The following is a 115,343-nucleotide window of genomic DNA, read 5'->3' on the forward strand; positions in this document are numbered from 1 at the left end:
TAATTTTAGAGCAGCTTCATCAGTCATATTTGTTGGCGTATCCCACCATAAAACGGCTATATCGCCATAATTCGTCATCAATTCTTTTACCTGTGGAACTGCAACTTCATCAATATATTGTGCAAATGTTCTGGTTTCTTGAGCCGGGTCCCAATGCCCTTTATGTTCCTTCGTATAATCATCAATCTTTGTACTATCAGGATTAGGCCAACCTTCTGCCATTAATTTCCTAGCTGCAGAACCTCCTGGGTTTACCCAATCTTGGGCTTGGGAATAGTAAAAGCCTAATTTTACATTATATTTTTTACAGGCCTCTACCAAAGGTTTTAACAGATCTTTTTTGTAGGGCGTTGCATCCATAATATCCCAATCACTAGCTTTTGAGTCAAATAAAGCAAAGCCATCATGGTGTTTAGCTGTAATGATTAGATATTTCATCCCGGCATCTCTGGCCATTTTTACCCATTCATCAGCATTAAATTTTACCGGATTAAATTGTTTGGCAACTTCTTTATATTCTGAAACCGGTACTTTCATTCTATTCATAATCCACTCGGCCCCACCTCTAGCCTGTTGATGCCCTTTATACTCTCCGGCCATTTGCGCATAAACCCCAAAGTGGATGAACATACCGAAACGAGCCTCACGCCACCATTTCATTTTTTCATCTTGCGATATGGGTTGTGCTAAAACAGAAGTACTTGCATAACAAAAAACTAAAAAGACTAATAATTTTTTCAGGTTCATGGTGATGGTGATATTTATAAAAGTAATTAACCGAATTAAAAATATACGTAATGTAAATAACAATTCATTTGTTATTGTTTCTAAGTAGTATTACATCGTCATTTACTTAGAATAACACAACTAATTATAACTCATTTATTATGGATTTTAATTTTGATATAATAGGTTGTGCGAGTAATTCAGAACCTTTCTCCGTGTAATGAACATTATTAGGATATGAGTTTAGTGGATGAACCCTTAAAGACGTTTCATATAGGTCAAGTATATCTATTTCATTCCTATTCATAACTTCTTTAGCTATATTATTGTATAAAAGTGGTGATTCTACCATTCTTCCGGCCGCATTCTCAGGAACAGTTGTTGTTGTTATGAAAACTATATGAGCCGTTGTTTCCTTTAATTTATTTACAATGATTTGTAAGTTTTTTCTATAATCCTCTAAAGAAACTGCGATTTTACCATTTTTCAAATCATATCTATTCAAAGTATCCTTATAAACCATATCATGCAGTCCGAAGTTAAACATTACTACATCCCATTCCCTTTCTCCAAGCCATTTTTCAATATTTTGTACCCCTTTAAAAGTAGATCCTCCATTACCAGGATTATGCTCTATATTTATACCTATAAATTTCTTTTGAATAAAAGGCGTATAGCCAATCGAAATGGAATCTCCGATTATCAAAATATTTTTACGCGTTTGAAAAGTCGCTGATATAAAGGTGAAGCACATTAATAATATTACTAAACTTGAATATTTTTTTATTTTTTTGTCCATGTTTTTTATTTAAATCAAATTATAAGATTTGATATTATATTTTATTTAAGTTTTTATATCGAATTAGAGCTTCTAAATAATAATAATCAGCATATACAAGAGGTACATCAACCTCCTTGTTATGGGGAAAACTGCCAGTACTATGTTTTAATAAAAACCCACCATTAGTGCCTGGACGAGCTAAATACCGTGATGTACTTAAAGATTTTAGAATTTTTTCAGCTGCTTCTAAATAAATAACTTTCTTCTTAAGAGGAACATAGTTACAAAGTTCTAATAAAGCAGAACTAACAATTGCAGCTGCGGAGGCATCTCTTGGAATTTCTTTATAAACACTAGTATTATATTTAAATTTTGGATCGTAACCTTCTTCACCAACATTAAAGTCCCAATAAGGAATATAATCTTTTGGTAAATTTTTATGTTTTAAAAAAAAATCTGATAAACCTATAGCAGCATCTAAAAACTTTCGATCTTTTGTTTCTCTATAAATCATAGTATAACCGTAAATACCCCATGCTTGACCTCTAGCCCAAGTAGAATTGTCTGCGTATCCTTGGCAAGTTTCACGATGTAAGACTTTACCTGAAATTGTATCATAATTAATAACATGATAAGAGCTAAAATCTGGTCTTATATGATTTTTTAAAGCTGTTTCAGCATGTTTAATAGCTATATCTTTATAGCTATTATCTCCTGTTTCCTTTGATGCAAAAAACAACAATTCTAAATTCATTAGATTATCAATAATTACGGGATAATCCCATAAGGTTTTACCATCCCAAGACATTCTTGAATTCCACGATTCTATACTTCCTACCCGAGTATTAAATCTACTTTTGAGAGATTTAGCTGATTGTATTAAAACATCTTTATAATTTGGACTTAATGTTCTTTTGTAAGCTTTACCATAACTGCAATACATCATAAATCCTAAATCATGGTGACTCGTATTAAATTGGTTCTTATTTAAAGATTCCGTCCATTTAACAGCTTGATCCTTCCAATATGTATCTTTTGTTAATTCATACATGTACCACAAGTTACCAGCCCAAAAACCTCCTGTCCAATCATTAATATTTACATATTTTAAGGATCCATTTTTATCTTGTGTCCTAGGATATTTTGTTAAATCTTGAGAAACCTTTAAAACATTTTTATACTGGATATTTGCTACAGTCAGCATCCTATTTATATCAATATTTTTTAAGCCTTGTGTAAAGCTGAACTTGTTTAATGAAAGAAAGAAAAAAAGAAAGAAAATTTTTTTCATAAATTAATTAAAGTTTAATATTGTGAATATTATTATTTCATTTTACTTATATATTATAAACTATCTCTCTTATACTATTAAAAGAGATAGCTTATTCATATATTATAAATGATGTTTTAGAAATCAAAAAAATGTAGTATAAAGCTCTTCAATTAGGCCTAATAATTAGCATTGAAGGTTTTATGATAAAAAATAATACATATTTGAATAAAAAAATCATCTATTAACTAATCTGGGTTACTAGGGTGCAATGTTAACTTCTAACTCTTTAATAACTCTACTTTCTCCGTAAACATTAATATTAAAAGCTTCAAAAGTAACTTTGTAATTACCCGGCTGGTTATAAATGAAAGTATATTCATCTAAACGTGTACTAATATTTTTAAGTGGTGTACCTATATCTGATTTTACACTAATAAGATTAACAGCATTAGAAACTGCCCAAACTTGGTTACTCAATGCGGTTGAGCCCCCACCCACTATTTGCAACACTCCGGAATTAAATGTAAAATTGGATGGTGAAGTGCCGAATTTAACTGTGTTCCAACTCATACCACTAATACTAATTACAGGTATAATTTGGTTATCTGTATTAGTTGTAAGTTTAATATCGAATCTATTGATCCTCCAAGTCCTTTGCGTACTTCCTGTATTACCTGTAAACTTAAAGGCAAAATAAATAGGCTTAGTTTTATCAATAGTTAATCCCAAAGATCCTAAAGTTAATAAATTAACAACGCCAGAATTAGTATAAACATCTCCGCTAACAGATGTAGATAGTGTAAAAGCTGAAGTAATATCCACCCAATCAGTAGTCTCATTAATACTTGCCTCCAAATACTGTCCATTAAACTTTTGAGAAGCAAAAAGCTTTAATGATTGAGGCTGCTGAGCATCAGTACCTAGCCTTCTGTTAGTTGCAAAATCTAAGGTTATATTATCACTTTCGGCAATAGTTCTATTTCTATAAATAAACCTACTCCCTTCTAAACCAGAATAAAATAATAACTGGTCTGGATTACCGGATAATATAAACTTTACGGTATCTCCAACTTTATAGTTTGTTCTCTCTGTTTGAACAGAGAAATCTAACTTTACTACCTCTTTTTTATTACATGCTAAAAAAAGCAGTAATAATGGTATTATAAATATATTTTTCATCATCATTAATTAATTAAATAGGTTTTACCATCCGGGATTTTGAGTGATTAATCTATTCAAAGATGTCTCTCTAATGGGTATAGGAAATAAATTATCTCTTACAGTGACACTTCTTCCAGCAAGAGAAGCGTACCTGAAATTGGTTGGTGCGGTTGTTTGTATACTATTTCCTAGTTGATTCATAGTAGAAGTAAAAATACCCCATCTAATTAAGTCAAACTTTCTATTTGCTTCAAAAGCAAGCTCTAGGAAACGTTCATTCTGAATTAATTTTCGGAGTTCTTCTTTACTGGTAGCTAAGGCGCTAACATTAGAAGCATTTGCTCTATCTCTAACTTGCTTTAAAGCATTTATAGCAATAGTTGTTGGTCCATTAACTTCATTTTCCGATTCAGCAAGCATTAATAATACATCAGCATAACGTAATAGAGGAGCATTGATTGGCGTATAATTTTTATTTTTAGGTTTTACTTGTTCAAAAAGTCGTCTATACTTACCACAATTTCTTTCGTAGATTTGTGTATTTGTTAAAAAAGTAGAATCTCTAACTCGTTGAAAACCATCAACAGTGATATGGTTATAACGGTAGGTAGCTATATTCCAGTCTCTTCTAACATCATTAGCTTCATAACTATTATATAATTTTGCTGTAGTATTAATATATCCATAGCTAAATCCTACTGATTCATCATTACAAGCTAAACCAATGGTATTACCTACCCTTCCACCTTCCAAATCTCCAAATCTATTTCCATAAGTTTCAGCCTCCCAAATAGACTCTTTGATGTCATATTTATCAGCCGCTAGGTTAATAAAAATTTGCTTATAATCTGGGTTTAAACTATGCTCAGTAGGGCCATTTTCTGGAAAAACAATTTTTTTAGCCCATTTTAAAGCTTCTGCATATTTACTAACATCATTTAATGGTGCTCCAGCCATTTTTAAATATACCTTAGCTAGTACACCTCTTACCGCAGATTTTGATACTCTACCACCAAAACCAATTTGAGTTGCCGTTTTTACCATTCCTTCCGCTTCTTCCATTTCCCTAGTAATAAAATTATACACTTCTCTTTGCGGTGTTCTTGCTATATCAACACTATTAACTGATGGTGTAGCTGTCGTCTTGAGTGGTACATCACCAAAATAGATAACCAAGTTGAAATAGTAAAAAGCTCTTAAAAATTTAGCCTCACCTTTTATAGCTTCTTTTTCCGCTTCTGGCATATCAACTTTGTCAATATTATTTAAAAGAATGTTAGCTCTTTCAATTCCAATATACATTTGTTGCCAAAATTCTGTTACCTCTGTACTTGTTGCATCGTAATTGTAAACACTTACACCAGAAACATTTCCGCTTCTAGCATAAAACCCTTCATCTGAGGTATTAAGACTTTCTAAAACCTCACCAGTAAAAGTTTGCTCTCTTCCTAAAACATCATAAACTGCAACCAGAGCTGCATTAGCATCATTTGCATTATTATAATAATTCTCTTTTACTATAAAAGTGGGGTCCTTTTTTAAATAATCTGTACACCCAGACAGCAACCCAATAATAAAAATAACAAGGGATAAAAATCTATAAAAATTATTCATTTCGCTATTTAAAAAGGGGATTCTGAAGCCATTTCTTAATTTTTCATTTTTATTGATCATAACCATATAATTATAAAGAAACATTAAAACCTAATACAAAAGTTCTTGGACGAGGATAAGCAGAAAAATCATATCCCGGAGTTAATGGTGTATATAACACGGCAACCTCTGGGTCATAACCACTATATTTAGTAAATGTGAGTAAGTTTTGTGCTGAAGTATAAATACGAGCTGATTTAATTTTCAACTTCTTGGTAACAACATCCGGTAAAGTATACCCTAAAGCTACAGTTTTCAACCTTAAAAACGAGCCGTCTTCTACTACTCTACTAGAATAAGCAGCCGGTCCTTGTCCTCTTAATCTTGGAATATCTGTATTGGTATTATCAGGAGTCCACCTGTTGGCAAATGTTGCAAATTGATTAACTCCTGATCTTTCACCAGATTCCATAAATATTCTATTAGCATTTATGATATCATTACCGTAAGACCATTGTAAGAACAAATTTAAATCAAACTTTTTATATCTAAAGTTATTCGCAAGCCCACCAATATGGAGTGGGTATCCCCGTCCTATTACAGTTCTATCTAAATCGTTTACAACACCATCCCTGTTTAAATCCTTATATTTAATATCACCTGGCCTAATATTAGCTCTTGCATTTCCGTTAGTTGAAACTTCATCTTTAAGAGATATAGCTCCATTTGAAGACACATTAAAATCCTCCATTTGATATAAGCCATCCCAAATAAAGCCATACATCTGCCCTAAAGGCTGGTTAATCTTGGTAAGATATAAAGGTAAATTTCTGTAGGCAACATCTACCTGTATATTATTCGTAATACTTTCTTGATTCTCGGTTAGTTGTAATACCTTGTTTCTATTAAATGATATGTTAAAAGAACTTGTCCATCCGAAATTTTTATGATTAATATTAATACTGTTAAAGCTAAATTCTAATCCTTCATTAGAAGTCTTTCCAATATTTTTAAAGCTATTAGTATAACCCGTTGATAATGGTAATGATGCGTTTAACAATAAATCACTAGTAACTTTTTTGTAATAATCTATTATTAAAGTAAGTCTTTGATTAAATACTCCTAAATCTAAACCCAGATTACTTTGTGCCGTAGATTCCCACCTCAAATCAGGATTAGCAATAGTGCTAGGATAAGCACCCTGAGCAAGAACATTATTAAAAGAATAATAAGCTCCTGAAAGATCAAAATTCAACCCACTGTAAGATGCATAATCTGTTACTCTATTGTTTCCAGTTACACCATAGCCTATACGTATTTTAGCATCAGAAAGTAAATTTTGCTCCTTCATAAAAGCTTCGTTAATTATTCTCCATGCAAACGCTCCTGATGGAAAATACCCCCACTGGCTGCCTTCTCTAAATTTTGAAGAACCATCTGCCCTAAAAGATGCTGTCAATAAATATTTACTTTTATAATTATAATTAAATCTGGATAAATAAGATATCATAGACCATTCACTTTTCACAGCTGTAACTGGTAATGGATTACCTTGTCCTAATCCTTCAAGACCTAATATTTCATTTGGTAGTAAATTAGCAGAAAGACCATTGCTTTTGAAAGTATTTTGCTGAAAAGTAACACCACCAACTATATTTATGACATGGTCTTTATTAATTTTCTTATTGTAGGTTAAAAGATTCTCATTTAATAAAGATTGAGTTCTGTTAAAGGATATAGATCCATTAACTTTATTTAAACTAAATGGACTCCCCCCCCTTGTTAAAGAATTATTAAAAGCGCTACGTTCTGAGTTATTTTGATTAATACCTCCTGAAGCTCTAAATTTTAAGTTTTTATTTAAAGCGTATTCTAAAAAGCCATTAATAACCAACCTATTATCTAGTAATTCTCTCAGCTCATTTTTGGTAGATAATACAGGGTTAATTCTATAATCTGTAATAGGGTCAATATTAGGGTCTACCAGCTCATCCTCTAAAGATACACCACTTGGTGAAATAGGGAAATAACCCCATACACTGTAAAATAACCCACTCATTGCCGAATTACTAGCACCACCACTACCAAGGTTTACAGGGTTATTACCAGAAGTTCTAGAAGAAGAATAAAGAGCATTACCTCCAATATTTAGTTTATTGTTTATGGTTTGATCTATATTAAATCTACCTTGCTTTCTATCAAATGAAGAGTTAACAATAATTCCGTCTTGTTTGAAAAGATTTCCCGAAAGCGTATACTTAGTTGTTTTGGTACCACTAGACACAAGTATAGAATGATCCTGCATGGGTGCTGTACGTAAAAGTAGATCTTCCCAGTTTGTACCTGGTATATTCCTATAATCCTCTAATGTTTTACCATCATTAAAATAACTTGTCAATATTCTAACAGGATCTCTTTCTGCTTCCATCCTCACAAATTCATAAGGACTTAAAACATCTATAGATTTAATAACTTCTTGTGCTCCATAATATCCTGTATAACTTATGGTTGGAGCGCCAATTTTAGCTCTTTTAGTAGTAATTAAAATTACGCCATTTGCACCACGAGCTCCATAAATTGCTGTTGCAGAAGCATCTTTTAACACCTCCATAGATTCTATTTCCGCAGGGTTTAAAATTCCTGCGTTAGCATCTTCTGTAGGGAAACCATCAATAACATATAAAGGCGAGTTATCTTGAGTAAGAGAACTAGCTCCTCTAATAATAATATTAAAACCTGCTCCTGGTTGGCCGCTTTCAGAAGACACTTGTACACCAGCTACCCTACCAGCTAAAGCTTCTATAGCAGAACCTACCGGAGCTTTCTGCAGATCAGTTATATTAACAGAAGACACAGAACCCGTTAAGTCTCTACGCTGCACTTGCCCATAACCTATAACAACCACCTCTTCTAAGGTTCCAGTACTTTGCTTTAGCTTTACATTCAGTACTGTTTGGCTGCCCAAAGCTATTTCCTCAGTAGTGAACCCTAAATATTTAAATTGTAGGACAATATCACTTTTTTGTGGCACTTTAATGCTGTAATTACCTGAAACATCCGTAACCGCACCATTACTTGTACCCTTAATGGTTATGTTAACACCGGGAAGTGGTGAGTTACTACCCTCTTCAATTACTTTTCCTGTTACTTGCTTACTTTGTTGAGCTTGCAAACTTTTAAATGTAATTAGGGGTATTAACAAGTAAAAAATTCTTTTCTTAATCATAGTTTTATTATTGGTTTTATTGGTTTGTCAAATTAAATGACTAAAACCTGTAATTAGGGGGATTTTATGATACAATTATGGATGAATTTTAGAGCAAAACTTGTAAAAACGGATTATTTTATAAAAGCTCATATCTTGAAACAATAAAAAGAAAACGCTCTAATCGTTAACCATAATAAACATTAATTATGAGTACTCTCAACAACTAGGTCTATACAATAAGGAGTAGAGGAAAAACTATTATCTCAACTGAGCGTATTTGTGTAATAATTAAAATTAGCCCTAATAATAGTTTTTCCTCTTATTTAATTTTACTCGTTTTTATAATTATTTAGTCAGTTTACTTAATAAATTTAATTTGTTCTACAATACCTGAATTTTGTAAAACAGCTATATAAACACCTTTTGTTATGAAGGCATCTCTAACTTGTATTTCATTAAGCCCTTGGTTTATTTTAAGTGCTGAACTATAAACTTTTTTACCGGCAGCATCATAAATAAAGAAATTAGCAACTCCAGTTTTTCTAGATATATATTTACCACATATATTACCATCTGAATCAATAAATACACTAAAAGATGTTTTTGGCAAATCAGCTTTCGTTAATGATGTGATTTTTGATAATGCTACTGATGAAGAACCGGTATTTAAATAGCTAACAGCAGGGTAGTAAAGTGTTATTTTACCTGTTGAATTACTTGATCCATTATTAGATAAAAATAAGAATGAGTTAAGAGTCTCACTATTTGCCAAAGCAATAGAAGTACCCGAACTTAAGCCAGTACTGCCATTTACTTCAATAGAACGAGGATAATCTCCTCCAATTTTCAATCCGTTTACCCATACATGATAGGAATTATTAGGCAATGTATAAGTAGTTTGTGACTCTTTGTAAGTTTGTAACGAACCAGAATTATTGCAATAAAGCTCTATATAATATTTACCACCCTTTGAAAAGGTTGTATTATTAATTAATGAGTAGGTAGTGGTTGAAGTTGCATCGCTACCTAATCTGTAAGAAAAATCAATTGTACTTGACGTGGCTGAAGTATTAGGAGTGAAACGTAATGCTGTAAAAACCTCATCACTGGCTCTATAAACAGATCCGGCGTATGACGGAACGAATAATTTCCCTTTATTATTACCTACAGCAAAAATATAATTCCCCACGTCAGCTTGGCCTGCTGAACTAAAATCTATATTAAATGAAAACTTTGCAACTGAAGATGCAACACTAATATTATTAACAGAGTAACGAGATAAAGTACCTGCTGTAGAAGTATTTAAAGATAAATTGTGATTTCCATCTAAAGTAAATACAGCATTTCCTGAGCTTCTTATATAAACACCTGTATTAGCTCCATTAGGAACAGGTAAAAATCCATTATTAGTACTATTAGACAAAGAAGATACTCCTGTAGTTCCAACAGTATTTACAAAAGTACCTGTTTGGTTGCCGAAAGTGTAGCTCCAATTTGAACTATTAAGCCAAGGAGCTAGTGATTTTCGCTCATTTAATTGGACTTCATATAATGATTTAGGATAAACAAAAGCTCCTATACTTTCAGATCCAACCCTTATATGACTAGAATTAAAAGTACTACCACCTATAAAGCCTGCTATTATTGGATTTGGTATACGCCAATCCCAATTAGTATTTTTCCAAAATTCTAAATTTGTATATGGTGTATTAGTTTGCTTATAATTCCAGAAGATAAGATTGCTAAGATGGTGAGGAAAGTCTTTTGATGCACCTCCTGCTCTATCAAAATGTATACCCCCCTCAACATTGTCTAGCAAGGTATTTCTTGGTTGAGAAGAATGAGATTCAAAACACGTTGATGGGGGATATGTAACGTTGTGCAATACTGTATTCATAGAAGTTCTAGCAACACCTACAGAATGCTCTTGTGAAGCTCTATCATGTACATTACTAAACAGAACATTTGTTGCACCATTATTAAAAATAGCTTCATGCCCTGGATTACCAGTTACTTCACAATTTAATACACTTATATTAGAACCAGAACTTATCTGCGCAGCAATATTAACGTCTGTAAACCTGCAATTGCGTATCCAGCTATTGAATGTATTATTCATTAGAAGTATGCTCCAGCCAGAATCATCAACCCAAGATCTGTGATGATAAAAAGTGTCTTTCCAATTTCCCACAAAAGCGATATTCTCAAACCCTATTTCTTGTATTACGGCTGTTTTGAAAACAGTCCAATTATGCGTAGGATTAATAGGATAACTTATAGGTTCATTGAGGGTTAAAGTATTACCGTTTATACTTTTTATACTATGATATATTTTTAATTGCACACCCTGAGTAGTAATCAGCCAATCAGAAGATAATGGATGTGTACCTACTTCATATTGCAACAATGATGGGTCTGTACTATTCATAGTCAACAATATCCAATCTCCAACTTGCAAAGTACCTTTATTTGCTAAAGTAATATTAAAATCTCCGATGTTTGCAGCGGTATTAATTGTGCTAATATTTGTATTCCATGTTAGAGAATTAGTGGAAGGTCTCACTTCAAATAATCTTTTGGTAGACCACATCTTACTCGGGTCCGTTGGTTGCATTGTTCTTCTCATAAAAAGTTCTGTTCCTCCAGGTCCAGATCCACTTCCTCTAAATACAATATTACTCCCATTAATTGTTATACTTTGCGTATCAGAATCTCCAGTTTCATTTACTAAAAACCTCCCTGGAGGGAAAAAAATGATTCCCGAACCATTTGCTTTTGCAGCTGCAATAGCTGCTTCTATTGCAGCTCTATCTGATAAAGCATCATTTGCCACGGCACCAAATGTTGTTACATTGTAAATATTATGTGTAACTGTAGGAATAGAATCATCACCATGATGATAGCCTACATAAGAAAAATCAGGAAGTATTGAACTCGACTTATTATACCGATAAGCACTATATAAACGAGAGTTTTTTATTGTTTGAGCATGAACTATAATATTGAATAACATACTCATGATAAGAATTAGATTTTTTTTCATGATTGGTTTGTAAAGGTTAAAACAATGGCTACAGATTAAAGGATTGCTGTATTTTTATAATACTTTTAAAAGTTACCGGGACAGTAAATTCAAATCCTGTTTTTCTACCCAGCATATAGCGTATTCTTTGAATAGCTAAAACTGTCATACACAAAAGTGATTTAATTTTCATATTATTTAGTTTTATTGGTTTATGATAATATATCATACATTGAGGAATGTTGATATATCATGTATTTTAAGTTTAATAAACTAATTTATATACTTAGCTCCTATTGATGGGGTAAATTAGAACACTAATAAGGGGTAAAATCTGTACAATTATTAGTAATAAAAAGTTATATTAAATCAATATTCTTTGGATACTTACTACTATTAATAGCAAACATTAAATTTCCAAACACGATTTTTTGTTATGGATAATTATCTTAAATGTTATTAAACTTAGCTGATATATCTAGAAAAGTTGCGGATTGTTTTAGTAATCCTTTAAGATGCCAGTACTTATACTTGAAGATATAATCTTAACTTAACATTTAATTGAAATAGGCATTTCTTTAGATGATATAAATTGTTCTATCCTTAATCGAATTGTATATCTGTAATATTATTAAATTTAAAATCGTTTTACTGTTATTCTTCAAAAGAAAATACTTCTTAAATCAGCTCAAGTATTAATGTATCTTCTCTATTTAATCTTATGTTTTTTCATTAAATTAAAACAACAAATAAATAAGAAATATTGTAGAATTGCTTTTTTAGAATCGCTATTAAGTAAAAATAAGTTGATGCATTACCTAAAATTAAACACTAATAACCATCAACTTTTTAAGCTATTTTGATATTCTCTTGGCGATTTACCAAACTGTTTTTTAAAAGATTTAGTAAAGTATTTAGGATCATTAAAACCTACTGCAAAAGCAACTTCAGAAACATTAAATCCTCCATTCTCTAATAATAAAACTGCTTTTTTTAATCTTATAGATTTAATAAAGTCTGCCGCTGTCATATTAGTTAAAGCAGATAGCTTTTTATATAATACCCGTCTACTCATCCCTACTTTATCAATAAGCTGCTCTACATCAAACTCAGAGTCATCTATATGGTCCTCTACAATTAGCATTAAGCGCTTTAAAAACTTTTCATCTGCATGATTTATAATGACTTTAGTTGGTTCAAAAGTCATTTCTTTACTAAAACGTTCTCGCATTGCCTTTCGAGTTGCTAAAAGATTTTTAATATTTAATCTTAATATTTGTAAACTAAAAGGCTTTGTTAAATAAACATCAGCTCCATTTTCTAAACCAGAGAGTTGCTGAATGAAGGTTGTCCTCGCTGTTAGTAGTATAATTGGAATATGACTAGTTGTTTCATTAGATTTTAAAATTTTACAAAGTTCCAATCCATCTTTCTCGGGCATTTTAACGTCGCTAATAATTAAATCAGGTAAACTTTCAAATGCTTTCTCTATACCTATTGCTCCATTTTCTGCTGTCTCGATGTTATAGCTTTTATTTAAAGAACTTCTAATATATTCTCTTATCTCATCATTATCCTCAATAACTAATATCTGAACATTTCCAAATTCAGTATCAAAATCTATCACATCTTCATTGATGAGATCAACATCGTTTATCAGCTTGTAATTTTCAAGAGAAACACTTTGTTTGAAACTATTTTTATCAAAATGCTTAACTCCTTTTAATAATTCGACCTGAAATATCGTATAGCCATTTTTACCATCTTGTGCCAATTTACTTTTGAAGTTAATGGTGCCTTTATGCAACTCCAAAATACTTTTAGAGAGCGCCAAACCAATACCACTACCTGGAGCTTCTAATTGTTTTAATTTAGATTGAAAAAATTTACGAAAAAGATTTTTATGATCATCTTCGGCAATACCACAGCCATTATCAGCTATTTCTATAATACAAACATTTGTAGAATCTTTTATAGAAATAACTATTTCTCCACCATCTGATGTAAACTTAAAAGCATTGGATAAAAGATTAAAAAAAACTTTTTCTAATTGACTTTTATCAAAATAAATGTTTAATGAATTTACATCGTGATAAAAACTGTATGTTATTTTCTTGTTTCTGGCTAAAATACTGAAGGAATTGTAGATATCATTTAAAAAATCGACTAGGTTATGCTCTTGTACCTCTAAATCTACCTTGCCAGCTTCAATTTTTCTAAAATCCATTAATTCGGTAACTAACCTTAACAGTCTATCTGTATTGTTTTTCACTTGCATTAAATACTCCATCTGCCCTATATTCTCATTAGAACTCGAAATAAGTTCTTCTATTGGAGCTTTAATTAATGTTAAAGGCGTTCTTATTTCATGAGAAATATTGGTAAAAAAATCTAGTTTTAACTTATGCATTTCTTCCTCACGCTTAAGCCTAATTCTTATATTTAAATATCGGATTAATAAAATCAATATAATAAGAATTACCACAAAATATAAGAAATAGGCCCAAACAGATTTCCAAGGAGGATTTAAAATCTGAATACTTAGCTCTTTAATATTTGTAGTCCATACTCCATTATTGTTACTTGCTTTAACTAGAAATTTATATTTGCCCGGAGGTAAATTGTTATAAGTTGCATAAGCAGCAGTACTATAATGCCACCGCCTATCATAACCCTCTAATTTATAAGCATATTTATTTTTATCAGCCTGGATATAATTAAGTGTTGCAAATTCGAGAGAAAAACTATTTTGATTATACTTAAAAATCAGATTATCAGTGAAAATGATACTTTTTTTAAGTAAATTATCTAAACCATTTACTTTTACTGATTTATCAAATAATTTTAAATCTGAAAGTAACACAGGGGGAACAAAAGTATTAACTTTTATATCATCAGGATTAAAACTTACAATGCCTTTATAACCTCCAAATAGAAGTGTACCATCTTTTAATTTAAGGCAAGAGCCCTTATTAAACTCATTACTTGGCAATCCATCCTTTTGATCATAATTATGAAATTCTTTTTTATCAACATCAAATCTTACTAATCCGTTATTAGTACTTAACCAAAGCATACCTTTATTATCTTCAAGAATACCAACTACATTATTATTAGAAAGTTTCTGATTTATATTATAGGTTTTAAAAGCCAAGGTAGCAGGATTAAAAAGCGTTATTCCACCGTAATAATTAGCTATCCAGATACGTTTTTTAGAATCTTCATACATGTAATTAATTTGGTTACTATTTAATCCTGCTTTTAAAGCATAAGGTAATAACTTGAAAAATTTAGAGTTTTCTTTTAGAATATGTATTCCAAGTAGATTACATACATATAAATTTTTTTGAGAATCTTCAAAGATGTTCATAACATAGCTACCCGGCACACGATATTCTTTAGCTATAATTTTACTTCTTTTAAATTTACCTGTTTTGGGATTAAATAAGCTTAAGCCATATCCTGTACCAATCCAAAATCTATTTTTACTATCTTGTAAAATAGTATAAATATTATCTGCATCTATGGTGGTGCTATCTTTAGGATTAGTTTTATAACTTACAAAATGACCACTCTTTTGGTTAAATAAGTTTAATCCACCTTTATGAGTTGCTATCCACAATCTACCCTCATTATCTTTAATAATACATTTAATAGAATTTGAAGATATAGAATTAAAATCATATATATTGTTTTGGTACGTTTTTAATTTTTTAAAATCTTTACTAAAATAATTCAATCCAGAACTTTCTGTTCCAACCCATAATTTTTTATGATTGTCCTCATATAGAGCACTTATAACATTTACATTAAGATTTTTATAATGATTCTCAATAGCATAAACTTTAAAAGAGAAAGGAGTTTTATGTACAATATTTATTCCCCCATAATATGTTCCTATCCAAATTGAACCATTTTGATCTTCGAATAAATCGTATACTGAATTTTGACTTAAACTTTTGATATCGGATGGTGTATTTCTATAGGTAATAATTTTATAAGAATGTGGATTAATAACCGATAGTCCATCCTGAGTTCCTATCCATAAATAACCTGTTTTAGAACTAATTATTTTAAAAATATCATTACTAGGAATTGAATTAACATCCTTTACTTGCTGACTGAAACGTCTGATAAAGCGGCCTGTTTTTATATTTAAGATACTTACTCCTTTACCTTTCGTACCAATCCACAGATTTTGATAAATATCCTGTGCTAAAGAAGTAACATCTGTTTCGATACTTGTAAGTTGATTCTGATAGTATGGATAATAAGCGACTTTACTATTTTTTATGCAAAATAGCCCCTTATTAGTACCAATCCATATCCTCCTTTGATTATCTTCAAATAAAACATTTATAATTAGTCTTTGATGGTCAGAAGTTAAAGGAAATAATGTAAATTTTGAATTTGATGAGTCTTCTGAAAATATTAAACCGTTTTGAGTGCCAAGCCAAATTCTCCCTGTTTGGTCTTGCAAAAAACATTTTAATATACTGGAGTTATAAAATCTAGTAAAAGTATCTAACTCCTCATTATAAACATCTAATCCGGAGAATGAAATAGCCCAGATTTTTTTTTGTTTTCCTCGATAAACTTTTATCTTATTATCGGGAGAAATCCTTTTACTATCATCATGATGGTAATAAATTTTAAATTTTTTTCCATCATATTTATTAAGCCCGTACCTACAACCAAACCACATAAAGCCTGTTCCATCTTGGGTTATTGATAGAACGGAACTTTGGGAAAGACCGTCTTCAACACTTAAATGCTGAAATTTAATTTGAGCCTTAATTGAATTAGAAAAATTCAATACAAAAACAAAAAATAATGCAAGAATTATCCCTTTGTTAAATGTCATAAAATATTAGAGCTTCATTAATTGGTTAATAAACTTAATTAATATACGGATAATTGTATATTACTTTCTCAGTTTTTTAACTTATAAGTTTATTCTTTCTAAAAGATCTATTGGTTTAATTTTTCATATTTATAAATACAAAAACTATTTTTTGGTTTAAGTTTCAATTTAATTTCAGATAAACTATTAACTTTTGCATTAAAAGATTGTTGGCCATTCATTACAGGTATTAATTTAATTCTTTCGTTTGGCTTCAAGAAGGTTTTAATAATTATCTTTTTTGAAGATTTAGGTGTATTAAAAAAAATAAAATATCCTCTGCTATCTTTGATAGATTGAAATCCTGTCAAAGAAAAACCGTCAGGCATCTTACCTATTGGAAGAATTACACCCTCATGCATATCATGCTGCAATCCTCTATAAATTTTTATAATATCAGCTATCTTAAATCCTTCATCTGGTAAATTACTTATTTCCATCCACGCTAAAGGTTGTGCCATAAAAGTAGTTGCAACTATATATTCCATCGGTATTTTTGAGGGAGCTAGCATATCTTCATTAGAGTATTTACTTATATTTCGCCAAGGATTAAGCCACTCTATCTGTAATTTTTCTGACGGCAAATATCTTGATAGCATCCATAAATTTCTAAGTGTCGTATGTGGGTAATAATTTGACCAGTCTGTATACCTGTTTTCTAAGAATATATTTCCATATTCATTAAAGAAATGAAACCCGGATCTCCTTCCTGCGGTAACATCTAAATTAAAGATTGCATTTCCATCTGTCTTCTCCATTACTCGTTCAAAAAATTTTCTCAAGTTCTCTTCTGCTTCTTTACTTTTCAATTCTACTCCATCAATCTTAAAAGCTGAAATTTGAAATTGATGATAATAACCTATTAATATATCCGCGTCTCGCTCCCAAGTTTTATAATCATTACCACTACTTGGATTAAACCATAAACCCAACTTGATGTTTAGTGATTTTGCTTTATCAGCAATCGGTTTTAGCCCCCTAGGAAAACGTTGAGAATGTGCTTGCCAATCCTCTTCTGTCCAACTATCCCAGTTTTTGCCTCCCTTCTGTGCTGAATTAGAAGATAAACCCTGTTGCCAGCCATCATCTAATTGAAAATGTGTAATCCCTAATTTTGCAGCAGCTTCAAGTTCTTTTAAAATGAAAGCTTCATTCATACGGCTGTCTTTATTTCTATCTCCCCATGTATTACTCATAATCATCTCATCACGATCAGTTCTTAAAGAACGTATTGCTTTTTGATAAGTTCTTAATGCTATTAACTGCGAAGTTTCATCTGCTGAAGAAACACCAATAACATAACCATATGATCTTTGCCATTCTTGATTATTCATAAAAGATTTTTCAATACCTGTACCTAGAACCTCTACCCTATTAAGACTTAAAGAAAAATCAACACCAGGATAAGCTTGTTGAGAAGAACTTATAGGACTTTCTTTGAGAATAAATATTCCTGCATTATTAATACTATTTCGGAGTAGTAATATATTGGCTTTTATCTCTATAGGCTTTGAATACGGTAAGTAATCATCTTCAAATACTAAAGTATTATTGTGATCTGTTACATCCCTGAACGAAACAGCTTTAGCCTCCCAATGCTTCCCTATTAAAGGTACACAGCCCAATCTCTGATAAAGCATTTTATTATTTAGTGACGACAAGTCTTCGATTATTTCAGTCCCTACTTGTTTTTTAGTAATATTTATCCAACTCTCTTGTGGAGATCCTTTTACATAATAATAAGTCCTTAAAGATGGGCTATTAGGAAAAATCTCTATAATTCGACGTATATTAATGCTATTAAGCTTAAAATTAACAATTACTTCCAGAAATTTCTGCTCGCCATTAAAACGCTTTTTTACTGAGCTTGTTAAAGTAGCACTTTCTGATAAAAAAGGCTTTGAAAATAATTTTAAATCTTCAATTGTTTCATTAGCTTGGATAATAGAAGAACCTTTCTCTTGATATCCCTTAAATTCAATATTTCCATTGTTCCAATTATAAAAGAAACTTACCAGATTGTTACTTATTATTAAGTTATCGCCTACTAGCTCTGCCTTACAATCTATGGATTGGGAAAATAATGGCCTAAATAAAATATTTAAAAATAAGAAAACGACAGTTGTTTTTTTCATAATTGGAATTGGTATTAAAAAAATCTATGTGTTAAAAACCTCTTTTATAATCTATCTATATAATGTCTATTCTAGTATTTCTACAAAAATCTTAAATAGATTTTTGTAGAAATTATAATCTATCATTTGTAATTTACATTTTAAAATATAGCGACCCTTTAATAGGATTATTAAATTTTAAAATTATTACATACCATTATTTTCAATCATTCAATTGATTTTATTTTAGTATTGTGATAAAAAAATCTAGTTTAAACAAAAATCAAAAAAAAACATCTACTATTCTTCTACAGGTTGGTGTTTTACGGATTATTCCACCTTTTAGGATCATTTATTCTACCTATGCTCATTAAGTATATAAGATTTTTGTACTACTATTAGTAACGTTACAATTAAAACTTATAATTAAATAATATATTAACAATGACATTAAAAGCAAGATTACTTACTTTAATCTTATTCTATTCCCTATCTTCTTATAGCCAAACTCGTATTATAAGATCTATTAATAGCAATTGGCTTTTTTATAAAGGTGATTTAAATAGTTTTCCATCAAAGACACAAAATATAAATTGGACAAAAATATCTTTACCACATAGTTGGAATGATAAAGATGTATTCGATGATGAGCCAGGTTATTATCGTGGTATCAGTTGGTATAACAAAACATTATATATTCCCAAAGAATGGAGTTCCAAAGCCATTTACCTTCATTTTGAAGGTGCCGCACAAGTAGCAGAAATTTATATAGACGGTAAATTTGTAGGAAAACATATAGGAAGCTATACCGCTTTTAGTTTTTCAATAAATAAATATCTAGATTTTAATAAGGAAGGGAATAATAATTACGAGCTTACTGTTAAATTAGATAATAGTCATAACGAGGATATTGCTCCATTATCTGCGGATTTTACATTTTTTGGAGGTATTTATCGTGATGTTTATCTTAAAGTTATTGATGAAATTCATTTTGACATGGACAATTATGCTTCCAATGGGCTATTCATTACTACTCCTAGCGTTAATAACACCACGGCAAACATTAATGTAAAAGGTACATTAACCAATCATTCTGAAAAATCTGAAGAATTAATAATAACTCATACCTTAAAAAATCATTTAAATGAAATTGTTTTAAAGAAAAGCCTAAAAATACAGTCTCAGAAAAATAAAAATGTAGATTTTAATATCCTACTTGAAAGCATCAAATATCCTCAATTATGGTCTCCCAAACGACCTTATCTTTATACACTTGTTTCAAGTATTAGCGAGAAAGCTACAGGAAAAATTCTAGATGAATTAAGTCATCCGATTGGTTTTAGATGGTTTAGCTTCGACGCTAATAAAGGCTTTTTCTTAAACGGAGAGCCCTTAAAACTTATTGGAGCGAGCAGACATCAAGATTATATGAATAAAGCAAATGCTTTATCTGATGCATTACACGTAAAAGATGTAGAATTACTTAAAGAAATGGGTGGTAATTTTTTAAGAGTTGCACATTACCCGCAAGACCCCGCTGTATTAGAGGCATGTGACAGGCTAGGAATATTAACTTCTGTAGAAACGCCCATAGTAAATAGAATTACAGAGTCTGAGGCTTTTTCTGAAAACGCTAAGAAAATGCATCTAGAAATGATAAGGCAGAACTATAACCATCCAAGCATTATTATTTGGGCTTACATGAATGAAATTATGTTGAGGCCCAGATATGAAAAAGGCTCTGGACAGCAAAACAATTATTTTAATAAGATAACTAAACTTGCAGAAGAGCTGGAAGATATTACACATAAAGAAGATAATCTCAGATACACACTTATTCCAAATCATGAGAATTTCGATTTATATAATAAATATAAGCTAACAGAAATACCACAACTTGTTGGTTGGAATTTATACCAAGGTTGGTATAGTGGAAATTTTAAAGGTTTTGATAAGTTTCTAGATCAGCATCATGAAAAACTACCGCATAAACCTTTGTTGGTAACAGAGTATGGTGCTGATTCTGACACTAGAATACACAGCAATATGCCAGAAAGATTTGATAAATCTATAGAATATTCCACCATGTATCATGATTCTTATTTACAGGCAATAAATTCAAGACCTTATATAGCAGCCGCTCTAATTTGGAATTTAACAGAATTTAATTCCGAAGAAAGAGCCGACGCTGCACCTCACATGAATACTAAAGGTTTATTAACCTACGATAGGAAACCAAAAGATACTTATCTATTTTATCAGGCAAATCTTCTAAAAACCCCTTTCTTACAAATTGGATCTAAAGAATGGAATTTACGCTCTGGCTTTGTTGATTCCTCAGAAAAGTTCATATCAACACAGGATGTACAAGTTTTTTCTAACGCTCCGTTAGTTACTTTAATTGTAAATAATATTATATCGATAGAACAAAGCCCTGTAAATGGAATTGCAACATTTAAAGTCCCTTTTATTAATGGGAAAAACATTTTAATTGCAAAAGCTACAATTCAGAATCGAAATTTAGAAGATTTGCAGATTATTGATTTTAAATTACTAAATCAAAATTTAAAAAATTCTAACTACCCTTTCAGTGGATTGAATGTTAATATTGGAGATAAAAGATTTTTTTGTGATTATGAAAATAAAGAAATCTGGATTCCAGAACAATCGTATAAACCTGGAAGCTGGGGTTATATTGGAGGTGAAATTTTTAGAATTCCTAATGCTATTAGACAGTCTTATGGATCAGACAGAAATATACTAGGCACTAATTTAGATCCAATTTATCAAACTCAACGTCTAGGTATTAGCGAATTTAAATTTGATGTTCCTAATGGCCAATATGAAATTACTTTACATTTTGCAGAATTGCTATCAAGCGTTAAAAAAGAAGAGTTAGCCTACAACCTTACTAATCAAAGCTCATTTCAAAAATTTGAAGATCGCGTATTCGATGTACTTATCAATGATATAAAGGTGTTATCCAATTTCAACACACAAGAAGATATAATTCCCGAAACCGCTGTTAAGGAGAAGTTTCTTATAAATACTCAACACGAAAAAGGTATCACTATTAGTTTTCATGAAAAAAAGAATAGAAGTATTATAAATGCAATTCAAATTCAAAGAATTTTTTAGAAAACAACACTTATAGACTATCTCTTAACCTTAGTACAGTACCCTTATATTTCAATTTTTATTTGATATAACACCCTTAATAAATCTATTTAACAAATACAAACTATCATTTTGCAGTAAATAGTTACAGAGAATCGTCCTAAACTAGACTTTGCAGTTTGTATGACCTCAGAGAAATAGGATTTAATTTGATTAAAAAGACATATAAATAATAACAATTCATTATTAGAGAATAGAAGCTTATATAAAATAATTTATGCTATCATTTTATACTTAAAGTATCATTAAATAAACAATGGTAAATATAGGCAAGATTAGTTTCTAAAGTAGAATGACCGAATCCTACATAGGCGCAGATTCTAAAATTGAAGCAAGGCTACTGTTAAAAAGTAAACAAATATTAAAAAAAGCGAAACAATTTATTTAAAAAAATTTAGGCATGTTCAAATATTAATTAGCTAATGTATCCATTTATGAAATATTACTTCTGCGTATTCTTATGTTTTAAGCTTACAATGGTAAACTCACAACAGCACCTATTCAAAAATTTGGAAAATAATATTAAGAGTTATTATTTAAAAGCAGATAGCCGCTCTAAGGAAATTAATGATATTATAAAAAATCATAACAAAGACTTAAAAATCATAAACCAAGTTTCTAATAAAGAATATTTGAAAAACAAAAGTGATTCTTCCTTGGTCGTAACATATTTAAGATTACTAAATAATAATGGAAGTTGGAGCGATATTAATTATAAAGATGATAAGAGATCTGGCTGGTCACCTAAACAACATGTTGATAGAATTCTTGCATTAACCATGATCTATTGTAATCCAAAATCCGAAAATTATCAAAATCCAGAAATAAAAATAGCTATACATAAGTCAATGGACTTTTGGTTTAAAGCAAAACTTGTTTGTTCAAATTGGTGGTACAATGAAATAGGAATACCTAAAATCTTAGGATTAGCATTTATTTTCTTGAAGCATGAACTTTCTCCGGATGAGATGCGAGAAGCGATTATCGTCCTTAATAAATCTAGTTTCAGACAAACTGGTCAAAATAAGGTGTGGCAAGCTGGAAATATTTTATTTAAAGCTATTTTATTAGAAGATGAGAAATTAGCAAAAAGAGCTAGAGATACTATTTTTTCCGAGTTAAGAATTACGAGCAAAGAAGGTGTCCAAACCGATTTTAGTTTTCATCAACATGGTCCTCAACAGCAATTCGGTAATTATGGGCTTAGCTTTGTTACCTCAATCAGTTTTTGGGCTCGAATACTATCTGGAACATCCTTAAAACTTGAAAAAGATAATATATTTATTATGAGAAATTTCATCTTAGAGGGCTTAGGCTGGGTGAGTTGGAAAGGAGCCTTTGATGTTAATTCGCTTGGCAGACAATTTTTCAAAGACATTCAAACATCCAAATCACTAGAATTAGCCTATGCAGCTATTGATATGATTTATGTGGATAAAAATTTTAGAAATATCTATAAATCCCTTATTATTAATAATTATTCACCTTTACACATATCCCATTTTTCTGGAACTAAACACTTTTGGCGTTCAGATATGACTGTTCATCATACATCAAAATGGTTTTCCTCAGTCAAATTATCATCTAATAGAATAAAAGCCACAGAAGCTTTAAATGGTGAAAATTTAAAAGGTTATTATTTAGGGGGAGGGACAACATTTATCTATGTTGACGGTACAGAATATGATAATATATATCCTGTTTGGGATTGGAAAAAATTACCCGGAGTAACTAATTTTCAAAAATTAGGACCATTACCGATATTAACAATTGATGGATATCGTAACAAAGGAGATTTCTCAGGTGGGATTACAAACGGCAAAAACGGAATTACTGCCTTTAAATTAAATAGAGACTCACTTAAAGCTAATAAAGCATGGTTTTATTTAAATAATAAAATAATCTGTCTCGGATCAGATATTACAACAAATCTTCCTGATGCAGTATCAACTACTATAAATCAAACCTTTACCAAAGGAGACATTCAAATATTTGATAATCAAATTAAAACTATGTCCAAAGGAGAATTAACCTCATCTACTCTTAACTGGATTTATCATAATAAAGTTGGATATTATCCAATATTATCATCAAAATATAAAATAATTAATCAATCACAAAGTGGCAGTTGGAGAGATATTGCGCTGATTTATGAAAAAGAGAATAATATTAAAAAAGATATTTTTACAATAGAAATCGAACATGGAAAACAAGTTAAAGATGCCAAATATGCATACGTAATATTACCAGGTATTTCAATTTCTGAGATGTTAAATTATACGCCTGATTTTGAGGTTCTGTCCAATACAAAGGAAGCACAGGTTATCATAAATAAAAATAATACGCTCTGTATGGTAGTTGCCTACCAGCCAATTGAGATAAAAATTGTCGGTCTTAATAAAATTAACTTTAAGCAAGCAGGTTTATATATGCTAGAAAAAAAAGGCAATAATTGGATTCTCAATATGGTAGATCCCACCCAAAAATTAGATGTTTTTAACTTTACTATTGAAAATGAAATCTTTTCTGTAAATATGCCTAAGGGCCTGAATGCTGGAAAAACTACTAGTTTTAATATAAAAAGTACTCTATTAGAAAAATAGTACTTTAAAAGTATCATGTGATAAAAAGAGCATAATTTCAAACTCAAGTGACTTAGCCGATTTCGCACTGATTGGACTAAAACAAAACAGTCTCTTGCAAAAATGGCAGGCAACGTTGGGTTATAATTAGTTTGACACCTTAAGTTAAGAACCTGACGAAGTCAATATCAGTGGTGGTGTTGACATCGTAAAGTTAAATACATTATTGCTTGCTTCTACAGAGTCCAGTCCCATGAAGAACAAACGAGTTTCAAAAGCCGCATCGGCACCAGATGAAAGAGAAGTTTCCTTCCATTTTGCAAAAGCTATTTCGTTAACATTAGCCCATAAAAGGCTTTCATCTAAATCTGGGTAAATATTTTTGAGATTTTGAAATACGATGTCTCCATCAAAAACAGATGTGCCCGGAGAAACCATTGAAGCAGAGAGTGTACTCTTACCTGCGCCATTAGGCCCTGCGAAAACATATAATTGAGGCTGTATCATCCAATAACCTTTACGGTTATCGTAGTTCCTGTTAAAGCGTCTATGCGCACCAATACCTTATGATCGGGATATTCATGGATGAATAGATCTTTGCTTACGCAAAGTTCATTTCGATAACTATTATAAAGGCCCATGCGAAGATTGGTTGACTGAACTTCTGCTACATGAGGTGCCAACACCTGAGATTGCTCTCTTAGTGAACGTTCAAATAAAGGTTTGAATTTATCACGTACCATATAATCAAAGATACAAAAAACGAAATAAAAACAAAAGCCCATCACTTTCGGCGATGAGCTTTGTAAAATTCTAACAGCTTCCTTGAGTAAAGTTGAATTGTACCCAACTTTTCAAGCTCCCGAAGCTGGGCTCGAACCAGCGACCCTCTGATTAACAGTCAGATGCTCTAACCAGCTGAGCTATTCGGGAATTTTAAGCATTTATTTATGCTTCTGGTTAAGGGACTGCAATATTCGGGATTTTAAATTTATTATGCAATATTTGTAAAAACTTTTTTGAAGATAATATATGAGCTTAGTTGTTATAGGTACTGTGGCTTTTGATGCTATAGAAACTCCGTTTGGTAAAACCGATAAAATTGTAGGTGGTGCAGCTACTTATGCTAGTTTAGCAGCCTCTTATTTTTATAAAAAAACAAAAATTGTGGCTGTTGTAGGTGAGGATTTTCACCAGGAAGACATCAACAGCATTAAAGAGCATGGTATTGATGTAGAAGGCTTACAAGTAAAAAAAGGAGAGAAATCTTTTTTCTGGGCTGGTAAATATCATAATGATATGAACAGCCGCGATACTTTAGCCACTGAGTTAAATGTTTTAGCTGATTTTGACCCTATCATTCCAGAATCTTACCAAGATTGCGAGTTTTTAATGTTAGGTAATTTAACGCCGCAAATACAACAAACCGTTATCAAAAGGTTAAAAAACAAACCTAAGCTGATTGTGATGGATACCATGAATTTTTGGATGGATATTGCCATGGATGATTTATTGGAAACCATTAAAATGGTAGATGTTTTAACTATTAATGATGCCGAAGCTCGACAATTATCGGGTGAATATTCTTTGGTTAAAGCGGCAAATAAAATATTAACCATGGGCCCTAAATACTTGATTATCAAAAAAGGAGAACATGGCGCATTATTATTTCATGAAGACCAGATATTCTCTGCTCCGGCTTTACCTTTAGCAGAAGTTTTTGATCCAACCGGTGCTGGTGATACTTTTGCAGGTGGTTTTATTGGGTTTTTATCACAAGTAGGTACTGTAAATTTCAATAACATGAAAAATGCCATTATCTATGGCTCTGCCCTAGCATCTTTCTGCGTAGAAAAATTTGGTACCGAGCGTATTAAGAACTTAACTCAGGAAGAAATAGCTGCTAGAGTACAAGAATTTGTAAGGCTAAGTAGCTTTGTTATTTCTAAATAAGATTTTAAAAAAAAGAGGCAGTCTCAAAAATCATATTTGTCACATTGAGCGGACCTTTGTTGTCATCCTGAGCGAAGTATAAGGATAAGAAAAGGCTTCGACTCCGGTACCATTGACGCTATTTATAAATGTTTAAAAATTAGGCATTCACCCACTAGCTTTCCGGCCTCTTGACCGGCCATGTCAAGGTACTTTTTTCCGCAAAAAGTACCCAAAAACTCTCCGCTGCGCCGCTTGCTTCTAAAGGTTCTACTACGGCTAATCCTGTAGAAGCCGCAACCGCCAAGGCGGAATTGGGCGTAAACGGTCGTTAATGCTTAGGCAGGACTATCGAAATACTTAAACACGTCATTTCATATTGATTTATATGAAATGTATTAGACCTCAGCCTGACACAAAGTGATGATTTGAGACAGCCTACTAACACACTAACCAATTTATTTTATTTGAAGAAGATATAAAGTATCTCTTTAATTTCTTGATCTTAAAAAAAGAGGCAGTCTTGATGGGCAAGACCGCCTCTTAACACTTAACTAACTTATCGCATTTATTTGGAGTATGAAGAAGATTTATCTTGCTCTTTAAAACTATTCTTTGGTATCTCTTTAGCAGAACTTAAAAAAGAGGCAGTCTCGCTTATCAAGACCACCCCTATAACACACTTAACTAACTTTTCTTTTTTACTTTATGCTGAGGAAGATTCAATAAAGTCTCCTGTAAAAATTCTACTTTACCTGTATGTATATCATAAACGGCACCTACAATTAAAATCTCTCCTTCTACATACTTTTTATGTAAAATAGGTTCTAAATCTCTTAAATGATTTACTTGTTCAATTACATTTTGACGAACTGCGTTATTCACAGGATCGCCCGGTAAATGCGCACATTTGGCAACTGCCGGTTTTATATCATTAATAAGGGTAACAATATGCCCTGGTACATTTTCTGGTCTTTGTACGGCTGCTGCTACTGCCCCACACTCGGTATGCCCTAAAACTACAATGAGTTTTGTATTAAGCTTTAAGGCAGCAAACTCCATACTTCCATAAGACGCAGCTGCCGAAACCTGCCCTGCCGTACGGATGATAAATAAATCTCCCAAACCCTGATCAAAAATAACCTCATTGGGCACTCTAGAATCAGAACATCCTACTATGGTAGCAAATGGCTTTTGTCCGTTTTCTAATTCTTTAATGGTTTGTGCATCTTGTCTTGGCTTAATACTTTTACCTTCAACAAATCTTTTATTACCGCCCATTAACTTCTTTAAGCCTAGGCGTGGGTCGGCATAGGCAGAATCTCTGTTGATAACATAATGCTCTGCTCGCCATTTTACCGAATCTATTTTAGCAACTACTTTACTACTGCTTTTTCTATTGGATTGTGCTTGTACACTTAAACTTGCTATAAACAAGCATATTAAGGTGATATAATAATTGATTTTCATTGTCTTGCTATTAAAGTGTATTTTAATGAGTTTAAAAATTAATCTTTAGTCCGCCATAATTTCTTTTGATAACATTTGTAGGAATAATAGGATTATGATGCACATCCAAAAATTTCAATTTCTTGAGTTCTTTAAGCTCTACCGGTATGGCTTCTAATTTATTGTCTCCTAAATACAAAGCCTCTATTTTCTGAAGTTTATTGATATTTTTTGGTAGAACGCGAATTCCATTATTCTCTAAATGCAATATTTTGAGGTTTTTCATCCTACCTAAAATCTCTAAATCTTCTTCCAACTGTAGATTTTTCTCTTTATCCAGATACAACTCGGTAAGATTTTTTAAAGCGTCAAAGTTTTTAGGAAGCAAGGCAATCTCATTATCCCCAATATCCAACACTTTTAAGTTTTGAAGTGTGGTAACCTCAGGTGGAACACTAGATAAATGGGTATTCCTGAGATTTAAATATTGCAGATTTTTAAACTTGGCAATCTCCTCTAAATGATCAAGCTGTTGGTTTTGTAAGTTTAACCTAAACACCTTTTCAGGCTCTTTCAAAGCCTCCTCTAGGGTATTATACTCTTTAACTGTTACTTGGGCATCAGCCTTATGAGGCAATACCGCCAGTAAAACACATACGATAATGATTAATAATTGTAAGTAATCATACACTGTAAACCGCTGTAAGAAAGGTTCTTTTTTAGGTCTCATGATTATTTATTTTAGAGATTGCTGTGTTTTACTTTAAAAGCTACTTATCTTCTGTATTTAAAATGATAGGCGAATCTCCGTTGGTGATAATGGTTTTAGCATTTGGAGATGTAGATAGCTTATTAAAAGCCTCTATAGCCTTAAATCTTAATAGCATCGGAGATAAACCTTCTGAAATAATTTTTTGAGCATCTCTTACACCTTCGGCCTCAATGGTTCTACGTGTAGCTTCTTGGCGTTCTTTATCCAAGATAAATTGCATTCTTTGTGCATCCTGTTCTGCTTCCAGCTTTTCTTCAATAGCTTTGGTTAAACCCGGAGGCAATACGATACTCTTTAATAGTACCGATTCTATCACAAACCCTCTGCTTTGTAATTGCGACATCATCAACTCTTTAATAGATTTTTCTATCAAAGTTCTTTGGCCAGTGTGCATATCTTTTGCAAAGTATTGAGAAGAAACATCAGCCACGGCAGATCTAAATACGGGTATGATAACTACCTGCTCATAACTTTTACCCAAGTTTTCTACGATTTTAGGACCATAATCGCCAACCAACCTATATAAAATAGATACTTCTGATTGTACGGTTAAACCTTCTTTTGATGGCAATGGCAAGCGTACTTCCATATTAATGGTACGTGTTGGCAGCTTTATAATGGTAGTTGTAAAGGGATTAAATACCCTTGCACCTTCCATTAAAGGTTTTGGATTTATTTTACCAAAAGAGCGTTTAACACCAATCTCACCTTGTTTGATGATGGTACAACTACTTAATGATGCTACCGCCAGGCATGCTGAAAATAAAATAACTTTAGTTTTCATCTTATTAAAATTTAGATTACACATTCATTTTCTTTTATAGTGTAAACATAAATTTCTCTTATTAGACTAAACTTAAGCTGATATTAGGATGAGCTTAGAATTTATTGAGGATTTCCTTTCGGTAAGAACAAAATAAACTCTACAAATTCTGCTTCTTCTAAATGGACGTTTAAATGACCTTTATGGATATCAATTATCCTCTTGGTAAGCGATAAGCCTACACCATGTCCTTTTACGTTTTTAGAATTTGAGCCTCTAATAAAGGGATCAAAAATGATATCATTACTTAAATTCAAAGGCATGTTTAATTTGTTCTGAAATTTTATCTGAATTTCTTCCTTTAAAGTAAGCAATTTGATATGCGCCATTTGGTCTGAAGCAAATTTTACAGCATTTTCTATAAGATTAATAAAAGCACTGTATATCAAACTTTCATTAGCGTAAACTTCCGGTAAATAATCTTCATGATCATCCAAATGCAGGTAAATTTTACTCTCAGGGTATTTTTTATGAACCTCGGCCTTAGCTTGTATTAATAAGTCTACCACGTTAAGCAGGCTTGTTTTAATTTTGATATCATCAACATCAATACTATTTAGTTCTAATAAATTATTGGTGAGGATATTGAGTTGATTTACATCCTCTAAAACAGATTTTGCCATGCTGCGTAGTTCTTCAACATTATCATTGGCAAGCAAAGAAACTTGAATTTGCCCTGTAATAGCTGTTAAGGGTGTTCTTAACTCGTGTGAAGCATGAGACACAAAAGCCCTCTGTTTATGAAAAGCCTTTTGCAAACGGTCTAACATTTCGTTAAAACGTTGTGCCAACTGCCCCAATTCATCTTTTTTACTTCTTTGGCTAAGTCTTAAACTTAAATAAGACGCATGGATGGCATCTATTTCTTTAATCATTTGTTGCATAGGTTTAAGCAAGCCTCCTGCAAAAAATCTTCCTAAAATAGCGCTTAAAGCAATCAATAAAATACTCCCGAAACTAAGTAAAATAGCTAAATTATGTTGTTTGCTTAAGCCATATTGATCTACTGCTGATACGATAACAATATAATCTTGAGCCCGATTTTTAATGATCATTCCAAATTCTTCTACCTCACCTTCTTCCCAAAAAACTTCTTGGTTGAGTTTTATCTCTCGTAATTTGGACGGAGAATAGCTGTTATTTTTTAATCCACTTTGATAGATTATCTTATCCTGAGCATTAAAAATAACAATGTTTTCTTTACTAAGTGCGGTCATCTGATTACGACTTAGTATTTTAAGTAAATCAGGACTTACTTCTTCTTTATTAAAGACAATGGTAGCGGCAGTTAAAGCTTCTCTTTTTAGCCGAGTTTCAAATTCAGATTGCCGGTAAACATCACTTAAAAAGTAAATGGTTACGCAAAAAACCAATAATAAAACGGTAACGATGCTTAAAAATAAGACCGTCATTTTGGTTCTGATTGTCATTTCTGTTTTAAAATATAACCCATTCCTACTACAGTATGGATAAGTTTGTTTTGATGCCCTTTATCTACTTTATTACGGATATAATTGATATAAACTTCAACAAAATTGGTTCTGGTATCAAAATTAATATCCCAAACCTTTTCGGCCAACTCTATTTTAGAAACCACTTTACCCTTGTGTAGCATTAAATATTCTAGCAAACTAAACTCTCTGGCGGTAAGCTCTATTTCTTTACCTGCTCTACGGGCAATTTTTTCGTTTAAATCTAGTTCTAAATCTGCTACTTGTAAAATTTCTTGTTGCTTAATCTTCTCGGGATAATACTTCAAAAGTGATTTTACCCTTACCAAAAGCTCCATAAAATCAAAAGGCTTAACCAAATAATCATTAGTACCAACCTCAAAACCTGATAATTTATCAGCCAAGCTTCCCATTGCAGTTAACATCAAAATAGGAATCCTGTTATCGCTTTTTCTAATTTGCTCGCAAACTGCCAAACCACTCATATCTGGCAAACCAATATCCAATATCACCAAATCATAATGGTTTTGATTAAAAAGACTAAGTGCCTGAAAACCACAATCTGCAATATCACTAGAGAAATCTTGAGTTTGTAACCCTTTATGAATAAAGGCTGCTACCTTTACCTCATCTTCTACAATGAGTATATTTTTTTTTTCTAACATGTTTGTACAGCATTAAGATGTTTTGATGAAGATTAAAATGCTCTTGTATATCATCCTCAAAAACAACATAAAACTAATTGATTAAATTAGGTAGAAATTATATCAACCTTAGAAATATATTAGAATTTATTTCTATCCGGGTAAAAATCATGAATCTAACGTTCTGCTTAATCGTAATGGCACTTTCTTTACTTAGGTTCATCCTCGTTCAAAAAAGTTATTTATCATCATTTTAAAATTAATTTGGATTAGTTCTAAATAAAACAGAAATTTGAAGTTCTATGAATCAACTAGCGCAAATTACACAAACAGAAGTCTTTAGCACCAATTTTGGCTCTATTAGTCATTGCCCTAGAACAGATTTACTGACTTTAACATTTTCAGGCAAAACGGTTACTTATAAATATCCTTGTTTACAAAGGCTAAATAAAGTTATTAACCAAGTTGATTTAGCTAAAATGACTGATGCTAGCCACTCTGGCTTAGAGATTATTTTCTTGTGCGGTGCCGAGGATTGCTTTGTATTAGATATTCATGAAATTTTAGGGCTTAAAGATTTATTACATGGTACTTTTACCATGTTTAACTTAAACAGCACTATTAAAGACTGCCTTCAAAGAGTCATCTGATAATTAGATTAACTCCAAATTACTTTTCTAATCTGCTTACGGTGTAATATTTGTTATATTTAGGATATAAAAATTTACATCATGAAAGATTTAGTACGTCATAAAAGTTTACTTTCTACCGAAATAGAAAGCAGCTTAAATCAGCAAATAAAAAAAGAAGCTCATTCATCATCTCTATATTTAGCTATGGCTTCTTGGTGTGATAGAAATGGTTTTGATTGTTCTGCTCAATATTTCTATGATCAATCAGAAGAAGAGCGTAAGCACCAAATGAAATTATTTCATTACGTTTTAGATATGGGTGGTACAGCTATTTCGCCAGACATCAATAATATCAAAATTGAGTATATGAGCTTTAGAGAGGTTTTTGAGGATGCGTTAGAACAAGAGATAGCTATTACACAATCTTTTAAAAATATTGCTGCAAAATGCCATAAAGAACAGGATTTTGTAACCTTAGAGTTTTTAAACTGGTTCTTTAAAGAGCAACGCGAAGAAGAATTTAAAGCAAGAAGAGCTTTAGAATTGTTTGATTTAATTGGTGAAGCCGGAACTGGTCGTTGGGAAATTGATAGACATATAGCTAAAATAAAATATAGCGAAGGTGAAGAAGCTTAAAAAGCTCTAAACCAACATTAAAAAAGCGATAAAAAATTATCGCTTTTTTAGTTTTAGCTCATCTAAAGTTTTGAAAACTTGCTTTTCTGTATATTCTTTAAGCCAGATATTTTGAGGTTGTAGGTTTAAAATGGGGGCAAACTTGCATCTATCGGTACATTCTATCCTAATAACTTCTGTATCTGTATGTTTTACATAAGATTTTAAAGATTTATAACAATCCTTACCACCTCTTTTAGCACATTTGCTTCCGGTACAAACGTAAATGATGTTTTCTGGTTCGTAAAACTTACTCATGCTATGGTATGTATTTCTTCGCAACTTACCTCATCCAGAGGATATGTTTTTTGCTCTATCAAATCTTTAATTTCTCCTTTGGCATTAACCACTATTGCAGAAAGTTTGTTGCATTTATATGCGCCAGTATCTATACAGATAGCATTGGCAGCTTCGTCATATTTAGCTTTTTCTGCGGGTGTATGCCCATAAACCTGTAATTGTGGAAGTCTTTTTATACCGTTTCTTTGATACAAAACACTATCTACATGATCTGGATTAAAGGGTTCTGCTGTTTCACAAACGCCGGCATGGCTTACCAATAAATGAGGCGTTTGGTAATACAAAGGCATTTTTTTAAACAACTCGGCATCAGGCTCTATTCTTCTGCCATGATATAAATACTGAGAAAATGTTTTCTCTCCAGATTTTTGAAACCACTCTTCGTTATACTGGTTAAGTACATGTTTGTAAAAATACTCTTCGTGGTTACCTCTAATAAAAACGCTATCAGGTTCTTCATCTTTAAGATTAAAAGCCAGTTCTACTACTTGCGGACAAAAATTACCATGGTCTACCAAATCTCCAACAAAAATAAGCTGTTGTGTATTGGGTTTCCATTTTTTTAATAAAGCTTGTAAAGTATGTAAACACCCATGAACGTCTCCTACAATAAAGTGTTCTTTTTTCTTTTTCGGCATGAACTTGTATGAAAAATATTAATTGAAATCTTTATTCAACAAACGTTCCAAATCAGTAAAACTAATATTCATTTTCACCCTCCCCTGCTGTGCATAAGAAATCTCGCCTGTTTCTTCAGAAACGATTAAGGCAGTAGCCTCGCTAGACTCGGTTACGCCTATTCCGGCCCGGTGTCTTAAACCAAATTGCGGTGGCAACTTATCATTCTCTGTTAAGGGTAAAATACAGCTGGCAGATTTTATTTTGTTTTCTGATATGATAACGGCACCATCATGTAAAGGACTATGTTTTTGAAAAATACTTTCCAATAAACGTTTAGAAATTTTTGCATCCATCATTTCACCACTATTGGCAAAAGCATCTTGATCAAAGTATTTTGCAAAAACAATTAAAGCGCCTGTTCTTGTCTTTTTCATAGATTTGCAGGCATCAATTATGGGTTTAATTTTGGCCATATTGTTTTTCTCGAGCTCTTCCTTACCAAACATCAGCTTTAGCCAAATCTTATTTTTTAAAGATATATTTTTACCAATAGTAAGTAAAAACCTTCTAAACTCTTGTTGAAAAACAATGATTAAAGCAATAAAACCTACACTAACAAAACTGCCCAAAATACCTGCAAGCAATTTCATGTTCAATTGCTCTACTACAAAATAAACCACATAAATCAGGATGAAACCTATAAAAATATTAACGGCAATAGTCCCTCTTATTAAATTGTAGATGTAATAAATGATAATAGCTACTAAAAGTATGTCGATTACATCTAATACGGTAAGTTTTAAAAAGCTAAAGTCGAGAAAATCCATATTTTAATATTGTGCTCTCGTAATTTATCAAAAATTATTGAAAAATTGCGGCTATTGTGCTTTAAGGTAGGTTTGATAAAGGCTAATACTCTCTTTTGCCGCCTTCACATCATGAACTCTTAAAATAGCTGCTCCGTTTTGTAATGCTAAAGTATTTAAAACTGTGGTACCATTTAATGCTTCTTCTGCTGTGGTATTAAGCGTTTTCCAAATCATTGATTTTCTGGAAAGGCCTGCTAAAACAGGAAAGCCTAAGATTTTAAAAGTAGCCAAATGCTTTAATAAACTAAAGTTTTGGGTAATGTCTTTGGCAAAGCCAAAACCTGGGTCTATCATGATGTCATGCACCCCATAAGCTTTTAATTGCTGAATTTTAGTTGAGAAATAATACATCATCTCTTCCATCATATCTTCATAATGGGTTTGAGATTGCATATTTTGAGGTGTACCTTTCATGTGCATCAAGATGTAGGGGACTTTTAGTTTCCCCACAGTTTCAAACATCTTTAGGTCTAAATTACCACCTGATATATCATTAACGATATGCGCACCAGCATGTATAGCTTTTTCTGCCACACCAGCCCTAAAGGTATCAATAGAAACAAAAGCTTGCTTAAATTCTTTACTGATGAGTGTTACTGCTGGTAAAAGTCTGGCTTCTTCCTCGGCTTCGCTTATATCTTGCGCTCCTGGTCTTGATGAATAGGCTCCTAAATCTAAAAAATCTGCCCCTTCGGCAAGCATTTTTTCTGCCTGTTTAAGAATTTCATGGTTAGTATTTACCCTACTGCCAGAAAAAAAAGAATCTGGCGTGATATTGATAATCCCCATAACCATAGGTTCACTTAAATCCATCAATTCTCCGCCAATATTTAATGTGTTTTTTACCTGAAGCCTTGTATCTTTAACCATTATTTTAAATATAAATACCAACAGAGCCCTCTTTCATCTATAATCATGATAAATAAAGGGCAGAATTTTTAAAAGCAACAAAATAGCCATAATTTTACGATTTAAATAAACCCGATATCAGATTGGCAGCTCAAACATCAACACAATACGACGCAGTAATAAAGGTATGTAAAGACCTTTTCATGAAAAAAACCCGTGATTATGGTACCGCCTGGAGAATTTTACGTCCATCTTCTATAACAGATCAAATTTTTATTAAAGCGCAAAGAATAAGAACTTTAGAGGAGAAAAAAGTGAGTAAAGTTGGTGATGATATTAAGGGAGAATATATCGGTATCATCAATTACTGTATTATAGCTATGATACAGCTAGAGCTTGACGATAGTGCTACTACCGAGCTTGAACCTAGTATTGTAGAAGTTAATTTTGACCAAAAAGTTACCGAAACAAAAGAGCTGATGTTTGCCAAAAACCATGATTATGGCGAGGCCTGGAGAGATATGCGTGTAAGCTCTTTAACAGATTTAATCTTGATGAAAATTTTACGTGTTAAACAAATTGAAGATAACAAAGGGCAAACAGAGGCTTCTGAAGGTGTAAAAGCTAATTATCAAGATATGATGAATTACGCTATTTTTGCATTGATTAAATTGTCTTAACTGATAAGCTCTTAACCTATGTTACATCATAAATACATCCTTTTATTTAGTCGGATATTTGTTGGTCTCCTTTTTATTTTCTCAGGACTCATCAAATTAAACGACCCTTTAGGTTTTTCTTACAAACTGGAAGAATATTTTGAAGTTTTCCATGTTGTTTTTTTAAACCCAATTTCAGTCTATCTATCTATCTTTTTATGCGCTCTTGAAGTGGTATTAGGGGTGTTTTTACTAACTGGCATATCTTCTAAAAAGGTAAGTTGGGGTTTATTGTTATTGATTATATTTTTCACTTTCTTAACTTTTTATTCGGCAGCTTTTGATGTAGTAAAAACCTGTGGCTGTTTTGGTGATGCTATACCTTTAACACCTTGGCAATCTTTCAGTAAAGATTTAATCTTACTGGTCTTTATCATTTACATCTTCTTTAATAAAGCGCATATTAAACCTGTAGCAACAGAAAAATCTGGCCGAACAGCCATTATCTCTTTAACCATTGGCTTAACCATATTATTTGGCATCTATACTTATGCCTATTTACCTATTATAGATTTTTTACCTTATAAAGTTGGCGCTAATATTCCGGATGCGATGCGTATACCTGAAGGTGCGCCACAAAATGAGTATGAAATTATCTATACCCTAAAAAACAAGAAAACTGGCGAGCAACAGGAAATGAGCGATAAAAAGTATCTGGAAACTAAAATTTATGAAAATCCGGATTGGGAGTTAATCAGTTCATCAGAACCTAAGCTTATAAAACAAGGCTATCAACCAAAAATAAGCGATTTAAATATTTACGATTCGCAAGGTGTAAGCTATACCAAAGAGTTGGTAGAAAACCCATACTACAATTTAATTGCGGTTGGTTGGAAGTTAGATAAAACTAATAAAAAAGCTGCTGGAGATATTAATGCTTTGGCTATAAATGCTGCTGAAAATTTTAATATCCGTACGGTTTGGCTAACAGCAAATTCTGCTACAGATGCCGAAAAGTTTATCAAAGAAAATAAATTGGTAATGGAATTTTTTTATGCCGATGCTGTACCGCTTAAAAGTATGGTAAGGGCTAATCCGGGCTTGATTCTACTAAAAAATGGTACTGTAATCAATAAATGGTCATCTAATGCTTTGCCCAATTATAACCATTTAGTAGAACAATACTTCAGTAAAAACTAAAGATGAAAATATTCTTAATAGGTTTTATGGGTTGCGGAAAATCCAGAATGGGTAAAAACCTTTCGGCCAAAATAAACCGCCCTTTTATAGATTTAGACACTTTAATAGAAAGTACACAGCATAAAACTGTACCTGAAATTTTTACTGAACTAGGTGAGAATGGTTTCAGAGAAATTGAGTGTGATTTACTGCAAAATAGCGCTATTGCTGATGACGCTATAATTTCTACCGGTGGTGGTGCGCCTTGTTTCTTTGATAATATGGATTGGATGAACGCCAATGGGCTAACCATTTTTATTGACCCACCTGTTAAGGTTTTAGCAGATAGATTGATAAACGCCAAAACCGAGCGCCCTTTAATAAAAGGTAAAAGCTTTGATGAGCTGGTTTTGTTTGTTGAAGATAAACTAAAAGAACGCAGACCTTTTTACGAGAAAGCACAAATTTCTTTACATGGAGTGAGCTTAACACCAGAAATATTACTAGAAGAACTAGAGAAAAAAGGTATTAAACTGGTTTAAGCCAGTTATTATCTAATAATATTTTCACATGCATAGGATACATATTTTACACCTTCAATTTAGGAATTCCATAAGGATAATGTAATGCTGCCCTAAAGGGGAAATATGTTAGCTTTTTTTGATAAAATTCATTACATAAATCCTTTTGAACAACTCTTCTTGCTACTAAAGTAGTAATGTCAAGATTATTAAAGATAGCTGTTTCCTCATCAGCAGATCTTAGGTAAATATCTATCTGCTGATAATCCTTTCATGTGGACAAAAAAACATAGTCATGAAATCCCTGTAATAAAGCTACAAAAAAGGTCATTGCGCTTGATTCTGAGCTTCCAAAAGCAAATTAAAGTCTTTCATACAGGGCTTAATAAAGTATTAAGGTTTGTTAAAAGCCGCTACTGACATGGCTAAACCAGCATAAATGTTCTATTTATTCCAAATTGGGACCCTTCCCAAAAAACAGGAACAATCTCATAGAAAATCCAAGCTTTATTATTCGTTTATAGGTTTAAGACTTTGTATTTTTATTAAATAAACTATTTAATTATGGATTTTTGATTTTTTAGCTATAAAAGCGGAAGTATTTCAAAAATTTTTATAGCTATTACAGTAGCAAAATCAGGAATAAAAGCTGTTTTAATTCAAGACCGTTCAGCTACCATGGTATAATCATACAGACATATTTATCTTGGGTAAATACAGAAAGGGAAATTACCAAATCATGAAAAACTTATGAGTAGATATTCTGAATTAAAAAGCCATCAATGAATGTTCTAGCCACAATTTGTTGGGTTTTAATTTACAATTAATGTATAAAAAAATGATGAGATTACTAACTATATTTTTAATTGCTGGACTTTTAAAAACGGATGCCTATGCAGCTGTATCAGATACTATTTCTTTAAACGGTATCTGGAAATTTAAAACAGACCTTTATAAAAATGGCGAGCAGCAGAAATGGTATGATCCTAATTATTCAAAAGACAACTGGACAGGGATGGAAGTTCCTGGTAATTGGGATTTAAAGAATGAATTTTCTGACTATACAGGGGATGCTTGGTATAGTTTTACTTTTAAAGCCAATAACAGCTGGAACAATAAACATATAAGATTGGTTTTCGAATCTGTTTATAATGATGCTGAAGTTTGGCTTAATGGTAATAAAATTGGTGAGAACCATCTTGGTTTTCTTCAATTCTATTTTGATATTTCCAAACAATTCATAAATGGCGAAAAAAATGAAATTGTCGTAAAAGTTAATAATGTATTTAAACGTGGTGCTATTTGGAATTGGGGTGGTATTAGAAGGCCGGTTTGGCTAGAAATTACCGAACCACAACGAATTAATAGAATAGCTATAACCACAAATCCAGATTTAATAAAGCAAATAGCTACTGTTAATGTTAAAGCAGCAATTGCTAATTATTCCATCAAGCAATCAGAAATATCTTATAGTCTGGAGATTCTTTATCAGAATAAAAGTATTTACAATTCTGGTATCCCAAAGCCTATTGCTCTAAATGGTGGCGATAGTATAATACTATCAAAAGATGTAAATTTAACTAAAACAAATACTCATTTATGGCATTTTGATCATCCAGAATTATATACTGCAAAAGTGGCTATATATGAAGGGAAACAATTATTACATGTTTATAAAGATAGGTTTGGTATAAGAAAAATAGAAGTTGATGGTTTAAAGTTAAGGCTTAACGGAGAAGAGATCAGACCCGTTGGTTTCAATCTGGTACCTGAAGATCGAATTACTGGAAATACACTTCCATTTGATAGGATCAAGAAAATGGTAGACATGATGAAAGAAGCCGGAGCCAATATGGCAAGACTGAGCCACATGTCTCTACCTAAAGAATTTCTCGATTACTTGGATGAAAAAGGTATCATGATCTTCGAGGAAGTGTTTCTTTGGGGAAAGGACGCAATGGTAGACCCTTCACATCCACTACCAAAATTATGGCTAGAAAGATTAATCCGTCAAGAGTATAACCATCCTAGTATAATTGGATGGAGCGTAGGTAATGAAATAGGCTCTTTAGATAAAAATCCCTTAGCCAACGAATATATAAAAGTAGCTATAGAAAATGCTAAAAAATTAGATCCCCATAGATTGGCTGTTTATGTTTCAAACTCTGTATCCGTACAAGCAAATGACGCTTCTCAATATAGTGATTTGATTATGCTAAATAGTTATAGTAATTGGGTAAAAGCTGCGGAAAAAGCTCATGAATATTTTCCAGATAAGCCGATATTCTTCTCTGAATTTGGTGAGAATTTAACTACCGAAGATCCTAACGAGTCTATTATCGATTTCAATAAAATGTTAAAGGGAATTAAAGGTAAAGATTATATTATAGGAGCTTCATTATGGACATTAAATGATTATAGAAGTAGTTATTGGTCGCCAAGAAAAACATGGGAAACCCTCCCTTCACAAAACAGAACCTGGGGCGTAGTTAATACTTTTCTTCAAAAAAAGAAAAGTTACGCCGCTATTCAGAAAGCTTATTTACCATTTTCTTTAGTCAATTTAACTTATTCAGTGATAAACAATAAAGCTTCAGGCAAAATTACCTTAAAGGTGAATGAAAAATTGGATTTTCCAGCCTATCAATTAAAAGGATACCAAATTCTAGTAAAGGCTTTAACGTCTAATCGAGTTACACAAAATGCAGTAATTAAACTCCCATTATTAAGTCCTGGGGATGCAAATAAAACTTTTAATTATCAAATCAATCTATCAGAAGAATCAACAGCAGTTAAAATTAGCTTATCAGATCCTCAAAATTATTCACGATTTGATACTACCATATACATCAAAGAACCTTTAGATGTAATTATGAAATCTGTTCATACCAGTGCAGATGCAGCAAGAATTGTTTTTGAACCAAATCCTTCTGCAACACATTATACCCTAAAATATGGTATCGATAACCTGGAAAAGGAAAGTCTTGCAACCATTAACAATTTTGTACAGATTAATAATTTGAAGAGCAAAAGCAATTATCAGTTTCAGATTTTGGCGCACAACAATAAAGGAATCAAGGCTACAGAAATCAACGAATTTAGTTTAGATGAGGATGAATTACCTCCCATAATTTGGGCAGTTGAACCTGTAAAGAATGGCTTTTTTGTATCGTTTTCTGGTAATTCCCAAGATTACAGATACGAGATAAAATTTGGCGAAGAAGCTGGTAATTATACTAAACACCTAACCTTTAACAATTATGGTGTAATACAGATACCTGATTTGGATTCTTCAAAAACCTATTTTTTCAAACTTAGAAGAATTGTACAATGGGGGTTTGCAAGTGAATGGACAAATGAAGTTAGAGTAAAACCATTATAAGTCTTGTAAAACATTTATAATAATTCAATCAAGTATAAAATATCAACATATAATGTAATACTTAACTTTATAGCAGCTGCGAATCTCTTAAAATCTACAGTAAAATGGACTGAGAAAGAGCCTATTTGTAAGCGTAAAAAAAGCAAGCATTTTTTACATTGCTTGCTTTTTTATGATGAATGAAGAAAAATTATCTACAAACATTTAAATATCACATGTATTATTTTAAACAACAGTGAGCGCACTCAGAAACACTCACTGTTTAAATGCTATGGATTTAATAAAACAGCATAAGGATAATGTAATGCCGCTCTAAAAGTATAGTAAGTTGGCTTTTTTTGATAAAATTCATTGTATAAAGTTGCTTCCTCTTTTAAACCTAACCAAGAATCTTTATCACCAACGTTCCATAAAGTTATTCCCCAACGCTGTCCTATAGGAACAAGCTCTTGATAAGCCCTTGCAACTTTATAATATAAATCCTTTTGAACAACCCTTCTTGCTGCTAAAGTAGTAGCATCAAGATTGTTAAAAATAGTTGTATCCTCATTGGCAGATCTCAAAGAAATATCTAATTCAGAAATATGCACAAGTAACCCTGTAGTAGCCATTGAACTTATAGCACTTCTTACCTTAGCTATGGGAGTATTCCATTTAAGATGAAACTGCATTCCAATACCATTAATAAGAGGATCTCCTCCTTCTTTAATACTTCTTAATCTTAGAACTTTACTTCTAATAGAATCTAATTTTACTGTTTCCCATTCATGGCCATAATCGTTGTAGAATAATTTTAATCCATAATTACGATTAGCCCTAGCAGCTTGGCGAGCAAATCGATATGCTGAATCAAGATAACTATCACCTAAATACTTATGCCATATACTTCCAGGGTCGTTTCCATTTGGCAAAGAACGAAAATTTCCATTATCTCTTAATGCTTCATTAACTACATCCCAAGATTTAACAAGAGGAACGGAACCATTTTTGTAATTATTACTATAATATGTAATAGTTTTGAAAATGTGTCTTTTCATAATGTTCTTCAAAGTATCAGCTTTGGCTGATGAACTAATTGGTAAATTATCTACATCAGACACAAAAGTAGGTAGACCCGCATGCCATATTAAGGTGTGCCCATGAATTCTTTTATTACCATTTAATTGTGCTGAATCTGGTATTCTAGAATTAGTCCCAACAAAGTTCCATGTAAATTTACTAGGATTTAAGGCTTTCATCTTCATCTGAAACTCTGCTGTAACACTATTATATTCCTCTCTAGCTCTTTTAGAATATAATGAATCATTAAAATAACTCGTATTTAAGGCAACCCCTATTATAACGTTTTGATCAACATCCTTCAAAAATTCCGGAATAGAATCTGTAGTTTCATTAGTAGTTGTCACCATTTTTTGTGATGAACCTGTTTTGACTTCCTCTTTTATAGAACTTTTTTTACATCCGTACGAAAAGAGACATAAAACAATTATTATTCTTGATAAAACTTTCATATTTTAAATTTAGATGTGAATAAATACTTCTGAGTGTTCATAATTTACTAAAGCCCGTTAGAGCCGCTGATAAACGTATTTAGAATATATTAAAGCTTAATTATTTTCTTAGAAACTAAACCGTTTTTTCCTGATAAACTAATATTATAATAACCACTTGAATATTCCCTCATATCAACAATCTTTACATTATCATTTGGTCTAAGTTCAATTCTTTGCAAAATCCTTCCAGAAAAATCATATAAGATAAGCTGATTAAACATAGATTCTTGAAAGGAAATTGTTAAATATTCATTCGTGGGATTAGGATAAGTAGTAATTTCTTCTTTTTCAAGGTCAAAACTTATAACTTTATATCCAAGATTTTCTATCGAGCCATCATTATCTACTTGAATTAGTTCATAGTAATTATTCCCTGGTGCTGGTTTATCGTGAATAAAAGAATAGTTATTAATTTGATTAGAAAATTCTGAAGCATTTATCTTTCCTATTTCAATAAAATTCTTAGCATCTGTACTGTGCTTAATAATAAATTCTTTATTGTTATTTTCTGATAACGTAATCCATCTTAATTCTACCATATTTGATAAAGCTTTTGCTGTAAAACTTTTTAATACAATAGGTAAAGTAGTGTAGCTAAAAGAAGGATATCCGTTATTCAAAGAATTATCAATGGTCCAATAGTCATTAGACCCATTTGCTGTTTCGCCTGTGAAATCCCAACTTGCACTTGTATAAGTGAGTTGTGTTTTCATTTCTGCGGTTGTTTTACCGGTTCCGGTACCCATAGCACTTGTGATTAAACCACTAGTTTGTGTATCCCAAAAACAATTGGTTATTACTGCAAAGTTATAAGTTGAAAAACCCCCACGGTTTGCAGTTACTGCTCCGCCAGCTACAGAACCAGTTGAATAACAATTTATAAAAGAAAAATTACTATTTAAAACAGATCCCCTTATACGGCCAACAAAGCCAGCAACTCCAATATTAGTACCATTATTACTTGGTGCCGTAACATTTCCCTTAGCGTAACAATTTTGGATAGATCCTATCACGTCTGGATTTATAGCACCAACAAACCCACCTAAGGAGCCTTGTGTCGTCGCTGTTAAAGTTGCAGAACCTGTTGCAAAACATAAAGAAATAGTAGGTGAGCCAAGTAAATTTCCTATTAAACCACCACAGTTCCTTCCAGAACCTGTAACATTACCGGTCGCTTTACTTTTAGTAATTGTTGAAGTACCGGAGACATCGCCTATTAATCCGCCACAACTAGCTGCTCCAGAGCCATCGGCAACACTTCCAGAAGCAGTAGTTGCCCCAGATGCGCTACAATCTGATAATGTTACACTAATAGCTTGTCCTAATAAACCTCCTACAGAAAATTGGCCTGATATTGCCCCATTAGCATAACAATTAGAAATATTTGTATTAATATTTGCGAACCCTACTAAACCTCCTATTCTCTCTCCAGAACCGATGACAGTTCCTGTTGTATAGCTATTTCTAATAAAACCAGCAGTGCCTACAGTCAGAACTGATGTTTCTCCAATAAGGCCTCCAATTCTGTTCACTCCAGTTACATTAGCTGTAGAGTAGCAACCATCTATATTATTGTTAGATGATATACCTATCAAACCGCCTGTTGATGAAGTTGAAGCAGCATTACCAGTTACAGTACCGGTAACATAAACATCATTAACAGTACCTATAGCTGTACTGATACCATCCCCAAGTCTACCAGCTAATCCACCAACCAAGCCCCGACCAGTTATACTTACAGCCAATAGTCCTAAATTACTAATTGATGAACCATTAGCAAAACCAAAAAGCCCTTGATAATCTGTATTGGGTCTATTAATATTTATACCACTAATTGTACGGTTATTCCCATTAAAGTTTCCTGTAAATTTTGTTGTGGCATCGCCAATGGGTAGCCATCCCGTATTAGTATTAGCTGTAGATGAGGCGTAGGTAGCATAGTCTGCACTGTTTTCGTCTAAACTGTTTATCAAAATGTAATTTGCGCTTAAGTTTAATCGAACATTACTGAGCTGCTCCCATGTTGTAATTTGATAAGGATCACCCATAGATCCTGTTCCGCCTGCATATTGAGCTTTTACTTTTTGAGTTAAAGCAGTTAAAAGTATGCTAGCCACTATAAAAAGCTTGGCACTCAATTTAAAATGTATTAATCTTTTCATAAAATTATTGTTTAAGTTTATTATAAGTTGTTTAAAAGGTGTTAAAGTAATTCCCTAATAAATACAGCATCTATGTATATTGCTTTATCGCTTCCACCAAGATTGAATTTTAATCTTACATCAGATCCTGTAATAGCACTTTTAAAATTGTACTTATAGGTATTGGGCTGTTCCGTTAGATTTACTTTTTGAGAAAAATAAACCGCATTGCCAGGATATAATTGTTGTACTACTACTTTTATATCTCTTTTAGATTCTGATTTAGCCTTAAATGAAATTTCATAAGTTTTACCTTCTTTTAAAGATATTAGTTGTCCTAGAGCTAATTCAAAATCATTTGCTGGTTTAGTTTCTATGATAATTTTTGCAGCTTTTTTATTAAATCCATCTTGCAAATCTGTAACTACTGTTGCTTTTGCTTCTTTTTGCAGAAGTAGTTTCCATGGTGCTAAATCGTTTTCAAATTCTGAGTTTTTAATTAAGTTAACAGCTACCTCATTGGTGTATTTGACTTTACCATCTTTAGTGTTCGCCATAATTAATACTGTACCAGAGGTTAAGGCTGTAACTAGACCTTCTTTGTCAACTCTTGCTATCGAAGAATCGCTTGATTGCCAAATTAAATTTTTATCCCCTTTAAGCTTTAAAGTGTCTCCTACATTAAGAAGGTTAGGGCTTTCTTTTTGTTGTGGACTTTTAACTGGATTGGTTATTTTAAAAGCACACAAAGTAATGCAGGCTGCAATAAGCAGCAATGTAAGTTGTTGTTTCATTTCGTTAATTTTTGAGAAAATTTAGTTTATAATATCCTCCAAAAATAGGATGCGGATTCCTTTTGAACTTTTAAATTCTATCGTAATTCATTAAGATTTTAACTTTTTAACACCTAATAAGTTGGGCCCTATATTCTAGAGTAAATGTTTTAGGAATTAATGAGAGGTTTTTTTTGAAGATGTTTGTAAAAAAAAGAGCTGCTTATTTGATTTAAATAAACAGCTCTTTTAGCTAAGATATTTTTACTTTATTATTCTATAGAAGGATAACTAGTACTATTTCTATTATTATATTTTTTAGTCCAATTAATAATAGAACTAAAGAAAATAATTAGGGCACATCCTAAAATTACAATCGATAAAAATAAATTTATCCATCCTTGAACATAGGTTTCTGTATATCCTAATTGAGGTATATATATATTTAAAATATTTGTTAAACCAGCATAAACAGTTGTTATACTGATAAACAAAAAAGGTATAATGGTAATCCAAGAATACTTGAGTTTCCCTCTATTGATAATATAGGTAGTACCCACCGCTAGAGCAATAGAAGCCAACAGTTGATTAGCAGTACCAAATAAAGGCCAAATTGTTGATACGCTCCCGGTATAAATAAAATATCCCCAGCAAAAAACAATTATTAAACTAGCTATTATATTACCCGGTAACCAGTTAGTCTTAGCAAAAGGTGCATAAATTTTACCTAACATTTCTTGAAGCATAAAACGCCCAATTCTGGTACCGGCATCTATGGTGGTTAATATAAATAAGGCTTCGAACATTATAGCAAAATGATACCAATAAGACATCAATCCATTTAACCCTGGTATAGAAGAAAATATTTGTGCCATACCAACACCTAATGAGACGGCACCACCTGTTCTACCGGCAATCTCTTCACCCACTTCTTTAGATAATTGATTTAAATTAGAATCTACAAATCCCATACTTTTTAACTGTGGCAGAATCTCATTAAATTTTTCTACAGGTACATTTATTGCAAAATAGTCTAAGGGTAGTAAACTAGAAGCGGCAATTAATGCTAAAATACTAACCAAAGCTTCAACAAGCATAGAACCCGCAGCAATACTTTTTATATGAGATTCTTTCATAATCATTTTAGGGGTAGTGCCAGAGCTTACTAAAGCATGAAAACCAGAAACAGCGCCACAAGCTATTGTTATAAATAGGTAGGGAAATAGTGTACCTGGGATAATAGGTCCACCACCATGAATAAAATCTGTAACAGCCGGCATGTGTAAGGTAGGTGCTACCCAAATAACACCAATTGCAAGCATGCCTATAACCACTATTTTCATTATAGAACTTAAATAATCTCTAGGAGATAATAATAACCAAACTGGCAAAACTGAAGCTGCAAAGCCATAACCTATTAATAAAATGGTAAGCGTTTTATGATCATAAGTGAACCATTCTGCATATTGCGAGTCGGGTATATAGCGACCAATTATAACCGCAAGAGTTAAAAAAATAACACCAATAATAGTAGATTCAACCGTTTTACCAATACGAATCTTAAACATCCAAACTCCCATAAAGAGGGCAATAGGTATAGTGGATGCAATTGTGAAAAGTCCCCAGGAACTCTCTGCTAAAGCATTTACCACAACTAAGCCCAAGCCTGCCATGGCAATAATTAAAATTAAAAGTATTGCAATAGAAGAGGTATATCCACTTACTTTATTTATTTCTTTACGAGCAATTTCTGCCAATGATTTACCATCATACCTAACTGATGCATAAAGAATAATAAAATCATGAACGGCTCCTGCGAATATGGCACCAACTAACATCCATATAAAGCCTGGCATATATCCAAATTGAGCTGCTAAAACAGGCCCAACTAAAGGTCCTGCACCTGCAATCGCAGCAAAATGGTGCCCAAATAAAACCCACTTATTTGTAGGAATATAATTTTGTCCGTCATAAAGGCGGGAAGCCGGAGTCTCCTTTAAATCGTTAATGGTAATAAGCTTTGCTATTGCAAAACTTATGTAAAACCTATACCCTAGAACAAGGATAAGGATGGCAACAATAACCAAAGGCATTGCATTCATAAAGATTAATATTTAGTTATTATTTAATTTATTGCTAATGACGCTAATTCTTCGTCTGTTAAAACCCTATTAAAAACTGCTAAGCCAGCAATTTGACCCTTAAAGTTATTCCCCATACCTGATTTAAGCTGAACTGCGCCAACAGTAAAATCAGACCCTAGGTTACCCATTCCATTTGGAAAATAATAAGGGTTTTTAGATTGTATTAGCCCATCTGGATAGCCTTTAAAACCTTTAGTGTTATTAATTAGCTCGGGCTCGGTAGGTTCAAAAACTCCATTCATAAAAGATTTCATATAATTACCATCATAAGTAAATGCTACACTTTTCCATTCATTTGCTGGTACTTCTTGCTTACTTGCAGAATAATCAACAGAATATGGAAAGGGTGGAGTAGGTTTACCGGTGTCTGATATATGACCACATACTTTGTTTGCTCCATTATAATAAGGTAAAGAAACAAATAATCCATATTGTCTTTTACCACCATCTTGGTACTCATTCCACATGCCTCCAACAAATCCTTGCTGTTCACCTGTCCATTTTACCCAAGCTATTACTGTAACTTTGGCATCTTTACCATGTATATTTAACTCGCCAGTTTCAGAATGAGGAAGAGATAGATAGGTTTTTCCATCAAATTTAGATGAAAATCCTGATAGAGGCCCTTCATTTATTCTTGGTATACTGCCATTAAATTCTTTGAGAGGAAAATTTGAGGCACCAATAGCTTCTCTAGCCTGATTTTGATCTTCTTTAAAATCCCAAAGTGCTACTAATCCCTTCATAGAAGCTACTTTTTCTTTTAAACTTTGACTAGTATAACTAATCATATTTAATAGCAGCTTTTCTGCTACAACATTAGCAGCCACTATTTCTCTTTCATTTAAAGATTCTAAAGCGGCGTTTTCACCTTCAAGAGATTGATTCGATACAGCAGCAAGATTTTTATCGTTAAGGCAAGATAATATGTCTAAAGATGTGATAATGATTTTACCACGTCCTAACGGAATAACACTGAGAGCAGAAAAAACCTCTTTTTTATGATCGGTTATTGCAGCAACAATAGTCTCACCAGATTTTATTTGTAAACCAATGCGTATTTTATTGTAGGTGTTAAAACACTGATATTCCCAATTAAAAACGCCGGTTTGAGGTAAGTTTATAAAAAGGGGATGTGGTTTAGCAAAGAAATTTCCCCCCATCCAAACCTTACCTAATTCTTTACTACCTCTGTAATCAATAACTTCCTTATCCGCTAAATGCTGTGCCCATTCTGCAGCTTTCCCTACTATAATGAGTGACCCACCTTCATTTACCCAATTAATGATATCTGTTGTTTGGGTTCTTACATATTTAGGAGAAGCATTACCTACAATTAAATATTTACCCTCGGGTTTACCCTTTGTATAATTACCAGCTTTAATATTTTTTGATTTTAAGAAAGATGCTATTACTCCGCTAGAATCGTATACGCTTCCCAAAGCTGCTAATGAAGAAACTGCTGATTCTACTGCAAAAACTTCGTCTGATCCTTCAGATAAAATTTTGTCGCCCTTAAACAATCTGGCCTTAACAACAGTATAACCAGATTTTAAATTTGAGATAGCAATATCCGAGGCTATTAATTCTCCATATTTATTGCCGCCGGTTACTTTAACATTAACACTTTTATTAAAAATGCTTTTGTTTTGATGAAGCGCAGTGATTTCTAACCTATAATTACCCTTCAAAACGTTTTGATTAACAATAAAAAAGTCGGCCTTGATGGTAGAATTTTCTGCCACTACTTTGTTCCTAAGTTTAACAGCTATGTATAGAGGTTTGCTGTATTTAGCAATCAAATTAACGTCTCCTTTAAAATTTCTATAATTATCTACAATACCAGAATGGTTTTCTAGTTTCATACTCTCCCAACCATTTATCATATAGGCATCACTTATATTACCTATACGGGTATTTTCTATCATTCTACCCTGATAATAATAAGCTACATTCCCTATTCTCCTGCAAAGTGTATCCACATTTTTGTAAAACTTTTTAAAATCTGGGTTTTCATACAAGAAATCATCATAAGCTTTGTACCATTTTAAATAATCGTCTTTTTCCCAACCAGCCAACTTACTTTTTTCAATTTCTTCTTTTATCAACCCTAATCTGGGTGGGGTACCAATCGCCCCTTCTTCTCCCCAAATAACAATTTCATCTTTATGTGTAATGTGTTTATAAAAACTAGTTGGGCTTTTGTAGGTATTATCATGATAGCTCCCCGGTCCTCCTGCATGGTGTTCGTCCCACCAACCATAATTTTGAAGTTTAGCGTTATATGGTAAAACATGAAGCTTTTGTGCATAAGGTGTATAAGGATTACCTTTCAATCCGGGAAATAGATGAGGTGAATCATAAGTTATTATTCTTGTAGGATCTATTTTTTGAGCGTCTATTAAATCTAAAGAATCTTGTTTATTAGGCAAAATAGATCTTTCATTATGAAAATTGTAAATGATAAGCGATGGATGGTTGCGGTCTCTTTTTATCATCCTAAACATTTTTTCCCTACGCCATTGAGAGATAAAATCAATATTGGAAGCTATGCTATCTTTAGCAATAGGATATTGAGTATGATTACTTTGATATCCACCTGGCTCTTCATAAAGAAACAATCCTAAGCTATCTGCAGCATCAAAAACTCGTGGATCTCCAATAGCTCTATGGAAATTTAACATATTTAGACCTAACGTTTTTGCTGCTTTAATTTGCTTAATAGCTAACTCTTTTGTTGGAGTAATTCCATTTACTGGCCAAAAACTCCAAGATATAGCGGATAGAAGAAAAACTCTTTTCCCATTTAAGAAAAACTGGCTATCGCCATTATCTTTCCTAATTTCAAACCAGCGGAAACCGAACCTTTCTCTAACTACATCTCTAGAACCATCATCGCCTTTCCATGCTACTTGTAGGGTATATAAGTTAGGTGTTTCTGGCGACCATAAATTTGCTTTGGGAAATAGAATAGAGGTATTTAAAAGTCCATTTAACTGCTTAACCTTTAATGTTTTGGTTAAGACTGATTGATTGCCTTTTAACAATGTAAAGTTTAAGCTTCCCCAACTTTTATTTAGTAAATTAACTTGTACTTCTATTTCTTTAGGATTAGGCTTGTTTTTTATAAACACATTGTCAATATAGGTTTTATCGGTTACTACCAAATTTACGTCACCAGTTATCCCACCAAAACCATGACTAGCCATTGTAACTTTACTACCCCATTCATAATGTAAATTATCACGCCAATCAAATCCGCCATTAGGGTCTGTAATTCTTACGGCAATCTCATTCTCTTTACCAAAGATTACCTTGTCAGTGATATCTATTTCAAAAGGTGTCCCATCAACTAAATCATATCCAGATAATTTCCTATTTATATAAACCTCTGCCCGCATTCTTACGCCTTCAAATTGTAGGGTTATTCTACGGTTCTTTAATTCATTATCAACCTTAATTGTAGAATAGAACCAAGAAACGCCAACATAATTTCCTGTAACTCCAAAGGTGCTATTGTTATTTCCCCAATAATGTGCTTCAACAGTCGTAGGTATTTTAACAACTTTCCCTTTGTTTTTTAGAACTTCCCATCCTTCTGTAGGTTTATGAGGTTTTAACTTAGATAGGCTTACTGGAGGTAAGAAAATAGAATCATTCTTCCAATCTGCTTGAGTATCCAACCATAAATACCAATTCTGGTTAGAAAGATTTGTAATAATTCGAGTTTGTGATTTAGTAGTTAAGGAAAAACAACTAAAAAATATTATAAAATAAAATAAACTTCTCATATACGTGTTATACCGGGTAGAATTATTCTTTTTAGATTGTAAAATATTTATTCTAAAATAAAGTCTAGAGACGATTTTATATCCCTTGATGAAGAACCAATTAAAGCAGAGAACTTACCTGCCTCTGCAACCCACTGTTTTTTATTATCACTATAAAATTTTAAGCTGCTTTTATCAATTTTAAATGAAATTATTTTCTCCTCTCCTGGTAAAAGTTCTACTTTTTGGAACGCCTTTAATTCTTTTTCTGGCCTTAATTCTGATGACTTTTTATCATGAATATATAATTGAATTACTTCTTTACCAGCTATATTACTCGTGTTTTTTACTGGAACAGTAACAGTAAGCACATCATTATCTTTTATGCTTGTCTTATCTATTTTAGCTTTTCCATATAAAAATTTGCTGTAGCTTAAACCAAAACCAAATGGATATTGAGATGCAATTTTTTTTGTATCATACCAACGGTAACCTACTAAAATATCATCTTTATAATATTGATTTGTGCTATCGCCTGGGTAAGAAATTTCGCCAAATGCATGTGCACTATTATCGGTTAGTTTAACAGGAAAACTAAATGGCAGTTTACCGCTCGGGTTTACATCACCAGATAAAATATTAGCTATGGCATTACCAGACTCTGAACCTAAATACCAAGCTTGAATTAATGTTGTAGCTTTATTTAGCCATGGCATTTCATAAGCGTTACCACTTAACATCACCATTACTATGTTCTTATTTACTTGTTGCAATCCACTTATCAGTTGATTTTGGTCAAAAGGCAATTCGTATGATTTTCTGTCATCGCCTTCAGAATCTTGCTGGCTATTCTTATTTAAACCACCAACATAAATTACAAGGTCTGCTTCTTGAGCAAGTTTAATAGCTACAGTTCTTAAAGAGTCGGTATTATATTTTGGAGGGAGAACTTTATCATAAGCAACATCTCCAGAAGCATAACCCATAGTATAAGTGATTTTGGCTTTACCAAATTTGTTTGATATACCTTCTAAAGGTGAGACCTCTTTTTTTACTTTTAGCTCCGAAGAGCCTCCGCCTTCTGTTAATTTACGAGTTGCATTTTCCCCTACAATTACTATCTTTTTATATTTTGCTGCATTTAAAGGTAATAAGCCTGCTGAATTTTTTAAAAGAACAATGCCTTCTTCACCAACTTTACGAGCTACGGAATGATGCTCATCGTTAGCTAAAGACCCAAATGGCTTATTTTGTGCCATTGCGGTTCTAAAGATTAATCTTAAAATCCGTGAAGCCTTATCATCAATGTTGGATAGAGGTATTTCACCTGCTTTTAACATTTTTAAGTAAGGACTAGCTAGATAATAATTATCGTATGCTGCAGAAACATTACTGGTAAAGCCATTTGTATAAGTTCCCATTTCTATATCTAAGCCATTTAATGCCGCTTCGCGAGTGTTATGAGTACCTCCCCAGTCAGAAATAACGGTACCATCAAAACCCCAATCTTTTTTCAAAATTTTATTAAGTAAAAGATCATTATGACAAGCATATTCTCCTCGCACTTGGTTATAAGCACCCATAATTGTCCAAACTTTACCCTCTTGTACTGCGGCCTTAAAAGCTGGTAAATAAATTTCATTTAAGGCTCTGTCACTCACTTCAACATTTATATGGTTTCTCCATTTCTCCTGATTATTTAATGCAAAATGTTTTACACAAGCAGCTACTCCATTTCTCTGTACTCCTTGTATATAAGGCACCACCATTTTTGATGCTAAATATGGGTCTTCACCCATATACTCAAAGTTTCTACCATTAAGCGGAGTCCTATAAATATTAACTCCTGGTCCAAGAAGGACATCTTTTCTTCTATATCTGGCCTCTTCACCAATAGCATTACCGTATAAATAAGAAACCGAAGGATCCCAAGTGGCAGCTAAACAGGTTAAAGCTGGGAAAGCTGTACAAGAGTCATTGGTCCATTTTGCATGGTTCCAACTGTCCCATAAGATTTCCATTCTAACTCCATGTGGACCATCACTCATCCATATTTCGGGGATTCCTAAACGGGGAACACCATGGCTACTAAATTTAGATTGTGCTGTTGTTAACTTTACTTTTTCTTCTAGTGTCATTCTAGAAAGCGCATCTTTTACCCTAGTTTCTATAGGTTGGCTATTATCTAAATAAATTTGAGCTTGACTGTAACCACAGATACTAAATAAGAAGGTTAGAGATAAAGTTAGAATACGAATAGTCATAAATTTTTATTTTGTTTTTTTAGCGTACTTTAATCATACTATCAGGAAATAAAGACGATTTCCTAATAGTATTTTGGTCGCATTAGTTATATTACTTTTATATTGGCTGTAATGGTAGATGATTTTACAATCTGCCCATCTTTAGATGCTGATTTTGCGATTACCCATAACTTGTAATTTCCTCTAGTAGAATATATCTTAAAAAAATCAACGCCTGTACTAGACAGAGGGAAATTTGATCCAGAATTATTAAGGATACCGTAGTTTGCTCCAGTATCACCTGTCCAAATAGAAAAATGGGTGCCTTTACTAGTATTTTTAAAAACTAGTTGTTCATTTCTTCTTACCACTAAAGTATCTGTTCCTGGAATGTATTTAACAGTATCATTAACTAGTTTAGAATTTTGTAAATCAACATATTGCCAATACAATTCAAAAGATGCTACAGGATCTGGTACTTCTTCTGTTTTTTTACAAGAAACTACGGTTACCAAAAGAGATAATAGGCCACCAATTATTATATACTTTTTCATTTATTTATAATTAAAAACTACCAAAAAATTAACGTACTACGGTTAAAAAAACAACAGAGGTATCAATTAAGGCTCTACCATCTTCGTCCCAATTATAAGTGTAAGATTTCACTTTATAACGGCCTATTCTACTGTATCTGTATGGATAAATACCTGTATAGAATTGCCCATTTATATCTCTATAAATCTTTCTTCCGCTTGTACCATACTCTGCTTCCAAATCAATATTAGGTTTGGGGAAATAGGCAGCAGTTACATTTACAGTTTGCCCAGTAATTACATCTAAAAACCTAGATTGTGGTTGGTCTGCAATTCTAGCACCCGAGATACTTCCATTTGAATTAAATAAAGTATCGCCAGTATATATTGAAGAATAAGAGCCTGTTGAACTGTTTTTAAAAATGATGGTATCTGTAAGTTTAAATGTACGAGAAGGTACTTCTACTAATCGTATAGTATCACTTGCTCTTCTAGAAATTGAAGCTCCTTTAAAAACTTCAAAACTTGATTTTGGAGTTGATACCTTTTCGGTTTTTTTACAAGAGATAAAAATTGTTACTGCTAGTATTATTAAGAAGCAGTAAGATGTGCAATATTTTTTCATAATCATTAGTAGCCAGGGTTTTGTGTTAAATTTTTGTTTACAACTAGTTCATTAGCAGGTATAGGGAGCAAATAGTTATAATTAAAAGGTCGCCCATCCTGAACCTTACTGGTTAAGGTTCTTAAAGTCTCTAACTTTCTTTTTCTAAAAAGATCAAAAAGTCTTGTTCCTTCCCACAAAAGCTCATAATCATACTCATTCCATAATTCATTAGAAAAATCAGTATAATTAAGCTGTCTTAATAAGGTTTGGCTAGTGAGGTATAATCCTGTGTTATCTGTTGGCTTTCTGGTTCTTACACTAGTTAAAGCACCCGTTATACGTGGCATTGGTACACCTCTTGTAAGATCCACTGTTGCAAAATTTATACGTATATTTTGTCTCGATGTACTTATTGCATCGGTGGTTTCTTCAAACTCAATAAATCCTCTAGGCGTAAACTGTGTCTCGAATTTAGAGTAATTTGGTCTGTGAGTAGTACTTGTTGGTGTTGTTAATCCAGTTGATGTACCAAAAAAAGTAGACCCTCTCTTTCTAACCATAGATAAATACATTGCCGCACTATCTGTTGGTCCTTGGTTTACCTCGTTTGCAGCTTCAGCATAAATAAGCATAACTTCTGCTAATCTTAAAACAGTACCATCTACGCCTGTAATACCTGCATTTGTTGCACCTGGATCCCAGAATTTTGTAGGATAAAATGCTCTTCTGATAGTGCCATAATAGTACATTCTCCATTTGCGATAATCAAAAGGAAGTCTACGATAGGTTTCTATTAAAACGGAGCTACTCCCCATCCAACTAGGATTTCTTAAAGCAATTGGGTTACTTAAATCCATTGTTCGAGCCATGAACTGATCGAATAAGCCATTATTCAAATCATGTGGAAATGATAAAATAGTTTCAGATCCTTGCTCAAAAGCTACAGAATGATTTTTGGCATAATCATCAAATAAAGCATAATCATTATCTTTTAAAACAAGAGCAGCATAATGTTTAGACTTATTATAATACTCTGTTGCATTGCCAAAAGCATACACCTCAGGGAAATTTTTATGATAATCACCTAAGTATAAGTAAACTTTAGAAAGTAAGGCTCTAGCTGCGCCAGCACTTGCTCTAAATTTATCTATTGTAGCATAGGAACTTTTTTTAGGTAAGATATTTGCGCATTCTACTAAGTCCTTAACTATTAAATCTCTATAGATAATTTCTTTACTTGTTTTTGGTAAATTACTCTCTTGGTTAAGTGCTGTAAAAGCTTTAAGAGGCATTGGTACATCACCCCAAAAATTAACTGCGTAGAAAAAGCATAATGCTCTTAAGAATTTGGCTTCAGCAATAATACGGTCTTTAAGTTTATAGGTTTTACCATCTATTGCTTCATAAGTTGTAATTGATGCTGATGGACTTAATTCATCTGCTTTTTCTATGATATAATTTGCAGAGTTAATAGCCCTATAAAGTGTTTGATAAGGTATTTGAAAGTCTGCTGAGGAAGGAGATAATCTCCATGAGGTTGAACCACCAAGACCGGTTTCTGTTTGATGCGTCATCCCACTAGTTAAACGTACAATTCCATCAAAATCTAAGAATCCACCTCTTCCTCCTAAATTTCTATAAGCACTACCTAATGCAGCAAGGGCATCACCTTCTGTTTTAATAGTTGTAGCAGAATCAAAGATTCCAAAAGGTTTTTCCTCTAAAAGTTCTTTTCCACAAGCTGATAGTAACAAACTAATGACTATAGTATAATACAAGATTATTTGTTTTATCTTTTTCATTGCTTTATTTTTTAAATATGATGATTAAAAGGTTATAGAAATTCCTGACGTAATAGAAGCGGCAACAGGATATCCTCCAGTGTCGTAGCCTTTAATAAGGTTATCTGCTTGGCTATCACTTGGGTTATAACCTGGGTATTTTGTAAATGTATATAGGTTGGTTCCAGTAGCATATACTCTAAAGGCAGTAATACCTAAACGCTGGCTTTTAAGAGGCAATAGGTAAGAAAGTGTAACATTTTGTAGCCTAACAAAAGAAGCATCTTTTATAGACCAAGAAGATAATGTACTATTAAACAAAATGCCAGGGTTTGCATTAGAAGGGTTACTTTCTGTCCATCTGTTTTCCCATAAATCTGCAAATGAGTTTGTTAATGGATTTAAGTTAAACTGCTTATTAAGTAAAAACAACTTGTCATGCCCAATCATTCCTTGTAAGAAGACATTTAAACGAAACCTTTTATAGTTAAAAGTATTGTTTAGACCAAAGAAAAAATCAGGGTTAGCGTTACCTATAGGCGCAATATCATCTTGATTAAGCAAGCCATCACCATTTAAATCCATAAAATTTAAATCTCCATAAATTTTATTATCTCTAGCCATGTGCCTGTTTTCAAACAAGTCTTGATAACCGGGTTGTAAGATGCCTTTTTGCACTAAACCGTATAGATTATTTAGACGAGCACCTTCTTCTACTTTAGCTAAGATATCTGTTGCTCCTACACCCGCTACTCCTCCTGCTGATCCTAAAATCACATAAGGTGGTAAGCCATCCAAATTTGTTACTATTCCTCTATCTAAAGAGAAATTAAGATTTGACGACCATTTGAAATTTGGAGAAGTAAAGTTTTCGGTATTTAAGGTAAACTCAAATCCATCAATTCTCAATCCACCTTTATTAGATAGGTAACTTGTTTGGCCCGAAATAAGAGAAGGAGATGATCTTAGCAATAAATCGCTAGTGTTTTTCCGATAGTAATCAAAAGTTAAAGAAACTCTGTCTTTTAATACTCCTATATCAAAACCCAAATTAAATTGCTTTGTAGTTTCCCAACCTAAATCCGGATTCTCTAGGTTAACAATATTAAGAGAAGTACCAATACCGCCGTTTAATGCGTACGGAGCAGTAGTTAAATAACCTTTAGATAAGTAATCTGCAATACGATCATTACCAGATACTCCATAGCTTAACCTAAATTTTAAATTACTAATAGCATTTATGTCTTTAATAAATTTTTCCTCGCTTACTCTCCATGCAAATGCTACAGAAGGAAAAAAGCCCCACTTTTTATTGGTTCCAAATTTCGAAGATCCATCGGATCTTCCTGAAAAGGTAAAAAGATATCTATCTAAAAGCGTATAATTTACTCTTCCCAAATAAGATAATCTCTTATTTTGAATTCTGTTTGATGCCCAAGAATTAGCTAAAGCACCTAGACCCAAATTGTCATAAGATGTCTGATTAGTAAAAAAGTTAGATACTTGAAATTCTGAGAATGACCTTGTAAAACTAGAATACTCATAAACAGCTGTGGCATCTAGCCTATGGGCTTTAGAAAAGTTTTTCTTGTAGATGATTTGATTGGTAAGGGTAGAACTTTCTGATAAACTTTCATTAGATATTCCATAACCATTCCACATACCTCCAAACCAAACATTAGACGGAAAATAAGACTTATTATGCGTTGAACTTAAATTACTTCCATATCTAACACGAGCTTCAAAATTTTTAGAAAAAACATAATTAGCAAAGACATTACCTGTTAGTAAGAGATTCTTCCTATCTAGTTGGGAGTCTTCTTGTATAGCAACTAGATTTTGATTAATGTTTGTTATATTAATAATATTTCCCATCTCGCCCCAGTTACCTAAGTCATCTTTAATAGGAACAGTAGGTGCATATAAAAGAGCTTTAGATATATCAACACCTTGGTTTACACTGCTGGCCCAGGCATCTTTAACATTAGACAAATTAGCATTAACCCCTATTTTTAGCTTAGGCGATAATTGTAAATCCACATTAACCCTATTATTAAGTTTTTTAAGAAAAGAGTTAATCAATATTCCTTGATTATCTTGATAATTAGAAGAGATATTATACTTTACAACATCCGATCCGCCAGAAACTCTTGCCTGATAATTAACAGATGATGATGTTCTTAAAACTGCGTCTTGCCAGTCTGTATTTATATTATCCCCGTAAAATAGTGGATCAAATCTATCGATAGTATTAGTTCTTAGTGCTGCATTTCTATGCAACTCTGCATATTGTGTAGCATTCATTAAATCTAATTTCCTATCTACCCAGCTTTGTGTATTATAAACTTCTGCATCTAACTTCGCTTTTCCTTTTGCACCACCCTTGGTGGTAATTAATATAACCCCATTAGAACCTCTTGATCCATAAATTGCAGTGGCTGACGCATCTTTCAACACCTCTATAGAAGCTATATCGTTAGGATTTAAAGTAGACAGAATATTAACATTACCACTTGCTCCAAAAAAAGTACCGCTAGGAGAACCGGCGTCTCCCAAATCAAAAGGGATACCATCTATAACATATAAGGGCTGTGAACCAGCATTTACAGAATTTGTTCCTCTTACTCTGATATCTATGGGTGCACCTGGTCCGCCACCACTGCCTATAAACACACCAGCTGCCCTTCCTTGTATCATTTGATCAACGCTTATTAGAGGAACATCTTCTAAGTCTTTCATTTTAATAGAGCCTACAGCACCGGTTAAATCACTCTTTCTAACAGTTCCATAGCCAACTACCACTACCTCTTCTAAGAGTTTTTTAGATTCTAATAAGGAAACATCTAATTTACTCTGGTTATTGGTAGCCTTCTCTAAGGTTTCATACCCCATGAAACTAAAAATTAAAGTTGTATTTAAGCTGCTCAGTTCTATACTATATTCTCCTTTTAAGTTTGTAATAGATTTTTTTGTGCTGCCTTTTTCGGCAACTAATACACCAGGGATTGTTGTCTTAGTTTCTGAATCTGTAACAACACCCTTGATGATAAACTTTTTTACCTCTGTGGTTTGTGAGAATAAAGAGTTTGTGGTAAAGAAAATGAGAAATACAAAAGTTGCTAGTTTGAAGAAATGCTTAAATAAGTATTTCTTCTCTCGAATTCTGCAGTTCCTACATAATTGAGTTAAGGTTTTCATGAATTTGAATTTAATTGGTTTAGTAATTTGATTGCTTGGTTAGTATCTTTAAAAATTAGACAATAGCTTAATTTTCTTTGACTCTGAAATGTTATTTCCTTTTATATTTAGAACTATTAAATCTGTTTCTAGGTCAAAAACCTGAAAAACTTTAGTTTCTTCATTATTAAATATTTTTTGGGCTATCAACCTCCCATCAATAGAGACTATTTGTATAATTCCTTTAAAACTGCTATTTAGGTTTACCATAATAGATTTATCTCTGTTAAATTGCAGATTATAAAGAGGCGTTTTATCATTAGCAATTACGACAATATTACTTTTGGTTGTTTTTCCGTCATAATCATATCCTACTACTCTATAGTAAGCTATTGTGCTTAAAGGTTCTAAATCCTCAAATTGGTAAAAGGATATATTATTAATAGCTTGCTTAACGGGTTCTGTGTGTTTTAAATTAAATACTTTTCCATCTACAGATTTTTCAATTGTAAAATGACTAAGATTTACTTGATCTTGAGTTTGCCACCTTAAAACTGTTTTATTAAATTCTGATTTAGCCGAGATATTTAAAAAAGATACGGGAAGGGTAGCAGCTTGCGTAAATAATTCATTTAGCATACTTGTATATGCGGGTTTAGGATTATAGCTAGAATCAAAAGGTAAAGCATAACCATGTGTAAAACCAGAATAATTAGGTATCCAAGAGTACAAATCGGTGAATCCCCATGTCATAAAAGTCTTACAATTAGGATTGTTTAGACATAGCAATAACATTCTTCTATAATCTTCTGCCTGGCGACTGAGTTGTAGCGCACTATTGGTATCATAATCTGTATTTTTGATTCTAATATCTAGTTCTGTAATGGCAACATCTATCCCAATAGCCGCATAATTTTTTATATTTCGATCTATCTGTGTAAAAAATATATTATTCACAAAAAAGTGGCACTGAAACCCTACCCCATGTATGGGTATATTACGTTGCTTTAAAGAAGTTATAAGATTAAACATTGCGTTTGAGCGTACACTACCTGTTGCCTCTATATAGTAATCGTTTATATAAAGCTTGGCAGCCGGGTCTGCTTGGTTGGCCCATACTAATGCAGAATCTATGTAATCGTTCCCAATGATTTGTTGCCAAATATTAGCTCTTAATGTGCCATTATCTTCTATAGGTTCATTTACAACATCCCATTGTTGTATTTTATTTTTATATCTAGTAACTACTGTAGTTATATGATTTTTTAAGACAGCTAATAATGATTGTCTGGTATAAGCCACGCCATTTTCATCTAGGCCATCACTTAACCACGTTGGATTATTAGCATGCCAAACCAAAGTATGTCCTCGTATTTGCATACCATTTTGAATAGCAAAATCAACTACTTTATCTGCATTAGTAAAATTAAAGTTACCCCTTGTTGGTTGAAGTGCCTTAAATTTCATGTCATTCTCAGACACTAGTATGTTATAATTATTTTTAATGGTATTGATATAGGTATTGCTGCCTAGATAATTAGAGTAAAATGCACCTCCTACAGCAGTACCAATCTTTAAATTAAGACTATTAGCATACAGAGATAATGAAGCTTGTTGGCTATATCCTGTTAAAGTATAAATGATAAGAATAATGGTAACTAAAAATTGCCTCATTTCAAATATTCGTTAAAACCATTAATTATTAAAGCTTTATAAGTATTTCGTTTCCGCTATTATCTAGCTTTAAATACCTTTTATAATCTTTCCCATTATGTGAAACAGATATCTCATATTCCCCACAGTAACCTCGGGTATTAGCTTCTCCTAGAGCGTTTGTTGTTGTAGATATATTTGTTGTCCAAGTTTTATTAACCAGTTCTGTATAAACTTTTCCATGCGGTCTTAATGTCCAATCTTTATCCCATAAAGCTGCTTCTGGAAACCAATGCGCTCCTGCCCAAAAACCCCATTGTACAAAACCGGTTACAGAAGGATGGCTATAAATGGCTATCATAAAATCTTTGATATAGTTGGCTTTAAAATCATCGTCTATACTTCTTATGTCAAATTCAGTAATTTTAATAGGCAAATTAAATTTGCTGAAGTAATCTAATCTCTCTAAAACAAAAGGTATAGCTGGTGGAGCTCCACCTATATGGCCTTGTTCTCCTATAGCATCTATAGGCGCTCCTTCTTTTAGTAGCATAGCAATATTATCATAGAATTTCTGACTACCAGAACCCACTCCTTTACCATGAAATAGCGTAAAATCGTTTAAAAACAATTTTAAATCTGGAGCATGTCTATGAGCTGTCTTAAACCAAGTAACCATTTCGTTTTTCCCTAAAACATCTAAAATGTCATGATTAGAAATAGGTTCATTGACAACATCCCACTCACTAAATTCACCTTTCATTTTGGTTGTTTGATCTTGAATAACTTCTTTGATTCTTCTTCTTAATGCAGCTGTATCATTTTTAAGAGATTCTAAACCTGGCGAAAGTCTCCAAGAAGGCCAAACCATAACATGTCCTCTTGCTCCCATACCGTTTTCTCTTAGCCATTTATTGGCTTTTTTCGTGTTTTCTCCTCGTATAGATGCAGGCTGGGATGTCCAAGATTTCCATTTCATCTCGTTCTCAAAAACTACCTGATTAAAATATTTTTTTAGTGTATCTCTATAATGTTTAGCATCACCATTATTTTGTTCTAAAATAAAGGCAGAATTTATTGCAGTACCCCAGTCAAAAGAGTTTCTTTTTAAACTAATAGAAATTTTAGCATTAGTAAGCGGTCGCCCATTAGGCTGAAGAACTTTAATTTTTAAATCACCTTTACGGATTTTTTCTATTCTTTGCAGAGCATCTTTTCGCCACAGTGCATCTGGATGGTCGCCCTCATAGCGAACTTTTGAACGGGGCAGATCTTTAAGATTTACAGTCTGTTTATAATTATTTAAAGTTATCGAGCTTATTTGTAGCTGTTGTTCATAAGAATCAAACTTAATTACAAACTTTGCATCCGCAGCATTTACGTCTTTACCAATAATAAAGGAGAAACTAGTCTCCATCCAGTCTTTACCAATAGAAACACCTCTTACAACATGAGCTGGCCAAGCAGCTTTACCATTAACTAAATTATCTAAGCGTAATTCTATAAAACCTTCACCAGTTTCTCTCTTACTAACTAAGCATCTAGATTTAAAAGAAACCCATAAAATATCTCCTTTTTTTAAATTGGATGTTATAGGTGCCTCTATCCCATTAATTCTATTTCCAGAAAGTTTATTAAAAGTATTTACTTCTAAATAAGAAAAGTCTGTCCCATTATTTTTTATTTCGGTGGTTAACCCTTTATTGATGTCTGGACCATAACTTGTAAAGGTTTTAAAATCTTTAGATAATATTGATTCTGCATAAGGCAATTGAGCATGCAAATTATTTACATGCAGCACAGAGTACAGTATTAGTATACGGTAAATTAAATTAATCATTTGGTTTATAATTAGTGATGTAAAGGTAATCGAGTAATGCCCTTTTAATGATTAAAATTATGACGGAATAGTTTAAGAAAACAACTTATTTAATTAATAAAGGCGAATTTTAAATCTTCAATGATAAGCTTCTTTTGTTTAATTTAGCTAATTACGATCTAAAGCAAGGGCTACTTTAAATCACTATTTTGCTCCATAAAATTACTAGGTATAACACCAAAATAGTCTTTAAAATTATTATAAAAACTTACATAGTTAGCAAAACCCACCTTATAGCAGACTTGAGAGAGATTGTATTCTCCTGTTAATAAATATTGTGCAGCCTTTTTTAATTGTACAGATTTTATAAACTCATGTATAGTTTTACCAGTTAAAGCCTTAATCTTATTATTTAACTGTGTACGGCTCATTGCCATTTCAGAAATAAAGTCTTTGGTTGTAAACTCATAGTCTTCGATATTTTTTTCTACCACATCCAAGGCTTTCTGTAAAAATTTCTGATCGGCAACGTTTAACGATATTTCTTTAGGATTTACGTCTATACTTTTATCAAATTTTTCTATAGCTTGCTGTCTTGATTTTAACAAATTTGTAACCCTAACAATTAATAATTCGTCATTAAAAGGTTTATCTATATAATCATCGGCTCCTATTTCATACCCCTGAATTCTATGCTTTAAAGAAGAAAGAGCAGTAAGCAAAATAATAGGAATATGACTTGTTCTTTCATCTGTTTTTAATTTAGATGTTAGTTGTATACCGTCAAGCTCAGGCATCATAACATCTGTAATGATAATTGCTGGTAAATGCTCTAAAGCTAGTTGGTATCCTAATAATCCATTTTGAGCTTTAAATACTTTATACTTATTAGTGAATAAGCTCTCCATGTATACCAGCATGTCTTCATTATCTTCTACTATTAGTATACTATGTTTATCTTGTTTAGCCGTAGCATCATCTAAAATTAACTTCTCTTCTTTATAATCTTTAAAAGTATCCTGAGAATCAACCTTATCTAATAATATTACCTTATTACCAAAATCTTCGCTTTGCGTTGGCAAACTTACCATAAAACTGCTACCTCGGTTAGGTTCGCTCTCTACTTTTATGCTACCGCTATATAACGCAAGTAGTTCTTTAACTAAAGATAATCCTATTCCTGTACCACCAATATTTCTAGTTTTAGAATCATCAATTTGAAAAAATTGATCAAAAATTCTTTCTCTATTCTCAGAAGTTATTCCTATTCCGTTGTCTTCAACAATTATATTTAAAATAGATTCTTCTTTATAAATCTTTAATTTAACTATATTATTGGTAAACTTAAAAGCATTGGAAAGTAGGTTTCTTACAATTTTATCTAATTTATCAGGATCAAAAAAACCATCAATATTTTCTTCTGGTGCTTCAAATTCATACACTATATTTCTATCATCAGCTAAACCAACAAATACATCAAACAAATTTTTTATGTAAGTAGTGATATTTCCGTAACAAATTTCCAATTTTAAGGCTCCGCTATCTAATTTCCTCATATCTAAAAGTTGGGAAATTAAATTTTGTAATTCTTTTACATTCCTTTCAATTATATTATAATAAACCTGTTTTTGTTCTGATGTAATTTCTTCTCCTGATCTTATTAATTTGGAAATAGGTCCTGACAATAAAGCTAAAGGAGTTTTAAACTCATGAGATATATTTGTAAAAAACCTTAATTTCATTTGAGCTATTTCATTCAGCTTTTCTGCTTGTATACGCTCATTCTTGATTTTTATCTGATTATGGGAATATCTTAAAATAATAGTAAATATCAGTACGATACATCCAAGATATATTAAATAAGCCCACCAAGTCTTCCAGAAAGGAGGAGTTATAGTGATTTTTATTTGTTTCGGAGTTTGATTCCAAACTCCATCATTATTAGTTGCTTTTACAGAAAAAATATATGTATTAGGGTCTAAATTTGTATAGGTTGCATAGCTTCTGTCTGCTGTGGTATAGTTCCAACTTTTATCATAACCTACCATCATGTATGCGTATTGAGTTTTTTCTGGATGAGTAAGGTTAAGAGCGTGAAACCCTAATGTAAAAACTGAATTTTTATAAGAAAGAGTAATTTCTTCTGTCTCTAAAATTGACTGTTTTAAAGGTGAACCCGCAACTGCTGGTATAACTTTTTTATTAAAGATATTAAACTCATTTATATAAACAGGAGGAATATAATTATTGATTTTTATATTGTTAGGGTTAATTTTAATAAAACCACTTAACCCTCCAAAATATAAACTGTTATCTTTTGCCTTTAAATAAGCGATTCTAGAAAACTCGTTACCCTTTAATCCGTCTGCAACAGTAAAACTTTGGTATTTACCTGTTTTAGCATTAAGAAAAACTAATCCTTTGGTTGTTAAAACCCATTTATTTGATTGTGCATCAGGAATAATACCTACAACAGAATTAGAAATAAAACCATTTGCCTGATTGTGTTTATTAATATATCCATTAGGTTTTAATTCCCACAAACCAGCATCATTGGTACATATCCAATAAACTCCCTTTTCATCTAAATAAACATCATTAAGATTAAGATCTCTTAACGCTTCTAAAGTATGGAAACCTGTTTTTTCATCATGATAAACATAACCCTTTTGGGTTATAATACCCATGGTACCATCTACTTGTAACCTTATATTAGAAATGGTTGTACTCGGTAAAATATTAGCTCCAATTCTTTTTAATACACCTTTATTTTTATCGAATATTACAACACCTTCAGAAAAAGAAGAAAGCCATAACAAACCTTTATTATCTAATTCTATATCATAATATTTGTCATTCTGTAAAGCTTTAGCATTATTCAAATTAATATTATAGGTAATAAAACGTTTTGATTTCCTATCATATCTATTAATTCCTCCACCCCAAGTTGCTAACCAAATATCTCCATCAGCATCTTCGACTATTGATAAAACCGCATTACTACTTATAGATTTATTACTTCCTTTTTCACTTTTAAAGTTCTGAAAACTATTATTTTTGGGATTAAATAAACTAATCCCTCCACCGTCTGTGCCAATCCAGATTATTCCTTTTGAGTCTTCCATGATAGCTCTCACAGAATTATTTACTAAAGAATTAGAATCTCCATACTTATGAAAGTAGCTTTTAAATCTCTCCTTTTTAGGATTATAGATATTTACTCCTCCATTAAAAGTTCCAACATATAAAATACCCTCTTTATCTATATAAACTGCCCACAAAGAATTAGTGTTTAAGCTATTCTCTATCTTTTCATCAGAAAAACAATACTCTACTTCCTTAGTTAGTATATTAATTCTCACTAAACCACCATGGTCTATCGCTAACAAAAGATAATTACCTGATATTTCCATTCCTCTGATATCCTTCCCCTGTAAACCTTTTGATGGATTATAGGATTGAAATTCATTACTCTCAGGATTGTAAGAAAACAATCCATTATCAGAAGTTCCAAGCCATATTAGTCCATATTTATCAATTTTTACTTTTGAAATGTTTTTATTTCTATTGTAAATTGGGACTCTTGTTGTTTTAATTTCAGATGTTTTGGTATTAAAAGAAATTATTTCGCCTTTATTATTGGATAGCCATAGACATTCTTTATTATCTATCACTAAATCTGTTATCTCATCTATAAAATTCCGACCTTTGTGCAGTATAAATTGAATAAATTTACCTGTTTTACTATCTCTTTTAAGCAAGCCAAACTCTGTTGCAATCCACAAATTGCCATACTTATCACTAGTTATATTATTGATTCTAATAGAACTTAAAGACTTATTATGACTAATCTGAATATTAAATTTTTTAAATGATTCGCTTTTTCTATTGTATAAATTTAATCCAGCATTTGTACCAACCCATAAATTGTTATTACTATCTTCATATAAAGCATTGATATAATTATTAGAAATACTCCTGCTATCATTTGTATGCTCAAATACAGTTACATTTGAACCATCAAATCTATTTAAGCCTCCCATGTAGGTTCCTATCCAAACAAAACCTCTTGAATCCCTTAGTATACATTTAATTCTATTACTTGAAAGACCATCTTCGACCTTTAAATAATTAAATTTTGTGTCTTTAAATGCAGAAAAAGAATCTTCTAAATCAAAGAAAAATACGAATGAAAAAAATAAAAAAATAAGGGCACTACTTCTCATCGATAGTTATTTCAATAAAATATGGAGCTATCATATAATACTTGAACCGTATTATTGTCACAATAATTAAATTAAAAGTATTGGTTATTTATTTTACTAGCATTAAGAATATAACACTATTTATTAAAAATATAACTTTTGAAATAGATTATCAATGATATAATTAATAATCATTCTATCCCTCCTTCTATCAATTTGCTAATATTTTTCAGTTTAATAATCTAAGGCTGTACCAGCTTTTGTATTTAAAATAATATATGAGTTTTATAATTTCCTAATGAATGAGTAAGTAGCTTTTTAGAATTTTTAAGCCAGTATACCGATAACTTTAAAGCGCTCAAAAACCTGTTCTGTATGTGGTGCATCTTTTAACTCGGCTGTTAAATCTTGGCCAGCCCAATGCTCATAATGTTTTCCTTTTAGCCATAGTCTGCTTTGGCTTACATCATAAATTAAACCTAAATAAGCAACCCATATTTGTGGCTTATCTTGTCCGTTTCTTAAAGCTAACTGAGATTTGGTATAAACAGGCAGTTCTTCTTCTATCATGCAGCTTGTTTCTTATTTCTAAAGAATTCAAAGAAAAGCAAATTCATCAAAAATAAAGACATCGAATAAAAATGATCCTCAAAAGGAATAGTTCCAACTCTGAAACCCATATTTTCTGCATTATTATACATCACAATGGGGATAGCAGTTAAAATCCCATTTACAATATAGAAAGGCAATAAAGAAACCAAATAGGCTATGTAAAATTTACCCATATTTAAATGGTGCTTAGCAAAAATGGTATAGAGTAAAACCACCAAAAGGGTACTAAAATTTACCAAGCTGTAAATCCTATCGTAAAATAATACCAGCATAATAACGCATAAAACTATCAGTAGCCAACTGATGGTGTTAATAATTTTAGCTGAGATTTCTATCTTAAAATAAGCTATTAAGCACTCGTAAATAAAAATACAAGCAAAAGGGATGGTGATAAAAAACATGATTTCCTCTAGCGGTAAATCAAAAAACCTGATGCCTAGAATATAATCATCATTAAAAGACCAAACTTGGTTAATGGTAAAAATATAATCCCAAAGAAGGTAAAGAAGCCCAGTGATAAATAAGCCAGGCATGATAAATTTCCACTTTTTATAATAGTGTACTTTTTTATCAAAAGATAAGATAATAGGAAAGAAAACTGTTAAAACATTGATGAGCAGATAACTCAGTTTATTATCCATTTATGCTAGTACTTTTCTTAAAACATTTACTTCTGCCTCACTACATCTTTTACTATCTATCATAAAGTTAACCATATTTTTTAGGATGGTTTCGTCTACATGTAAAGCTTGCACATTTGATTTCTGTACCAACTCAATAATCTTTTTCTTATCTATATCTAAATGCTTGCTGTAACCTAAAAATGGAGGTAGAAAATGCTCTAAACTAAACCTTAAAAATCTTATTTCTAACTGGTTAGGGCTTAACTCAACAGCTTTATCAATAGTTTTGCAACCTTGTTTTAAAAAAGCCATTTTATTAACCGGGTTCCAAGAGTGTTTGGCCCTTACCGCATCTGCCGACCCTAAATATGCCATAATGAGTGGGCTTGGATTTTTTACTGCTTTTAAATCTTTATAAAGCTTATCGGCAACATCGGCATTTTTAATGGCTTCTACATAATCTCTTCTGATTTTTTGAATATCATAAGCAAAACCATTAACCGCAAAACACGCTATAAACAAAAAGCAAAAGACAATATTTTTCATAATTTCATATTCTTGTATAAACAAACGTAAAAAAGTTAAACAAAGTTTAGTTTGTTTTTAATCAATGCTTGTGCCATCAAGAATATCTTCTGCGTATCTGGAATACGTATTCTTTTATTTGCTATGGTTTGGGCTGATGTAGCTCTTATTTTCTCAAATAATTTAAGGTAATAAATATAGGCAATGTAAACCCCCAGTTTAGAACCTGCTGGAAGTTGCTTTATCCCTTCTAAAGCATCATCAAAATCTGCTTTGATGTCTTTTTCTATTTCTTGTTTATCAGCCTCTGTAAATTTTGTAAAATCAATACCGGGGAAATAAGTTCTGCCTCTTTCTTCAAAATCAGATTTAATATCTCTTAAAAAGTTAATTTTCTGAAAGGCAGAGCCCAAACTTCTGGCTTTTGGTAATAAAGTAGCATAAAGTTGATGATTACCCTCACAAAACACTCTTAAACACATTAAACCTACCACTTCTGCCGAGCCATAAATGTACTCCTTGTAGCTATCATCGGTATAACGGGTTTTATCTAAATCCATTTCCATTGATTTTAGAAAAGCATCTATTAAATGAAATTCAATATGATATTGTGTTACCACCAATTGGAAAGCATGTAGCACCGGATTTAAACTTATTTTACGCTCTATAGCTTCAACAGTATCTTTTCTAAACTGAGAAATTAAGCTTTCTTTATCCTGATCATGAAAAGTATCAACAATTTCATCAGCAAAACGCACAAAACCATAGATGGCGTAAATGGGTGCTCTAAACTTTTTATAAAAAGCTTTAATACCCAAACTAAAAGAAGTACTGTAGTTGTTGGTAATAATTTTACTGCAATCTAGGCAGGTTTGGGTGTATAAATCCATCAAGAGCTAAAATTGTAAAATATATTCAGATTACAAAAATCCATCTGCTTTTGTTTGTCTTTGGTTGTATTGATTTTATCGTTTAGCTAATAAAAATCATAAATCAAGAAATTATAAAACAAATTGGTTTATTTTGGATTTATCAATCAGCATGGGTACTCAATCTAAAATTTCCGTTATAGGAGCAGGCTTTTCTGGTCTGGCAGCAGCTACAATATTGGCAAAAAAAGGTTATCAGGTAACTTTAATTGAAAAGAATGACCAAACCGGTGGCAGGGCAAGAATATGGCAAACCGAAGGTTTTACTTTTGATATGGGACCAAGTTGGTACTGGATGCCTGATATTTTTGAGAATTACTTTAACCTATTTGGCAAAAGCGTTAAAGATTATTATAAGCTTATACAATTAGACCCCGGATATAGAATTTACTTCGGTGAGGATGAAATCATGAACATCCCAGCCAATATGCAAGAACTGGAAGCTTTATTTGAACAGTACGAACCAGGAAGCAGCGTGGGTTTAAGAAAATTTATGGAGCAAGCGGCTTATAAGTATAAAACCGCCATGAGTGATTATGTTTTTAGACCTTCGCACTCTATCACCGAGTTTATAGATTTAAGAATGATGCTGGAAAGCTTACGCATACACATGCTTAAACCTATGAGTTCTCATGTAAGAAAGTACTTTAAAAATCCAAAACTGATACAATTATTAGAGTTTCCGGTTTTGTTTTTAGGTGCTACAGCACAAAAAATACCAGCTATGTACAGCTTAATGAATTATGCCGATTTAGCTATGGGCACTTGGTACCCGATGGGCGGTATGCACCAAATTGTGAAAGCCATGACTAAGCTTGCAGAAGAACAAGGGGTGAAAATATTGCTGAACACAGAAGTTGAGAAAATTGTAGTAGATAAAAACAGGGCTACAACTTTAGTTACGAACAAAGGAAATATTGAAGCAGATTTTGTTATTTCTGGTGCAGATTATGAACATACCGACCAACAACTTTTAGAACCAAAAAATAGAAATTATACTGCCGAGTATTGGGACAAAAGAACCATGTCTCCTTCATCTTTACTGTTTTACATTGGTTTAGATAAAAAACTGGAAGGCATAAAACATCATAATTTATTTTTTGATGAAGATTTAGACCAACACGCTAAAGAAATTTATACCACACCACAATGGCCTAGCAAGCCTTTATTTTATGTTTGTTGCCCATCGCAAACAGATAACACAGTAGCTCCAGAAGGAAAAGAAAACTTATTTTTCTTGATACCACTAGCCCCGGGTTTAGAAGATTCTGATGAATTAAGAGAAAAATATTATAACATCATCATGGATAGGTTTGAGAATATCACTAAACAAAAAGTTAGGGGATATGAAATCATCAAAAGAAGTTATGCCATGGAGGATTTTAAGAAAGATTATCATTCTTATAAAGGCAATGCCTATGGTTTAGCTAATACCTTAGCACAAACAGCATTTTTTAAACCTGCTATGCGAGCTAAGAAAGTAAACAACTTACTATTTACAGGTCAATTAACAGTACCAGGACCGGGTGTACCACCTTCACTAATTTCTGGTCAAGTTGCCGCGACAGAAGCCGATAAGTATTTAAAAGGAATTTAGGTAGAAAGAAAAGAAGTAAAACTTCTTAGGCTGCAACAGCCTCAGAAGTTTTACGGTCATAAGCTTTCAAACTCTTTTTAAGCAATTTTCTGGCTACGTGTATTCTGGTTTTAACTGTACCTATAGGAATAGCTAAGTGGTCTGCAATTTCGTGGTATTTGTAACCTTCAAAGTACATGGTGAAAGGTACATAATACTCTTCTTGTAATTTGGATAAAGCCTTTTTAATATCATCCATCACAAACTTAGGCTCACCACCGTTTACGGTTGCAGAATAAGACAGTTGTGAAGACGAAATCTCATCTGTTTTAGTTACAAAAGTATTAATCTTCACAAATCTACGATAGTTATTAATAAAGGTGTTCTTCATGATGGTATATAACCATCCCTTCAAGTTTGTACCTTCCTTAAATTTGTTATAGTAGGTAATTGCCTTTAACATAGTGTCCTGTACCAAATCATTGGCATCATCAGCATCATGTGTAAAATGTAAGGCATACATTTTAAGTGACGATGCTTGGCGCATTACTAGGGTGTTAAATTCTATCTTAGTCATTTTGTTTAACTTTTTTGATTAATACCTAAACAAACTTAGTAATTATAATTTGTAATTCGCAAATTTTGTTTAAGTTTTTTATCAAAAAAATTAAACAATATGTTGCAACACTTTTTCGCTATCAAAAGTTAGACCAAAGGTGTATAAATAAGGTTTTCAGGATTTTAATCTAATATCAGGTAGTAAAAAAATTACACACTTTACTAAAAAATGTTTACTTCACGTTCTAAGACAACGCCAAACTTCTGTTGAACAGAATGTATAATAGATGTAGAAAAATCATAAACTTCTTTGCCACTTGCACCACCATGGTTTACTATAACCAAAGCTTGCTGGTGCCAAGTACCCGTATGCCCTACCACTTTTCCTTTCCAGCCACACTGCTCTATTAACCAGCCAGCAGCCAACTTCACTTGATTGTTGGGTACTAAAAAGTACACTACTTCCGGAAACTGTTTATGTAATAGGTCAAATTGTTCTTTTGTTATGATAGGATTTTTAAAAAATGAACCTGCATTACCAATAGTAGATGGATCAGGCAATTTAGAAACTCTAATTTCTGATACTACTTTAGAAACATCACTTAAAGTAGGATGTGTAATGTTTCTTTTTGATAACTCTGCTTGTATAGCTCCGTAACTGATGTTGATTTGAGGTATCAAAGACAGTTTAAATTTTACACTGCAAATGATGTATTGCCCTTTTAAAGCTTGTTTAAAAACGCTCTCGCGATAAGCAAACTTACAATCGGCATGAGTAAAATGCTTAAAAGTACCCGTAGCAATTTCAAAAGCCTTACAACTTTCAAAAACATCTTTTAGCTCTACCCCATACGCCCCAATATTTTGGATAGGTGAAGCACCAACAGAGCCAGGTATAAGGCTTAAATTTTCTACTCCGGCAAAGCCCCAGTGTACACAATAATTTACAAAATCATTCCATACCTCGCCAGCACCCGCTTCTACCACAACTTCTTCATGGTTGATACGGTGCGCTATCCCTCTGATGTTCATCCTGATGACTAAACCATCAAAATCTTTTGTGAGTAAAATATTACTACCACCACCTAAAACCAAACGTGATGTTTGGTGCCATTGCGGGTCTAAGAATAATTCTACCAGCTCATCTTCTCTACTTATTTCAACAAAATATTTAGCAAAAACCTCAATTTGAAAGGTATTGAAATTCTTTAAAGAAACATTTTGATGAATTTGTAACATGGTGAAATTAAATTGATGTTCTGAAATGATGACTAGCTTTTGAAATATTTTTTGGATGCCCAAAGTAAACCAAATTCTTCTGAAGGCATTTTCTCTGTTGATTTATGATGGATTTTATGCGCTCTTCTGATACCTTTTAAATATTTATTTTCGGTTTTAAATGCTTTAAAACGATTGTGAATAAACCAATCGTGAAAAATGAAGTAAATGATACCATATACTGATATCCCCACTCCTATCCAAAATTTATAGTTTAAAGTTGTTTGGTTATCCCACATCAGCCAACAGGATAATATCCCAAAACCCAAACTAAAAACATCATTCAACTCAAAAAAACCATGTCTTTGTTGGTGATGTGTTTTATGAATAAACCAAAGTGGACCATGGAATAAGTATTTGTGCAAAGCCCAGGAAACTAACTCCATCATTACAATAGTAAGTGCAATTATGCCAAGTGCGTAATACCAAATCATAAATTAAATAAAAAACAAAGATGCATTTAAATTCTGTATCATTAATTTAGCTAAATTAATTTTCTGCATTTAAGATGGAGCAACAAGATAAAAAAAGAGAACAAATTATAGAAGCTGCTTTAAAACGTTTTGCCCATTTTGGTCTTAGCAAAACAACCATGAATGAAATTGCAGCAGATTTAAACTTTTCTAAAGCTCTTCTTTATTATTATTTCCCAGATAAGATAAATCTTTACGCAGGTGTTTTAGAAAAGATTTTTTCTGAAGTAGCACAACAAATAGACAAAAATATTGCGAAAGCCCGTTTGCCAGAAGATGCTCTAAAAGCTTATATGGAAGCAAAAAACAGCTTTCTAGAAAAATATTTCCCTATTCTTGATTTTAGTAAACTTACTAATATTGAAAAATATCAGGATTTAAAAAAGATTATAGAAAAAGCCAACCAATCAGAAATTACACACTTAAAACAAATTATAAATATTGGTATACAAACCCACCAATATAAAGTTACTGATGCTACCTACACCGCACAATTACTTTTTGATGCTATACAAGGTATAAGAGTTTTATACTTTAACCAAGTTCAAGTCCCTTTCGGGATAGATAAAAAATTCATTAGAATGATATCAGAAAGGCAAAAAGAAATTGTTTACATCTTTTTAAAAGGCCTTAGCTGTTAAAAATACAAACGTCATTTTATTATCATAAACAATAGCATTGAAACAAAATGTTTTGATGTGAATTTTTTTGGCTTTACTTTTGACTAATTAATTTAAAAAGTCAATAAGTTTAATATTCAAAAAGTAAATACATGACAGAGCAGATAACAGATCACAAGAAAGAGCAAATCATAGCTACTGCCTTGAAACGCTTTGCTCATTTTGGTATTGCAAAAACTACCATGAACGAGATAGCTGATGATTTATCGCTCTCCAAAGCATCTTTATATTATTACTTTCCTGATAAAACTTCTTTGATTTTAGCTGTAGGGCATCATATCCTTTTTGATTTTGTTAAGCAGCAGGAGGCCACCTTAAATAAAGCTTTAAATTTTAAAGCCGGCATGCAGAACCTTATTGATATCCGAATTGAATTTGGCAAAAAGTATTTCATGATGCATATAGGCGATGGACAAGGTGATTCTTATTTCCACGACCAACAACTACATCACCTGATGGAAGATGTAAGACAGCAAGAACAGTTGTTGCTCATGGCTTTCATGAAAAAAATGCAGCAGCAGGGCGAGTTAAAAGCTTTGGATATCGTTGCTACCTCGCAAATTTTTACTGATGTACTTACAGGAATTTGGGTTTTCGAAATTCATGTTCTTCATAAAACCTTAATCCCGTCTGATGATCAATTTAACAACATCAGAACAAAATGTTTAAACATGCTTAATATTTTTTACGATGGAATTAAAAGAGTTTGATTTAGAACAAAGAATATTAGAAAAAGCCCGAGCATTATTTTTCGTTTTCGGGATAAAAAGTATCTCTATGGATGATATTGCCAAAAATTTAGGCATATCTAAAAAAACGCTTTATCAGTACTATCGTGATAAAACAGCCCTACTAGAGCTTATTATTGATGATTTACTAGAAACACACGGTAAAGAAATTGAAAACGCACAGCAAGCAGGTAAAAATGCCATACAAGAAGTTTATTTACAAACTCAGGTTATTTTAAACCTCTTTAAAAACATCAGCCCAAATATCTTTTTTGAAATCAGTAAATATTTTCCGCTGCTTGATGAAAGATTTACCAAGCACCGCATACAATGTATAAAAAAATGTATCAGAGAAAATATCATCCGCGGTATGGATGAAAAGCTGTATCGTAAAGATTTAGATATAGATTTTGTAGCGCAAATTAGGCTTAACCAAATTACAGCTGCTTTTGATGAAAAGGCTTATCCTGCAGATGAATTCAGTATTTCTGACACCTTATTTAAGCTTACCGATTTCTATTTAAATGCTATTTGCCAAACAGCAGGCAAGAAATTATTAAACAGTATCAAAACACAGTATATATAAAAATGAAAACAATGAAAATCATGTTGTTAATGGCTATAAGCTTATCTATAGCCAAGCTAAGTACAGCACAACAAATAAATTTAACCTTAAAAGATGCCTTGCAGTATGCCATCAAAAACAATGAAAATATCAAAAAAGCAAAATTGGATATTGATGGAGGAAGGTATAAAACAGAAGAAGTTAGAGCCCAGGCTTTACCACAGCTAAATGCCAATAGTAGCCTTGCGTATAACCCCATTTTAGGACAAATTGTGTTTGGAGATCAATCTATACAAATTGGCCGTAGGTGGAATGCCCAAGCTGGCTTACAGGTAGACCAGCAGATTTTTAATCAACAGGTTTTTACAGGTTTAAAAGCAGCAAAATCAAGCGAACAATATTATGAGCTTAATGCTAACCTTACCGAAGAGCAAATTATAGAGCAAGTAGCTAACAATTATTATCAAATTTTAGTCAATAAACAACAGCTCTATGTTATAGATACCAATATTAAAAACGTAAAAGTTGTAGAAAAAATCATCAAAAACCAATATGCTAATGGGTTGGCTAAAAAAATTGATGTAGACCGTATTCAGGTAAACTTAACCAATTTATATACCCAAAGAGAGCAATTTGCCAATACCATTACGCAACTAGAAAATCAGCTCAAATACGCTATGGGGATGCCTGTTAAAACGGCTATTACCTTACCTCAGGAAGAATTACAAGAAGTTGTAAAAATCCCTTTTCTAACGGATACAGTTGATGTATCTGGCAGAACAGAATTGAGATTGTTGAACGTACAAAAAGACTTATTAGGCTTGCAAAGAAAAGCTTATCAATCTGAATACTACCCTACTTTATCTTTAACAGGTAATTACAACTATACTAGCCAGAGTGATAAATTTGATTTCTTTAAATCTGGCGAAAAACAGGCAATTGGCTTTGATGCATCAGCTATTGGGCTAACCTTAAGGATACCCATTTTTAATGGTTTTGCTACTCGCTCTAGAATAAAACAGGCAGAAATTGACATTCAAAAAGCCGAAGAAGACCGCAAGCAAACTCAAAATGCACTTAACGCTGATTATGAAAATGCAAAAATCAAACTCAGAAACAGTGTTAACACCATCAATTCGCAAAAGCAAAATGTTGCGCTAGCCCGAGAAATTTACACCAGTACCCAAAATAATTATAACAATGGTTTAGCTTCTTTAACCGATTTATTGGATACTGAAAATGCTTTGACAGAAGCGCAAAACAGTTATAATCAAGCATTATTAAACTATAAAATAGCAGAAATACAGTTAATTAAATCAAACGGTAACATCAAAACATTATTAAACTAAGATCATGAAAAAGATAATTATACCCGTAATAAGCGTAATTGCAGTAGTTGTAGTTATAGGTTGGGTTCTTGCTAATAATAAGAAAAAAAACGAAGAAAAAACCGCAGTTGTAGCTGCCGGTAAAGGTGCGGTAGCTGTAAGAACAGCTGTTGTCAAAAAAAACGAAATAGACATGAATTTTACTGCCAATGGTACTTTTGCGGCAGCACAAGATTTAGAATTTTCAGCAGAAAATTCTGGTAGGGTTACCCGTATCATGGTGGATGAAGGAAGCAGAGTCTCTAAAGGACAAATTTTAGCTTACATAGATGCTGAAATTTTAAATGTTGGTGTAAGAAATGCAGAAGCTGCTTACCAAAACGCCGCTAGAGATTTGGAGCGCTACCAAAGTTCTTTTAGTACCGGTGGTGTTACACAACAACAGTTAGATCAAGCCAAATTAGGTGTAGAAAATGCTAAGGCTGGCTTACAAGAAGCCAAAAGAAGATTAAAAGACGCCAATATTAAATCGCCCATAAACGGTATTGTAAACAAACGTTTAATAGAGCAAGGCGCATATATCTCGCCAGGAACCAAATTGTTTGAGTTGGTTGATGTTTCTAAATTAAAGCTTGCCTTAACTGTTAACGAGAGCCAAGTGGCTAACTTAAAAATTGGCGACCAAGTAAGGATAAAATCTAATGTTTTTAACGATAAAGATTTTAAGGGGAAAATCACTTTTATCGCCCCTAAAGCTGATAATACTTTAAACTTTCCTATAGAGATAGAGCTAAGCAATAATCCTAACAGCCAAATAAAAGCTGGGATGTACGGCACTGCCATATTTGAGTTTCCTAAACAAGCCGCTACCATTACCATTCCAAGAACTTCTTTTGTAGGTAGTGTAAGTAGTAATAAAATTTATATCGCACAGAGCGATGTTGCAAAAGAAAGAAATGTTATAGCTGGAAGAGTTTTTGGCGACCAGGTAGAAATATTAGAAGGATTAAAAGAAGGAGAAACGGTGATTACAAGTGGTCAAATCAATTTGGTTGATGGTACCCCTATTTCTCCGGTTAAATAATCAAAACATAGAAAACAACAGCTTATGCTGTTATAACGATATATAAAATGAAAATTACAGAAGTATCTATAAAGCGTCCTACGCTTGTTATTGTAGTTTTTACAGTGCTTACTTTATTGGGCTTACTTAGTTATTTCTCTTTAAATTACGAGTTATTACCTAAGTTCTCTCCCTCTGTAGTATCTGTAAGTACGGTATATCCTGGGGCATCACCCAGCGAGGTAGAAAATACCGTTACCAAAACCATTGAAGACGCAGTTTCATCAATGGAAAACATCAAAAAAATAGAATCAAAATCTTATGAAAGTTTATCAGTTGTAACCATAACTTTAAATAGCGGTACTAATGTAGATTTAGCTCTAAATGATGCCCAAAGAAAGGTAAATGCTATTTTAAAAGACTTACCTGAGGATATAGATGCCCCAGCTTTAAATAAGTTTTCTTTAGATGATTTACCTATCATTACCATGTCTGCTTCTGGCAATATGGCTGATGCCGAGTTTTATGATTTGATAGATAAACGTATCGCCCCAATCATTTCTCGTGTTCCGGGAGTTGCACAAGTAAACCTAATTGGCGGGCAAGAGCGTGAAATTCAAATCAGTTTAGATGCTGCTAAACTTGAAGGTTATGGCCTATCCATCCCGCAAGTACAACAGGCTATTTTAGGTGCCAATTTAGATTTCCCTACAGGTAGTACTAAAACAGAGGAGCAGGATGTTTTAATCCGTTTAGCCGGAAAATATAAAAACATTGATGAGATCAGAAATCAAGTTATCAGCACCACAAACACAGGAGCGCAAATCAGATTAAGAGATATTGCAGATGTACAAGACACACAAAAAGATGTAGAGAAGTTGGCTCGTGTAAACAGAAAAAGTTCTATTGCCTTACAAGTAATTAAACAATCTGATGCTAATGCTGTACTGGTAAGTGAGGGCGTTTACAATATCATCAGTAAAGTTGAAAAAGATTATCAAGACACCGGTTTAAAAATCAATGTCGCAAATGATAGCTCGGTTTTTACCTTACAATCTGCTGATGCCGTTATACACGATTTAATTTTAGCGATTATATTAGTTGCCTTTGTGATGCTATTTTTCTTACATAGCATACGTAATGCCCTTATCGTAATGGTTGCCATCCCACTGGCTTTAATTGCCACTTTCATTGGGATGAATATCATGGGTTACTCTTTAAACTTAATGTCTTTATTAGGTTTATCCTTGGTCGTAGGTATTCTGGTAGATGATGCCATTGTGGTATTAGAAAACATCTACAGACACATGGAGATGGGTAAAAATAAGGTACGAGCCGCTATGGATGCTACCAAAGAAATAGGTTTTACAGTAACTTCTATTACCTTAGTTATTGTTGTTGTATTTTTCCCAATTGCTTTAAGTACAGGTTTAGTTTCTGATATTTTAACTCAATTTTGTGTGGTAGTTATCATATCCACCTTATTATCTCTATTAACTTCTTTTACTATAGTACCCTTATTATCATCACGCTTTGGCAAACTCGAAAAAATTACTGATAAAACTTTCTTCGGTAGAATGATTTTAGGTTTCGAGAAACAACTACATCGTTTTACAAATTGGGTAACTCGTATTTTAAAATGGAGTTTAAACCATAAAAGAATTGCTTTAGGTGCAACATTTGGTTTATTGATAGCCTCATTTTATCTTTTGGGTGCTGGCTATATTGGTGCCGAGTTTTTCCCTAAAAGTGATAAAGGAGAATTTCTGGTTCAGATAGAGATGCCTAAAGATGCATCTATAGAAGTAACCAACCAAATGACCAGAAAAGCCGAGGATTTTTTAGCACAACGTAAAGAAATCACCTCTTTAATTACTACTGTTGGGCAATCTAGCGAAGGTATGGGCGGTTCTTTAGCTACGGCATATAAAGCAGAAATTAATGTAAAACTGGTAGAAAGAAAAGACCGTGAAGACGAAGCTTCCATTTTTGCAGCCAAAATTAGTAGAGCATTAGCTCAGGAATTGGTAGGAGCAAAAGTTAAAACGGTACCCGTAAGTATTTTAGGTACGGCAGAGCAAGCTCCTATTAATTTAATTGTAGTAGGTTCTGAGTTAGATAGCGTTTTAAAATTTGCAGAAGAAGCTAAAAACGTTTTAGCTGGTATAAGTGGTGCAGCAGAAACCAAATTATCGGTAGAGGCTGGTAATCCGGAAATCAGAGTGGAAGTAGACCGTGATAAAATGTCGGCCCTAGCTTTAGATTTACAAACAGTTGGTTTAACCATGCAAACCGCTTTCAATGGTAATACAGATGGTAAATTCCGTCAGGGAGAGTACGAATACGATATGAATATCCGCTATCAAACTTTCAACAGAAAAAATATTACAGATGTAAGCAACCTGATTTTCATCAATAAGCAAGGCGAGAAGGTGAAACTTTCTCAGTTTGCTACTATTGAACAAAGCTCTGGTCCTAGCCAGTTAGAACGTCGTGATAAAAGCACATCAGTTTCTGTACAAGCACAATCTGTAGGTAGGCCAACCGGTACAATAGTAGCCGAGTTCCAACAAAAAATAGAAGATATGCCACGCCCTGTTGGGGTAAGCTATGTTTGGGGTGGCGACCAAGAAAACCAAAGTGAAGGTTTTGGCACTTTAGGTATTGCCTTATTAGCCTCTATTTTATTGGTTTACTTTATTATGGTTGCTTTGTATGATAGCTTTGTTTATCCTTTTGTGGTCATGTTTTCTATCCCACTTTCTATCATTGGTGCATTATTAGCATTGGGCTTAACCAATAATACCCTTAACATTTTTACCATTTTGGGTTTAATTATGCTGATAGGTTTGGTTGCTAAAAACGCCATTATTTTGGTAGATTTTACCAACCAAATGAAGAAAGAAGGTAAAAGCACTTTAGAGGCTTTAATTTTGGCCAATCACGCTCGTTTACGCCCAATTTTAATGACTACCATTGCCATGGTTATTGGTATGTTACCAATTGCTTTAGCTGCTGGTGCGGGTGCCGAGTGGAAAAACGGCTTAGCCTGGGTAATTATAGGTGGGTTATTAAGTTCTTTATTCTTAACCTTAATAATTGTTCCGGTAATGTATCAGATTTTTGATAGGCTGATAGAAAAATACGGCGGTAAAAAAGCCGAAAAAACCATTGATGAGTTAATGGTAGAGCCTTATGACCATAAGGAAGTTAAAGAGTATGAGCATAGCGCTAATATGATTTAAAATCCAGTTCATCTTAAGAATATAAAGACCTTAGTAAGGTTTCAACAAATCCTCAATATTTACTCAATTTAATGGTTAAATATTGAGGATTATTAAATTTAAGAATCTTCTAATTTATAGTAAAGCGACTTCTTACAATTATATACAAAAAATAACCTTTACTTAGTTATCTTAAGGTTATATTTTAGTCCACATAAAATTGTCTCCCCATTTCTATTGTTTATAAACATTCCTCTTAAAATCAAACTATTGATAATATTCCATTCTAATCCTAAACTATAAATAAGATTTGCTCCAAATCCATCTTTCCCTCCAACACTAGCTGCTAATTGTTTTGCTGATTCTGAACTATAATTTTCAGGAATTTTAGAAAAATTTAAATTAAGATACGACAAACTTACACCTACCGTACCAAAAGGTCTAAATTTACGACTCAAAAAATTATTTTGGATTTCAATAGGAAGTTCAAATAAACCTGAACCAACTTGAATAATTTTCCTATTTTGATCAATAAGCTGATTATCAAAATAATGATATCTTAATCCTACATTTAAAGAAAAACTTTTACTTATAGAAGGAGAAAAAAGTCTTAGTCTACTTTCAAAATAATATTCGCTATTATTCCCAATATCATAACCTACACCCCCACCAGCGATTAGAAAAATAACTGGCTTCTTATTTTTAATTCTTATGTCTGACTGAACACCTTTTTCTCCATTATACTTTTGAACAATTTCAACCATACTCTTCCTATTAAATGTCAAAAGTTCGACTTCTGAAAATGAAACTTTAGAGTCTGAAACTTGCGTAAACAAAGTATTCTTATATCTATAAGAAGTAACTTTAGTATCATTAGCTAATAACTCATCATTTTGAAGCCAATAATTTTGATTTTGTTTCTGAATGATAAATATTCCAGACTCATTGTAAACACTTTCATACAATGAAAGATTGCCCTCAAGCAAAACAACTGCTAAAACTTTTAATGTATCTTGCGTTAGAGGGTGTTTAACAGATAAAACTTTATATTTTTCCCCACTTTCTAGCTTTATTTCATTTAATAAACTATCCGGTTTCAGGCTGAGGAACTTTTTATCTGATATTGAACTTTTAAATTTTATATCTTTATCAATTTTGGAAAGTTCAATATCCTTAATAAAGCCTTTTTCTACTTTTCCATTAGTAAATGTTAACGTTGCTTGGCTATAACTCTCTTGGATTTGAGAAAATGATTTTATATCAATAAGAATTAATATAACTACTAGTAGTTGTTTTAAATAGGCATACATAAATTTAATTTATTTAGGAAATATTATAACTCCCAAATAAATTAAATTTAATCGAAATAAAAAAATTAAATATGTATTGCCCTATTATCAGTAGCGGCTAAAGCAGCTTCTTTAAAGGATTCTGTAAAAGTTGGGTGCGCATGACTAATTCTACCAATATCCTCTGCACTTGCTCTAAACTCCATAGCTACAACGGCCTCTGCAATCATATCAGCCGTACGTGGTCCAATCATGTGTACACCTAAAATCTCATCAGTTGCAGCGTCTGCTAATACTTTTACTAAACCATCGGTATCCATACTAGCTCTTGCTCTTCCGCTTGCTTTGAAAGGGAAAGAACCTACTTTGTATTTCTTACCTTGCTCTTTCAATTGCTCTTCGGTATAACCAACAGAAGCAACTTCTGGCCAGGTATAAACTACGCCCGGTATTAAATTATAATTGATGTGCGGTTTTTGTCCGGCAATTACCTCAGCCACAAAAGTACCTTCTTCTTCGGCTTTATGAGCCAGCATAGCACCTTTAATCACATCGCCAATGGCATAAATACCTTTAACAGAAGTTTCTAAATGCTCATTTACAGGGATTTTTTTACCTCTCTCCTCTACCGTAATTCCTATTTTATCTAAACCTAAACCCTCGGTATAAGCAGTTCTACCAACAGCTACTAAGCAATAATCACCTTCTAAAACTACTTTTTCACCTTTCGGAGAATCAGCCGTAACCGTAACTTTTTTACCTTTTACTTCGGCACCTGTAACTTTATGACTCAATAAGAACTTAACCCCTAGTTTTGCTAAAGATTTTTGCAGCTCTTTACCCATGGTACTATCCATAGTTGGGATAATGGATGATGCAAACTCTACCACCGTAACCTCAGCACCTAAACGAGCATATACAGACCCTAATTCTAAGCCAATAACACCTCCTCCAATTAAGATCAAGTGTTTTGGTACTTCTGTTAAGTTTAAAGCTTCGGTAGAGGTAATTATACGTTTGCCATCGGTTTTTAAGAAAGGTAATTCGGTTGGTTTAGAACCTGTTGCGATAATGATATTTTTACCAGTAATTTCTTGCTCGCCACCTTTTGCTAATGCAATTTTAATGGTATTTTTATCCTTAAAAGAGCCTAAGCCTTCATAAGTGTCTATCTTATTTTTCTTCATCAGGAAAGTAATACCAGCAGTAGTTTGCGCTACCACTTCGTTTTTCCTGTTAATCATTTGCTTGATGTTTACTTTTACATCTTTAACATCAATACCATGTTCTGCAAAGGTATGGGTTGCATTATGGTAATGTTCTGACGAGTCTAGCAAAGCCTTTGATGGGATACAACCTACGTTTAAGCAAGTACCTCCAAAGGTTGAATATTTCTCTACAATAGCGGTCTTCATTCCCAATTGGGCACAACGGATAGCGGCTACATAACCGCCCGGACCAGAACCTATTACGATAACGTCGTATTGCATCTTATTAATTTTTTGTTTGGGCTAAATTAACGATTCTAATTTACGCACAGAAAGGTTATTTAATTTATTTGTTATCATGATAACTCTTATTTTCTTACCTTAATTAGAGTATCATGAAAGATTGTAAAATAGCTTGTTAAGCAGATGGCTTCATACAAATAAATGAAAAGTAGGTAGATTTTTTACTGCTAAAATTATCATAAATATTTGAGCCCGGTACTCCAACAAAATCATTTATTGCCTTTCTAAATGGCTTAGGGACATTTTTCTCAACCATTTCAATTTTGTAGTTGGCACTTTTATCCATAGAGCGCAGTACATTAGAAGTAATATCCTGTTCATCTTGAATGGTAAAACCAACATTTACCAACTGTATCGGGCGTTTATGATAGTGAACAGCACCCATAAAATCAGCATATAAAAAATATCCCCCTGGCCTTAAAACCCGATATACTTCCTCGAAAAATTTTATACGATTACCATAGCAATGAGATGATTCTACATTGATGACCACATCAAAACTATAATCCAGAAAAGGAATATCTTCTGCATTACCTGCTATAAATGTTAGAGGTTTTTCATGATATGTTTTCTGACAAAAATTTATCCCCTTTTCGGAGAAATCTAAACCTGTAATACTCCTAGGATGATAATCTAGCAATAAATCACAACCACCACCTCTTCCGCAGCCAACTTCTAAACTATCTTTACCAGAAAAATCAATCTTGTTAAACAAGTGTTTATACAAATTTGCACTTAAATCTTCATAAGACTCTGGGCTTAAATTTGTTTGATCTGAAAATCCATAATTCATGTATTTCCATGCGCTTAATTTGGAAAACCTAATAGCTACGATATTGTAAAAAAACTGCCAAAGCTTTAAACTTAAATTAGGAGATATATCAACTAATTTGCGGAATATTCTTGAAAACATTAATTTCTAATTTATTATTAAATAAAAATACTTTTGATAACTACAAATCATTCGTATGAAAAACTATCAAACATACTCATATTTGATGCAAGGTTACAACAAGAAAACATCTCTTTAAAGAGAATATCTCACTCATTATCACAAAATTGCATTTTAAACAAGATAAAATAGCTAATTAACACTATTTTTATATGATGAAACAGCGCCTATATAACATTATTTTTGAACACGATACTAAAGCCGGAAGAGCGTTTGATATAGCCTTACTGTGGGTCATTTTGTTTAGTGTTGTTATTGTTATAATAGAGAGTATTCCAGAAGTACATGAAGCTTTTTTTAAAGAATTTTATACCATCGAATGGATTTTAACCATCTTATTTTCTATAGAATACATCTTGAGGATATGGACATCACCTAAACCAATTCGTTATATATTTAGCTTTTGGGGTTTGGTGGATTTGCTTTCTATTATCCCAACCTATTTTGATTTATTTTTTGCAGGATACCATTATCTACTTACGGTAAGAATTTTTAGACTATTAAGGGTTTTTAGAATTTTAAAATTGGTACGCTTTAACCGCGAGGCGCAAATGCTATTTAATGCCTTAAAAGCCAGTTCGTATAAAATTAGTGTGTTTTTGATGACTGTACTTACCATGGTAACCATCTTAGGAACATTAATGTATGTGATAGAAGGTAGTGCAAACAACTTCACCAGCATACCACAAAGTATTTATTGGGCTATTGTAACAGTTACTACCGTAGGTTTTGGGGATATAGTACCGCAAACTGTTTTAGGCAAATTTCTTTCTTCTTTAGCCATGATTATGGGCTATGCTATCATAGCAGTTCCAACAGGTATTATAACGGTTGAACTATCTAAAAACAAAAGTGAAACTTGTGCTAATTGTGGACATCAAAACCCGGCCGAGGCAAATTTTTGTAACCACTGTGGTGAAGAAATTAAGTAATGATAGGATGCCTCTTAAATTCTTTTTCCCTATCAAATAAATAACGATAGGTATGGTGTGTTTTATAAATTTTACCCCCAATTTGTTCGGCTACATTCATCATTTTAGGATTAAAATCACCTATCCAATTCATCTGAAAATCTTCATAAGTAACCTTATTCTTATCTTGAATGGTTTCTGCTGCTTTAACAATCATGGCTACTTCAACACCTTTTTTCTGATGCTCTGGAACTATCCCAAAAACAATCCCATACATGGTTTTAGCCGTTTTTCGCCATTTATGATATAAGAATTTAATTTTCCCTATTATATCTAGCTTACCGTTAACATGCTTTACAAAAAGTTGATTCAGCTCTGGTATATTCACAAAAAAACCAATACACTCGCCCTTATAATAAGTATACCAAACTATTTTTTCATCTAAAACAGGTTTTAGTTGTAACATAATAGCTTTAGCCTGGTGGGTACTCATTTCTCTTACTCCTTTATGCTTTACCCACGCTTTATTATAAACCACCCTAAAATCCTCTATATATTTAGCTAAGTTAGATAGCTTCATGTGTTCAAAAGTATAATCAGGATTTTTTAAAATATGCCCAGCCTTATCAGCGTAATTAGAGGCTAGTTCTTGTGCTACTTTACGGTAATAAGTGTATTGCTTAAAATAAACTTTAAAGCCATAATCTTCAAAGAATTGCTGATAATAAGGCGGATTATAGTTACAGCAATAACAAGGTTCATAAAAACCATCAACCAGTAAACCCCACCATTTATCCCGGTCACCAAAATTAATAGGTCCGTCCATAGCTTCTATACCTTGCGCTTCAAGCCAAGCTTTGGCAGTATCAAAAAGTAAAAAGGCAGCACTTCTATCATTTATACAGTCAAAAAAACCCAAGCCGCCGGTAGGCTGGTCAAAACTATTTAAGGTTTTTCTGTTGATAAATACAGCTATTCTTCCAATGGTTTTACCTGTACTATCCAGTAAGATAAAGCGGATACAACTTCCATGTCTAAAATACTTATTACGCTGCTCATCAAAAACCATTTCTATATCCTTATCCAAAGGTCTGATAAAGTTCTTATCATTCTTATATAAGTGTAGCGGCAACTCTAAAAATGCTTTCTGCGTGGCTTTATCCTCTACTTTAAGTATCTTCATTTAAAATTTGTAAATGCTAATTCGTATAACAGATTTTTTAAAAATACGTTTTTGGATATTTAAATCAACCATTAAAATTGCCTAAATTTTATACGATGTTTAAAGACATAATTCTTTTTGTGCTCATCTTTATATCTGGAACGGCTTATAGTCAGCTTTTGAACGACACAAAAACTACCTTAGCCGACTCTTTGCGAGGCGATATCAATAGCCCTTACAGAACTTGTTATGATGTTAATTTTTATCATCTGAAGGTGAAGATAGATGCTGATAACCAAAACCTTACAGGCAGTAATATTTTTCAGTTTACAGCCACAAAAAACTTTAAAACCCTACAGTTTGATTTATTGGATAGCCTTCACATAAATAAAATCACACATGAAGGAAAGAACTTAACTTTTACCAGAACCCATCATGCTGTTTTTTTAAACTTTCCAGATAGCATCAGAAAAAACAGCAAACATACATTTGAAGTTTATTATCAGGGCAAACCCAAAATAGCAAAAAATGCCCCTTGGGATGGTGGTTTCACGTTTACCAAACATCAGGATAAAGATTGGATAGTTACTTCATGCCAAGGCTTGGGTGCTAGTAGTTGGTGGCCAAATAAAGATCAACAAGCTGATGAAGTAGATAGCATGCTCATGAGTATAAGTGTACCCAAGGATATCATGAATGTTTCTAATGGCCAATTACGCTCAGTAGAAAATCATCCCGATGGTTATAACACTTATCATTGGTTTGTAAGCTCGCCTATTAACAATTATAATGTAGCTGTAAACGCAACCAATTATGCTCATTTTAAGGATGTTTACAAAGGTTTAAAAGGTAATTTAAGCCTTGATTATTATGTCTTACCAGAACATTTAGAAATTGCTAAAATACATTTTGAAGCCGATGTTAAAAGAATGCTACAAGCTTTTGAACATTGGTTTGGGCCTTATCCTTTCTATAAAGATGGTTTTAAATTGATTGAAACGCCTTATTTAGGTATGGAGCATCAAAGTGCGATTGCTTACGGCAACAAATTTAAAAAAGGTTATTTGGGTAGAGATTTATCGGGCTCTGGCTGGGGATTAAAATGGGATTTTATTATTGTACATGAAGCCGGACATGAATGGTTTGGCAACAACATCACTACCCAAGATATTGCCGATATGTGGGTGCATGAAAGTTTCACCAATTACTCAGAAAGTTTGTTTATAGAGTATTATTACGGTAAAAAAGCCGGAGCTGAATATGTGATAGGTTTAAGAAACAATGTCCAAAATGATAAACCTATTATTGGCCCTTATGGTGTAAACCAAGAAGGCTCAGCAGATATGTATTATAAAGGCGCAAATATGCTTCATACTTTAAGAACCATCATAAATAACGACACTCTATGGCGTAATTTATTGACAGGACTTCAAAAAGATTTTGCATTAAAAACCGTTACCGGTAATGATATTATCCAATATATAAATCAAAAAACAAACACAGATTTTAGTAAGGTATTTCAACAATACCTAGCATACAAAAATATCCCGGTATTAGAACTAAAAAAAGAGAAGAAAGGCTTCAGCTACCGCTGGAATTGTGATGTAGCTAATTTTGATATGCCTTTACAAGTAAGTATCAATAAAAAACCTCTACTATTAAAACCAACAACAAGCTGGCAATATGTACAAGGCACCACTTTTATTGTAGATGCTAACTACTATATTGAGATTAAAAAAATATGATTTAAATCTTCTATAAAATTTAAATTATTTAAAATTTAGCTTAAAAATATAGTTAATATTATATTTGCTGTTTATTTGAAGCTCTTTAATATGTTAAGGTTTTTAAGAGGAAATATTTATTTCTCTTTATTATTAAGGCTACTCATTGTTGTTGCTTTATATGCTATTTGCAGGATAGCATTTTATATTGTTAATGCTTCTTCTTTTCCCGAGTTTAATTTTTTGCATTTTTTAACCCTTTTGTATGGAGGCTTAAAGTTTGATATCAGTGCAATTATTTACTTGAATATTCTTTTCATCATTAGCCAGATTATACCTTTAAAAATCAGATACAGTAAAAGATATCAGAAAATATTTACAGGCATTTTTTTCTTTTTTAATGGCTTAGGCCTAGCATTTAATGTTGCTGATATTGCTTACTTTCCCTTTACCCTTAAACGTAGTACTTTTAGCATGTTTGCCCAGTTCTCTAACGAGCAAAACTTAGGTGAACTTGCTATAAAGTTCATTTTTATGGATTATTGGTATACTACCTTGCTATTTGTGCTTTGTATTTACGTCATGTATTGGGCGTATATGCAAATCCCCATAAAAAAACCAAAAATTAAGAACACAGTTGTTTATGGCAGCAGCGCAGCTGTAATGATCTTGATGATTATATGGTTCTCTATAGCCGGTATGCGTGGCGGTTTTAGGCATAGCACCCGCCCTATTACCATAAGCAATGCAGGCGAGTATGTGCAAGACCCCTCTGAAATTAATATTGTTATTAATACACCGTTTTCCATCATCAGAACTTTAAAAACCAAGCCTTTAAAGGAGCAAAATTTCTTTACTGAAACAGTAGCAGACAGCTTATATAACCCTATAAAAAAGCCTATCACTAAGCAAAAGTTTAAACCTAAAAACATTGTTGTGATTATATTAGAAAGCTTTAGCAGAGAGTTTTTAGGCTCTTTTAACCCTCAATTAGATGAAGGAAAATATAAAGGTTATACACCGTTTTTAGATTCTTTGGCTCAGCATGCTTTATGTTTTACAAATGCTTATGCAAACGGCAGAAAGTCTATAGAAGGTTTGCCATCTGTTTTATCAAGCATACCAGGCATAAATGAACCTTTCGTTTTATCTTATTATTCTGGTAACAAAATCAATAGCTTGGGAGGCTTACTGTCAGAAAAAGGGTATCATACTTCTTTTTTTCATGGTGCCCCAAACGGCTCTATGGGATTTAGTTCTTATACTAAAATGGCTGGCATTGAACACTATTTCGGAAAATCAGAATATCAAAATGACGATGATTTTGACGGTATTTGGGGAATATGGGACGAGCCGTTTCTACAATACTGGGCAAAAAACATCAATACATTTAAGCAGCCCTTTTTTACTTGTGTGTTTACACTTTCATCACACCATCCTTTCAAATTACCTGTGGCTTATGAAGGTAAATTTCCTAAAGGTACCTTGCCAGTACATCAAAATGTTGGCTATACTGATATGGCTTTACGCAAATTTTTTAAAACTGCATCTAAAAGCGATTGGTATAAAAACACTTTGTTCATCATTACAGCAGACCATTCTACCTTGGCTAGTCACCCAGAATATCAAACATCATTAGGTGCCTTTGCTGTTCCTATCATCATTTTTGACCCTAGCGGCGCTTTAAAAGGCAAACGAGACTATCCGGTACAGCAAATAGATATTCCTCCTACTATTTTAAACTATCTAAATTTTGACAAGCCTTATTTTGCTTTTGGCCATGATATGCTTCATCCTCAAAAAAATCATTTTATTGTCCATACCATTGATGGCAACTACCAAATCATCAAAGATCAATACGTGTTGAAGTATCATGAAGAAAACAGCAAGCTGCACAATTACAAAAATGATGTGCTGTTGAAAAAAGACATCAGCCATCATCACCCCAAAGAAAAACAAGAATTAGATACTTATTTAAAAGCTTTTATACAGCAATACAATAAGAATATGATTAAAAATAGCTTAATGGTAGAATAACAGTAAAGTTTTGTAAAGAAAAGGAAATCCCAGCCTACTTAGAGCGTTCACGTTCGGGAAATGGTTATCATCTATCATATTTATTAGCAGAGTCGAAATATTATCTGATATGCTCAGAAAGGACTTCGACTCCGCTACTATTGACGTTTTTTATAATAAACTGATTATCAGGGTTATTGTATTTTGTAAAAAACGTCATTACATATTGATTTATATGAAATATATTAGACCTCAGCCTGACAAAAATGGTGGTTTAAAACAATCTTTTTATTTCTTATAACAACCCATAATTTACGCCTCTGGCAACGTAGGCGGAATAATTTTATTCACTCTGGTGCTAATAGAGCGTAGGAAAGCTTCTAAGGCTTGTTGCTCTTCTAGCGTTAGGTTAAGTTTTCTTAAAATGGATGACTTTGGTACGTTTCTGAAAGAATCTGGCACTATAGCCGCTTTTTGTATTGGGCTAGGGTTGCCTAAATTATAGAACTCTACCACATCTTTTAAAGAAGGGAAATTACCATGATGCATCCATGGACCTGTAATATTGGTTTCTCTTAAAGAAGGAGTTCTAAATTTGCCTAAATCTTCTAGTTTTTTGGTAACATTATACCTGCCTAAATCTTCCATTTTAGAGCCCAATAGCGTTTGCCCATCGTTATGGAATTGGTTATCACTAAATAGAGGAGAGTTATGACAGTTGATACATCTGGCTTTGGTTCTAAATAAGTGCATACCTAAAACCTCATCATCTTTTAAGGCTTTAGGATTGCCTTTCACAAAAGCATCAAAACGACTATTGGTACTGATGATAGAACGCTCAAAAGTAGCAATGGCTTTTTGTATTTTATCCAAGGTAATTTTTTCGTCGCCAAAAGCTTGCTTAAATAAAGGTTTATAGCCTTTTATTTGCGAAACATGTTTCACCATGGTATTCAAATCCTGATTCATTTCCAAATGATCTTTGATAGGGAATTTAGCTTGGTCTTCTAAACTTTTAGCTCTACCGTCCCAAAAAAAACTCTCGTAAAACGCTACATTTAATAAAGTCATAGCGTTTCTTTTACCAGTTTGGCGGTCATGTCCGTAAGCTACCCTACGTCCATCTCCCCAACCTAACTCCGGGTCGTGGCAAGATGCACAAGCAATTTGTTTAGAAGCAGATAACCTAGGGTCAAAAAACAATAGTTTCCCTAATTTTTCTTTTTCTTCTGAGTGCGGATTATCCTTTGGATATGTTGGTCTTCCTAAATAACCTATATCTTTAAAATTCTTTACAGATTCGTCTACATCCGGAGCCGGCCATTTGGTTGGGTCTCCGCTATATAATGCCCTTAGTTCTGCTATACTGTAAACTTTAGGGTTGTCTTGTAAAAAAGCTGTAGTGATGATAAATGTTATCACAACTACCAAAACACACATGATCTTTCTCATAGATTTAAAGTTTGCGCTTCTACACTCATAGTATATTTTCTTTTAACCTCGGCAGGACCACCAATAGCCGTTTCGTTGAAAATAACCTCTAGATTAATTATTTTTGTTCTTTCATCATAAGTACCTTCCCCGCTGATACCAATTTTAAAAGTGGGTACACCTGGCTCAAAAGTTGAATTTGGATTTTTGCTTACCGTAATATCTTGAGGCACTACTCTTACAATTCCAGTTTTAGCACCTTCAAAGTCAGGGAAAAAACCAATGAATTTATCTACATTTATTTTTGCCGTAACCGCATTTGTACTTCCTATTTGGGTGGCATATAATCTATGCATATCTAAAAAAGTAACCCCACTGGTAGCCACCGGATGTACAAAACCTAAATAATTAGGGTCTTGGGTAGATATAATAGAGAAGTGCCCTATTATTCTGTTAGACCATAGTTTCGTATCTTCATTATATCTATAAACAAATAATTGATAATTTGGTATATTCTGATGAAATACATTAATAGCCGATGAAGATGGTGTAGAAAGTGGCTCTTCTGGATATAAATCTTCTTTTAAAGGAGGTTCTTCTTCTCTGCACCCAGCAGATAAGGTAACCATGAAAATTAAAAATATTAAAAGCTTATTCATATTGTAATGATTAATAATCTGTATTTTGCTCCATTCCTGGATTTACATCAACGGTATTGATAGGTATAGGCATGACCAATCTATTATCAGTAAAAGGTAAACTACAAGTGGCAGCATTACAATCTACCCTATTGATATTTTTGCCTTTCCTTAGCAAATCGTAAAGTAAATTACCTTCAAAAGCCAATTCTTTTCTTCTTTCAAGAAGGATGGCATTAATTAAATCTGCTTTGTTGGAAAAATTAGCATCAGCAGCTGTCGGGTCTGCTCTCTTGATGATTAAAGAAAGATCTGCATTAGCTTGTGTAAAGTTAGTTGGTGTTCTTTCTGCCGCGGCTTCTGCCCTTATCAGGTATAATTCTGATAATCTTAATACTTTAACAGGAGTGGCGTTAAGACCTCCAATAGCATATTTTTTTGTAAACGAGTAGTTTACATTATTAATAGTAACTGTATTAAATAAAGATGAATTTCTACGAATATCATTTGCACTATAGAGGGTCAAAATATCATTAGTAGCTGCGTACATTCTGAAACCTCCGGTATTACTTACCTCATAATATGACCCTAAACTAGAGCCAGAAAAATTGCTTTCCAGAGCAATTTCAAAAACAGACTCTACAGAAGGATTTCTAGTAGCCCAGCTCGCCACATAATTAGCATTACTTAACAAGGTATAGCCTCCGTTTCTAATCACATCATCTGCATATTCGTAAGCTTTATCCCAGTTATTGGCATATAAATACACTTTTGCCAGTAGGGCTTTTGCCACATTTGCAGAAAAATAGGTTTGTGGTGTACCCGATGAAAACACTGGGCTACTATTCTCAAATAAAACAATAGCTTCTAATAAATCGTTGATTACCGCTTCATAAGATTGAGCTGCGGTTGACCTAACAGGTAATGGGTCTGTTATTAATTGTGGCTTAAGTATTAAAGCTATACCTAAATGGCTAGCATCTGATGTTGTATTGTAAGGTTTAGCAAATACTCTTAATAAGTCAAAATGTGCCAATGCTCTAAAACATTTAGCTTCTGCTAAAATTCTATTTTTTTGAGCTGATTGTCCTTCGGCACTTGGTGTATAAAAGATAATATTGTTTACATTATTTAAGTGTTGATACAAATCTGTATATGTAGCATTCATAGAGGATAAATTTGCCCTTTGAGTTAAATTATAAATATCATCTAAAGCAATATTTACGGTACGGCTGTATTTGATATTTCCACCCATTAAATCAGGGTAAACCATTAAGTTTCTATGGTATAAATTTATGGATAGCAAAGAACGATAAGCTCCGGATAATGCGGTTTTTGCACCAGAAACATCACTAAATAAATCTTCAATAGAAAGCTGCTCTATAGGGTCTTTATCCAATAGCTTTTCGCAAGAAGTAAAGCTTATTAGAAATACGATATTGATATATATGAAAAACTTCTTCATGATTTAAATTTTATAATCCTACTCTTAATCCACCGGTAATTGCCATAGTTTCTGGATATGTAAATCTTCTCTTGGCTATACCATTTCTATTTTTTACGCCTGGTTCTTTATATACGTAAAACAAATTGGTTGCATTGGCAAATACTGATAAATTATTAAGCCCAATTTTTGCAACTGTTTTTAGAGGTAGTTTATAGTTTAATGATACGTTAGAAAGTTTAAGATAACTAGCATCCAACACATACCTGGATGAATTACTTACCCTATCTCTATTGATATTTAACCTTGGTATATTGGTAATATCACCTGGTCTTTGCCATCTATCTATCAAATTGATACTTTGGTTTCTATTTTGCAGATTTCTACCGTCTGTCTCATCAGCGTTTTCAAATTTAAAATCTGCACCATAGCTATATAAGATGTTAAATGAAAAGGTAAAATCCTTTATCGTAAAATTATTGATAAAACCTCCTTGGAAATCTGGTAATCTATCACCTATTACAACAGTTTCGGTAATAGGAAGTGCATTAACCTCTTCTGCTGTTTTAATATTTCCGTTTTTATCAAAAAATATTTCTAAACCCGTTTGAGGATTTACACCACCCCAACGGTAACCATAAATAGCATTAGCACTATTACCCACTTTAAAGCCTGCTGCTTCATCTCTACTACCAAAAAGGGCTGAAAAACCATTATTAAATGCAATAATTTTATTTTCGTTTGAACCAAAATTGAAGGAGCTGCTCCAGGTAAAGTTTTTGGTTTTGATATTTTCTGAACTGATAGACAATTCAAAACCCTGATTTCGCATTTTACTAGTATTAGATAAAATATTTGTAAAACCTGTTTCAAGAGGTACATTAACATTAGATATTAAATCTACCACCGTGTTATTATAGTATTCTGCCGTTAATTGAAATCTGTTGAAAACGGTTAAATCTAAGCCTAAATTAAATTTAAAGTTTTTTTCCCAGCCTAAATCTGGATTTGGAGCAGAGGTAGCTCCTGGTAAAGAAGAAACATTACCGTTATAGGTACCGCCATCAGAAGTTTCTATATTGTACAAACCACGGGCGGCATAAGAACCAATTCTTGAATTTCCGGTTGAACCATAAGTTGCTCTCAATTTCAGTAGATTGATGGCTTCTACATTTTTTAAGAAATTCTCTTTAGAGATAATCCAGCCTAAACCTAAAGAGCCATTTAGCGCCACTTGTCTATCGCCACCAAAAACAGAGGATTGATCTACACGACCATTGATATTAATGTAATATTTCTTATTTAAATCGTAGCCCAATTGAGAATAATAAGAAACCACTGCATTTTCTGAAGGAGAAGAGTTTGCCGATTGCTCTGCAGCGGCACCCAAAACACGTAACCTATCAAAACTAAAGTCAGTACCTGTTCCGCTTAGTAAATTAGTAGTTTTATCTTCTACTTGCGTACCTGCAACAAAACTTACTGTATGCTTATTATTATAAACCTTATCGTAAGTAGCTTGTAAAAAGCCCGTATAGCTACGATAATTTCTATCAAAAATGGCAAGCCTACCATTAAGATTTGCTCCTGTTTGGTTCAAAGCAGACATATACATCGTTTGCCTGTTCTGATAAAAATCTGCACCAAAGGTACCAGATATTCCCCAAGAATCGGTTATTTTATAGGTTGCATTTAAATTACTTAACAGTTGTAAACCTTTGTGAAAATTATCATTTTGTGCTAAAACAGCTAATGGATTTGGAACACCTTGAAAAGTGGCAAAAGTACCATCTTCGTTATAAGGAGATAAATTTGGAGGTAATAAAACGCCTCCATAATTATTAAGCGCATTTTTATTAGTTAAAGTAGGACTTAAAGAAAAACCAACTTTAAAACGATCTGATAGGCTATGGTCTAAACGTAAACGGATATATGTTTTTTGTAAATCGTTACCTATGGAGCTGGCTTGCTGATCTCTGTAACCCGCAGAAAACCTAAATGTGGTATTTTCCTTCCCTCCAGAGATTTCTAGGTTTGCATTATGATAAGTTGCATTTCTATTAGTTAAATCAAACCAATCTGTATCAATGGTATTACTTCCTGCAAGTTGCGAGGCAGAGGTTACCGATCTTCCATCATTGATATAAGTTTCTCTTAATAAACTGTAATATTGCGGACCAGATAACCACTTAAACTCGTTAATGAAAGTGGCTACGCCAGTATCATAGCTAAAATTTACTTTAGTTTTACCAGCTGTTCCTCCTTTTGTGGTGATGATGATTACGCCATTAGCAGCATCGGCACCGTAAAGTGCAGAAGCAGTAGCATCTTTTAAAACCGAAATACTTTTAATATCATCAGGGTTAATATTGGCTAATGGATTTAGGTTTTCTTCTCTATTAAAAATCTGATTTTCATTTCCTCTCTGCTGTTCGTACATCGGAATACCATCTACTACATATAAGGGTTGAGAAGAAGTATTTGATACTGGTCTTGAAGTCCCTCCAAAAGCAGGTAAAGAACCTTGTCCTCTAATATTAATTTTTACAGGGGTTCCTAGCTCGGTATTGGTTTCTACATAAACACCAGCCACCAAGCCTTCCATCATTTTATCAAAAGATTCTATTGGCCTATCTACCTGAAGTTGGGCATCTGTTAATTGCGAAATACTTCCTACCACATCTTCCCTCCTTTTATTAGCGGTATAAGAGCTGGTAACTACAACTTCGTTGATACCTATAGCATCAAGTTCTAGCTGGATACTAAAAAAAGTTTCTTTACCAACTCTAAATTCCTTTGGCTTGAACCCTAAATAAGTAGCCTCTAAAACTGTACTCTCAATGTTATCACCTACCAATTTAATGGTAAATTCTCCATTGATATTGGTTACAGCGCCTTGCCTGGTTCCTTTTATCAAAACATTAACACCGGGTAGGGTTTCTCCATCTTGTTTAGAAACTATTTTACCAGTTATCATTTTAACAGTTGGTGAAACTGGTCTTTGCGCCTTTCTGATAGATATGTTGTTGCCTACAACACCAAAATCTAGTCTTAACTGCCTTGATAATATGTTAAGCGCATCTTTTAAAGAGCCAGAATGCCTAATGGTAGCTTTTTGGTTAACATCAATAACAGAACCATCATAATTAAACTTTACATTACTTTGCTTTTCTATAGCATTGAGTACATCAATTAAAGCAACATTATTAAAGTTTAAACTCAAATTATTTTGAGCTTTTAAAACTCCTGTTAAAAGGATAAACAAAAATAATATAGGTAGTAAACTTTTTTGAGCTATTTTATACATTTATTTATTGATATAGAGCGTATCCTGAACTTGTTTATAGGTTAAATTTTCTGAAAAACAGATACTTTTAATCAAACTGACGTAATCTGTATTCTTAAACTCGCCTGTGTATCTCCAGTTGGCATGTTTACTTAAATTTATAAGGGTTATCCCATAGGTAGCATAAACCTTCTTAGCAATCTCTTCAAAAGAAGCATCCTTAAATTTTAAAATGCCATCTTTCCATGAGGTTAAAAGTTCAGTATCAAAATCAGACTTGATGAGTTTGTTAGTTGCCTGGTCAAATAACACTCGCTCTTGAGGCTTTAAGGTTAACGTATTACCCGTTAACTGATCATTAACTTTAACACTTCCTTCTATTAAAGCTACTTCAATTTTACCTGATGCTAATTGGGTATTCACATTAAAAGAAGTGCCTAAAACTTGTGTAGTTAAAGCACCTGTATGCACTACAAATGGCTTTTTAGGATTCTTCATCACTTCAAAATAGGCTTCACCTTCCAGTTCTACATTTCTGATAGCGCCAAAAATTTTAGGATACTTGATGGTACTATTGGCATTTAACGTAACTTTTGTACCATCACTTAACTGGATGATACTTCTTTGCCCAAAAGAATTATGTTTAGTGATATAAGTTTGAGCTGTTTCTTTTGCCTTTGTAAAACGCTTCACACCAATAAAAAGGGTTGGCACCAATATGAGGAGCACTAGCACTACATAAACACCATTTATAGAAAATTTTGAAGGCGAGCTCGTTAATAGCGCTTCTGGCTTAGCTTCCTCTGCCTTCAAAAAAGATTCAAATTTATTCAACTCTATATCCAGCTCATGCTCTGGAAGCTGCAAGTACAGCATATCCAATAAGCGTTCTGCTGTTAAAACTTCATCCAGTTTTTCTGGATTACAGCTGATCCACTCTGACCAAAAACTCACATCATCAACATTACTTTTGAGGTAATAATTGATAAATGATTCGTCTGATGCAAAATCTTCTGCCGTATAAAGGTTATAGTGCATAAATTTTATAAATATTATATCTTGATGATCTTTTTAGCGATATAATTTAACTGGTTAGTTAAAGTTAAATAATACGTACCTGCGCTAAATGAAGATAAAGATACACCTAAATCATTTAAACCTGAATTTAATTCGATAGCTTTCTCTAGTACCACTCTACCGCTTTGGTCTACAAGTTTTATTTGATAATTACCCGCTTTGCTGATAGTAATATTTAATCTGTCTGCAGTTGGGTTAGGATAAACGCTTACTACATCTGAATTTAAAGCACTTATTTGGACTGTTTTTACGTCAGAATAAGATAAGGTAGCATCAAAATCTTTGGCTTTAATGCGATAATAGTTATTTCCTAATAATGGATTTTTATCAATAAAACTGTAAGTGTTTAATTGTTGAGCTTTTACACTTCCGATAGTAATAAAATCTCCAGTTTCTCCTTTTCTTTCTATTAAATATTCATCTGTATTAATTTCAGAAGCAATATTCCAAACTAAAGAAACTTCGTTTAAAGTGTTTTTAGTAGCGGTAAAGGAGGTGTAGGTTACGGGTAGGGTGCCGTTGGCATAGAGACGTGAAGCGTAGATTTCACCGTTAGTTGATGTTCTAGAATCTTGCCATGTTATTATGGCCCCACCCAAGCCATCCGATATTAAAAATGGGGATCTTTGATTACCTACAGCAGAGGAAATTAAAACCCCATCTGTTGTATAAGCTGCGGTACCATCAGAGTTTAACTTTTGTGCATAAATATTATAATCTGAAGTACTTATTCTAGGATCTGCCCATGTTACTATACAAGTGCCAGACCCCGAATCAACCACTCTTATCTCAGCACCTGATACACCTTGATTACCAGTTGCAGCAGTAACGATAACTCCCTCATTATTGACAGTATTACTCCACAAAGCAGTACCTAAGGCAGAAATCTTTTGTGCATATATATTTCTATCTGAAGTATTAACTCTCGGATCACCCCAAATAATAATATAATCAGAAACACTATTGACTATAAAAGGTTCCGTTTGACTACCAGTGGCTGAGCATATTACAACACCATCGACTGTCCAACTTACACTGCCATTACTTAATACTCGTTGTGCATAAATATCTGATACATTACTATTTCTATTATCAACCCAACTAACAACAATACCTCCAGCATTATCACTAACACTTTTTGCGGAAATCTGATTATTTGCTGCTCCACAGACTTCAAGTCCAGACGCCCCCCACAACAAACTTCCATCGTTAGCAACTTTCTGAGCATATATATTAGTATTGATTGTCCCTAGTCGAGGGTCTTGCCAAGTAATACAAACATTTCCACTTCCATCAGGAACTAAAGTCGGTAAACTTTGAGTGTTGAGCTGATCTCCATGAATACTTATATCATTAGAAAATTGTGGTAAACCAGTATTTATTAAACACTTTTGTATATATAAATCTGGTGATGTAAGTCTTGTTTCCCTCCAAACTACTACAAATTCAGTAATCGATATTTTAGCAACACTTGGTATAGCTTTAACAACTGTATTTCCAGTTGAAACAGTTAAAATTCTCCCATTTGCTGTCCAAGCCATACTTCCGTCTGAATTAACTTTTTGCCCTACTATATCTTTATTAGAACTATTATTGCGGGAATCATCCCAGACTATAATTGCACCACCCTGTCCATCATCTGTAATCGATAAATTATCTTGATTACCTGCTGCATCGCAAACTAATTTCTCCGCCCCCCACGGTAAAGTTCCATCTCGATTAATTTTTTGGACATAGATATCTGTCCCTGTTGTTATACTATTTCTATTATCAGCCCATGCAATTATCATGTTTCCATTACCATCATTAGTTGACACTATACCAAGTTTGGTAGTTGAAGAACTTGTTGTGACAATTGGGTTATTCACAGCTGGGTTACCATTCCACTGCCCTTTAACCACCATACAAGAAATTAAAAGGGGGATAAAAAGTAAAATTTTCTTCATCTTAATTTGTTTAGTTTTCTGACTTTTATATACAGTGCAGAAAACCTTTACTTTTTACCAGAAAATTTTGAACTTTTTTTCAGAATAACTTAAAATCACTTCAAAAAAGGAAGAAAAAGAATACAATGAATGATTTTAGCAGCTTTCTTAGCACTTGCAGTGCTTCATAAACGTGGTTATACACAGTACGGGGTTGTAAATTCAGCGCAGACGCTATCTGCTCGTAGTTTAAACCCTCGTAAAACTTGAGTTTGATGATTTCTCTTTGATTTTTGGTCAGATGGTCTAAAGCTAACCATAGCTTTTTCTTCTTTTCATCACTCTCTTGGGCTTCTATCAATAAGCTTTCATAAGATTTTTCCTTGCCTATACCTTCATCAACTTTAGTTAAGCCCTCGTGATTATGGTTTTGATAAATTTCTTTGAGTAGCTTTCTCTTTAAATAAGTACGGAGATATGCTTTCACTTGCTGAACTTCTGCCAGAGCATGACGCTTTTGCCATATCTCGCAAAACATCTCATGAATACAATCTTTTACCTGCTCTTTGTTAGCACAAATTCTAAAACCAAAGGCATACAAATCCTGATAGCTATTTTTATAAAGTAGCATCATGGCTTGCTGGTCGCCCTGTTTTATATTATACCAAGTTTGAGCGTTCATGTTTTTAAATTGCTAAATAAAGCAACTTTTCATTATAAATATCTTAATCTTATTTCAAATATAAAATTAAATCATCAAAAAAATTAATCCTCACATGTAAATTTTAAATCTCCTTTTACTTTAATTAAATAAGTTTACCTAACATATCCTTACATTTGCAAAATGGCAGGTATTTATATCCATATTCCTTTTTGTAAGCAGGCTTGCCATTATTGCGATTTTCATTTTAGCACTTCTTTAAAGTATAAGGATGAAATGCTGGCGGCTATCCTTAAAGAAATTCAAATACAAAAAAACTATCTTGAACAAGAAAAAATAGAAACCATTTATTTTGGTGGTGGTACGCCTTCTATACTATCTGAAACAGATTTAAACCATATTTTCCAGACCTTATATCAAACTTTTGAAATAGCAAAAGGAGCGGAAATTACGCTAGAGGCTAATCCTGATGATTTAAACCTTACAAAAATCAAAGCTTTAAGAAATACGCCCATCAACCGTTTTAGCATAGGCGTACAATCTTTTTTTGAGGAAGATTTAAAATGGATGAACAGGGCGCATGAGGCTAAAGAAAGTGAATATGCTATTAAAACTGCTCAGGATGCTGGTTTTGAAAACATCACCATCGACTTAATTTACGGGTACCCTTTGTTAAGCGATGAAAAATGGCTGGTTAATATTAACCAAACGCTAGCATTAGATATACAACATATTTCTTGTTATAGCATGACGGTTGAGCAAAAAACAGCTTTAGCTTCTTTTGTACAAAAAGGGTTGCAGAAACCTATGGATGATAGCCAAAGTGCCCAACAGTTTCAAACTTTAATGGCAAAACTAGCAGAACAAGGCTTTGAACATTACGAGATTTCTAACTTCGCTAAAAACAAAAACTATTCTAAGCACAATACCAATTATTGGAAAGGTGTTAAATATTTAGGTATCGGACCATCGGCACACTCTTTTAATGGCATAAGCAGACAGTGGAACATTGCCAATAATGCTAAATACACCGATGCTTTAATGCAAGATACCATTCCTTTTGAGATAGAAGAATTGAGCTTTGCTAACCGTTTTAACGAATATGTCATGACGGCTTTAAGGACCATGTGGGGTATAAATTTGCATGATGTTATCAATAATTTTGGTGCCAATACCACAGAAATGTTAAAGCAAAATATAGAAGAATTTGTTAATAAAGGCTGGGTTAAGTTTGTAGAAAATCATTTTATTTTAACACCCAATGGCAAGCTGTATGCAGACCATATTGCTGCCGAACTTTTTATAGAAGACCATGAACTTTAAAAATAAAATTGTTTGGATTACTGGCGCTTCCTCTGGCATAGGGAAAGCATTAAGCATTATACTTTTTCAGCAAGGTGCTAAGGTTATTTTATCTGCCCGTAGCAGAGAAAAACTGTATGATTTAAAGCAAAAACTAAAAGGCAATCCTTTAGATATTCATATCCTACCTTTAGATTTAGAACAAAAAGAAACTTTAAGCCAAAAAGCAGAAGAAGCTTGGAAAATTTATGGTAAAATAGATATCCTATTTAATTGCGGAGGGATTAGTCAGCGTTCTTTAGCCTTAGAAACCACCACTGCTACAGAAGAAAAAATAATGAATACCAATTACTGGGGAACGGTTTTATTAAGTAAGGCAGTAGTAGCCAAAATGGTAAACCAACAAAGCGGGCATATTGTAGTGATGAGTTCTTTGGTAGGGAAATTTGGTACGCAATACAGAAGTTCTTATGCAGCATCTAAACATGCTTTACATGGCTATTTTGATTCTTTAAGGAATGAAGTTTACCAACATGGTATAGCTATTTCTATCATTTGTCCAGGTTTTGTCCGTACGGATATTACCCTAAACTCTGTTACCGGAGATGGCTCTCTCTATAATAAAATGGATAAAAACCAAGAAGAAGGCTTATCTGCTTTAGACTGTGCTACACAAATTCTAAAAGCTGTTGAAAATAAAAAAGAAGAAGTTTTAATTGGCAAAAAAGAAAAATTTGCGGTGCTTATAAAACGTTTCTTCCCGGCTTATTTTTCTAAAATGATTAGAAAAAGAGAAGTTATTTAGACATACAAGCCATTAACTATCAGTGATGTAAAAATATTTTTCATTTTTTAAAATCCAGAGTTTGTTTTACAGCGTACATGCTCCCAAACAAACAAGAAGAAAATGAAGAAAATATTTTTAGCTGTATTTGCCTTAGTAGCTATGGCAACTGTAAATGTACAAGCACAAGAAAATCCAATGGTAGGTGGTGCACCTATGTATGCCTCTAAAGACATTATTGATAATGCGGTTAAATCTAAAGACCACACTACTTTAGTAGCTGCTGTAAAAGCTGCCGGTTTAGTAGAAACTTTAAAAGGTAAAGGTCCGTTTACGGTATTTGCACCAACCAATGCAGCATTTGAAAAATTACCTGCCGGAACGGTAGAAACGTTAGTTAAGCCAGAAAACAAAGCAAAATTAACTAGCATTTTAACATACCATGTTTTAGCAGGGAAATTTTCTGCTGCTGATGTAGTTAAAGCTATCAAAGCAGGTAACGGAAAAGCAACTTTTACAACTGTTAATGGTGGTAAATTATATGCTTCATTAGATGGTGATAAAGTAAAACTTTGGGATGAAAACAAAGGGACTGCTTATGTTACCATTGCAGATGTGAATCAGAAAAATGGCGTTATTCATGTAATTGACAGCGTAGTATTACCAAAATAATTTTTTCGTAATAGTGATGTGGGTAAAAGCCTAGCTGTAATAGCTGGGCTTTTTGGTTTTAGAAAGCATTCTATGAATATATTTATAACTATTTTTTTTCATAAGACAAATTATTACTTTAGCAAATAATTACCTTATGGAAGCACTAAATAGATTTATTGAATCTAACTTATTTAATAATATTATAACCGGACTGTTTTCTTCTGGGTTATTCTTATTAATTCTAGCACTTTTAAAGCCTAGAGTAGTTATATGTGATAAAATCGCTCACAGTTATGACGAATCACAACCTTTAGAAACCCAAAACAGTTACTTTTTTAAAATAATAAACAAATCTTTATTTTTTAGAATATATGATATTCAAGTAAGAGTTTGGAATACTGAAATAATACCATCAAAAAATGCCGAAAATTTCCATTTTAAAACTATTCCGCTTGTTAAAGATTTTCAATGGGTAATCAATAGATTGTATGTAGGACATCTATTTCAAAATCTTATTCTTGGTGAAAAAAGATTAGAAAAAAGAACTGATTACGCGGCACAATTTTTGACTTATACAGACATACATCATTTAATAAACAAGAAAAATTTTATAACTATTGAAGTTATTGCTAAACATTCATTAACAGGTTTTACCAGAGTTATTAAAAAAACCTACAAGCATAAAAATGATATTGTGAAAGGAGAATTTTTTAGTGGAAATTCTTGCAAAGTAAAATAAGCATGTACCTAATCACAAACAATTATTATTATTTTTTGTAATTAAAGTGTTAATACATATATTTATACAATCAACATTTAAAACTATGGATATCATCGTAAAATAATTAATTGATTTTAATTGAAAATTTACATTAAATATAAAGCCCTATAAGGGCTTTTTTTATATGAGATAAATACGTGATATATACATCTCTACTAAAAACACTTGTAAAATTAACATAGCAACTAGATGTTGTAAAATGGCATTTTACAAAATTCTTTAAACAATATCTAGTAACCTTCATCTCTAGTACTAAATAGTCCTTAAATTCTATAAATCTATACTTAAATAGCTGGGTCTTTTGGTTTTAAAAAGCATCTACAAAAGCAATTTCATGATATTGCTGCTTCTGATACATTTCTGAGATGGTGCTATCATGCTCGCCATTAAGAGCTTCTTGCAAATTGAATATCCGAATATGGTCTTTATCTTGAGCTTCTAGTAGTATTTGGTTAAAATAAATTTTACTATGATAACTAGTTTCGTCTAAAAAAAGTAGTACCCAATGATGGGAAGAAATAGAAGGTGATATAAAAGCTTTTTCGCATTTTAGTGTTTCAAATACGTTTTTATACAAGAACCGTACTTCATTCATTTTAGCTAAATAAGCTGCTCTTCCGCCGTAGTATTTACCTGTTTTATCTAAAATAGTTTCTATAAAAAATTGCCAAGACTGCGTAAACGGAATATGTATCATACTGATGATACCATTTGGATAAAAAGCTATATTAAATTCTTTTTCATCATGCGCAATAGGAAATTCTACTTCATAAGTATTGTCATCATTTCTGTCTTTATTCAGATAGATAGTTAACACTTCTTTATATCCGTTTTCTATCATGATTACTTCATCTGGTGTATTTTCTTGAATATCATAAAAGCATGCTTTAATGTTCCTTTCTAATGCAGTAGATAAACGCTTTAGAAATATTAAAGGCTCTGGATGATACAAGGGGCTTACACTATAAGCATAAAAAGATTTCCCTTCTGCCATTATATTTTAAACAAATTACTTTCGGATATTTTAAAATCTTCTCGCTTCACCATGTGTGAAGATTTAAATTCTGGCTTCTTTTTACCGAGATAATTCAAATCCTCATCAAATATTTTCTCCCAATCATCCTCGTCTTTTCTATTTAAATCATACTCTCGAGTTGGTTTTAAATTTCTAATATCAAAATCTAAAAATTCATTTGGAGAAGCAAAACTATAAAAATAAGGAATAACAAAATGGTCAGAATATTTGATAATCAGCATATTGCTGTGGTAACAATCTTTAATACCGCAAAAACAAACTTCTCGCATACCGTAGTAGGCATAGTTTTCAGGGATATTATCTATTAATGTTTGGGTAATTCCTGATTTTATAAGATGTTTAGTTACTTTTTTAAAGGTATTTCTTTTAATAGTTTCATCTAAAAAATTTGGATGCTCATGTATCTCTTCTATCCTAGAGTTATGGTTATCAAAAAATGATAATTTTAGAAATCTTACTTTTTCTAATAGTTTATAAGGATGATTTCTTCTTAAATAAGTTGGAAAATCTATATTATTAGCATTTAAATTTGGGCAGATACATTCTTCAAAACTTTTATGTAAAATGGAATATTGTATAATTGCACCTTCAAATAGGTCTTCATCTTTTTGGAATGTTACTATCAGATTGTTTAGTTTGTTTTTTTCGTTTGGTAGTTGAGGCATATTAAAATTTAAATTTAATTTTTGCTGCTCGCCAATTCTTTTTCAAAATTGGCGATTTATAACAGGTTTCTCCGTAGCTTTCTTCGCCAGTAAAATGGCAAAACTTTTCTTTGTATTCATCATTACTAAAACGCATCCAGCTTTTAAAAGCTCCCTCAGCATACGGTTTTTTTACATTGAACGGTATGCTTACCCCAGTTCTTATACAAAATGCTGTAGATGGTTCAACTGTTTCAAAATTTTTATATCCAATTGGTTTAGCTCTTTCATAAAGTTCATCCATTTCATTTACTAAGATATTAGATGATATATATTCTTTATTAATACCGAGTAAGCCTGTTTTAAATTCTGGAGATTTATCAAATTTTAAAGTTGCTGTATCAATAACTTCATTAAAGAAAACATGAGCATCTAATTCCGGATCATAATTGTTTAAAATCCTATCACTTATAGATGCTAATTTGCTTTTCACATCAATCATAATACCTACCTCAATATTATTATTTTGAGAATAGTCATATAAATTCATAGAAGTAAATATCGCTCTATCTTCACTTGCATAATATTTTGCATGTAATCTAGAAGAGTATCTTATTTCGATATTTTTAAATTGCTTAAAAAATTCAAAGTCCTCCTTTAGTAAACTTTTATGTAATCCATCTTCATTTTTACCGAAAACAATGATAATACGTAGCTCTGGATAATTGATTTTGGTTAATAAATCTCTTTTTAGCCTTTCATGTAACTTTATAAGGCGAAATCATAATTAGATACTTATCAGCATCTCTTATTAAGTATTCTAATTCTACATTAATTTGGTTATCTGCTATAAATTTGATTGCCATTATTTAATTAGTTTAATTTGGGTTCGAGTCCCTTCTTCCGCACCATTCTTAAAAATCTATCCCCTAAACCTCTAAAACCCTATCAATTTTCACCATTAAATCAGCCGTTTTGGTTAAGGCTACAATCATTTTTTGGTAATGTAAAATATCCTCAAAACTTAATGCCCTGCCTTTACGGTCTTTTAGCCATTTTTGGGCTGGTTGGTAGCTGCCTATGTAAAACTCCCAAGCTATTTTGGGTACTTTATCAAAATATTGGGTTGGGTTGATGTAAACTCTTCCGACCTCTCTTACCCCTTTCGAGGGAGGTAAGTTTGCAAACGTAGGTTTCTCTACCACATTATCTCCGTCTACAGGGTATTGGGTTATGTAATTTTCTACTTCTGGACTTTCTAATAAATGTAGTGCTCTTAGTTTGCCACCATAGTCTTTAACCCTAAAAAACATTATTTTACTTTTAGGGAAGGGAACTCGTGGGAAATCTATTTTTAAAAATTCTTTATATTTCTCTCGGTAATTTGGACTATGTAATACTCCATAAATATAATCTAGTAAATCTAAAGGCCCAAAGTACCAAGGCAAACCCTCCAAATATTCTTCTAAGATTACATTCCGCTCCGGCTCGAAATTAATATCCAAATGCTTTGTAATTTGGTTTACAATATCCATATTTAAATTAGGCACCCGGTTTTGGCTTTCGCCGATGCTTAACTGGCCGCTAGTTTCTGGGTAAAGGTAGAGAGGGAAAGTTAAACCCGCACCAAATTGTCCCGCTGTACCTGTAAAGTTTATATCAGTTAGCCCTTTCGTTACAAAAAAACCAAACTGACCTGTAACAGCTTGTCTTGGAAGTAATAATCCTAGATTTTCTTTTAACATATTTCTCATTATAGAGAATCTATGTCTCACTACTTTTTTAAGATCATAATTTATATTTTGTATATCAAAAGGTCTATAGTAATAAACTTCATTATGTTCTAAAAATTTTTCGCTACTTATCAAATTTTTATCATCATGTGTCTTGATACCACTCGTATAAATATTGAATAAATCACTACATTTAAATCCCTTATCATAATTATCAATCTCATCAAAATCCTTCTTAACAAAAAAATAATTGGGTTCTTCCAAGTCTAGCTCTTTCCACTCTATACTCTCCAAAGAATTTTCATTCAAGAAATTGTATTTGTCATCACGTTAGCCGTAAAGGTCAAAATGAAATACTTGGGCTAATTTATCTTTACTCATTTGGTGTATTTCTTAGGTTTAGTAAGGCTTTTTCGCGTTCTATTTCTGCAATTAATTCTTCCTCGGTAGGTAAATAAGGCAAATATTTGGTAGCAAAAAGTTGCTTATTTTCTGCCAGTACAGAGTATTTAGCTATGGTTTTATCAGTCTCGGTACATAATAAAATACCAATAGTTGGGTTATCTGTGGTTTGCTTTTTTAAATCGTTATACATACGCACATACATATCTAGTTGCCCCACATCCTGATGCGTAATTTTTGTGGTTTTGATATCTATAATGACAAAGCATTTTAAAATGTAGTTGTAAAACACCAAATCGATATAAAAATCGCTAGTTTCTGTTCTTACCAATTGTTGGCGCTCTACAAAAGCGAACCCCTTACCTAGCTCTAAAATAAACTTTTGTAAATTATCAATTAACGAGCTTTCCAAAGCTTGTTCTGTATAACCTAAATTATTAGGAAGGTTTAAAAATTCTAAAACAGCTGGGCTTTTTATAAATTCAAAAGCATCTTGTTGTAGAGATTGCGTTTTTTCTTGCATTTCTGCTTCAACAGGTTCTTTTACTTGAGATGATAAAAGCCTATGGTAATATAAGGTAGAAATATTTCTATCTAAAGTGCGTACACTCCACATATTTTGTGCTGCTTCTTCTAAATAATACTGCCTGGCATTGGTGTCATTTACTCGCATAATGCGCTGAAAATGAGACCAACTTAATTGTGCGGACAGTGTTCGCACTATTTGAAATTGAGGAAAGCAAAGGTAAAACTGTCTTATTTCCCATAAAGTTCTCGCACTAAAGCCTTTTCCAAACTCTTTAGTAAGTTCAATAGCAACATTTTTAATAATTTCTTTACCGTAACCAGCTCTATCCTTTCCATTCTGCTCTTCTAAAACAATCTTCTCGCCTATTCTCCAATAAGCTTCTACCATAGCTGTGTTTATAGCTTGGTAGCTCCTTTGCCTTGCTTGAGCTAAAATTTGTTTTATCTCTTGTATGTATTGCATAAATTATCAAAAACTGAATTTTCTGGCAGTATCATGTAGTAATGATGAATTTTATTTGAATCTTAATAAGCCAATTTTTAAATCATCCTAGGCCTATTCTAGTCCAATAACATCCAATATTAATGAAATTCTGTTGCTTAAAATAGCTTTTTAAGAAAATAAATGAAGTAAGAAGTTAATAGATAGGGAAACGTTAATATGACAGCAATTTAACCTAAAAACTTAATCACTCGCCTTACAAACTTTTAACTTTATCAATCGTTAAATAACCAAACATTTGCAGCAATGAGAGGATACGGGTTTTCTAAATTTTCTGAAGAAGAATTGCCTAGAGGTGGGTTTGAACAACTGCTTAAGCTTTTTCTTGAACTTCTAAACTATACCGCCGGAGACGCCAACGAAGCTTTGGCTTGGCTTAACGAGTTGGATAAGCAACATAAGCTTACCAATAACGATTACGGCATGGGCGATTTTATTGAAGACCTCAAAAATAAAGGTTACTTAAGTGATGATGACCCAAAAGGTGGTTTTAATATTACTGCAAAGACCGAGCAAACCATCAGGAAATCTGCCTTGGAAGAAATTTTTGGTAAGCTTAAAAAATCTGGAAAAGGTAACCACAATACCAGTAGCTCTGGCAGCGGAGAAGAGAAAAATGCCGATAGAAGAGAATATCAATTTGGCGATAGTTTAGACCAGATTGATATGACCAGCTCTATCCATAATGCGCAAATCAACCATGGCATCAACGATTTTATGATGACCGAGAAAGATTTAGAAGTAGAGGAAAGAGATTATAAAACTCTTACTTCTACAGTCTTGATGATAGACATATCACACTCCATGATTTTATATGGTGAAGACCGTATTACACCAGCAAAAAAGGTGGCTATGGCGCTGGCAGAGCTCATCAGTACTAAATATCCTAAAGATACCTTAGATATTGTTGTTTTTGGTAACGATGCATGGCCTATCAGTATTAAAGATTTGCCTTATTTACAGGTTGGTCCTTACCATACCAATACTTATGCAGGTTTAGAATTGGCTACCGATATTTTACGCAGAAGAAAAACACATAATAAACAAATCTTCATGATTACAGACGGGAAACCAACCTGTTTAAAAGAAGGTTTAAAATATTATAAAAATAGCATTGGCTTAGATAGAAAGGTGATTAACAAAACCTTAACCATGGCAGCACAGTGTAAAAAATTAAATATCCCTATCACCACTTTTATGATCGCCCGCGACCCTTACTTACAACAGTTTGTAAGACAATTTACAGAAGTAAACGGCGGCAGAGCTTTTTACAGTTCTTTAAAAGGTTTAGGCGAATACATATTTGAAGATTATATCAAAAACAGAAGAAGAACAGTAAGGTAGATGGTTGATAGTAATTGGTGGATGGATTAGTTCATTAGTCAATGGACTATGGACAATAAGCGATGGTCAATGGTTAATAGATAAAAAACCATGCAAAGCCTAACCAACTAACCAACTAAAACCTAACAAACTAAAAAAAAACATGACAACATTAGGAGAACTAAAAAAATCAGAATACAAGAGCAGATCCATTAAGGAAGAGTTAAGAGAGAATCTTATTAAAAGATTAAAAAGTAAGGATTTAGGTTTTGAAGGCATCATTGGTTTTGAAGATACCGTTCTGCCTGATTTACAAACGGCTATATTAAGCAGACATAATATTTTGTTATTAGGTTTAAGAGGACAAGCAAAAACGCGTATTGCCCGCTTAATGGTTAACCTGTTAGATGAATATGTACCTTATATTGTAGGTTCTGATTTGTATGACGACCCATTGAACCCTATCAGTTGGTTTGGTAAACATACCGTAGAGACCATGGGCGATGATACACCCATCGCTTGGTTACACCGTAACGATAGGTATACAGAAAAATTGGCCACGCCAGATGTTACCGTTGCAGATTTAATTGGTGATGTTGACCCTATTAAAGCTGCTACGCAGAAATTAAATTATTCTGATGAAAGAGTAATCCATTTCGGACTAATCCCGAGAGCGCATAGAAGCATCTTCGTGATTAATGAATTGCCAGATTTACAAGCCCGTATTCAAGTAGCCTTATTCAATATCCTTCAAGAAAAAGATATACAGATAAGAGGTTTTAAATTACGCTTACCGCTTGATGTGCAGTTTGTATTTACAGCCAACCCAGAGGATTATACCAACCGTGGATCTATTGTAACGCCTTTAAAAGACCGTATAGAGAGTCAGATTTTAACACATTACCCTAAATCTGTAGAAATATCAAGAAAGATAACTCAGCAAGAAGCTGCCCTTACAGATGAACAACGTTTGATAGAGGCAGACGGCCTAGTAAAAGATTTGGTAGAGCAAATAGCTTTTGAAGCTAGAAATTCTGAATATATAGATAAAAAATCTGGCGTATCGGCTCGTTTAACCATTTCTGCTTATGAGAATTTAATCTCGCATGCAGAAAGAAGAATGCTGCTGAATGATGAAAAATCTACTTTTGTACGCATTACAGATTTTTTGGGCGTTATACCAGCCATCACCGGAAAAATAGAATTGGTTTATGAGGGCGAGTTGGAAGGCCCAGCAAAAGTGGCTAACATCCTAATTGGTAAGGCTATACGTACTTTATTAGCTACTTATTTCCCAGATCCGGAGAAGATGAAAAAATCTAAAACCGGAAATTTATATGCAGAAATCATCAATTGGTTTAGTGCGGGTAATACCATCCATATTTTAGACCATTTAACGCAGAAAGAATACGAAAAACAATTAAACAGCGTTCCTGGCTTGAAAGATTTAGTAAAGAAAATACATCCATCCTTAAGTAAAAACCAACATCTTTTATTGATGGAATTTGTTTTACATGGTTTGGCCGAATTTTCTTTAATTAGCAAAGGCTTTTTAGAAACTGGTTTTGAGTTTAAAGATATGTTTAACAGCTTATTCACTGCCGAGTTTGAAGACGATGAAGAAGATTATGATGATAATTATTAACAATTAAATGGGCAGAATATATTCTTTAATCATCATTTCCATTTTATTAGTGGTTTTTGATGTGTATATCTATAATGCAATTCGCAGTATTTTTCCAAACTGGTCTGACAAAAAGAAAAAAAGATTCAAAAATATCTGGTGGGGTTATACCATCATTTTATTGATTGGGGTTTTCATATCCATATTTTTCAATATCAAATTAGGTATACGCTCGGTTACTTTGGTAGCGTTTTTCTTAACCTTCGTCAGTAAGTTTTTCTTCATCCCTATTTTATTGATAGATGATTTTAGAAGGCTCATCATTTGGTTTAAAAGAAAATCAAATAAAAAAGAAGTTGCTGTTGAAAACACCCAAAGCGAAAGTAACATCAGTAGGTCTGAGTTTTTGGTAAAAACAGGTATGGCCGTTGCAGCTATTCCTTTTGGTACATTAAGTTGGGGTATTGCTTCTGGCGCACATGATTATCGCATTAAAAGACAAACTTTAATCTTACCAAATTTGCCTAAAGCTTTCGATGGTATTAAAATAGCGCAACTTTCTGATATACACTCGGGTAGCTTTTACAATAAAAAAGCAGTTTTGGGCGGTGTAGAAATGTTGCTGAATGAAAAACCAGATATTGCTTTCTTTACCGGCGATTTGGTAAACGGAAAAGCATCAGAACTTAGAGATTATCAGGATATTTTCTCAAAAGTGAAAGCCCCTTTAGGAGTATTCTCTTGCTTGGGCAACCATGATTATGGCATGTATGAAAAATGGCCATCACAAGCAGCACAAGACAAAAACCATCAAGACATTATCAAAAGCCATAAAAACATGGGTTGGGATTTATTGATAAACGAGAATCGCAGAATTAAAGTGGATAACGAAGAGATAGGGATTTTAGGGATAGAAAACTGGGGTGCTGGACGTTTTCCGAAATTTGGAAAGATGGAAGAAGCTGTAAAAAACACTGATGACTTAGCGGTTAAATTGCTACTTTCTCACGACCCATCACACTGGAAAGCACAGGTCTTAAAAGATTATCCTCAAATAGATGTGATGTTCTCTGGACATACCCATGGCTCGCAATTTGGAATTGATACAGGAGATTTCCAATGGAGCCCCGTTCAGTATATTTATGAACAATGGAAAGGCTTATACCAGGAAAATAACCAACAACTATATGTTAACGTAGGCTTTGGTTTTATTGGATACCCAGGTAGGGTTGGAATGTTACCCGAAATCACGATATTTGAATTGAAGAGTGCTTAAAAAAAGCACTAAAACGATGATGAACCAGCTTAAAAAATTTCTTGATTTTTTACTGTTCAGCAATGTTTTTATTGCTTTAGGCGCTGTTGCACAGGGTTTAGTAACTTATTATTTATTAGATATAAAGCCAGTTTATACCATACTGGCTTTTTTATTTTTTGCTACCCTAACCATTTATAATTTCAGTATTCTGATTCAAAAACCTCAGGATTATTTAAACTCGCCTTACCGCAGGGTACGGTGGATTTTTAGTCATTACAGATTAAACATCTCTATTACCTTAATTGCCGTATTATCATTAATTCCATTATTTTTCTTACTGAGCTTTGCTTCTAAAGTATTATTATGCCTGTTAGGCTTGGTTTCTTTTGGCTACTCTTTACCCCTGTTTAGCCTTAACAATCAAAAGTTTGGTTTAAGAAATATACCAGGGTTAAAGCTTTTTTTAATTGCCGCTGTATGGGCTGTAAGTACAGTTGCTTTGCCTATTTTAGAAATTAACGAGTTACACATCAGCTTTATATCTTTACAGGATACCACCTTGCTAACAGCTAAAAGATTCTTATTTGTTGCAGCTATTACTGTCCCTTTTGATATTAGAGACCTTTTTCAGGATAAAAATTCGGACTTAAAAACCATCCCAACAGTTTTTGGGGAAAGAAAAGCTTACCTATTTTGCCAATTGCTACTGGCTTTATATTTAATCATGCTATTTGTTTTCAATAGTGGCTTTAATACAAGTTTTTTTGGTTTGATGTTTACCATAGTGCTTGCTGGTTGGCTCATTTTAAAATCAACATGGGAGAAAAACGAGTATTATTATTTCTTGTATCTGGATGGCACTTTAATTTTACAATACCTGATGTTA

82 protein-coding genes and 1 tRNA gene (1 of these 83 running past the window's edge) are annotated in these 115,343 nt (G+C 32.7%); 27 read left to right on the plus strand and 56 right to left on the minus strand.

Translation table 11 applies throughout. From position 1 onward, the window contains the following. From H510_RS0104650 to H510_RS0104695, 9 genes are all read right to left on the minus strand, one after another. The coding region (locus H510_RS0104650) for an alpha-L-fucosidase (RefSeq protein WP_036691947.1) at window positions 1-747 on the minus strand (747 nt) is incomplete at its 3' end. 124 nt (window positions 748-871) lie between these two features. Beyond that, the gene (locus H510_RS0104655) at window positions 872-1,525 is read right to left on the minus strand and encodes an SGNH/GDSL hydrolase family protein (RefSeq protein WP_051291049.1); all 654 of its coding nucleotides are present in this window, start codon (window positions 1,523-1,525) and stop codon (window positions 872-874) included. 34 nt (window positions 1,526-1,559) lie between these two features. Further along, window positions 1,560-2,798: a glycoside hydrolase family protein gene (locus H510_RS18265; RefSeq protein ID WP_036691949.1), complete on the minus strand. Its 1,239-nt coding sequence runs from the start codon at window positions 2,796-2,798 to the stop codon at window positions 1,560-1,562. A 240-nt stretch (window positions 2,799-3,038) separates the two neighbouring features. After that, window positions 3,039-3,965: a DUF5017 domain-containing protein gene (locus H510_RS0104665; RefSeq protein ID WP_245584790.1), complete on the minus strand. Its 927-nt coding sequence runs from the start codon at window positions 3,963-3,965 to the stop codon at window positions 3,039-3,041. A gap of 18 nt (window positions 3,966-3,983) precedes the next feature. After that, complete coding sequence (locus H510_RS0104670; protein WP_026903246.1) at window positions 3,984-5,555, minus strand: RagB/SusD family nutrient uptake outer membrane protein; 1,572 nt, start codon at window positions 5,553-5,555, stop codon at window positions 3,984-3,986. Between the two features lie 70 nt (window positions 5,556-5,625). Continuing rightward, window positions 5,626-8,760, minus strand: a complete 3,135-nt coding sequence (locus H510_RS0104675) for a SusC/RagA family TonB-linked outer membrane protein (RefSeq protein WP_051291050.1) — start codon at window positions 8,758-8,760, stop codon at window positions 5,626-5,628. 340 nt (window positions 8,761-9,100) lie between these two features. After that, a complete protein-coding gene (locus H510_RS0104680) occupies window positions 9,101-11,785 on the minus strand; it encodes a DUF4955 domain-containing protein (protein WP_081659190.1) in 2,685 nt (894 codons plus the stop codon). 820 nt (window positions 11,786-12,605) lie between these two features. After that, window positions 12,606-16,628 carry a hybrid sensor histidine kinase/response regulator transcription factor gene (locus H510_RS0104690; RefSeq protein WP_036691953.1) on the minus strand — a complete coding sequence of 1,341 codons (4,023 nt, stop codon included), beginning with the start codon at window positions 16,626-16,628 and terminating at the stop codon, window positions 12,606-12,608. Between the two features lie 107 nt (window positions 16,629-16,735). Continuing rightward, window positions 16,736-18,802 carry an alpha-galactosidase gene (locus H510_RS0104695; RefSeq protein ID WP_026903251.1) on the minus strand — a complete coding sequence of 689 codons (2,067 nt, stop codon included), beginning with the start codon at window positions 18,800-18,802 and terminating at the stop codon, window positions 16,736-16,738. A gap of 423 nt (window positions 18,803-19,225) precedes the next feature. On the opposite strand from H510_RS0104695, the gene H510_RS0104700 reads away from it, so the two are divergent. Further along, entirely contained in the window at window positions 19,226-21,919 is a 2,694-nt protein-coding gene (locus H510_RS0104700) for a glycoside hydrolase family 2 (RefSeq protein WP_051291051.1), read from the plus strand. A 548-nt stretch (window positions 21,920-22,467) separates the two neighbouring features. Next, window positions 22,468-24,561: a polysaccharide lyase family 8 super-sandwich domain-containing protein gene (locus tag H510_RS0104705; protein WP_162143055.1), complete on the plus strand. Its 2,094-nt coding sequence runs from the start codon at window positions 22,468-22,470 to the stop codon at window positions 24,559-24,561. Between the two features lie 144 nt (window positions 24,562-24,705). Here H510_RS0104705 and H510_RS0104710 read toward each other — a convergent pair whose 3' ends face one another. Both H510_RS0104710 and H510_RS0104720 read right to left on the minus strand, forming a co-directional pair. After that, window positions 24,706-25,047: a hypothetical protein gene (locus tag H510_RS0104710; protein WP_026903254.1), complete on the minus strand. Its 342-nt coding sequence runs from the start codon at window positions 25,045-25,047 to the stop codon at window positions 24,706-24,708. 352 nt (window positions 25,048-25,399) lie between these two features. After that, window positions 25,400-25,473 (minus strand) — tRNA-Asn (locus tag H510_RS0104720). 99 nt (window positions 25,474-25,572) lie between these two features. On the opposite strand from H510_RS0104720, the gene H510_RS0104725 reads away from it, so the two are divergent. Continuing rightward, window positions 25,573-26,493, plus strand: coding sequence for a PfkB family carbohydrate kinase (locus tag H510_RS0104725; RefSeq protein ID WP_026903256.1), 921 nt, complete (start codon window positions 25,573-25,575; stop codon window positions 26,491-26,493). A gap of 666 nt (window positions 26,494-27,159) precedes the next feature. On the opposite strand, the gene H510_RS18270 is transcribed toward H510_RS0104725, so the two are convergent. The 5 genes from H510_RS18270 to H510_RS0104755 all read right to left on the minus strand — a co-directional run bounded on the left by H510_RS18270 (window position 27,160) and on the right by H510_RS0104755 (window position 31,632). Beyond that, window positions 27,160-27,942 (minus strand): carbonic anhydrase, encoded by a 783-nt coding sequence (locus H510_RS18270; protein ID WP_211226545.1) that lies wholly within the window; start codon window positions 27,940-27,942, stop codon window positions 27,160-27,162. Between the two features lie 31 nt (window positions 27,943-27,973). Further along, window positions 27,974-28,651: a leucine-rich repeat domain-containing protein gene (locus tag H510_RS0104740; protein ID WP_051291052.1), complete on the minus strand. Its 678-nt coding sequence runs from the start codon at window positions 28,649-28,651 to the stop codon at window positions 27,974-27,976. A gap of 40 nt (window positions 28,652-28,691) precedes the next feature. Beyond that, window positions 28,692-29,477 carry a prohibitin family protein gene (locus tag H510_RS0104745; RefSeq protein WP_026903258.1) on the minus strand — a complete coding sequence of 262 codons (786 nt, stop codon included), beginning with the start codon at window positions 29,475-29,477 and terminating at the stop codon, window positions 28,692-28,694. A 101-nt stretch (window positions 29,478-29,578) separates the two neighbouring features. Next, entirely contained in the window at window positions 29,579-30,946 is a 1,368-nt protein-coding gene (locus H510_RS0104750; RefSeq protein WP_026903259.1) for a HAMP domain-containing sensor histidine kinase, read from the minus strand. After that, complete coding sequence (locus H510_RS0104755) at window positions 30,943-31,632, minus strand: response regulator transcription factor (RefSeq protein ID WP_026903260.1); 690 nt, start codon at window positions 31,630-31,632, stop codon at window positions 30,943-30,945. The genes H510_RS0104750 and H510_RS0104755 overlap by 4 nt, the downstream gene beginning before the upstream one ends. 281 nt (window positions 31,633-31,913) lie before the next feature. Between H510_RS0104755 and H510_RS19495 the strand changes: the two genes are divergently transcribed. Both H510_RS19495 and H510_RS0104765 read left to right on the plus strand, forming a co-directional pair. Continuing rightward, a complete protein-coding gene (locus H510_RS19495; RefSeq protein WP_051291053.1) occupies window positions 31,914-32,261 on the plus strand; it encodes a hypothetical protein in 348 nt (115 codons plus the stop codon). An 81-nt stretch (window positions 32,262-32,342) separates the two neighbouring features. Further along, window positions 32,343-32,879 (plus strand): ferritin, encoded by a 537-nt coding sequence (locus tag H510_RS0104765; protein WP_026903261.1) that lies wholly within the window; start codon window positions 32,343-32,345, stop codon window positions 32,877-32,879. A 36-nt stretch (window positions 32,880-32,915) separates the two neighbouring features. Here H510_RS0104765 and H510_RS0104770 read toward each other — a convergent pair whose 3' ends face one another. Genes H510_RS0104770 through folP form a run of 4 tightly spaced genes read right to left on the minus strand, consistent with a single transcriptional unit; the run spans window position 32,916 to window position 35,578 of the window. Further along, window positions 32,916-33,176, minus strand: a complete 261-nt coding sequence (locus tag H510_RS0104770) for a (2Fe-2S) ferredoxin domain-containing protein (protein ID WP_026903262.1) — start codon at window positions 33,174-33,176, stop codon at window positions 32,916-32,918. Continuing rightward, the gene (locus H510_RS0104775) at window positions 33,173-33,856 is read right to left on the minus strand and encodes a metallophosphoesterase family protein (RefSeq protein WP_026903263.1); all 684 of its coding nucleotides are present in this window, start codon (window positions 33,854-33,856) and stop codon (window positions 33,173-33,175) included. The genes H510_RS0104770 and H510_RS0104775 overlap by 4 nt, the downstream gene beginning before the upstream one ends. 18 nt (window positions 33,857-33,874) lie before the next feature. Next, entirely contained in the window at window positions 33,875-34,666 is a 792-nt protein-coding gene (gene cdaA, locus H510_RS0104780; RefSeq protein ID WP_026903264.1) for a diadenylate cyclase CdaA, read from the minus strand. Window positions 34,667-34,717: 51 nt separating this feature from the next. Beyond that, window positions 34,718-35,578, minus strand: coding sequence for a dihydropteroate synthase (gene folP / locus H510_RS0104785; protein WP_036691959.1), 861 nt, complete (start codon window positions 35,576-35,578; stop codon window positions 34,718-34,720). Window positions 35,579-35,760: 182 nt separating this feature from the next. Here folP and H510_RS0104790 point away from each other — a divergent pair, with 182 nt between their 5' ends. The 4 genes from H510_RS0104790 to H510_RS0104805 all read left to right on the plus strand — a co-directional run bounded on the left by H510_RS0104790 (window position 35,761) and on the right by H510_RS0104805 (window position 41,298). Continuing rightward, entirely contained in the window at window positions 35,761-36,237 is a 477-nt protein-coding gene (locus H510_RS0104790) for a DUF1599 domain-containing protein (RefSeq protein ID WP_051291062.1), read from the plus strand. Window positions 36,238-36,255: 18 nt separating this feature from the next. After that, window positions 36,256-37,416 carry a BT_3928 family protein gene (locus tag H510_RS0104795; protein ID WP_026903267.1) on the plus strand — a complete coding sequence of 387 codons (1,161 nt, stop codon included), beginning with the start codon at window positions 36,256-36,258 and terminating at the stop codon, window positions 37,414-37,416. 2 nt (window positions 37,417-37,418) lie between these two features. Further along, window positions 37,419-37,937: a shikimate kinase gene (locus H510_RS0104800; protein WP_026903268.1), complete on the plus strand. Its 519-nt coding sequence runs from the start codon at window positions 37,419-37,421 to the stop codon at window positions 37,935-37,937. An 817-nt stretch (window positions 37,938-38,754) separates the two neighbouring features. Continuing rightward, the gene (locus H510_RS0104805; RefSeq protein ID WP_162143056.1) at window positions 38,755-41,298 is read left to right on the plus strand and encodes a glycoside hydrolase family 2 protein; all 2,544 of its coding nucleotides are present in this window, start codon (window positions 38,755-38,757) and stop codon (window positions 41,296-41,298) included. A gap of 269 nt (window positions 41,299-41,567) precedes the next feature. Here H510_RS0104805 and H510_RS0104810 read toward each other — a convergent pair whose 3' ends face one another. The 17 genes from H510_RS0104810 to H510_RS0104890 form a co-directional block, all read right to left on the minus strand. After that, a complete protein-coding gene (locus H510_RS0104810) occupies window positions 41,568-42,809 on the minus strand; it encodes an endo-1,4-beta-xylanase (RefSeq protein ID WP_026903270.1) in 1,242 nt (413 codons plus the stop codon). Window positions 42,810-42,898: 89 nt separating this feature from the next. Continuing rightward, window positions 42,899-45,013, minus strand: a complete 2,115-nt coding sequence (locus H510_RS0104815) for a GLUG motif-containing protein (RefSeq protein WP_026903271.1) — start codon at window positions 45,011-45,013, stop codon at window positions 42,899-42,901. A 41-nt stretch (window positions 45,014-45,054) separates the two neighbouring features. Then, complete coding sequence (locus H510_RS0104820; protein ID WP_026903272.1) at window positions 45,055-45,786, minus strand: carbohydrate binding domain-containing protein; 732 nt, start codon at window positions 45,784-45,786, stop codon at window positions 45,055-45,057. Window positions 45,787-46,037: 251 nt separating this feature from the next. Continuing rightward, window positions 46,038-47,867 carry a carbon starvation CstA family protein gene (locus tag H510_RS0104825; protein WP_026903273.1) on the minus strand — a complete coding sequence of 610 codons (1,830 nt, stop codon included), beginning with the start codon at window positions 47,865-47,867 and terminating at the stop codon, window positions 46,038-46,040. 23 nt (window positions 47,868-47,890) lie between these two features. Continuing rightward, a complete protein-coding gene (locus tag H510_RS18280) occupies window positions 47,891-51,700 on the minus strand; it encodes a LamG-like jellyroll fold domain-containing protein (protein ID WP_081659192.1) in 3,810 nt (1,269 codons plus the stop codon). Between the two features lie 47 nt (window positions 51,701-51,747). Next, on the minus strand, window positions 51,748-53,943 hold the full coding sequence (locus tag H510_RS0104835; RefSeq protein WP_026903274.1) for a glycoside hydrolase family 3 C-terminal domain-containing protein: 2,196 nt from the start codon (window positions 53,941-53,943) through the stop codon (window positions 51,748-51,750). A gap of 86 nt (window positions 53,944-54,029) precedes the next feature. Next, window positions 54,030-54,476 (minus strand): hypothetical protein, encoded by a 447-nt coding sequence (locus H510_RS0104840; protein WP_026903275.1) that lies wholly within the window; start codon window positions 54,474-54,476, stop codon window positions 54,030-54,032. A gap of 28 nt (window positions 54,477-54,504) precedes the next feature. Beyond that, window positions 54,505-55,086: a hypothetical protein gene (locus H510_RS0104845; protein WP_026903276.1), complete on the minus strand. Its 582-nt coding sequence runs from the start codon at window positions 55,084-55,086 to the stop codon at window positions 54,505-54,507. Next, window positions 55,086-56,864, minus strand: coding sequence for a RagB/SusD family nutrient uptake outer membrane protein (locus H510_RS0104850; RefSeq protein ID WP_026903277.1), 1,779 nt, complete (start codon window positions 56,862-56,864; stop codon window positions 55,086-55,088). The genes H510_RS0104845 and H510_RS0104850 overlap by 1 nt, the downstream gene beginning before the upstream one ends. Before the next feature lie 24 nt (window positions 56,865-56,888). Continuing rightward, window positions 56,889-60,041 carry a SusC/RagA family TonB-linked outer membrane protein gene (locus H510_RS0104855; protein WP_026903278.1) on the minus strand — a complete coding sequence of 1,051 codons (3,153 nt, stop codon included), beginning with the start codon at window positions 60,039-60,041 and terminating at the stop codon, window positions 56,889-56,891. Window positions 60,042-60,089: 48 nt separating this feature from the next. Then, window positions 60,090-61,694, minus strand: coding sequence for an endo-1,4-beta-xylanase (locus tag H510_RS19500; protein WP_051291055.1), 1,605 nt, complete (start codon window positions 61,692-61,694; stop codon window positions 60,090-60,092). Between the two features lie 28 nt (window positions 61,695-61,722). Further along, entirely contained in the window at window positions 61,723-63,513 is a 1,791-nt protein-coding gene (locus H510_RS0104865) for an endo-1,4-beta-xylanase (RefSeq protein ID WP_026903279.1), read from the minus strand. Window positions 63,514-63,683: 170 nt separating this feature from the next. Beyond that, window positions 63,684-67,718 (minus strand): hybrid sensor histidine kinase/response regulator, encoded by a 4,035-nt coding sequence (locus H510_RS0104870; protein WP_026903280.1) that lies wholly within the window; start codon window positions 67,716-67,718, stop codon window positions 63,684-63,686. Window positions 67,719-68,024: 306 nt separating this feature from the next. After that, window positions 68,025-68,267 carry a cytochrome b5 domain-containing protein gene (locus tag H510_RS0104875; RefSeq protein ID WP_036691963.1) on the minus strand — a complete coding sequence of 81 codons (243 nt, stop codon included), beginning with the start codon at window positions 68,265-68,267 and terminating at the stop codon, window positions 68,025-68,027. Continuing rightward, window positions 68,264-68,950 (minus strand): lycopene cyclase domain-containing protein, encoded by a 687-nt coding sequence (locus tag H510_RS0104880; RefSeq protein WP_026903282.1) that lies wholly within the window; start codon window positions 68,948-68,950, stop codon window positions 68,264-68,266. The genes H510_RS0104875 and H510_RS0104880 overlap by 4 nt, the downstream gene beginning before the upstream one ends. Beyond that, on the minus strand, window positions 68,951-69,478 hold the full coding sequence (locus H510_RS0104885) for a hypothetical protein (RefSeq protein ID WP_026903283.1): 528 nt from the start codon (window positions 69,476-69,478) through the stop codon (window positions 68,951-68,953). It abuts the gene before it with no gap. Between the two features lie 35 nt (window positions 69,479-69,513). Further along, window positions 69,514-70,347, minus strand: coding sequence for a phytoene/squalene synthase family protein (locus tag H510_RS0104890; protein ID WP_026903284.1), 834 nt, complete (start codon window positions 70,345-70,347; stop codon window positions 69,514-69,516). A gap of 133 nt (window positions 70,348-70,480) precedes the next feature. Between H510_RS0104890 and H510_RS0104895 the strand changes: the two genes are divergently transcribed. Then, window positions 70,481-71,983 (plus strand): phytoene desaturase family protein, encoded by a 1,503-nt coding sequence (locus H510_RS0104895; RefSeq protein ID WP_342662616.1) that lies wholly within the window; start codon window positions 70,481-70,483, stop codon window positions 71,981-71,983. Between the two features lie 25 nt (window positions 71,984-72,008). Here the strand turns inward: H510_RS0104895 and H510_RS0104900 are convergent, their stop codons facing one another. The 3 genes from H510_RS0104900 to H510_RS0104910 form a co-directional block, all read right to left on the minus strand. Further along, a complete protein-coding gene (locus H510_RS0104900) occupies window positions 72,009-72,539 on the minus strand; it encodes an RNA polymerase sigma factor (protein ID WP_026903286.1) in 531 nt (176 codons plus the stop codon). A gap of 203 nt (window positions 72,540-72,742) precedes the next feature. Beyond that, window positions 72,743-73,759 carry a UDP-N-acetylmuramate dehydrogenase gene (gene murB / locus H510_RS0104905; RefSeq protein WP_026903287.1) on the minus strand — a complete coding sequence of 339 codons (1,017 nt, stop codon included), beginning with the start codon at window positions 73,757-73,759 and terminating at the stop codon, window positions 72,743-72,745. Window positions 73,760-73,791: 32 nt separating this feature from the next. Further along, a complete protein-coding gene (locus H510_RS0104910) occupies window positions 73,792-74,232 on the minus strand; it encodes a sterol desaturase family protein (protein ID WP_026903288.1) in 441 nt (146 codons plus the stop codon). A gap of 74 nt (window positions 74,233-74,306) precedes the next feature. Here H510_RS0104910 and H510_RS0104915 point away from each other — a divergent pair, with 74 nt between their 5' ends. From H510_RS0104915 to H510_RS0104940, 6 genes are all read left to right on the plus strand, one after another. Beyond that, window positions 74,307-74,912: a TetR/AcrR family transcriptional regulator gene (locus tag H510_RS0104915; RefSeq protein WP_026903289.1), complete on the plus strand. Its 606-nt coding sequence runs from the start codon at window positions 74,307-74,309 to the stop codon at window positions 74,910-74,912. Between the two features lie 131 nt (window positions 74,913-75,043). Continuing rightward, the gene (locus H510_RS0104920) at window positions 75,044-75,661 is read left to right on the plus strand and encodes a TetR/AcrR family transcriptional regulator (protein WP_026903290.1); all 618 of its coding nucleotides are present in this window, start codon (window positions 75,044-75,046) and stop codon (window positions 75,659-75,661) included. After that, window positions 75,642-76,265 carry a TetR/AcrR family transcriptional regulator gene (locus H510_RS0104925; RefSeq protein ID WP_026903291.1) on the plus strand — a complete coding sequence of 208 codons (624 nt, stop codon included), beginning with the start codon at window positions 75,642-75,644 and terminating at the stop codon, window positions 76,263-76,265. Before H510_RS0104920 ends, H510_RS0104925 begins: the two co-directional genes overlap by 20 nt. Before the next feature lie 2 nt (window positions 76,266-76,267). Beyond that, complete coding sequence (locus tag H510_RS0104930; RefSeq protein WP_026903292.1) at window positions 76,268-77,593, plus strand: TolC family protein; 1,326 nt, start codon at window positions 76,268-76,270, stop codon at window positions 77,591-77,593. Window positions 77,594-77,597: 4 nt separating this feature from the next. Further along, on the plus strand, window positions 77,598-78,656 hold the full coding sequence (locus tag H510_RS0104935; protein WP_026903293.1) for an efflux RND transporter periplasmic adaptor subunit: 1,059 nt from the start codon (window positions 77,598-77,600) through the stop codon (window positions 78,654-78,656). A gap of 47 nt (window positions 78,657-78,703) precedes the next feature. Further along, window positions 78,704-81,880: an efflux RND transporter permease subunit gene (locus H510_RS0104940; protein WP_026903294.1), complete on the plus strand. Its 3,177-nt coding sequence runs from the start codon at window positions 78,704-78,706 to the stop codon at window positions 81,878-81,880. 158 nt (window positions 81,881-82,038) lie between these two features. Here H510_RS0104940 and H510_RS0104945 read toward each other — a convergent pair whose 3' ends face one another. The 3 genes from H510_RS0104945 to H510_RS18290 all read right to left on the minus strand — a co-directional run bounded on the left by H510_RS0104945 (window position 82,039) and on the right by H510_RS18290 (window position 85,572). Continuing rightward, the gene (locus H510_RS0104945) at window positions 82,039-83,169 is read right to left on the minus strand and encodes a hypothetical protein (protein WP_026903295.1); all 1,131 of its coding nucleotides are present in this window, start codon (window positions 83,167-83,169) and stop codon (window positions 82,039-82,041) included. Between the two features lie 65 nt (window positions 83,170-83,234). Beyond that, window positions 83,235-84,638 carry a dihydrolipoyl dehydrogenase gene (gene lpdA / locus H510_RS0104950; RefSeq protein ID WP_026903296.1) on the minus strand — a complete coding sequence of 468 codons (1,404 nt, stop codon included), beginning with the start codon at window positions 84,636-84,638 and terminating at the stop codon, window positions 83,235-83,237. A gap of 136 nt (window positions 84,639-84,774) precedes the next feature. Then, complete coding sequence (locus H510_RS18290) at window positions 84,775-85,572, minus strand: class I SAM-dependent methyltransferase (protein ID WP_051291056.1); 798 nt, start codon at window positions 85,570-85,572, stop codon at window positions 84,775-84,777. A gap of 191 nt (window positions 85,573-85,763) precedes the next feature. Here H510_RS18290 and H510_RS0104960 point away from each other — a divergent pair, with 191 nt between their 5' ends. After that, entirely contained in the window at window positions 85,764-86,543 is a 780-nt protein-coding gene (locus H510_RS0104960; protein WP_026903297.1) for an ion transporter, read from the plus strand. On the opposite strand, the gene H510_RS0104965 is transcribed toward H510_RS0104960, so the two are convergent. Beyond that, on the minus strand, window positions 86,536-87,705 hold the full coding sequence (locus H510_RS0104965) for a hypothetical protein (protein WP_026903298.1): 1,170 nt from the start codon (window positions 87,703-87,705) through the stop codon (window positions 86,536-86,538). The genes H510_RS0104960 and H510_RS0104965 overlap by 8 nt on opposite strands. Window positions 87,706-87,800: 95 nt before the next feature. On the opposite strand from H510_RS0104965, the gene H510_RS0104970 reads away from it, so the two are divergent. After that, window positions 87,801-89,429, plus strand: a complete 1,629-nt coding sequence (locus tag H510_RS0104970) for a M1 family metallopeptidase (RefSeq protein ID WP_026903299.1) — start codon at window positions 87,801-87,803, stop codon at window positions 89,427-89,429. A gap of 90 nt (window positions 89,430-89,519) precedes the next feature. Then, complete coding sequence (locus H510_RS0104975; protein ID WP_036691968.1) at window positions 89,520-91,445, plus strand: LTA synthase family protein; 1,926 nt, start codon at window positions 89,520-89,522, stop codon at window positions 91,443-91,445. A gap of 291 nt (window positions 91,446-91,736) precedes the next feature. Here H510_RS0104975 and H510_RS0104980 read toward each other — a convergent pair whose 3' ends face one another. The 7 genes from H510_RS0104980 to H510_RS18300 all read right to left on the minus strand — a co-directional run bounded on the left by H510_RS0104980 (window position 91,737) and on the right by H510_RS18300 (window position 101,907). Next, window positions 91,737-92,876, minus strand: coding sequence for a cytochrome-c peroxidase (locus H510_RS0104980; protein WP_026903301.1), 1,140 nt, complete (start codon window positions 92,874-92,876; stop codon window positions 91,737-91,739). Continuing rightward, the gene (locus tag H510_RS0104985; RefSeq protein ID WP_026903302.1) at window positions 92,873-93,514 is read right to left on the minus strand and encodes a hypothetical protein; all 642 of its coding nucleotides are present in this window, start codon (window positions 93,512-93,514) and stop codon (window positions 92,873-92,875) included. The genes H510_RS0104980 and H510_RS0104985 overlap by 4 nt, the downstream gene beginning before the upstream one ends. Before the next feature lie 10 nt (window positions 93,515-93,524). Further along, on the minus strand, window positions 93,525-94,958 hold the full coding sequence (locus H510_RS0104990; protein ID WP_081659193.1) for a RagB/SusD family nutrient uptake outer membrane protein: 1,434 nt from the start codon (window positions 94,956-94,958) through the stop codon (window positions 93,525-93,527). Between the two features lie 10 nt (window positions 94,959-94,968). Then, window positions 94,969-98,244 carry a SusC/RagA family TonB-linked outer membrane protein gene (locus H510_RS0104995; RefSeq protein WP_026903304.1) on the minus strand — a complete coding sequence of 1,092 codons (3,276 nt, stop codon included), beginning with the start codon at window positions 98,242-98,244 and terminating at the stop codon, window positions 94,969-94,971. Next, window positions 98,245-99,261 (minus strand): FecR family protein, encoded by a 1,017-nt coding sequence (locus H510_RS19505; RefSeq protein ID WP_051291057.1) that lies wholly within the window; start codon window positions 99,259-99,261, stop codon window positions 98,245-98,247. It lies immediately after the preceding gene. A 14-nt stretch (window positions 99,262-99,275) separates the two neighbouring features. Continuing rightward, complete coding sequence (locus tag H510_RS0105005) at window positions 99,276-101,117, minus strand: T9SS type A sorting domain-containing protein (protein ID WP_162143057.1); 1,842 nt, start codon at window positions 101,115-101,117, stop codon at window positions 99,276-99,278. A 229-nt stretch (window positions 101,118-101,346) separates the two neighbouring features. Next, window positions 101,347-101,907: an RNA polymerase sigma factor gene (locus H510_RS18300; RefSeq protein WP_051291058.1), complete on the minus strand. Its 561-nt coding sequence runs from the start codon at window positions 101,905-101,907 to the stop codon at window positions 101,347-101,349. A 162-nt stretch (window positions 101,908-102,069) separates the two neighbouring features. Here H510_RS18300 and hemW point away from each other — a divergent pair, with 162 nt between their 5' ends. From hemW to H510_RS0105030, 4 genes are all read left to right on the plus strand, one after another. Continuing rightward, window positions 102,070-103,209 carry a radical SAM family heme chaperone HemW gene (hemW, locus tag H510_RS0105015; RefSeq protein WP_026903306.1) on the plus strand — a complete coding sequence of 380 codons (1,140 nt, stop codon included), beginning with the start codon at window positions 102,070-102,072 and terminating at the stop codon, window positions 103,207-103,209. Beyond that, window positions 103,199-103,993: an SDR family oxidoreductase gene (locus H510_RS0105020; protein ID WP_026903307.1), complete on the plus strand. Its 795-nt coding sequence runs from the start codon at window positions 103,199-103,201 to the stop codon at window positions 103,991-103,993. Before hemW ends, H510_RS0105020 begins: the two co-directional genes overlap by 11 nt. A gap of 102 nt (window positions 103,994-104,095) precedes the next feature. Then, on the plus strand, window positions 104,096-104,644 hold the full coding sequence (locus H510_RS0105025; RefSeq protein WP_026903308.1) for a fasciclin domain-containing protein: 549 nt from the start codon (window positions 104,096-104,098) through the stop codon (window positions 104,642-104,644). Window positions 104,645-104,780: 136 nt separating this feature from the next. Then, on the plus strand, window positions 104,781-105,365 hold the full coding sequence (locus H510_RS0105030) for a hypothetical protein (protein WP_026903309.1): 585 nt from the start codon (window positions 104,781-104,783) through the stop codon (window positions 105,363-105,365). 349 nt (window positions 105,366-105,714) lie between these two features. Here H510_RS0105030 and H510_RS0105035 read toward each other — a convergent pair whose 3' ends face one another. The 5 genes from H510_RS0105035 to H510_RS0105060 all read right to left on the minus strand — a co-directional run bounded on the left by H510_RS0105035 (window position 105,715) and on the right by H510_RS0105060 (window position 110,213). Further along, a complete protein-coding gene (locus H510_RS0105035; protein WP_026903310.1) occupies window positions 105,715-106,401 on the minus strand; it encodes a hypothetical protein in 687 nt (228 codons plus the stop codon). Continuing rightward, window positions 106,401-107,108, minus strand: coding sequence for a hypothetical protein (locus H510_RS0105040; protein ID WP_026903311.1), 708 nt, complete (start codon window positions 107,106-107,108; stop codon window positions 106,401-106,403). Before H510_RS0105040 ends, H510_RS0105035 begins: the two co-directional genes overlap by 1 nt. Before the next feature lies 1 nt (window position 107,109). After that, window positions 107,110-107,637, minus strand: coding sequence for a hypothetical protein (locus H510_RS0105045; RefSeq protein ID WP_026903312.1), 528 nt, complete (start codon window positions 107,635-107,637; stop codon window positions 107,110-107,112). A gap of 379 nt (window positions 107,638-108,016) precedes the next feature. Next, a complete protein-coding gene (locus H510_RS0105055; protein WP_026903313.1) occupies window positions 108,017-109,129 on the minus strand; it encodes a type ISP restriction/modification enzyme in 1,113 nt (370 codons plus the stop codon). A gap of 64 nt (window positions 109,130-109,193) precedes the next feature. Continuing rightward, window positions 109,194-110,213, minus strand: a complete 1,020-nt coding sequence (locus H510_RS0105060; RefSeq protein WP_026903314.1) for a PDDEXK nuclease domain-containing protein — start codon at window positions 110,211-110,213, stop codon at window positions 109,194-109,196. Window positions 110,214-110,498: 285 nt separating this feature from the next. Here H510_RS0105060 and H510_RS0105065 point away from each other — a divergent pair, with 285 nt between their 5' ends. The 4 genes from H510_RS0105065 to H510_RS0105080 all read left to right on the plus strand — a co-directional run. Beyond that, the gene (locus H510_RS0105065; protein WP_026903315.1) at window positions 110,499-111,596 is read left to right on the plus strand and encodes a vWA domain-containing protein; all 1,098 of its coding nucleotides are present in this window, start codon (window positions 110,499-110,501) and stop codon (window positions 111,594-111,596) included. A 142-nt stretch (window positions 111,597-111,738) separates the two neighbouring features. After that, window positions 111,739-113,220, plus strand: a complete 1,482-nt coding sequence (locus H510_RS0105070; protein ID WP_026903316.1) for an AAA family ATPase — start codon at window positions 111,739-111,741, stop codon at window positions 113,218-113,220. A gap of 7 nt (window positions 113,221-113,227) precedes the next feature. Continuing rightward, a complete protein-coding gene (locus tag H510_RS0105075; RefSeq protein WP_026903317.1) occupies window positions 113,228-114,475 on the plus strand; it encodes a metallophosphoesterase in 1,248 nt (415 codons plus the stop codon). Between the two features lie 16 nt (window positions 114,476-114,491). After that, on the plus strand, window positions 114,492-115,343 hold the 5' portion of the coding sequence (locus H510_RS0105080) for a UbiA prenyltransferase family protein (RefSeq protein WP_026903318.1). The gene runs 24 nt beyond the window's last position; the window shows 852 of its 876 coding nt (coding positions 1-852); it begins with the start codon at window positions 114,492-114,494; its stop codon lies beyond the right edge, outside the window.

It is taken from the genome of Pedobacter glucosidilyticus DSM 23534 (assembly GCF_000425145.1).
Classification (GTDB): domain Bacteria; phylum Bacteroidota; class Bacteroidia; order Sphingobacteriales; family Sphingobacteriaceae; genus Pseudopedobacter; species Pseudopedobacter glucosidilyticus.

Bases quoted from the DNA above. Each gene is read 5' to 3' on its own strand.
- H510_RS0104655 (WP_051291049.1), bottom strand. From the start codon at position 1,525: ATGGACAAAAAAATAAAAAAATATTCAAGTTTAGTAATATTATTAATG.
- H510_RS18265 (WP_036691949.1), bottom strand. From the start codon at position 2,798: ATGAAAAAAATTTTCTTTCTTTTTTTCTTTCTTTCATTAAACAAGTTC.
- H510_RS0104665 (WP_245584790.1), bottom strand. From the start codon at position 3,965: ATGATGATGAAAAATATATTTATAATACCATTATTACTGCTTTTTTTA.
- H510_RS0104670 (WP_026903246.1), bottom strand. From the start codon at position 5,555: ATGAATAATTTTTATAGATTTTTATCCCTTGTTATTTTTATTATTGGG.
- H510_RS0104675 (WP_051291050.1), bottom strand. From the start codon at position 8,760: ATGATTAAGAAAAGAATTTTTTACTTGTTAATACCCCTAATTACATTT.
- H510_RS0104680 (WP_081659190.1), bottom strand. From the start codon at position 11,785: ATGAAAAAAAATCTAATTCTTATCATGAGTATGTTATTCAATATTATA.
- H510_RS0104690 (WP_036691953.1), bottom strand. From the start codon at position 16,628: ATGACATTTAACAAAGGGATAATTCTTGCATTATTTTTTGTTTTTGTA.
- H510_RS0104695 (WP_026903251.1), bottom strand. From the start codon at position 18,802: ATGAAAAAAACAACTGTCGTTTTCTTATTTTTAAATATTTTATTTAGG.
- H510_RS0104700 (WP_051291051.1), top strand. From the start codon at position 19,226: ATGACATTAAAAGCAAGATTACTTACTTTAATCTTATTCTATTCCCTA.
- H510_RS0104710 (WP_026903254.1), bottom strand. From the start codon at position 25,047: ATGATACAGCCTCAATTATATGTTTTCGCAGGGCCTAATGGCGCAGGT.
- H510_RS0104725 (WP_026903256.1), top strand. From the start codon at position 25,573: ATGAGCTTAGTTGTTATAGGTACTGTGGCTTTTGATGCTATAGAAACT.
- H510_RS18270 (WP_211226545.1), bottom strand. From the start codon at position 27,942: ATGAAAATCAATTATTATATCACCTTAATATGCTTGTTTATAGCAAGT.
- H510_RS0104740 (WP_051291052.1), bottom strand. From the start codon at position 28,651: ATGAGACCTAAAAAAGAACCTTTCTTACAGCGGTTTACAGTGTATGAT.
- H510_RS0104745 (WP_026903258.1), bottom strand. From the start codon at position 29,477: ATGAAAACTAAAGTTATTTTATTTTCAGCATGCCTGGCGGTAGCATCA.
- H510_RS0104750 (WP_026903259.1), bottom strand. From the start codon at position 30,946: ATGACAATCAGAACCAAAATGACGGTCTTATTTTTAAGCATCGTTACC.
- H510_RS0104755 (WP_026903260.1), bottom strand. From the start codon at position 31,632: ATGTTAGAAAAAAAAAATATACTCATTGTAGAAGATGAGGTAAAGGTA.
- H510_RS19495 (WP_051291053.1), top strand. From the start codon at position 31,914: ATGAATCAACTAGCGCAAATTACACAAACAGAAGTCTTTAGCACCAAT.
- H510_RS0104765 (WP_026903261.1), top strand. From the start codon at position 32,343: ATGAAAGATTTAGTACGTCATAAAAGTTTACTTTCTACCGAAATAGAA.
- H510_RS0104770 (WP_026903262.1), bottom strand. From the start codon at position 33,176: ATGAGTAAGTTTTACGAACCAGAAAACATCATTTACGTTTGTACCGGA.
- H510_RS0104775 (WP_026903263.1), bottom strand. From the start codon at position 33,856: ATGCCGAAAAAGAAAAAAGAACACTTTATTGTAGGAGACGTTCATGGG.
- cdaA (WP_026903264.1), bottom strand. From the start codon at position 34,666: ATGGATTTTCTCGACTTTAGCTTTTTAAAACTTACCGTATTAGATGTA.
- folP (WP_036691959.1), bottom strand. From the start codon at position 35,578: ATGGTTAAAGATACAAGGCTTCAGGTAAAAAACACATTAAATATTGGC.
- H510_RS0104790 (WP_051291062.1), top strand. From the start codon at position 35,761: ATGAAAAAAACCCGTGATTATGGTACCGCCTGGAGAATTTTACGTCCA.
- H510_RS0104795 (WP_026903267.1), top strand. From the start codon at position 36,256: ATGTTACATCATAAATACATCCTTTTATTTAGTCGGATATTTGTTGGT.
- H510_RS0104800 (WP_026903268.1), top strand. From the start codon at position 37,419: ATGAAAATATTCTTAATAGGTTTTATGGGTTGCGGAAAATCCAGAATG.
- H510_RS0104805 (WP_162143056.1), top strand. From the start codon at position 38,755: ATGATGAGATTACTAACTATATTTTTAATTGCTGGACTTTTAAAAACG.
- H510_RS0104810 (WP_026903270.1), bottom strand. From the start codon at position 42,809: ATGAAAGTTTTATCAAGAATAATAATTGTTTTATGTCTCTTTTCGTAC.
- H510_RS0104815 (WP_026903271.1), bottom strand. From the start codon at position 45,013: ATGAAAAGATTAATACATTTTAAATTGAGTGCCAAGCTTTTTATAGTG.
- H510_RS0104820 (WP_026903272.1), bottom strand. From the start codon at position 45,786: ATGAAACAACAACTTACATTGCTGCTTATTGCAGCCTGCATTACTTTG.
- H510_RS0104825 (WP_026903273.1), bottom strand. From the start codon at position 47,867: ATGAATGCAATGCCTTTGGTTATTGTTGCCATCCTTATCCTTGTTCTA.
- H510_RS18280 (WP_081659192.1), bottom strand. From the start codon at position 51,700: ATGAGAAGTTTATTTTATTTTATAATATTTTTTAGTTGTTTTTCCTTA.
- H510_RS0104835 (WP_026903274.1), bottom strand. From the start codon at position 53,943: ATGACTATTCGTATTCTAACTTTATCTCTAACCTTCTTATTTAGTATC.
- H510_RS0104840 (WP_026903275.1), bottom strand. From the start codon at position 54,476: ATGAAAAAGTATATAATAATTGGTGGCCTATTATCTCTTTTGGTAACC.
- H510_RS0104845 (WP_026903276.1), bottom strand. From the start codon at position 55,086: ATGATTATGAAAAAATATTGCACATCTTACTGCTTCTTAATAATACTA.
- H510_RS0104850 (WP_026903277.1), bottom strand. From the start codon at position 56,864: ATGAAAAAGATAAAACAAATAATCTTGTATTATACTATAGTCATTAGT.
- H510_RS0104855 (WP_026903278.1), bottom strand. From the start codon at position 60,041: ATGAAAACCTTAACTCAATTATGTAGGAACTGCAGAATTCGAGAGAAG.
- H510_RS19500 (WP_051291055.1), bottom strand. From the start codon at position 61,694: ATGAGGCAATTTTTAGTTACCATTATTCTTATCATTTATACTTTAACA.
- H510_RS0104865 (WP_026903279.1), bottom strand. From the start codon at position 63,513: ATGATTAATTTAATTTACCGTATACTAATACTGTACTCTGTGCTGCAT.
- H510_RS0104870 (WP_026903280.1), bottom strand. From the start codon at position 67,718: ATGAGAAGTAGTGCCCTTATTTTTTTATTTTTTTCATTCGTATTTTTC.
- H510_RS0104875 (WP_036691963.1), bottom strand. From the start codon at position 68,267: ATGATAGAAGAAGAACTGCCTGTTTATACCAAATCTCAGTTAGCTTTA.
- H510_RS0104880 (WP_026903282.1), bottom strand. From the start codon at position 68,950: ATGGATAATAAACTGAGTTATCTGCTCATCAATGTTTTAACAGTTTTC.
- H510_RS0104885 (WP_026903283.1), bottom strand. From the start codon at position 69,478: ATGAAAAATATTGTCTTTTGCTTTTTGTTTATAGCGTGTTTTGCGGTT.
- H510_RS0104890 (WP_026903284.1), bottom strand. From the start codon at position 70,347: ATGGATTTATACACCCAAACCTGCCTAGATTGCAGTAAAATTATTACC.
- H510_RS0104900 (WP_026903286.1), bottom strand. From the start codon at position 72,539: ATGACTAAGATAGAATTTAACACCCTAGTAATGCGCCAAGCATCGTCA.
- murB (WP_026903287.1), bottom strand. From the start codon at position 73,759: ATGTTACAAATTCATCAAAATGTTTCTTTAAAGAATTTCAATACCTTT.
- H510_RS0104910 (WP_026903288.1), bottom strand. From the start codon at position 74,232: ATGATTTGGTATTACGCACTTGGCATAATTGCACTTACTATTGTAATG.
- H510_RS0104915 (WP_026903289.1), top strand. From the start codon at position 74,307: ATGGAGCAACAAGATAAAAAAAGAGAACAAATTATAGAAGCTGCTTTA.
- H510_RS0104920 (WP_026903290.1), top strand. From the start codon at position 75,044: ATGACAGAGCAGATAACAGATCACAAGAAAGAGCAAATCATAGCTACT.
- H510_RS0104925 (WP_026903291.1), top strand. From the start codon at position 75,642: ATGGAATTAAAAGAGTTTGATTTAGAACAAAGAATATTAGAAAAAGCC.
- H510_RS0104930 (WP_026903292.1), top strand. From the start codon at position 76,268: ATGAAAACAATGAAAATCATGTTGTTAATGGCTATAAGCTTATCTATA.
- H510_RS0104935 (WP_026903293.1), top strand. From the start codon at position 77,598: ATGAAAAAGATAATTATACCCGTAATAAGCGTAATTGCAGTAGTTGTA.
- H510_RS0104940 (WP_026903294.1), top strand. From the start codon at position 78,704: ATGAAAATTACAGAAGTATCTATAAAGCGTCCTACGCTTGTTATTGTA.
- H510_RS0104945 (WP_026903295.1), bottom strand. From the start codon at position 83,169: ATGTATGCCTATTTAAAACAACTACTAGTAGTTATATTAATTCTTATT.
- lpdA (WP_026903296.1), bottom strand. From the start codon at position 84,638: ATGCAATACGACGTTATCGTAATAGGTTCTGGTCCGGGCGGTTATGTA.
- H510_RS18290 (WP_051291056.1), bottom strand. From the start codon at position 85,572: ATGTTTTCAAGAATATTCCGCAAATTAGTTGATATATCTCCTAATTTA.
- H510_RS0104960 (WP_026903297.1), top strand. From the start codon at position 85,764: ATGATGAAACAGCGCCTATATAACATTATTTTTGAACACGATACTAAA.
- H510_RS0104965 (WP_026903298.1), bottom strand. From the start codon at position 87,705: ATGAAGATACTTAAAGTAGAGGATAAAGCCACGCAGAAAGCATTTTTA.
- H510_RS0104970 (WP_026903299.1), top strand. From the start codon at position 87,801: ATGTTTAAAGACATAATTCTTTTTGTGCTCATCTTTATATCTGGAACG.
- H510_RS0104975 (WP_036691968.1), top strand. From the start codon at position 89,520: ATGTTAAGGTTTTTAAGAGGAAATATTTATTTCTCTTTATTATTAAGG.
- H510_RS0104980 (WP_026903301.1), bottom strand. From the start codon at position 92,876: ATGAGAAAGATCATGTGTGTTTTGGTAGTTGTGATAACATTTATCATC.
- H510_RS0104985 (WP_026903302.1), bottom strand. From the start codon at position 93,514: ATGAATAAGCTTTTAATATTTTTAATTTTCATGGTTACCTTATCTGCT.
- H510_RS0104990 (WP_081659193.1), bottom strand. From the start codon at position 94,958: ATGAAGAAGTTTTTCATATATATCAATATCGTATTTCTAATAAGCTTT.
- H510_RS0104995 (WP_026903304.1), bottom strand. From the start codon at position 98,244: ATGTATAAAATAGCTCAAAAAAGTTTACTACCTATATTATTTTTGTTT.
- H510_RS19505 (WP_051291057.1), bottom strand. From the start codon at position 99,261: ATGCACTATAACCTTTATACGGCAGAAGATTTTGCATCAGACGAATCA.
- H510_RS18300 (WP_051291058.1), bottom strand. From the start codon at position 101,907: ATGAACGCTCAAACTTGGTATAATATAAAACAGGGCGACCAGCAAGCC.
- hemW (WP_026903306.1), top strand. From the start codon at position 102,070: ATGGCAGGTATTTATATCCATATTCCTTTTTGTAAGCAGGCTTGCCAT.
- H510_RS0105020 (WP_026903307.1), top strand. From the start codon at position 103,199: ATGAACTTTAAAAATAAAATTGTTTGGATTACTGGCGCTTCCTCTGGC.
- H510_RS0105025 (WP_026903308.1), top strand. From the start codon at position 104,096: ATGAAGAAAATATTTTTAGCTGTATTTGCCTTAGTAGCTATGGCAACT.
- H510_RS0105030 (WP_026903309.1), top strand. From the start codon at position 104,781: ATGGAAGCACTAAATAGATTTATTGAATCTAACTTATTTAATAATATT.
- H510_RS0105035 (WP_026903310.1), bottom strand. From the start codon at position 106,401: ATGGCAGAAGGGAAATCTTTTTATGCTTATAGTGTAAGCCCCTTGTAT.
- H510_RS0105040 (WP_026903311.1), bottom strand. From the start codon at position 107,108: ATGCCTCAACTACCAAACGAAAAAAACAAACTAAACAATCTGATAGTA.
- H510_RS0105045 (WP_026903312.1), bottom strand. From the start codon at position 107,637: ATGAATTTATATGACTATTCTCAAAATAATAATATTGAGGTAGGTATT.
- H510_RS0105060 (WP_026903314.1), bottom strand. From the start codon at position 110,213: ATGCAATACATACAAGAGATAAAACAAATTTTAGCTCAAGCAAGGCAA.
- H510_RS0105065 (WP_026903315.1), top strand. From the start codon at position 110,499: ATGAGAGGATACGGGTTTTCTAAATTTTCTGAAGAAGAATTGCCTAGA.
- H510_RS0105070 (WP_026903316.1), top strand. From the start codon at position 111,739: ATGACAACATTAGGAGAACTAAAAAAATCAGAATACAAGAGCAGATCC.
- H510_RS0105075 (WP_026903317.1), top strand. From the start codon at position 113,228: ATGGGCAGAATATATTCTTTAATCATCATTTCCATTTTATTAGTGGTT.